Origin of the sequence: Flavobacterium sp. (assembly GCF_027484705.1) — a bacterium.
GTDB lineage: Bacteria > Bacteroidota > Bacteroidia > Flavobacteriales > Flavobacteriaceae > Flavobacterium.
Genome location: NZ_JAIXSL010000020.1, coordinates 57,672 through 163,589, shown reverse-complemented (window position 1 = coordinate 163,589; position 105,918 = coordinate 57,672). Strand labels below are relative to the sequence as shown.

The 105,918-nt window shown below is 40.7% G+C and carries 100 protein-coding genes, 3 tRNA genes, 1 other RNA gene and 1 riboswitch; of the genes, 51 read left to right on the top strand and 53 right to left on the bottom strand.

All coding sequences use genetic code 11. The features are described from left to right. Positions 1-511: 511 nt before the first annotated feature. The 6 genes from thrS (at position 512) to Q0058_RS12660 (ending at position 6,716) form a co-directional block, all read left to right on the top strand. The gene (thrS, locus tag Q0058_RS12685) at positions 512-2,458 is read left to right on the top strand and encodes a threonine--tRNA ligase (RefSeq protein WP_298224498.1); all 1,947 of its coding nucleotides are present in this window, start codon (positions 512-514) and stop codon (positions 2,456-2,458) included. A gap of 23 nt (positions 2,459-2,481) precedes the next feature. Continuing rightward, positions 2,482-3,033, top strand: a complete 552-nt coding sequence (infC, locus tag Q0058_RS12680) for a translation initiation factor IF-3 (protein ID WP_298224509.1) — start codon at positions 2,482-2,484, stop codon at positions 3,031-3,033. A gap of 242 nt (positions 3,034-3,275) precedes the next feature. Continuing rightward, positions 3,276-3,473: a 50S ribosomal protein L35 gene (gene rpmI, locus Q0058_RS12675; RefSeq protein WP_011921545.1), complete on the top strand. Its 198-nt coding sequence runs from the start codon at positions 3,276-3,278 to the stop codon at positions 3,471-3,473. Between the two features lie 107 nt (positions 3,474-3,580). Then, a complete protein-coding gene (gene rplT, locus Q0058_RS12670) occupies positions 3,581-3,925 on the top strand; it encodes a 50S ribosomal protein L20 (RefSeq protein WP_298224491.1) in 345 nt (114 codons plus the stop codon). A 311-nt stretch (positions 3,926-4,236) separates the two neighbouring features. Continuing rightward, entirely contained in the window at positions 4,237-5,046 is an 810-nt protein-coding gene (locus tag Q0058_RS12665) for a hypothetical protein (RefSeq protein WP_298224489.1), read from the top strand. 143 nt (positions 5,047-5,189) lie between these two features. Then, positions 5,190-6,716 carry a DUF4394 domain-containing protein gene (locus Q0058_RS12660; protein ID WP_298224487.1) on the top strand — a complete coding sequence of 509 codons (1,527 nt, stop codon included), beginning with the start codon at positions 5,190-5,192 and terminating at the stop codon, positions 6,714-6,716. Between the two features lie 83 nt (positions 6,717-6,799). Here the strand turns inward: Q0058_RS12660 and Q0058_RS12655 are convergent, their stop codons facing one another. Next, complete coding sequence (locus tag Q0058_RS12655; RefSeq protein ID WP_298224485.1) at positions 6,800-7,642, bottom strand: isoaspartyl peptidase/L-asparaginase; 843 nt, start codon at positions 7,640-7,642, stop codon at positions 6,800-6,802. Between the two features lie 167 nt (positions 7,643-7,809). Next, positions 7,810-8,682 carry a cyanophycinase gene (locus tag Q0058_RS12650; RefSeq protein WP_298224483.1) on the bottom strand — a complete coding sequence of 291 codons (873 nt, stop codon included), beginning with the start codon at positions 8,680-8,682 and terminating at the stop codon, positions 7,810-7,812. A 296-nt stretch (positions 8,683-8,978) separates the two neighbouring features. On the opposite strand from Q0058_RS12650, the gene Q0058_RS12645 reads away from it, so the two are divergent. The 3 genes from Q0058_RS12645 (at position 8,979) to Q0058_RS12635 (ending at position 14,853) form a co-directional block, all read left to right on the top strand. Then, the gene (locus Q0058_RS12645) at positions 8,979-9,767 is read left to right on the top strand and encodes a hypothetical protein (RefSeq protein ID WP_298224481.1); all 789 of its coding nucleotides are present in this window, start codon (positions 8,979-8,981) and stop codon (positions 9,765-9,767) included. A gap of 228 nt (positions 9,768-9,995) precedes the next feature. Further along, positions 9,996-12,620 (top strand): cyanophycin synthetase, encoded by a 2,625-nt coding sequence (gene cphA, locus Q0058_RS12640; protein WP_298224479.1) that lies wholly within the window; start codon positions 9,996-9,998, stop codon positions 12,618-12,620. Positions 12,621-12,720: 100 nt separating this feature from the next. Further along, positions 12,721-14,853, top strand: a complete 2,133-nt coding sequence (locus Q0058_RS12635; RefSeq protein WP_298224477.1) for a DPP IV N-terminal domain-containing protein — start codon at positions 12,721-12,723, stop codon at positions 14,851-14,853. A gap of 360 nt (positions 14,854-15,213) precedes the next feature. Here the strand turns inward: Q0058_RS12635 and Q0058_RS12630 are convergent, their stop codons facing one another. From Q0058_RS12630 to tgt, 10 genes are all read right to left on the bottom strand, one after another. Beyond that, entirely contained in the window at positions 15,214-17,265 is a 2,052-nt protein-coding gene (locus Q0058_RS12630) for a VWA domain-containing protein (protein WP_298224475.1), read from the bottom strand. Positions 17,266-17,703: 438 nt separating this feature from the next. Further along, positions 17,704-17,838 carry a hypothetical protein gene (locus Q0058_RS12625; RefSeq protein WP_298224473.1) on the bottom strand — a complete coding sequence of 45 codons (135 nt, stop codon included), beginning with the start codon at positions 17,836-17,838 and terminating at the stop codon, positions 17,704-17,706. 144 nt (positions 17,839-17,982) lie between these two features. Next, on the bottom strand, positions 17,983-18,714 hold the full coding sequence (locus Q0058_RS12620; RefSeq protein WP_298224471.1) for a response regulator: 732 nt from the start codon (positions 18,712-18,714) through the stop codon (positions 17,983-17,985). Positions 18,715-18,726: 12 nt separating this feature from the next. Then, a complete protein-coding gene (locus Q0058_RS12615) occupies positions 18,727-20,739 on the bottom strand; it encodes a histidine kinase dimerization/phosphoacceptor domain -containing protein (RefSeq protein ID WP_298224468.1) in 2,013 nt (670 codons plus the stop codon). Between the two features lie 21 nt (positions 20,740-20,760). After that, positions 20,761-22,023, bottom strand: coding sequence for an asparagine synthetase B (locus tag Q0058_RS12610; RefSeq protein WP_298224507.1), 1,263 nt, complete (start codon positions 22,021-22,023; stop codon positions 20,761-20,763). 267 nt (positions 22,024-22,290) lie between these two features. Then, positions 22,291-23,835: a replicative DNA helicase gene (gene dnaB / locus Q0058_RS12605; RefSeq protein ID WP_298224466.1), complete on the bottom strand. Its 1,545-nt coding sequence runs from the start codon at positions 23,833-23,835 to the stop codon at positions 22,291-22,293. A gap of 148 nt (positions 23,836-23,983) precedes the next feature. After that, on the bottom strand, positions 23,984-24,937 hold the full coding sequence (locus Q0058_RS12600) for an acetyl-CoA carboxylase carboxyltransferase subunit alpha (RefSeq protein ID WP_298224465.1): 954 nt from the start codon (positions 24,935-24,937) through the stop codon (positions 23,984-23,986). A 197-nt stretch (positions 24,938-25,134) separates the two neighbouring features. Next, positions 25,135-26,016, bottom strand: a complete 882-nt coding sequence (locus Q0058_RS12595) for a DMT family transporter (RefSeq protein WP_298224463.1) — start codon at positions 26,014-26,016, stop codon at positions 25,135-25,137. After that, the gene (locus Q0058_RS12590; RefSeq protein WP_298224461.1) at positions 26,003-27,088 is read right to left on the bottom strand and encodes an LptF/LptG family permease; all 1,086 of its coding nucleotides are present in this window, start codon (positions 27,086-27,088) and stop codon (positions 26,003-26,005) included. The genes Q0058_RS12595 and Q0058_RS12590 overlap by 14 nt, the downstream gene beginning before the upstream one ends. An 88-nt stretch (positions 27,089-27,176) precedes the next feature. Next, entirely contained in the window at positions 27,177-28,307 is a 1,131-nt protein-coding gene (tgt, locus tag Q0058_RS12585; RefSeq protein WP_298224459.1) for a tRNA guanosine(34) transglycosylase Tgt, read from the bottom strand. 572 nt (positions 28,308-28,879) lie between these two features. Between tgt and Q0058_RS12580 the strand changes: the two genes are divergently transcribed. Both Q0058_RS12580 and Q0058_RS12575 read left to right on the top strand, forming a co-directional pair. Continuing rightward, positions 28,880-29,728: a transketolase gene (locus Q0058_RS12580; protein WP_298224457.1), complete on the top strand. Its 849-nt coding sequence runs from the start codon at positions 28,880-28,882 to the stop codon at positions 29,726-29,728. A gap of 70 nt (positions 29,729-29,798) precedes the next feature. Further along, complete coding sequence (locus Q0058_RS12575; RefSeq protein WP_298224455.1) at positions 29,799-30,752, top strand: transketolase C-terminal domain-containing protein; 954 nt, start codon at positions 29,799-29,801, stop codon at positions 30,750-30,752. Positions 30,753-30,811: 59 nt separating this feature from the next. On the opposite strand, the gene Q0058_RS12570 is transcribed toward Q0058_RS12575, so the two are convergent. Continuing rightward, positions 30,812-31,777 (bottom strand): FKBP-type peptidylprolyl isomerase, encoded by a 966-nt coding sequence (locus tag Q0058_RS12570; protein ID WP_298224453.1) that lies wholly within the window; start codon positions 31,775-31,777, stop codon positions 30,812-30,814. 79 nt (positions 31,778-31,856) lie between these two features. On the opposite strand from Q0058_RS12570, the gene Q0058_RS12565 reads away from it, so the two are divergent. Both Q0058_RS12565 and Q0058_RS12560 read left to right on the top strand, forming a co-directional pair. After that, positions 31,857-32,234, top strand: a complete 378-nt coding sequence (locus Q0058_RS12565) for a S4 domain-containing protein (RefSeq protein ID WP_298224451.1) — start codon at positions 31,857-31,859, stop codon at positions 32,232-32,234. Positions 32,235-32,255: 21 nt separating this feature from the next. Then, positions 32,256-32,753: a phosphoribosyltransferase family protein gene (locus tag Q0058_RS12560; protein ID WP_298224505.1), complete on the top strand. Its 498-nt coding sequence runs from the start codon at positions 32,256-32,258 to the stop codon at positions 32,751-32,753. On the opposite strand, the gene Q0058_RS12555 is transcribed toward Q0058_RS12560, so the two are convergent. After that, positions 32,745-33,260 (bottom strand): shikimate kinase, encoded by a 516-nt coding sequence (locus Q0058_RS12555; RefSeq protein WP_298224449.1) that lies wholly within the window; start codon positions 33,258-33,260, stop codon positions 32,745-32,747. The two genes, Q0058_RS12560 and Q0058_RS12555, sit on opposite strands and share 9 nt — an antisense overlap. A gap of 131 nt (positions 33,261-33,391) precedes the next feature. Between Q0058_RS12555 and Q0058_RS12550 the strand changes: the two genes are divergently transcribed. From Q0058_RS12550 to Q0058_RS12540, 3 genes are all read left to right on the top strand, one after another. Then, positions 33,392-33,464: transfer RNA gene (locus Q0058_RS12550), tRNA-Lys, on the top strand. Between the two features lie 28 nt (positions 33,465-33,492). After that, positions 33,493-33,565, top strand: a tRNA-Lys gene (locus Q0058_RS12545). Between the two features lie 38 nt (positions 33,566-33,603). Then, a tRNA-Leu gene (locus Q0058_RS12540) sits at positions 33,604-33,687 on the top strand. A gap of 76 nt (positions 33,688-33,763) precedes the next feature. On the opposite strand, the gene Q0058_RS12535 is transcribed toward Q0058_RS12540, so the two are convergent. Next, positions 33,764-34,201, bottom strand: a complete 438-nt coding sequence (locus Q0058_RS12535; protein WP_298224447.1) for a response regulator — start codon at positions 34,199-34,201, stop codon at positions 33,764-33,766. Between the two features lie 209 nt (positions 34,202-34,410). Here Q0058_RS12535 and Q0058_RS12530 point away from each other — a divergent pair, with 209 nt between their 5' ends. Genes Q0058_RS12530 through Q0058_RS12515 form a run of 4 tightly spaced genes read left to right on the top strand, consistent with a single transcriptional unit; the run spans position 34,411 to position 38,079 of the window. Further along, a complete protein-coding gene (locus Q0058_RS12530) occupies positions 34,411-35,307 on the top strand; it encodes a MerR family transcriptional regulator (RefSeq protein WP_298224444.1) in 897 nt (298 codons plus the stop codon). 20 nt (positions 35,308-35,327) lie between these two features. After that, positions 35,328-36,788, top strand: a complete 1,461-nt coding sequence (gene crtI, locus Q0058_RS12525; RefSeq protein ID WP_298224442.1) for an NAD(P)/FAD-dependent oxidoreductase — start codon at positions 35,328-35,330, stop codon at positions 36,786-36,788. Between the two features lie 3 nt (positions 36,789-36,791). Beyond that, positions 36,792-37,631 (top strand): phytoene/squalene synthase family protein, encoded by an 840-nt coding sequence (locus Q0058_RS12520; RefSeq protein ID WP_298224440.1) that lies wholly within the window; start codon positions 36,792-36,794, stop codon positions 37,629-37,631. Positions 37,632-37,635: 4 nt separating this feature from the next. Continuing rightward, entirely contained in the window at positions 37,636-38,079 is a 444-nt protein-coding gene (locus Q0058_RS12515; RefSeq protein ID WP_298224438.1) for a sterol desaturase family protein, read from the top strand. Positions 38,080-38,125: 46 nt separating this feature from the next. On the opposite strand, the gene Q0058_RS12510 is transcribed toward Q0058_RS12515, so the two are convergent. Genes Q0058_RS12510 through Q0058_RS12495 form a run of 4 tightly spaced genes read right to left on the bottom strand, consistent with a single transcriptional unit; the run spans position 38,126 to position 40,211 of the window. Further along, the gene (locus tag Q0058_RS12510; protein WP_298224436.1) at positions 38,126-38,659 is read right to left on the bottom strand and encodes a DUF4252 domain-containing protein; all 534 of its coding nucleotides are present in this window, start codon (positions 38,657-38,659) and stop codon (positions 38,126-38,128) included. A 6-nt stretch (positions 38,660-38,665) separates the two neighbouring features. After that, the gene (locus Q0058_RS12505) at positions 38,666-39,211 is read right to left on the bottom strand and encodes a DUF4252 domain-containing protein (protein WP_298224434.1); all 546 of its coding nucleotides are present in this window, start codon (positions 39,209-39,211) and stop codon (positions 38,666-38,668) included. Between the two features lie 48 nt (positions 39,212-39,259). Further along, entirely contained in the window at positions 39,260-39,715 is a 456-nt protein-coding gene (locus Q0058_RS12500) for a hypothetical protein (RefSeq protein WP_298224433.1), read from the bottom strand. Then, positions 39,702-40,211 carry a sigma-70 family RNA polymerase sigma factor gene (locus tag Q0058_RS12495; RefSeq protein WP_298224431.1) on the bottom strand — a complete coding sequence of 170 codons (510 nt, stop codon included), beginning with the start codon at positions 40,209-40,211 and terminating at the stop codon, positions 39,702-39,704. The genes Q0058_RS12500 and Q0058_RS12495 overlap by 14 nt, the downstream gene beginning before the upstream one ends. A 117-nt stretch (positions 40,212-40,328) precedes the next feature. Here Q0058_RS12495 and Q0058_RS12490 point away from each other — a divergent pair, with 117 nt between their 5' ends. Then, positions 40,329-41,798: a S41 family peptidase gene (locus Q0058_RS12490; protein ID WP_298224430.1), complete on the top strand. Its 1,470-nt coding sequence runs from the start codon at positions 40,329-40,331 to the stop codon at positions 41,796-41,798. A gap of 34 nt (positions 41,799-41,832) precedes the next feature. On the opposite strand, the gene Q0058_RS12485 is transcribed toward Q0058_RS12490, so the two are convergent. Beyond that, complete coding sequence (locus tag Q0058_RS12485; protein ID WP_298224428.1) at positions 41,833-42,924, bottom strand: DUF5074 domain-containing protein; 1,092 nt, start codon at positions 42,922-42,924, stop codon at positions 41,833-41,835. A gap of 5 nt (positions 42,925-42,929) precedes the next feature. Then, on the bottom strand, positions 42,930-44,759 hold the full coding sequence (locus Q0058_RS12480; protein WP_298224427.1) for a TonB-dependent receptor: 1,830 nt from the start codon (positions 44,757-44,759) through the stop codon (positions 42,930-42,932). Between the two features lie 28 nt (positions 44,760-44,787). After that, positions 44,788-44,987, bottom strand: a riboswitch (cobalamin riboswitch). 83 nt (positions 44,988-45,070) lie between these two features. On the opposite strand from Q0058_RS12480, the gene Q0058_RS12475 reads away from it, so the two are divergent. Genes Q0058_RS12475 through Q0058_RS12465 form a run of 3 tightly spaced genes read left to right on the top strand, consistent with a single transcriptional unit; the run spans position 45,071 to position 48,029 of the window. Continuing rightward, positions 45,071-46,213, top strand: a complete 1,143-nt coding sequence (locus tag Q0058_RS12475) for an ABC transporter substrate-binding protein (RefSeq protein WP_298224425.1) — start codon at positions 45,071-45,073, stop codon at positions 46,211-46,213. Next, positions 46,210-47,241, top strand: coding sequence for an iron ABC transporter permease (locus Q0058_RS12470; RefSeq protein ID WP_298224423.1), 1,032 nt, complete (start codon positions 46,210-46,212; stop codon positions 47,239-47,241). The genes Q0058_RS12475 and Q0058_RS12470 overlap by 4 nt, the downstream gene beginning before the upstream one ends. Further along, entirely contained in the window at positions 47,241-48,029 is a 789-nt protein-coding gene (locus Q0058_RS12465) for an ABC transporter ATP-binding protein (RefSeq protein WP_298224421.1), read from the top strand. The genes Q0058_RS12470 and Q0058_RS12465 overlap by 1 nt, the downstream gene beginning before the upstream one ends. A 19-nt stretch (positions 48,030-48,048) precedes the next feature. Here Q0058_RS12465 and Q0058_RS12460 read toward each other — a convergent pair whose 3' ends face one another. From Q0058_RS12460 to Q0058_RS12430, 7 genes are all read right to left on the bottom strand, one after another. After that, positions 48,049-49,650 (bottom strand): class I SAM-dependent methyltransferase, encoded by a 1,602-nt coding sequence (locus tag Q0058_RS12460; protein WP_298224419.1) that lies wholly within the window; start codon positions 49,648-49,650, stop codon positions 48,049-48,051. 72 nt (positions 49,651-49,722) lie between these two features. Next, a complete protein-coding gene (locus Q0058_RS12455) occupies positions 49,723-50,829 on the bottom strand; it encodes an AI-2E family transporter (protein ID WP_298224416.1) in 1,107 nt (368 codons plus the stop codon). 23 nt (positions 50,830-50,852) lie between these two features. Next, the gene (locus Q0058_RS12450; RefSeq protein WP_298224415.1) at positions 50,853-51,023 is read right to left on the bottom strand and encodes a DUF1328 domain-containing protein; all 171 of its coding nucleotides are present in this window, start codon (positions 51,021-51,023) and stop codon (positions 50,853-50,855) included. Further along, on the bottom strand, positions 51,020-51,493 hold the full coding sequence (locus Q0058_RS12445) for a low affinity iron permease family protein (RefSeq protein ID WP_298224413.1): 474 nt from the start codon (positions 51,491-51,493) through the stop codon (positions 51,020-51,022). The genes Q0058_RS12450 and Q0058_RS12445 overlap by 4 nt, the downstream gene beginning before the upstream one ends. Positions 51,494-51,619: 126 nt before the next feature. After that, complete coding sequence (locus Q0058_RS12440) at positions 51,620-52,069, bottom strand: tRNA (cytidine(34)-2'-O)-methyltransferase (protein ID WP_298224411.1); 450 nt, start codon at positions 52,067-52,069, stop codon at positions 51,620-51,622. A gap of 33 nt (positions 52,070-52,102) precedes the next feature. Further along, entirely contained in the window at positions 52,103-52,747 is a 645-nt protein-coding gene (locus Q0058_RS12435; RefSeq protein ID WP_298224409.1) for a pseudouridine synthase, read from the bottom strand. Then, positions 52,687-53,070, bottom strand: a complete 384-nt coding sequence (locus Q0058_RS12430) for a VOC family protein (RefSeq protein WP_298224407.1) — start codon at positions 53,068-53,070, stop codon at positions 52,687-52,689. The genes Q0058_RS12435 and Q0058_RS12430 overlap by 61 nt, the downstream gene beginning before the upstream one ends. 124 nt (positions 53,071-53,194) lie before the next feature. On the opposite strand from Q0058_RS12430, the gene rmuC reads away from it, so the two are divergent. From rmuC to Q0058_RS12415, 3 genes are all read left to right on the top strand, one after another. Then, positions 53,195-54,532 (top strand): DNA recombination protein RmuC, encoded by a 1,338-nt coding sequence (gene rmuC / locus Q0058_RS12425; protein WP_298224405.1) that lies wholly within the window; start codon positions 53,195-53,197, stop codon positions 54,530-54,532. A gap of 239 nt (positions 54,533-54,771) precedes the next feature. Further along, positions 54,772-55,932, top strand: a complete 1,161-nt coding sequence (locus Q0058_RS12420; protein WP_298224403.1) for a hypothetical protein — start codon at positions 54,772-54,774, stop codon at positions 55,930-55,932. Positions 55,933-55,976: 44 nt separating this feature from the next. Next, positions 55,977-58,460, top strand: coding sequence for an FG-GAP-like repeat-containing protein (locus Q0058_RS12415; RefSeq protein ID WP_298224401.1), 2,484 nt, complete (start codon positions 55,977-55,979; stop codon positions 58,458-58,460). Between the two features lie 22 nt (positions 58,461-58,482). On the opposite strand, the gene Q0058_RS12410 is transcribed toward Q0058_RS12415, so the two are convergent. Beyond that, a complete protein-coding gene (locus Q0058_RS12410) occupies positions 58,483-58,626 on the bottom strand; it encodes a hypothetical protein (protein WP_298224399.1) in 144 nt (47 codons plus the stop codon). A 15-nt stretch (positions 58,627-58,641) separates the two neighbouring features. Here Q0058_RS12410 and Q0058_RS12405 point away from each other — a divergent pair, with 15 nt between their 5' ends. Both Q0058_RS12405 and Q0058_RS12400 read left to right on the top strand, forming a co-directional pair. Next, positions 58,642-59,769, top strand: a complete 1,128-nt coding sequence (locus Q0058_RS12405; protein ID WP_298224397.1) for a hypothetical protein — start codon at positions 58,642-58,644, stop codon at positions 59,767-59,769. Between the two features lie 40 nt (positions 59,770-59,809). After that, positions 59,810-61,885 (top strand): FG-GAP-like repeat-containing protein, encoded by a 2,076-nt coding sequence (locus Q0058_RS12400; RefSeq protein ID WP_298224395.1) that lies wholly within the window; start codon positions 59,810-59,812, stop codon positions 61,883-61,885. Between the two features lie 136 nt (positions 61,886-62,021). Here the strand turns inward: Q0058_RS12400 and Q0058_RS12395 are convergent, their stop codons facing one another. Both Q0058_RS12395 and Q0058_RS12390 read right to left on the bottom strand, forming a co-directional pair. Further along, a complete protein-coding gene (locus Q0058_RS12395; protein ID WP_298224394.1) occupies positions 62,022-62,861 on the bottom strand; it encodes a DUF5777 family beta-barrel protein in 840 nt (279 codons plus the stop codon). Between the two features lie 88 nt (positions 62,862-62,949). After that, the gene (locus Q0058_RS12390; protein ID WP_298224392.1) at positions 62,950-63,339 is read right to left on the bottom strand and encodes a hypothetical protein; all 390 of its coding nucleotides are present in this window, start codon (positions 63,337-63,339) and stop codon (positions 62,950-62,952) included. Between the two features lie 73 nt (positions 63,340-63,412). Between Q0058_RS12390 and Q0058_RS12385 the strand changes: the two genes are divergently transcribed. Together Q0058_RS12385 and Q0058_RS12380 are read left to right on the top strand one after the other, a co-directional pair. Beyond that, complete coding sequence (locus Q0058_RS12385) at positions 63,413-63,772, top strand: hypothetical protein (RefSeq protein WP_298224391.1); 360 nt, start codon at positions 63,413-63,415, stop codon at positions 63,770-63,772. A 12-nt stretch (positions 63,773-63,784) separates the two neighbouring features. After that, a complete protein-coding gene (locus Q0058_RS12380; protein WP_298224389.1) occupies positions 63,785-64,324 on the top strand; it encodes a YceI family protein in 540 nt (179 codons plus the stop codon). A 33-nt stretch (positions 64,325-64,357) separates the two neighbouring features. Here Q0058_RS12380 and Q0058_RS12375 read toward each other — a convergent pair whose 3' ends face one another. After that, complete coding sequence (locus tag Q0058_RS12375) at positions 64,358-65,323, bottom strand: ion channel (protein WP_298224387.1); 966 nt, start codon at positions 65,321-65,323, stop codon at positions 64,358-64,360. A gap of 143 nt (positions 65,324-65,466) precedes the next feature. On the opposite strand from Q0058_RS12375, the gene Q0058_RS12370 reads away from it, so the two are divergent. The 4 genes from Q0058_RS12370 to Q0058_RS12355 all read left to right on the top strand — a co-directional run bounded on the left by Q0058_RS12370 (position 65,467) and on the right by Q0058_RS12355 (position 68,581). Beyond that, the gene (locus tag Q0058_RS12370; protein ID WP_298224385.1) at positions 65,467-65,952 is read left to right on the top strand and encodes a hypothetical protein; all 486 of its coding nucleotides are present in this window, start codon (positions 65,467-65,469) and stop codon (positions 65,950-65,952) included. A 2-nt stretch (positions 65,953-65,954) separates the two neighbouring features. Further along, positions 65,955-67,361 carry a M64 family metallopeptidase gene (locus tag Q0058_RS12365; RefSeq protein ID WP_298224383.1) on the top strand — a complete coding sequence of 469 codons (1,407 nt, stop codon included), beginning with the start codon at positions 65,955-65,957 and terminating at the stop codon, positions 67,359-67,361. Positions 67,362-67,371: 10 nt separating this feature from the next. Further along, a complete protein-coding gene (locus Q0058_RS12360) occupies positions 67,372-67,977 on the top strand; it encodes a TMEM175 family protein (protein WP_298224381.1) in 606 nt (201 codons plus the stop codon). A gap of 151 nt (positions 67,978-68,128) precedes the next feature. Then, positions 68,129-68,581 (top strand): hypothetical protein, encoded by a 453-nt coding sequence (locus Q0058_RS12355; protein WP_298224379.1) that lies wholly within the window; start codon positions 68,129-68,131, stop codon positions 68,579-68,581. A gap of 50 nt (positions 68,582-68,631) precedes the next feature. Here Q0058_RS12355 and carB read toward each other — a convergent pair whose 3' ends face one another. Continuing rightward, positions 68,632-71,484, bottom strand: coding sequence for a carbamoyl-phosphate synthase large subunit (carB, locus tag Q0058_RS12350; protein ID WP_298224376.1), 2,853 nt, complete (start codon positions 71,482-71,484; stop codon positions 68,632-68,634). Between the two features lie 359 nt (positions 71,485-71,843). Then, complete coding sequence (rpmH, locus tag Q0058_RS12345; RefSeq protein ID WP_008464848.1) at positions 71,844-72,005, bottom strand: 50S ribosomal protein L34; 162 nt, start codon at positions 72,003-72,005, stop codon at positions 71,844-71,846. A 155-nt stretch (positions 72,006-72,160) separates the two neighbouring features. Between rpmH and Q0058_RS12340 the strand changes: the two genes are divergently transcribed. Together Q0058_RS12340 and Q0058_RS12335 are read left to right on the top strand one after the other, a co-directional pair. Next, entirely contained in the window at positions 72,161-72,676 is a 516-nt protein-coding gene (locus Q0058_RS12340) for a DUF2892 domain-containing protein (RefSeq protein ID WP_298224374.1), read from the top strand. Between the two features lie 129 nt (positions 72,677-72,805). Beyond that, complete coding sequence (locus Q0058_RS12335) at positions 72,806-73,504, top strand: redoxin domain-containing protein (protein WP_298224372.1); 699 nt, start codon at positions 72,806-72,808, stop codon at positions 73,502-73,504. A gap of 84 nt (positions 73,505-73,588) precedes the next feature. Here Q0058_RS12335 and Q0058_RS12330 read toward each other — a convergent pair whose 3' ends face one another. After that, positions 73,589-74,482, bottom strand: coding sequence for a lytic transglycosylase domain-containing protein (locus Q0058_RS12330; protein WP_298224503.1), 894 nt, complete (start codon positions 74,480-74,482; stop codon positions 73,589-73,591). Between the two features lie 47 nt (positions 74,483-74,529). Next, on the bottom strand, positions 74,530-75,171 hold the full coding sequence (locus Q0058_RS12325; protein ID WP_298224370.1) for a YqiA/YcfP family alpha/beta fold hydrolase: 642 nt from the start codon (positions 75,169-75,171) through the stop codon (positions 74,530-74,532). Between the two features lie 304 nt (positions 75,172-75,475). On the opposite strand from Q0058_RS12325, the gene Q0058_RS12320 reads away from it, so the two are divergent. Both Q0058_RS12320 and Q0058_RS12315 read left to right on the top strand, forming a co-directional pair. Further along, entirely contained in the window at positions 75,476-75,778 is a 303-nt protein-coding gene (locus Q0058_RS12320) for an N-acetyltransferase (protein ID WP_298224368.1), read from the top strand. Positions 75,779-75,787: 9 nt separating this feature from the next. Beyond that, entirely contained in the window at positions 75,788-76,438 is a 651-nt protein-coding gene (locus Q0058_RS12315; RefSeq protein WP_298224366.1) for a T9SS type A sorting domain-containing protein, read from the top strand. A gap of 96 nt (positions 76,439-76,534) precedes the next feature. Here Q0058_RS12315 and mtaB read toward each other — a convergent pair whose 3' ends face one another. From mtaB to Q0058_RS12300, 3 genes are all read right to left on the bottom strand, one after another. Next, positions 76,535-77,887, bottom strand: a complete 1,353-nt coding sequence (mtaB, locus tag Q0058_RS12310) for a tRNA (N(6)-L-threonylcarbamoyladenosine(37)-C(2))-methylthiotransferase MtaB (protein ID WP_298224363.1) — start codon at positions 77,885-77,887, stop codon at positions 76,535-76,537. 337 nt (positions 77,888-78,224) lie between these two features. Further along, positions 78,225-79,400, bottom strand: a complete 1,176-nt coding sequence (locus Q0058_RS12305) for a GlmU family protein (protein WP_298224361.1) — start codon at positions 79,398-79,400, stop codon at positions 78,225-78,227. Between the two features lie 107 nt (positions 79,401-79,507). Beyond that, complete coding sequence (locus tag Q0058_RS12300) at positions 79,508-79,759, bottom strand: type B 50S ribosomal protein L31 (protein WP_298224359.1); 252 nt, start codon at positions 79,757-79,759, stop codon at positions 79,508-79,510. A gap of 243 nt (positions 79,760-80,002) precedes the next feature. On the opposite strand from Q0058_RS12300, the gene Q0058_RS12295 reads away from it, so the two are divergent. The 6 genes from Q0058_RS12295 (at position 80,003) to Q0058_RS12270 (ending at position 86,595) form a co-directional block, all read left to right on the top strand. Continuing rightward, complete coding sequence (locus tag Q0058_RS12295; protein ID WP_298224357.1) at positions 80,003-80,548, top strand: DUF4199 domain-containing protein; 546 nt, start codon at positions 80,003-80,005, stop codon at positions 80,546-80,548. Positions 80,549-80,551: 3 nt separating this feature from the next. Next, complete coding sequence (locus Q0058_RS12290) at positions 80,552-81,514, top strand: glycosyltransferase family 2 protein (RefSeq protein ID WP_298224355.1); 963 nt, start codon at positions 80,552-80,554, stop codon at positions 81,512-81,514. 35 nt (positions 81,515-81,549) lie between these two features. Beyond that, positions 81,550-82,050: an ORF6N domain-containing protein gene (locus tag Q0058_RS12285; RefSeq protein ID WP_298224354.1), complete on the top strand. Its 501-nt coding sequence runs from the start codon at positions 81,550-81,552 to the stop codon at positions 82,048-82,050. Between the two features lie 229 nt (positions 82,051-82,279). Continuing rightward, positions 82,280-84,007 (top strand): phospho-sugar mutase, encoded by a 1,728-nt coding sequence (locus Q0058_RS12280; protein ID WP_298224352.1) that lies wholly within the window; start codon positions 82,280-82,282, stop codon positions 84,005-84,007. Next, positions 84,007-85,836, top strand: coding sequence for an ABC transporter ATP-binding protein (locus Q0058_RS12275; RefSeq protein WP_298224350.1), 1,830 nt, complete (start codon positions 84,007-84,009; stop codon positions 85,834-85,836). Before Q0058_RS12280 ends, Q0058_RS12275 begins: the two co-directional genes overlap by 1 nt. Before the next feature lie 57 nt (positions 85,837-85,893). Continuing rightward, positions 85,894-86,595 (top strand): hypothetical protein, encoded by a 702-nt coding sequence (locus tag Q0058_RS12270; RefSeq protein ID WP_298224348.1) that lies wholly within the window; start codon positions 85,894-85,896, stop codon positions 86,593-86,595. A 64-nt stretch (positions 86,596-86,659) separates the two neighbouring features. Here the strand turns inward: Q0058_RS12270 and Q0058_RS12265 are convergent, their stop codons facing one another. Genes Q0058_RS12265 through Q0058_RS12255 form a run of 3 tightly spaced genes read right to left on the bottom strand, consistent with a single transcriptional unit; the run spans position 86,660 to position 91,606 of the window. Continuing rightward, complete coding sequence (locus Q0058_RS12265) at positions 86,660-87,385, bottom strand: hypothetical protein (RefSeq protein WP_298224346.1); 726 nt, start codon at positions 87,383-87,385, stop codon at positions 86,660-86,662. 37 nt (positions 87,386-87,422) lie between these two features. Then, positions 87,423-89,903 (bottom strand): carboxypeptidase-like regulatory domain-containing protein, encoded by a 2,481-nt coding sequence (locus tag Q0058_RS12260; protein ID WP_298224345.1) that lies wholly within the window; start codon positions 89,901-89,903, stop codon positions 87,423-87,425. A gap of 11 nt (positions 89,904-89,914) precedes the next feature. Next, a complete protein-coding gene (locus tag Q0058_RS12255) occupies positions 89,915-91,606 on the bottom strand; it encodes a M23 family metallopeptidase (RefSeq protein ID WP_298224344.1) in 1,692 nt (563 codons plus the stop codon). A 193-nt stretch (positions 91,607-91,799) separates the two neighbouring features. Here Q0058_RS12255 and Q0058_RS12250 point away from each other — a divergent pair, with 193 nt between their 5' ends. From Q0058_RS12250 to rny, 4 genes are all read left to right on the top strand, one after another. After that, the gene (locus Q0058_RS12250; protein WP_298224342.1) at positions 91,800-92,090 is read left to right on the top strand and encodes a hypothetical protein; all 291 of its coding nucleotides are present in this window, start codon (positions 91,800-91,802) and stop codon (positions 92,088-92,090) included. A gap of 8 nt (positions 92,091-92,098) precedes the next feature. Beyond that, positions 92,099-92,392 (top strand): cell division protein ZapA, encoded by a 294-nt coding sequence (locus Q0058_RS12245; RefSeq protein WP_298224340.1) that lies wholly within the window; start codon positions 92,099-92,101, stop codon positions 92,390-92,392. A gap of 53 nt (positions 92,393-92,445) precedes the next feature. After that, a non-coding RNA gene (gene ssrS, locus Q0058_RS12240) (6S RNA) lies at positions 92,446-92,552 on the top strand. A gap of 49 nt (positions 92,553-92,601) precedes the next feature. Further along, the gene (rny, locus tag Q0058_RS12235; RefSeq protein WP_298224338.1) at positions 92,602-94,164 is read left to right on the top strand and encodes a ribonuclease Y; all 1,563 of its coding nucleotides are present in this window, start codon (positions 92,602-92,604) and stop codon (positions 94,162-94,164) included. 50 nt (positions 94,165-94,214) lie between these two features. On the opposite strand, the gene Q0058_RS12230 is transcribed toward rny, so the two are convergent. The 6 genes from Q0058_RS12230 to Q0058_RS12205 form a co-directional block, all read right to left on the bottom strand. Further along, positions 94,215-94,613, bottom strand: coding sequence for a response regulator (locus tag Q0058_RS12230; RefSeq protein ID WP_298224336.1), 399 nt, complete (start codon positions 94,611-94,613; stop codon positions 94,215-94,217). Next, positions 94,606-96,123, bottom strand: a complete 1,518-nt coding sequence (locus tag Q0058_RS12225) for a PAS domain-containing protein (RefSeq protein WP_298224334.1) — start codon at positions 96,121-96,123, stop codon at positions 94,606-94,608. The genes Q0058_RS12230 and Q0058_RS12225 overlap by 8 nt, the downstream gene beginning before the upstream one ends. 147 nt (positions 96,124-96,270) lie before the next feature. Next, positions 96,271-97,167: a site-specific tyrosine recombinase gene (locus tag Q0058_RS12220; RefSeq protein ID WP_298224332.1), complete on the bottom strand. Its 897-nt coding sequence runs from the start codon at positions 97,165-97,167 to the stop codon at positions 96,271-96,273. A gap of 74 nt (positions 97,168-97,241) precedes the next feature. Beyond that, positions 97,242-97,736, bottom strand: a complete 495-nt coding sequence (locus tag Q0058_RS12215; protein ID WP_298224330.1) for a porin family protein — start codon at positions 97,734-97,736, stop codon at positions 97,242-97,244. A gap of 125 nt (positions 97,737-97,861) precedes the next feature. Beyond that, positions 97,862-98,464 (bottom strand): porin family protein, encoded by a 603-nt coding sequence (locus Q0058_RS12210; protein WP_298224328.1) that lies wholly within the window; start codon positions 98,462-98,464, stop codon positions 97,862-97,864. 248 nt (positions 98,465-98,712) lie between these two features. Continuing rightward, positions 98,713-98,838 (bottom strand): hypothetical protein, encoded by a 126-nt coding sequence (locus Q0058_RS12205; protein ID WP_298224326.1) that lies wholly within the window; start codon positions 98,836-98,838, stop codon positions 98,713-98,715. Positions 98,839-99,192: 354 nt separating this feature from the next. Here Q0058_RS12205 and aroQ point away from each other — a divergent pair, with 354 nt between their 5' ends. Both aroQ and Q0058_RS12195 read left to right on the top strand, forming a co-directional pair. Further along, a complete protein-coding gene (gene aroQ / locus Q0058_RS12200; protein WP_298224324.1) occupies positions 99,193-99,609 on the top strand; it encodes a type II 3-dehydroquinate dehydratase in 417 nt (138 codons plus the stop codon). 21 nt (positions 99,610-99,630) lie between these two features. After that, positions 99,631-102,102 (top strand): DUF5686 and carboxypeptidase regulatory-like domain-containing protein, encoded by a 2,472-nt coding sequence (locus Q0058_RS12195; RefSeq protein WP_298224322.1) that lies wholly within the window; start codon positions 99,631-99,633, stop codon positions 102,100-102,102. A gap of 2 nt (positions 102,103-102,104) precedes the next feature. Here Q0058_RS12195 and Q0058_RS12190 read toward each other — a convergent pair whose 3' ends face one another. From Q0058_RS12190 to Q0058_RS12170, 5 genes are all read right to left on the bottom strand, one after another. Then, the gene (locus Q0058_RS12190; protein WP_298224320.1) at positions 102,105-102,977 is read right to left on the bottom strand and encodes a cation diffusion facilitator family transporter; all 873 of its coding nucleotides are present in this window, start codon (positions 102,975-102,977) and stop codon (positions 102,105-102,107) included. Between the two features lie 46 nt (positions 102,978-103,023). After that, entirely contained in the window at positions 103,024-103,386 is a 363-nt protein-coding gene (locus Q0058_RS12185; RefSeq protein WP_298224318.1) for a glyoxalase, read from the bottom strand. 18 nt (positions 103,387-103,404) lie between these two features. Then, positions 103,405-104,712, bottom strand: coding sequence for a UDP-N-acetylglucosamine 1-carboxyvinyltransferase (gene murA / locus Q0058_RS12180; RefSeq protein WP_298224317.1), 1,308 nt, complete (start codon positions 104,710-104,712; stop codon positions 103,405-103,407). Between the two features lie 64 nt (positions 104,713-104,776). After that, positions 104,777-105,496, bottom strand: coding sequence for a DUF4290 domain-containing protein (locus tag Q0058_RS12175; protein ID WP_298224315.1), 720 nt, complete (start codon positions 105,494-105,496; stop codon positions 104,777-104,779). Positions 105,497-105,499: 3 nt separating this feature from the next. Then, positions 105,500-105,787 carry a DUF493 family protein gene (locus Q0058_RS12170; RefSeq protein ID WP_298224313.1) on the bottom strand — a complete coding sequence of 96 codons (288 nt, stop codon included), beginning with the start codon at positions 105,785-105,787 and terminating at the stop codon, positions 105,500-105,502. Positions 105,788-105,918: the final 131 nt, after the last annotated feature.

Sequence of the window (105,918 nt, the reverse complement as noted above, 5' to 3'; positions counted from 1 at the left end):
CTCTTACTCTCTTTATTTTGCTCCGAGATCTCTCTCGAAGCGGCTGTCAATTCAATATGTCTATGAACGTGTCTTCTCTTTTTATGCTGCGCTTTCATTCTCAAAGCGGGTGCAAAAGTAACCATTCTTTTTGTTCCTGCAAGCGTTTTGTAAAATAAATTTTAATTTTATTTTCTCTTCGCTTATTACCAGTAATTTAAAAGAACATATTCCCTTCTGCGGGGTGCAAAGATAAACACTTCTTTTACTTTTCTGCAAATATTTTCTAACCTTTTTTTTTTTTTTTTTTATAACTTACTGGACGTGCGTTGGTTGAAGAGGAAAGTTTTTTTGTTTAACCGCAATCCTAGCCCCGATCGCAATGGAAATCCTTTGTCTGCGGCGTTCGCAGACAAAGATTGTATTGGAGAGCGGGACAAAGCTCCTAAGGAAAAATTAAAAAATCAAAATCGACCTACCTATTGTATGTGTTTTTCTAATCCTTATATTTGCGCTTCCTAAAAGAACAACAATGATTAAGATTACACTACCCGACGGTTCGGTAAAAGAGTTTGAATCCAGAGTAACACCAATGGATGTTGCCAAAAGCATTAGTGAAGGATTGGCGAGAAATGTGATTTCTGCGTCTTTCAATGGTACGACTGTAGAAACGGAAACCCAACTGACGACCGACGGTGCTCTTATATTGTTTACGTGGAATGACAAAGACGGCAAGAAAGCGTTCTGGCATTCGACTTCCCACGTGATGGCGCAGGCTCTGGAAGAATTGTTCCCGGGCATCAAACTGACGCTCGGACCTGCGATTGACAATGGTTTTTACTATGATGTGGATTTCGGCGACCAGAAAATCACTGATGCCGACTTCAAAAGAATTGAAGACCGCGTGTTGGAAATTTCAAGAGAGAAACATGAATTCAAGATGCGTTCGGTTTCTAAAGCTGAAGCGTTGGAAATCTACAAAAATAACGAGTATAAAACGGAATTAATCTCGAACCTTGAAGACGGGACGATTACGTTTTGCGATCACGCGAATTTCTTCGATTTATGTCGTGGCGGACACATTCCGAATACCGGGATCATCAAAGCGATGAAAATCATGAGCGTAGCCGGTGCTTACTGGCGTGGCGATGAAAAGAATAAGCAGTTGACCCGTGTTTATGGCGTATCATTCCCAAAACAAAAAGATTTGACGGATTACCTCGAATTGCTCGAAGAAGCAAAACGCCGCGACCACAGAAAACTAGGAAAAGAATTGGAATTGTTCGCATTCTCTCAAAAAGTCGGACAAGGTTTGCCATTATGGTTGCCAAAAGGTGCTGCATTGCGCGACCGTTTAGAGCAGTTTTTGAAAAAAGCACAGAAAAAAGCCGGATATGAGCAAGTCGTGACGCCGCACATCGGGCAGAAAGAATTGTACGTGACTTCAGGGCATTACGCGAAATATGGCGCAGATAGTTTCCAGCCAATTTCAACGCCGGCAGAAGGTGAAGAATTCTTATTGAAACCGATGAATTGCCCGCACCACTGCGAAATCTACAATACCAAACCTTGGTCGTACAAAGATTTGCCGAAACGTTACGCTGAATTTGGAACCGTATACCGTTACGAGCAAAGTGGTGAATTGCACGGATTGACACGTGTTCGTGGGTTTACTCAGGACGATGCGCATATTTTCTGTACGCCGGAACAACTTGACGAAGAGTTCAAAAAAGTAATCGATTTGGTGTTGTATGTCTTCAGTTCCTTAGGATTTGAAAACTTCACCGCACAGATTTCGTTGAGAGATCAGGAAAATCGTGAAAAATATATCGGCTCCGATGAGAATTGGGAAAAAGCTGAAAACGCGATCATCAATGCTGCACGAGATAAAGGTTTGAATACCGTTGTGGAATATGGTGAAGCGGCGTTCTACGGACCGAAACTCGACTTCATGGTGAAAGATGCTTTGGGCAGACAATGGCAATTGGGAACAATTCAAGTAGATTATAACTTGCCTGAGCGTTTTGAATTGACTTACAAAGGCGCTGATGACAAGCTACACAGACCGGTGATGATTCACCGCGCACCGTTTGGTTCGATGGAAAGATTCATTGCGATTTTGCTTGAGCATACCGCAGGAAATTTCCCGATTTGGCTCATGCCTGAACAGGCTATAATCTTGTCTTTGAGCGAGAAATATGAAAATTATGCCAAAAAAGTTTTGAGTCTGCTAGAAAATCACGAAATTCGCGCCCTAATTGACAACCGAAACGAGACGATCGGACGCAAAATCCGCGATGCTGAAACGCAGAAAATACCGTTCATGCTGATTGTAGGCGAGGAAGAAGAGAAGAACAACACCATTTCCGTACGCCGTCACGGGCAGGAAGGAAAAGGCAACATTACGGTTTCGATTGAGGATTTCGCTAAGATCATTCAGGAAGAAATCGACAAAACATTAAAAGTATTTACCGTTTAACTTAAAATAATAAAGTCATAGCAATAAGAAGCAACAAGGGTTACCAACCCAGAGTAGAAAAAAAGGATGCACACCGGATCAACAATTTAATTCGTGGTGTTGCAGAAGTAAGACTTGTGGGCGATAATGTCGAGCCAGGGGTTTTTAAAATCGCTGATGCTCTGAAACTCGCCGATGAATTCGAATTGGATTTGGTGGAAATATCCCCGAATGCCGATCCGCCGGTTTGTAAGATCATCGATTACAAGAAGTTTGTTTACATGCAGAAAAAGCGTGAGAAAGAACTTAAAGCGAAATCTACTCAAATCACTGTGAAAGAAATCCGTTTCGGACCGCAGACTGATGAGCATGACTACGAATTTAAAAGAAAGAACGCCGAGAAATTCCTCAAAGAAGGTTCTAAACTGAAAGCATTCGTTTTCTTTAAAGGACGTTCGATCATCTATAAAGACCAAGGGCAAATCTTATTGTTAAGACTCGCCACGGATTTAGAAGAATACGGAAAAGTCGAAGCGATGCCGGTATTGGAAGGAAAGCGAATGATTATGTTCATCGCGCCGAAGAAGAAGAAGTAGGACCGAGCGTTAAGAAAATGTCCAATGGACATTTTTAGCGAAGGAGCCAGGAGGCGCGCGGGAGTTTTAACCGCTAAAGCCCTAGCCCCGATAGTAGTGGAAATCCTTTTGTGACGGTGTTCGGCACAAAAGATTGGGAACGAATAGCGGGATTAGCTCCTAAAAAAAAGCATAAAGCATACGGCCTAAAGCCTAAAGCTAAAAGATAGTAAGTAGAAGTAAATCAAAAACAACTAGGAAAAATGCCTAAAATGAAAACCAAATCTAGCGCCAAGAAACGATTCAAAGTTACTGGTTCTGGAAAGATCAAAAGAAAGCATGCTTTCAAAAGTCACATCCTGACTAAAAAATCTAAAAAACGTAAATTGGCGTTGACACATTCAGCGTTAGTTCACAAAACAGATGAGAAAAGCATCAAACAACAATTAAGAATCATCTAATTCGTTAGAAAAATTCTTTAGGTTAAAAATTATTTTAATAACCTTGGAGTTGGGCCTTTAAGTTCCTCGATTCAATTCGGACGCCTGCTACAAAAACACAGAAAATTATGCCAAGATCAGTAAATTCAGTTGCTAAAAGAGCAAGAAGAAAAAAAATCATGAAGCAAGCCAAAGGTTTCTTTGGCCGTAGAAAAAACGTTTGGACCGTTGCGAAGAATGCCGTTGAAAAAGCAATGGTATACGCTTACCGCGACAGAAAGCAAAACAAGAGAAACTTCCGTTCGTTATGGATTCAGCGTATCAACGCCGGAGCCCGTCTCGAAGGCATGAGTTACTCTCAATTCATGGGACAAGTTAAAAAGAACGGTATCGAATTGAACCGTAAAGTTTTAGCCGATTTAGCGATGAATCACCCGGAAGCTTTCAAAGCCATACTTCACAAAGTAAAATAAACGTTTATTCAACCAGATTGAAATTACTTACTATAGAGAAACCCGTTCGCAAGAGCGGGTTTTTTGTTTTTTATTGGCGCTGAAGTTTTAAAATCCGTGATAATCTGTGCAACTTGCCTAATCCGTGTTCCAATTTTTTGGGCGTGCCCGCAAGGGTCAGGCTATCCGCTAAAGTCCTCGCTGCGCTGCGGGCTATCGCTCCTATCCTTCACGCAACATCCGGGGTTTTTATTAATGCTCTGGAATTCAGCCGTTTTTTTCAACATTAAAAAGGTATATTTGGCTGTCTATTTCACTTTTTAAAGCATTCTATGAAAATCAAACAAGCAATCTCCCTTCTACTTATTATCCTAACCTTTTCATTTGCCGCCTGCTCTTCAGACGATTCCGTCAATAACAACGCTTCGCGAATCAAATCGATTCTACGCCAAGACTATGTTGGAGACCAATGGTATAATACCTACAAAACAACCTACAATTATGAAGGCAATAACACCATGATGTCATCGAGTCTTTTCCAAACCGCATCGGGCGAAAACTGGATCGATGCAAAACGCTCCACCTATACCCTCTCCGACAGCGGTCATGCGAGCGAGCAAATCGACCAGAAGTTGCGTTACATAAGCGAAAGCGGTCCACTGGCTTGGGTTAATGACATGCGCCATACATTTACCTACAATGCCAGCGGGAAATTAGTCAAAGAGGAACAAGAAGTTTGGACATCCGACAACAATTGGTTACTCAGGTACAAAACCGATTATATTTACGACAACAACGCCTTTCTGATTTCGAAAGAATATTCAGATTGGTATCCTGTTCCTTTACTTTGGGACACTTACGAAAAATTAGTCTATACCAACAATGCTGAAGGAAAACCTGTCTACACCGAATGTTTCAACAACGGCGAACTATTGTATAACGAAACCACTACCTATGACGCCGATGGTTTTTTTCTGATGAGTGAGCAACTATCCGAGGCTTTCCATGGCACTACTTATGTATCTGTTCGCACCGAGCAAACGACGCTTTCCAATGGCAATATTGATGTCATTAATAAAACCTACTATGATGACAATGGCAATATTACCCAGCAAAGCAGGTTTGTCTATGAGTATGATTAATGAATACGTGGTGAAGATCTGTTTTAGAAAAGCATTTAACCATTTATGAAAAACTAAATTTCAAAAATTCACTGTGTTGGAAAACCGAACTACGGTTCCTTCCGTACATGTTAATCCAATTAACACTTAAAAACACTTTGATTATGAAAAGAACAATCCACTTCCTATGCTGTCTGGGCACAGCAATTATCGCAACGACTTTCACAGGTTGCAGCAACGACAGCAATGACAACGATTTGCCGCCTGTTGTAGTCAAACCGAATCTCGAATTCTACGGACTGACTTCAGCCAATGCGCTCCTGAAATACAACGCCAACAACACCGCTGCAACGCTTAGTAACACACCTGTAACAGGATTACAAACAGGCGAAAACTTATTAGCCATCGATTTCCGTCCCGCAACCGGCCAATTATACGGACTCGGCAGCACCAGCAGATTATACCTGATCAACCGCAACACCGGAGCTGCAACCGCATTAGGAACAGCGCCTTTCACACCAGCCCTTACAGGTTCACTTACCGGTTTCGATTTCAACCCGACTGTAGATCGCATCCGGGTAGTCACGTCGAGCGGACAAAATCTTAGATTGCATCCAGAAACCGGAGCCGTGGCCGCAACAGATTCCAACCTGAATCCGGGAACACCGAATATCGGTGCAGCAGCTTACACCAACAATACCGCAGGCGCAACGACTACCGAACTTTTCGCCATCGATTACACTTCGGGCATGCTTTACAAACAAGACCCGCCAAATGCAGGAACATTGACTTTGATTGGAAGCCTAGAACTTTCAGCAACCGCAATTGCTGATGGTGGTTTCGACATCGATGCTAAAAATGGCATCGCACTAGCCAACTTAACCACAGGCGGCATGGATCATTTATACCAAATCAGTCTTAGCGACGGAAAAGCAACCGAACTGGGCATGCTAGCTACTTCAATCATCGGGTTGGCCATCCCAACAAATCCGGTAGCTTATGCAATTGATGGTTCGAACAATCTGCATATTTTCAATTTCATGAATCCCGGAACACCAGTTACCAAAGCCATCACAAACCTGCAACCCTCAGAAACAATATTAGGCATCGACATGCGTCCGGCTACTGGACAACTTTTCGCACTCGGAAGTACCGGAAGAATCTATGGTTTGAATACCGCAACCGTAGCCGCCACGATGATTGGCGCAGGCCCGGCATTCATTCCTGATGGTACCGATTTTGGTTTTGATTTCAATCCTGTTGTGGACCGCATTCGTATTGTGAGCAATACCGGACAAAACCTACGCGTCAACCCTAACGACGGAGTCTTGGCCGCAACGGATACGGCACTCAACCCGGGAACACCAAACGTAACCGCTGTAGCTTACCTGAACAATTTCCCAGGAACAACTGCTACCTCGCTGTTCGACATCGATACCACAACCGATATGTTATACCTCCAAAATCCACCCAACAACGGAACGTTAACCAGTGTGGGTTCGCTTGGCGTGAATGCGTCAGCCAGTAATGGTTTTGATATCGGCGGCACTTCAAATAATGCTTATGCACTGCTGACCGTCGGCGGAAACAATGGTATTTATTCCATCAATACTATGACTGGAACCGCTACCCAGCTTGCTGCTTTCCCATCGGCTACTGTAAAAGGTTTTGCAGTCGGACTTGGTTTCTAAATCGACCTAAAAACACCATAAAAAAACCCGGATAAGCTTCCGGGTTTTTTGTTTTTATTTCATTCAAGATTAACCTCTTAAAATCATCCAAAAACTTCAAATTTTTCGCCATCAAAACTCGCGAACACCATGCTCGGATGCGAATCCTGATGAAACATATTCCCGTCGCAATCAATTGCAATCGCACCGGCGAATCCGTCATACGGCAATAATTCGTCAAACGTTTTGGCAAAAGCGTCTTTCAAAGTAAAGCCATCGGTCACACGCGTCACGATTTTAGCCGCGGTTGCATTGCTGACAATATCTTCACCAACACCTGTTAAACTCACACCACAAATACTGTTGGCATAATTCCCGGCTACGGTTGCGGAATCAGAAATGCGTCCGGGGATTTCAAAACCTTTTCCGCCAGTTGATGTTGCAGCCGCAAGTTTCCCATCACTGTCCAAAGCTACACAGCCCACGGTTCCTAATCCTTCCGATTTCAATTTGGCTTCATACTCCGCACGCCGTTGCGCGATTTCAGTAGAAAATTTTTCAAATCCGTGTTGTCTGGCGTAATTCGTAGCACCACTTCCACCTAACACACGGTCGTCTTCTTTCATTAAAACCTGAGCGACTTGTATCGGATTTTTGACTTCTTCAATATTGATTACGCCGCTCATTTTCTGGGTTTCGCCATCCATCAAAGCCGCGCTCATCCGGATTTTTCCGTCGCTCTGGATTTGCGAACCGATGCCCGCGTTAAACAAAGCATCGTCTTCCAAAAGCGACACGGCATAGACCACGGTTTCGACGGCCGAATGCGTTTTCAAAAATTCATAAGAATCTTTTACGATGCGTTCCAAAGCGTTTTGCTTGGCCACTTTCGTTTCGTGGTTTGTGGAAGATTCTGAGAAAAAACCGCCGTGGATGATAAGTTTCATATTGTAGATTTTAGACTCGCCTTTCAGGCTTTAGACACGTTTCACTCAGGACTCGCCCTACGGGCTTAAGACACCTCTCGCTACCGACACTACTCTGTCCAAAGCGAAGCGCGTCCTGAGGCGTAGCCGTGTCCTAAGCGCAGCGTGTCTAAAGCGTAGCGTGTCCATTAAACATATTGCGACGACTTAATCGTCATCTTAAAAGTAGTTAAATCAAAAGTATCGTGCATGCTGAGCACATGCGTTACCAAGTGATTGATGGAGATCGGTTGCCCCAATTCCACTTGCGTTAAGTTGGTGTCTTTGATTTCACGGCCGTCCACTAAAATTACAAGTCCCGAACCGATCGCTTCCATTTTGGTGTTGTGCGTAATCAATAATCCGGTATCTTCTCCAAGTCCGATGCCGAGTACTTTAGGGTTCCCAACCACCGCCTGAAACAAACGCCCGATTCTGCCACGTTGCACGAAATGCGTATCAATGATGACGCCGTCAATCAACCCTAAACCGCTCGTAATTTTGACTTCGCCTTTGAGCAAAGCCTCACTGCTGCTGCCTTGGTAAATCATATTGTTCGAAGCCGCTGCAGCTCCTGCAGAAGTTCCTGCATAAATGAATTCTTCGTTTTGGTATTTCTCTAATAAAATATCGTGAAATGTAGTTCCGCCAAGAATCGACGTCAACCGCAATTGGTCACCACCGGTAAACATGACGACATCAGCCGAACGCAAACGATCCAAAACGTCAGCTTCTACAGCTTGTTCGCGTTTTTCGATATGCAGCACATCGACATTGTCAGCGCCTAAATAATGTAAGGCTTTCACGTATTCCGGTCCGATTTCCCTCGGGATTTTCGATGCCGTCGTAATGACTTCAATTCGGGATTTTTCTTTATGCTTCGATTCGTTGATGATACGCTTTAGGATTCCGGCCTCAAAAAAGTTCAGATTCTTCGCTGCATTCTTGTCTAAATCGGTCTCCGTAAAACTTCCTTTGTCAACAGCGCCGCCGATAATGATTAATTTTCCTCGTATGTTCATGCGGTAAAAATAACCAAAAATTGAAAGTATCCAAATGTATTTCGTGGTTTTGAGGCAAATGTTTTACGGTAGTTTTCAACAGCTATTGGCTGCTCTTTTATATTTCAAAACCTGGACATTGAGAATTTGCATAAAGTAATTCATTCAGGTTACTCCACTATTAAGAAATGGTTTTAAAATTCAAATATTTTAGCTTGTAACAACTTGATTTTTAACGTTTAAATAAATTTTAAATAAAATCAAGCCCATGGGTAAAAGCTACTTTTGACCTATTACTAATCAAAAATATTTTAATTATGAAAAAAGCTATCTTTTACGCGTTATCATTAACGGTGTTTGTTTTTGGTCAAACTTTTGCCCAATCGGTCGCGGAACAAAATTTGAATTCCGCCATTCAATCGGCTGAAAATGTTCAGCAAGAAGTCGTAAATTCCAGAAAGGCAGTAAATCAACTGGTAAAACAGCTGACCATTCTAGGAAACCCAAACGCGACTTTATTTAGCGATAAAATGCATTACCATGTCAATCAAGTTCAGAATCAAGCGGATGATGTTGACTATTTTGTTGCTTTAGCCAAAAGCAACTCGGTGATTGATTTTTCTTCAACTGCCATTACTGCTCTAACAACGGATTTGGTCAATCAGAATGATATTTTATTGAATTTAACCAATCAAATGACTGCAGCGATTGTAGCAAACAATACGACTCAAGCTTTAAATTTAATAACGCCTATTCGCTCAGCACTAACCAGACAATTCAATAAAGCAGGTAATATTATTACTAAAATTGGTGTGATCAAACAAAACATAAAAACCTACAATGTGTGCATCAAAACTGTGGACAGTTTAGGAAATCCTGCCAGCTATAACGCAGGTTTTTACTGTCAAAACACTGCAACGGGTGCGTACATTTATCCAGATAATCAGGAAGGAACCTGTTTTACTAATTTACTGCCTGGCACTTACCATTTCGGCTCTTTTCAAGACTATTTTTGTGGCACAAGTTCACAAACCGTAACGCTTTCAAATGCTTTAATCAATGCGAATGGTATTATTGAAGTTGCTTTGGTAGTTTGGTGTGAATAGTTTTTCAAAAATTATTAAAGAAGAAGAGGTAGTCTAACTATCTCTTTTTTTTTGCGAATGATTCAACCAAAACTAATTTCTGTTTTAAGAATTACTAATTTCAAAAAGCTGTATATCAATATCAATCAAAGAAAACAAACCTATTTTAAAACTTTTTATACTAAAAAATGCTTCAGTCTGATAATTATTTTATATTTTAACGAAATCAATACAAAATAGCTATCTAAAATGAAAATATTAAAAGTACAAGCGCTGCGTGGTCCGAATATCTGGAGTGTACAACGAAAAAAACTCATCCAAATGCGTTTGGACTTAGAGGAAATGGAGCAGTTCCCGACCAATAAAATAGAAGGTTTTCGCGAACGCATCGAAGCGATGTTCCCGACCATGATTGAGCACCGTTGCTCCGAAGGCACGCGCGGCGGTTTCTTTTCACGAATAGAACGCGGCACCTGGATGGGCCATGTGATTGAACACATCGCACTCGAAATACAAACCCTCGCCGGAATGGAAACCGGATTCGGACGCACCCGCGAAACCAAAACACCCGGAATTTACAATGTTGTATTCAGTTACACGGAAGAAAATGTAGGCTTGTTCGCCGCAGAAAGTTCGGTCAATATTGCAGAAGCTTTGATTAAAGGCTCCGAATACGATCTCGAAGGCGATATCAAAAAAATGCGTGAAATCAGAGAACGCGTGCGTCTCGGACCCAGTACCGGAAGCATCGTCGAAGAAGCCGTAGCGCGCGACATACCATGGATTCGACTTGGAACGAATTCCTTGGTACAACTCGGTTACGGCGTCAACCAAATGCGATTTCAGGCAACCATTACATGCAAAACGAGCAACATCGCCGTAGATATTGCCTGTAATAAAGAAGAAACCAAACGCATGCTCGACAACGCTTCGATTCCCGTAGCCAGCGGAAGCATCTGCGTGGATGAAGAAGATTTAGAAGCCTGCATCAAAAAAATTGGTTATCCGATCGTACTCAAACCGCTCGATGGAAATCACGGAAAAGGCGCTTCAATCAACGTAACGAATTGGGAAGATGCCGTTGCAGGATTGGAATATGCCAAAAAATACAGCCGCAGAATCATCGTTGAGAAATTTATCACCGGATTTGATTTCCGTGTGTTGATTATCGACAATAAACTCGTAGCCGCCGCCAAACGCGTTCCGGCGCACGTGGTCGGAAATGGAAAAGATACGATCCAACAACTCATAGACACGACCAATCTTGATCCGCGCCGTGGTTACGGACACGAAAACGTGCTGACTGAAATTGATGTGGACAGAGACACTTTAGATTTGCTTGAAAAATTAAATTATACGGTTGATTCCGTTCCTAAAAATGGCGAAATCGTTTACTTAAAATCGACCGCTAACCTCAGTACTGGAGGAACTTCCGTCGATGTAACCGATATGATGCACCCTGAAAACGTATTCCTTTGCGAGCGTATTTCACGTGTCATCGGCCTCGACATTTGTGGTGTCGATATTATGGCCGAAAACTTAACGCAACCTTTAAAAGAAAATGGAGGTTGTATCCTTGAAGTCAATGCTGCTCCGGGATTCCGTATGCACCTTGCGCCTTCAGAAGGTTTGCCAAGAAACGTGGCTTCACCTGTAATCGACATGCTTTATCCTCCGGGAAAACCGAGTCGAATTCCAATCATCGCCGTAACCGGAACCAACGGTAAAACGACAACTACAAGATTGCTCGCACATATCGTCAAAAACAACGGTTATAAAGTTGGCTTTACGACTTCCGACGGTATTTACATCCAGAATCATATGCTCGAAAAAGGCGACACGACTGGCCCGGTTTCAGCAGAATATATACTCAAAGATCCGACCGTTGAATTCGCCGTACTCGAAACAGCCCGCGGTGGAATCCTTCGTTCAGGATTAGGATTCAGCCGTTGCGACATCGCGGTCATCACCAATATTCAGGAAGACCACTTAGGCTTGAGCGACATTCATACGCTCGAAGATTTAGCACGTGTCAAAAGTACCGTCGTCAAAAGTGTCAAGAAAGATGGTTGGGCGATTTTGAATGCCGAAGACGAACAATGCGTCAAAATCGGACAGGAACTCAGTTGTAACGTAGCCTATTTTAGCATGGATGAGGAAAACGAACTCATCAAAAAATTATGCAAGGAAGGCAAAATCGTCTGCGTCTATGAAAATGGTTTCATCACCGTCAAAAAAGGCGAATGGAAAATCCGTATCGAACGCGCGACACACGTACCACTTACGATGGGCGGAAAAGCAAAATTCATGATCGCAAACGTACTTGCAGCCACTTTAGCGAGTTACTTACAAGGATTCAAAACGGAAGACATCAGTTTGTCGCTGCAAACGTTCATTCCGAGTGCGGCGCAGACTCCGGGTCGTATGAATATTTTCGAATTCAAGAAATTCAAAGTACTCATCGACTTTGCGCACAATGCCTCAGGATATCGCGGTGTTGAAGATTTTCTAACTACCGTCGTGGCTAATAAAAAAATCGGAATCATTGCCGGTGTCGGAGATCGTCGCGATGAAGACATCAAGGAATGTGCGAAAATCGCCGGACGCATGTTCGACCATATCATCATCCGTCAGGAAAAACATTTGCGTGGTAGAACCGAAGAGGAAATCATCAACCTAATTCTTGAAGGCATTGCAGAATCAGGTAGGAACGTGACTCACGAAATCATCACTAAAGAAGTCGAAGCAATCAAACACGCAATCAACAGCGCAGAAGAAGGCACGTTTATAACTGCTTTGAGCGATGTGGTGACCAACGCCATTGAAATCGTGCAGGAATATCTCGATAAAGAAAACGAGCAGGATTTGAAATAACCACAAACTCTATCGTAAGAAAGGATAATGTTATTAGTCCAACAAAAGGCTGTGCATTATCCTTTTTTTATACATTTGTTTCAACGTTAAAAAACACCTTATGAATAAAATTTCCTTACTACTTTTAAGCTGCTTCCTGACTTTTTCGTCTTTCGGACAGACTAAAAAACTTACGCTTGAAGATGGCGTATTACAACAAAACCGACAATTCCGCGCCGACAAATTATTAGGTTTCCAATGGATTCCGAATACCAACAAATACATCTTTTTTGCGGAAGGCGGAAAAAAACTGATGACTGCAAACACGGCCGATTCGAAAGCTACGGAACTTATTGCCTTAGCGGACTTGAACAGAATGTTAGGTACGGATCTGAAATCATTCATCGGAATCGAATGGAAAGATGCCAACACGTTTACGATTGCCAACGGCCCAAAATTCTTCGAATATAATGTGGCGACGCAAAGCGGTAAATTGGCGGGAACGTTCTCAGAAACTGCCGAAAACCAAACTTACGATAACGCTAAGGAAAATATCGCTTACACCGAAAAAAACAACCTTTACTATTCGAACAGCAAAAACGAAAAAATTGCGATTACGAACGAAACCAACGAAGCCGTAGTTTCAGGACAGTTTTTCGCGCGCAACGAATTCGGCATCAGCAAAGGGATTTTCTGGTCTCCTAAAAACAATTACATCGCTTTTTATCAGAAAGACCAAACCGAAGTAGCGGATTATCCGATTCTGGATATCAACGAAACGCCGGGGAAATTAGAGAACATCAAATACCCAATGATTGGGCAAAAAAGCGAAAAACCACGCGTCGGGATTTACAACCTCGCTTCTAAAAAAACGGTTTTTATCAAACCAAGAGGCAACGCCGATGATTATTTGACGAACCTTTCTTGGACACCTGATGAGAAATTCGTATTGATTGCAGAGCTCAACCGCGGCCAAAATGATATGTCCTTGAATGTGTATGATGCGCAAACTGGCGCTTACGTAAGAACCATCACGAATGAGAAAAACAGCAATTGGGTTGAGCCTGAGCATGAAGCATTCTTCCCGAATCCGAAGTCGAATAACTTTGTCTGGTTCAGCGAAAAAGACGGTTTCCAGAATTTGTACTACTACTCGATTGACGGAAAACTGATCAAGCAACTGACGAACAATAAATTTCCGGCAAGGGAAATTCTGGGTGCTAATCCGGCTGGAACCGAAATCTATTTCTCGGCGACTGGCGAAAATCCAACGAATATGTTGGCTTACAAAGTCGATTTGAAAGGAAAACAAACGCTGATTACCAAAGATCAAGGGGTGCATTTCGTAGCCGCGAGTACCGATTGGAATTGGTTTTTCGATGAATATTCAAACCACACAACGCCATCGAAATCTTTGATGTACGACAAAAACCTGAAACCAAAAACGATCCTCGAAAGCAAAAACAAATACGACGGTTACGAAATGGGAACTGCTGAAATCAAAACGATCAAAGCAGCCGATGGCGTGACAGATTTGTACACTCGCTTAATCAAACCAAGCAACTTCGATCCTAACAAAAAATATCCTGTGTTGGTATACGTTTATGGCGGACCACACGCGCAGATGATTACGAATTCTTATTTAGACGGCGCGAATTTATGGATGTACTGGATGGCAGAACAAGGCTATTTGGTGTTCACGGTAGACAATCGCGGTTCAGACAATCGTGGTTTTGCTTTTGAAAGTGTAATTCACGGAAGATTGGGTGTGAACGAAATGGAAGATCAGATGAAAGGCGTTGATTATTTAAAATCTTTGCCTTACGTTGATGGCAACCAGTTGGCAGTACACGGTTGGAGTTTCGGCGGATTCATGACGACTTCGATGATGTTGCGCAAACCTGACGTATTTAAAGTTGGCGTTGCGGGCGGACCAGTAACCGATTGGAAATATTACGAAGTGATGTACGGCGAGCGTTATATGGATACACCTGCTGAAAACCAAAAAGGATTTGACGAAGCAAGCACTTTGAATTATGTGAAAGACTTAAAAGGCAAATTGCTTTTGATTCACGGAACTTCGGATGATGTTGTTGTGATGCAAAATAATTTCGCCCTGATCAAAAAATTCGTTGAGGCAGATAAACAAGTAGACTTTTTTGCGTATCCGATGCACAAACACAACGTTACTGGTAAAGACCGCGTGCACTTGATGCGCAAAGTCTTGAACTATGTAATGGAAAATAACAAATAGTTTTTCTGTTTTTTTCAGAAGCTAATCCTGCTGTCCGTTTTATCTTTTGCGTCACCCGAGCCTTTTGGCGAACTGACGAAGTAAACGCCGCCGCAAAAGGATGCTCACTTCCATCAGGGCTAAAAACCAGAAAGCCAATCGAAATTTGATTGGCTTTCTGGTTTTTATTATTAATTAAGTATTCTGTGTCTTTTTCTTCACAGCCCCAGACTTTGCACAGCACCTGCCATTGAAGTTGTAAACTCAAAAATTCAGCCAGCTAAAAAGACAAGAGGTTATAAAAACACAACTAATTTTATCAATACAATTTCCTTTACTTGCGCTGTTAAATTTGTATATCCACCTTGTTCAATATAGGCTCTAATTTTTTATCAATTTACCAAAATAAGTATCCTTTCCTCCAATTGATATCGTATAGATATACATTCCAGCGCTTAAAACATTGTTTGTATTATCTAAGCCATCTATTGTAATCAAATTTTCACCAAAAATCCCATCTAATGTGATAGTTTTAAGCAATTTACCGTCAATAGAATAAATTTTGATAAAAATAGCAGCTGACTCATACAAATAAATGGATGCTTTCGTTTCAGAGGTAAACGGATTTGGGAAAAACTTCAAAGAATGGTTATTATCATCAGCCATAAACTCTTCATCACTCAGAGAACTATCACCCAAAGAGGTGAACGGGCTTAAAACTTGGTAACAGATGCTTGTTTGCTCAATAGTTTGTTTAATGGTTTGCGCTGCTGGGGATCCTTGCGGCAATGAGTAATAATCTATTAACAAACTTTCCATTTTATTTTTAGCCCATAATTTTGGCAAGAAAGCATACGCCTGATTGTTTTGATTGCTTAAATTTAGGTTATAAACGTATTGAACCTGTTGATTAAATGCGGTTCCTGACAGCGTTAATTGAATATCCTGAGGAACTTGATATCGTCCTGTAAATATTAATTGTTGCCCTTTGTAAAGATTAGGTAGCGGATTTGGAAATATGTTACTAATGGCGTCTGCAGGTACCACAGAAATGACTGGGTGTAGTAAAACTGGGTTTCTTATGGTTAAATAAAAATTAGAGATCACATCTGCAATTTCATCATTACCTAAAAACGTTGCAAATCCATTATTATCTGTGGCTAGTAATGTCAACAAATCAGTGGTAACATTGTCACCAATTCCAAAGGTAAAAAGGAATATTTCTGTTTCTATTTGACCCACTGAACTTTCTACAGAAGTTAAAATACCTTGCGTAGAAGTTATACCCGCGGTAGCCTCTCCATCTGTAAAGAATACAATAATATTTGCTTCATCTAGAGAAGCACCACCAAACTGATTGATGGCTGTTGTTAAAGAACCCGAAATATTTGTCGAACCAAGCGCCACAATATTATTAATAAAAGCTAAAGCTGCAGCAGCATTAGTAGGATTATAGTCAACCAGTGTTGGTCTAAAAGGAACAATATTATTATCAAAATCAACAATATTGAACTTATCTCCAACATTTAGATTATTTACAATAAATGTAGCAGCCTCTTTGGCTTGTGTCATTTTGTTTCCACTCATACTGCCTGAAGAATCAATAATCAGAACAAAATTTTTCTGAATAATCGCCGTATTGGGATTTGATTCAGGTTCTACAACCAATCCAAAAAAACCATTTCCAAAATCATCACAAGTATTTTGACCCGCTGGCAAAATGGTGCTAAATGGTATGACTCCCAGTTCATCGGAAGCAAGTCGGTATTTGATAACAACATCATTTATTGAGGCAGATTCAAATTGAGTGATCGTTGCTGTTGCCAAGTGTCCATCATTAGTAATCGTACTTGTATTATTTAGACTTTCAATAGTATCAATGGTTCTTCCTGATGATAATTCAAAATTAAAGATCTGCGTATTTGTAATGATACCAGACTGAATTAAAGAATAATCACTTGGATATTTGAAAGTAACTTCACCAAAACTATAGGATAATAACTGGACATAAGTCAATTCTACTTCAATTTGACTATTAGCAGCTATTTGATTGTTAAATACAAAAAATAATGGGGTAGCCCCTAAATAAGCAGCTAAATTAGCATTCAATGTTCCGCCGGTACCCCCAGATGAACCACCACTTATAAAGGAAGCAAATTGCCACACACCATTATCAACCCGCCACTTCAATTGGGTTACAGAAGCATTACTTGGTAGAGGAAACCCATATTCTATTGCTTCTGAAATACTAGAATCATTGAAAAAAGTTTGACTGGTTTTCACAGTAGAAATTTGATTTTGTACAGAAACACTAATTCCTGAATTTATCATTTTCAAATAAGTCCCACTTGCTCTATCGGTAATCACTACTCCGTTAGCAAAAGAAAACTGTGCAAATATTAACATTGCAATACAACTAATAAAAAGTTTCATAATGATGTGGCTTTAAAATTAGTTTGTTAATATACAATAAATCTGGAGAATACATTGGTTTTAAAACTATTTATTTTCTAAAATACTGATTGAATATAAATAGCACATTGATTTAGCAAATAAATTGAGAAAAGTTTTCATATTACCCCAAATCGAAAAAATTCACGTCTTTGACCTGAATAAAACACTAACTCCGTAATATTTTTTTCTCGGAACTAGGCTCCAAAAATGTCTACCCACGCTGCGAAACTGGACAGCAGGTTCCCGGCGCCTAAAAAAACTAAAACCACCAACATACATTGGTGGTTTTTTTTGAGTAATGGAGTCTCAAACCTACTCAAAACAGACAACCTGCTTCCTGAAATCGGGGGAGCGATGGTACTTGCCCTACGTTTTTCGCATCGCAAATTTCAGGAATTTCGTAAGTGATCGTACGATCTAAAAGAGCACGAATTCTACGAGTAGAATCGAACCCAATATGGAGCAACCTACGACTGCCAGAATGAAAATCACTTTTGAAACGTTCAGGTTATCGAGTGGAAATTTTCCGTCATATAACATTTTCTTCATCATAGGATATGTTGAATTGTAATGATTACAGCATAAAGCAACTCTATTTTTCTGAGTTTCGAAAATAAATGTGACGAACTCCGGGTTATTTGTGATGAAAACGAAATAGTTTGTGATGAGCGGCTTTAAAACCACTCGGAATAAGACTTAAACGACGTTGAGTTTCTTCAGCAGCTCGTCGTAATAAGGTTTCGCAATCGGGATTTTGGTGTTCTGAATCGTAATGAAATTCGTTTCAAGATTCGACATATGTTCAAGGTTGACCACATAAGATTTGTGCGTTTTGAAGAAAATATTGCTGTTGAGCCGCTCAATAAAATTGGATAACGTCGCGCGGATAAGTTCTTCTTTGTGCAGTGTTTTGATCTCGAGGTAATTCCCGTCGGATTTGATCCAGAGAATATCGTTGATTTGCAGTTTGGTGTACTTGAATTTGTCTTTGAGGAACAGCGCATCCTTGATGACCAAAGCCTCGGAATTGTTAGCTTCGGACGATGTAGTTTGCGTGGATGCTGCAATTTTATACAACGCCATTTCAATCGCCGTAAACAATTGCTCTTCCTTGAACGGCTTCACGAGATAATTGACCGGATTCGTGGCTTTGGCGCGGTCGAGCGTGTGCGAATCGGAATAAGAAGTCGTATAAATAAACGGAACCTTATATTTTTGGTTGATTTCCTGTGCGAGATCGATGCCGTCTTTTTTGCAGTTCAGATTGACATCGAGCAAGATCAAATCGGGATTCGTATTGTCGAGCATGGAAATCGCTTCTTCGTAATCCATGGCGTTGCCAACGATTTCGTAATTCATTTTCGTGAGCATCTGGCGCACGTCTTCGGCGATAATAAGTTCGTCTTCTACAATTAAAATTTTCACCATAACCAAAAATTTTTATGATATACTCGCTTGGTAAGCTTTTAAATCCTTGAAATTTACTACAAATTCCGTCAAATCATTTTTCGTATTGATTGTGAGTTGTCCGCGCAATTGTTTGCTTAGAATCCCGACGAGTTTGAGTCCTAACGATTTTGAATTTTCGTTGTCAAAATCCTCGGGCAAACCTTTGCCGTTGTCGGTCACACTGAGTTCGTAATCCATCGCGTTGATTGACTTGATCTTAATCCAGATTGTGCCTTCAGGATTGTTTTTGAAAGCGTATTTGTAAGCGTTTGAAACCAGTTCGTTGACAATCAATCCTAATGAAATCGCAGTGTCGAAATCGAAATGAAGATCGAGTGTTTCAATATTGACTTTGATGTTTTTGGAATCGCCTTCGAACATCTGCGCGATGTAAGCCACGAGTTGCTTTAGGTAATTCTCGACATCGACTGTATTGATGGCTTCGGATTGATACAAATTCTGGTGCAACAGACTCATCGCTTCCACCCGACTTTGCGCTTCCTGAATCATCGCTAAAACCGCAGCGTCATTAATATCATTCGATTGCATATTGAGCAAACTCGAAATGATCTGCAAATTGTTTTTAACACGATGGTGGATTTCGCGCAACAGCGTTTCCTTTTCAAGCAACGAGTTTTCAATCTGTTCTTTTTGCTGTTGGATGATGTTGCGCTGTTTTTGGTAATTTTTGAGATTTCGATAAATCGACGCGGTGACAATGCTCAGCAGAAACAATGAAATCAGCACGACATATTTTATTTTCTTTTGTTTGCTGGCTTCGAGCAGGTGAATTTCATCGCGCTTTTGCTGCTCTTTTCTAAGCTTTTCCTCTTTGCGTTCGAATTCGTTGGTAAGCCGTATTTGCGTCAGTTTGGTATTGATTTCAGCATTGAACATCGAATCGCTGATCTTTTTATACAACACATGGTTCAAATACGCTTCTTTAAAATTTTGTTTCTTCTCATAGATTTTCGCCAGGTTTTCGTACGCAAATTTGATCGATTCGAGTTCGCCGATTTGCGTGGAAAGTTGCAGTCCCTTTTTGGTGAAAGTTTCGGCCAAATCGAGTCGGTTGCTTAAAAAATAGACTTCGCCGATGTTTCTGTACGAGTCGGCTTCTCCGGATTTATTCGAAGTTTCGATGAAGCCTACCAACGCCTTATTGGAATATTCGAGCGCCATGTCGAATTGTTTCATGTGCCCGTAATTGATGCCGAGTTGTTGGTAATCATGGGCAGCATTGGACCATAAATGATTCTTTTCGTTATAGTCGATGCATTGCAGCAATATCAGGTTGGCTTTGTCGAATTCGGAATGATTGGAATATACATTCGCCAGATTTCCCTTGATGATAAAACGCAAATCTTCCTCTTTTTTGGATTTTTTGATATCGAGGACTTTCAACGCTTTATCATAATACTCCAATTCCTTTTGGTCGTTGGGCAATTTTCCGTAAAGAATCGCCAAGTCATTGCAAACCATAGCCATTTTCCGATGCTTGCCCAATTTCTCGAAAATCGTGTAGGCTTCGTTGAGATATTTTAACGACGAAGTAAAATTGTTCAGGTACAAATACGTTTGTCCAAGAACAGAATAACTGTAACCCAGATTTTCAATATTGGGCAGTTCTTTATTGATTGAAATGGCTTTTGTAGCGGCAGCAATCGCAAGTTTGAAATCTGATTTGCTGATATAGATGCGCGCGAAAGTATTATAAGCCAAACCCACACCTTTGGCATACTTCATCTTCAAACACCACTGTAAAGATTGTTGGGTTAATACGATAGCCTTTTCGGGATTTGACTCAGCATATTGTTTAGCCAATTGGATTAGCAATTTGGTTTTGACCGAATCGGCTAAAGTGACCGAAGTGATTTTGCGCTTGGCTTTGGCTTGGTCAAAAATCTCAATTTCCTTTTGCAAACTGTCAATCTTGGTTTTTTCCTGACTGTATAAGCCTGAAAACAACAGCATACAAAAAAGAAAAAGTATTTTTCTGAGCATCCAATAATAGCTAAATGAGTACTAAGTTTTCTGCGGTTTTTTCCTCGCGGCTGGAAACAATACGTTGTTCAAAATTAAGCGAAATCCAGGAGAATTCGGATGCAGATCCAAAACGGTCGGTTCGTCGCCTACGCGGTGCTGGTAATCTTCAGGGTCATGGCCGCCATAAAAAGTAAAGAAGCCTTTGCCTTTTTGACCATGAATGTATCGCGCCTCATCGTTGAGTTCGCATTTCCCTAAAACCAACACACTCGATTTGATCAATTCGGAATCGAAAGAAGTGCTTTGCCCCATAAATCCTTTGACCAATTGCGTGTGATTTTGACACAACATGCTTGGAATCACGTCCCATTTGGCGGAGAATTCCATCAAAGTGAAGTAATCTTTTTCAAACGGAACTTTGCGTTTTTCAGTCATATCAATATCGGAAAACTCGTAATGTTCGGGTTTTCGGTCGAGGATAAAATCCTTAAACGCAAAAGTTTTGGAGTAATCAATTTTCGATTGGTAATTGCCATCACTAGCATCGCCGTCGAACATCGGCTCACAAATATCAACACCTTCGGCCGACAAAGCAATATCGAAACTGTCGGTGGCCGAACACATCGCAAACATAAATCCGCCCCCAATCACGAAATCACGGATTTTTTTGGCTACGGCTAATTTTTCCTGAGAGACTTTGGCATAACCCAATTTGGCAGCCAAGGCTTCGGCGTCTTTTTTCTGATCGATGTACCAAGGCGCATTGCGGTAAGAACCGAAAAATTTTCCGTATTGGCCTGTAAAATCTTCGTGGTGCAAATGCAACCAATCGTATAAAATGAGTTGATCGCTAAGTACTTCTTCGTCATAAACCGGTGTAAACGGAATTTCGGCATAAGTCAAAACCATAGTTACAGCGTCGTCCCAAGGTTGTTTGCCTTTAGGCGTGTAGACGGCGATTTTAGGTGCTTTTTCAAGTACGACCGTTTCCATATTCTGAGAAGGGCTTGAAATTTCTTCGAGAATCTGGTTCGCTTCCGCATCGGATAAAAGTTCGAAACTCACCCCACGGATCTGACATTCTTTTCGGATTTCCGGCGCATCGGGCAATAAAAAAGAACCGCCGCGATAATTTAAAAGCCAGCTCGCTTTATATTGTTTATCAAGACACCAATACGTGATTCCGTAGGCTTTCAGGTGGTTTTTCTGCGTGGTTTCGTCCATCGGCAAGAGGATGAAATTCGCTTTGATCGAGAAAGAAATCAGGAGAATCGAAAGGTATAAAAAATTCTTCACGGACATGGGTTTCACTACTGTAATTCATTTGGTTGTGCCAAAGATAACGGAAATTCTGTGAAGAAAATGATAATTTTTAGACACGCCCTTCGGGCTATGGACACGGCTACGCCTTAGGACACGCTATGCTCAAGACACACTTCGTTTTAGACACGTCGTGTTTAAGATTAATCTGAAATTAAAACGGAATTTGTCCAAAGCCCGCAGGGCGAGTCCTAAGGCGTAGCCGTGTCCAGAGCATAGCGTGTCCTAAGGCGCAGCCGTATCAATATTCTAAAACGGAACGTCGCTGTCGTCGTCATTGTTCAAATTGCTGCCAAAAGCTTCATTCGCAGAAGGCAGGTTTTTCGTCACAAACGGATTGTCTTCATGGTTCATTTTCGAAGGCAAATCGTCGTAAGCACCGCCGTAATCGTCTAAGTTGTCGAACTTTCCGAGGTTTCCGATGAATTTCAGACGCACATTCTCGAGCGAACCGTTTCTGTGCTTGGCAATGATGAATTCCGCTTGGCCTTGTGTCGGCGACTGTTCCTCATCATCCCATTCATCGATTTTGTAATATTCGGGTCGGTAGATGAACGAAACGATATCGGCATCCTGCTCAATCGCACCCGATTCACGAAGGTCAGACAGCAAAGGTCTTTTGCTCGAACCACGCGTTTCGACGGCACGCGAAAGTTGCGAAAGTGCGATGACCGGAACACTCAACTCTTTGGCCAATGCTTTTAAGTTTCTTGAAATCGTAGAAATTTCCTGTTCTCTATTTCCCATGCCTTTTCCGTTGTTTCCGCCTGCTGTCATCAACTGAAGATAATCGACGATGATCAGTTTGATGCCGTGTTGCGAAGCAAGTCGTCTTGATTTTGCTCTTAAGTCGAAAATCGAAAGTGACGGCGTATCATCAATGTATAAAGGCGCTTTCTCCAAATTTTTGACTTTGATGGAAAGCTGTTCCCATTCGTGTTTTTCTAATTTTCCGGTTCTCAATTTCTCGGAAGACAAACCGGTTTCGGAAGAAATCAAACGCGTGATCAATTGGACTGATGACATCTCAAGCGAAAATAACGCTACGGGTTGTCCGAAATCAATCGCGATATTTCTGGCCATCGACAAGACGAAAGCGGTTTTACCCATACCCGGACGTGCCGCAATGATAATTAAATCTGAGGGTTGCCAGCCTGAAGTAACTTTGTCGAGTTTTTCAAAACCGGTGGCAATTCCGCTCAAACCTTCTTTTCCGGCAATTTCCTCAATCCGTTTTTTCGCCTGAATGACCAAACTTTGTGCGGTTTCAGAACTTCTTTTGATATTGCCTTGTGTGACTTCGTATAATTTCGATTCCGCTTTGTCGAGCAAGTCGAAGACGTCGGTGGTTTCGTCATACGATTCCTCGATGATTTCTGAAGAAATTTTGATCAGACTTCGCTGGATGTATTTCTGTAGAATAATTCTTGAATGGAATTCGATATGCGCCGAAGACGAAATCTTTTGCGTCAGCTGGATCAGGTAAAAATCGCCACCAGCCATTTCGAGTTTGGCGTTCTTTTTTAGCTGGGCCGAAACGGTTAATAAGTCAATCGGTTGCGTGTCTGTGAACAGCTCCACAATCGCCTCGAAAATGTATTTGTGCGCATCTTTGTAGAACGCGTCGGGCTGGAGAATATCAATGACCTCATCGACGCCTTTTTTATCAATCATCATCGCCCCCAAAACCGCTTCCTCAAGTTCTAAGACCTGCGGCGGCAACTTGCCTTTTTCTAAGTTGATGATGGTCGTTTTATCGACACGTACTGGGTTGATATTTCTGAAATTTTCCATGTTGCGAATGTAGACTAAAAAATAAAAATTTTCGGGTCAGAGTTATAACGGAATTCTTGTTAATAAAATTTTGTATTTGTTTATAACGATAAAAAAATCCGAAATCATTGGACTTCGGATTGTATCATAAAATGTAAGATTTTACGCTTTACTCTTTGTACTCGCCCATTTTGCTGTATTTATCCATGCGCTGCGCGACCAATTCTGTTGTTGATAAATCTTTGAGTTCGTTGTAGGCTTTCATGATATATTGCTCAACAGTTTTGAACGTCGTTGCCTTGTCGTAATGCGCCCCGCCTAATGGTTCCGGGATAATATCGTCTACGAGTTTTTGTCTTTTCATATCAGCTGACGTCAGTTTTAAGGCTTCCGCCGCCTGCTCTTTGTATTCCCAGCTTTTCCATAAAATCGAGGAACAAGATTCCGGTGAAATTACCGAATACCAAGTGTTTTCCATCATCAATACGCGATCACCGACACCGATTCCTAGCGCACCGCCTGAAGCGCCTTCGCCTACGATAATGCAAATGATTGGCACTTTGAGTCTTGACATTTCGAAAATGTTTCTCGCAATCGCTTCTCCTTGTCCGCGCTCTTCAGCTTCCAAACCCGGATAAGCACCTGGTGTGTCGATAAAAGTGACCACAGGAATGCCGAATTTCTCAGCCATTTTCATCAGACGCAATGCCTTTCTGTAACCTTCAGGGTTTGCCATACCGAAATTACGCAGTTGGCGCATTTTGGTGTTGATTCCTTTTTGCTGGCCGATGAGCATGAACGATTGTCCTTCTATTTTGCCCAAACCGCCGACCATGGCTTTGTCGTCTTTGAAATTTCGGTCACCAAACATTTCGAGGAACGTTCCTTTAGTCAGGTTCGTGATATGCTCTAGCGTGTATGGCCTGTTCGGGTGACGCGACAATTGTACGCGTTGCCAGGCTGTGAGGTTTTTGTATATTTTGCGTTTGGTTTCTTCTAGTTTTTTCTCGATCTGTTTGCAGGTTGCAGTCACATCTACATTGGATTCGGCGCCGATGATTTGGCATTTGTCCAACTGTTCTTCTAGTTCTTTTATAGGAAGCTCAAAATCTAAATATTCCATAGGATTTGTGCGTTTTTATATATTGTTAGGTCGACAAAGATAAAATATAATCTTAGTAAGGAAAGAAATTTTTGCTTTAAAATTGTAAACATCTTGGTTGGAAAACTGCCCTAGCCCCGATTGTAATGGAAATCCTTTGATGCCGTTGTTCGGCAACAAAGATTGGGAATGTAAAGCGGGAAATAGCTCCTAAAAAACTAACTCTTTGACTTGGCATATTTTACAATGCCGTTGAGGATCACAGTTGATAAAATAATTAGTGCGCCGATGTAGAATTCCGTACTCATTTTTTCCTTTTCCTGAAACACGATGACTGCGAGGATGATGCCGTAGATGGGTTCGAGATTGATCGTGAGCATGACGGTGTACGGGCTTAGAAACTTCATGACTTTGACCGAGGCGATGAACGCGTAGGCCGTGCAGACCGAACTCAAAATCGCGAGATACATCCAGTCTTTGGCGCTGATTTGGAAGAATTTGGCATCGAAACTTTGGGTGGCCAACAATAAAACCGTGAAGAACAAAACGCCGCCTAAAATCTCATAGAATGAAATTACCGCCGGGTTATAGGTTTTGGCGAATTTGCTATTGATGACTGAAAATAATGCCGAGAGAAAAGCACAACTAAGCGCGAGCAGAATGCCTTCGATGTATCGGCTTTCGACCCTGAAAATGATGCTGAGCCCAATCACGACAATGACGCCGAAAAAAACCTCGTACCAAATGATTTTTCTTTTGAGCCAGATCGGTTCGAGGAATGAAGTAAAAAAGGCGCCTGTGGAAAGGCAGGCTAAAGTGACCGAAACATTCGAAACTTTAATCGCCCTGAAAAACGTAAACCAATGCAAAGCAATAATAATTCCGGCCATCAGCAACTGGAACAGGATTTTTTTAGGCAGCCGGATTGGGATTTTTTGATACCAGATGTAGATCAGGATAAAAATCACCGCAAGTCCCATACGATACCAAACCAGCGGCATGGCGTCGAGTGAAATCAGCGCACCGAGTACGGCGGTAAACCCCCAAACGAAAACGATGAGATGCAGGTGCAAATAACTTTTGACGTTATCGCTTAGCACGACGCAAAAGGTAAATGGCTAAAATTCCGAAAATGACATTGGGAATCCAGACGGCAATCATCGGCGGCATGCTCGATTTTTCGGCCAGGACTCCAAATATTTTGTCGAAAAAGACAAAGGAGAAGGCAATCAGGATTCCGAACGCTAAATTCATTCCCATGCCACCGCGGCGTTTCATCGAAGAAACCGCAACGGCAATAATCGTTAGGATGAAAGCCGAAACCGGAATGCTGTATTTTTTATATAAAACCACCAAATACGTATTGATATTTGAAGAACCTCTTTTACGTTCTTTTTCGATGAAGCTGTTGAGTTCGAAGAAAGACAGGGTTTCTGCAACATAAACCGTCGGCGTCAGATCTTCGAGTTCGAAACTGAAATTCGCCGTTTTCATATCGGCTTTTTCAATGACATCGTCGAGCGGTCCCACGGTTCTTTTGACATAGCCGTACATCTCGTAATTTTTGTTCTGGGCGTTCCAGCGGATGCGGTTCGCAGAGATTTTGTATTCGAGTTGGTCGCCTTTAAATTTTTCGAGCGTAAAATTGAAAGCGGTTTGCGACAGCGTATTGAAGTTGCTGACGTAGATGAATTCGTCGTCGCTGATTTGTCTGTAAACATCCGTATTGTCGCGCATTTCCTCGCGTCCGTTTCCGATCAGGTAAGTATAACGGAAATTTTTAAATCCTTCGCTGGCTTTAGGAACTAGAAAAAATCCCATCAGCAAGGAAGTTAAAGAAACGATGGTAGCGCCTATAATGTAAGGCCTTAAAAAACGGGTGAATGAAATTCCCGAACTCAAAATCGCAATGATCTCGGTGTTGTTCGCGAGTTTTGAAGTAAACCAGATGACCGATAAAAACAAGAATATCGGAAACAATAAATTCGCAAAATAGATGGTGAAATCAACGTAATATCTCGCAATATCGAGAAACGGTACTTTGTTCTCAATCATACGGTTGACTTTCTCGGAAACATCAATGACAATCCCGATAGGGATAAACATCAACAGCATCACCGAAAACGTGGCGAGGTATCTTTTGAGGATGTATTTGTCTATTATTGTCAGCATAAATGTGGATTCGGTTATTCGGTTATTCGGTTATCTGGTAATTCGGGGTTGGGTTACAAATAACCAAATCCACAAATAATCAAATCAACTACAAACGTTGGCTCATCTGTTTGACCATCATTTCTTTCCAGGGTCTGAAATCTCCGGCTAAGATATGTTTTCTTGCTTCACGAACCAACCACATATAGAAACCTAAGTTATGAATCGTAGCGATTTGTTTTCCAAGATATTCATTCGCAGCAAACAAGTGGCGCAAATAAGCCTTGGTATATTCGGTATCGACAAAGGTGTGTCCCATTTCATCGAGCGGTGAAAAATCATCTTCCCACTTTTTGTTCTTGATGTTGATGGTACCCTTCGAAGTGAACAACATCCCGTTTCTGGCGTTTCTGGTCGGCATCACGCAATCAAACATATCCACTCCTAACGCAATATTCTCCAAAATATTGATGGGTGTCCCGACGCCCATCAGATAACGCGGTTTGTCTTCGGGCAAAATATCGCAGACGATTTCGGTCATCGCATACATTTCTTCAGCAGGTTCTCCGACCGATAAGCCCCCAATCGCGTTTCCTTGTTGTCCGGCGTTCGCGATATATTCTGCCGATTGCATGCGTAAATCTTTATAAGTACTTCCCTGAACAATCGGAAAAAACGTTTGTTCGTAACCATATTTGAAAGGCAATTTTTCGAGATGGTTGATGCAGCGGTTGAGCCAGCGGTGCGTCATGTGCATCGAGCGTTGCGCATAACGGTAATCGCAAGGGTAAGGCGTACATTCATCAAAAGCCATGATGATGTCGGCTCCGATGGTGCGCTGGATTTCCATCACATTTTCGGGCGTAAAGACATGATACGATCCGTCAATATGCGATTTGAACTTGACGCCTTCTTCCTTAATTTTTCTATTGGCCGAAAGCGAATAGACTTGATAACCGCCAGAATCAGTCAGGATATTTCTACCCCAGTTCATGAATTTGTGCAAGCCGCCCGCTTTTTCGAGAATCTCGGTTTGCGGACGCAGGTATAAATGGTAGGTATTTCCTAAAATAATATCGGGATTAATCTCTTCTTTGAGTTCGCGTTGGTGCACGCCTTTGACCGAAGCTACGGTGCCCACGGGCATGAATATCGGGGTTTCGATTACGCCGTGGTCGGTGGTGATGGTTCCGGCACGGGCTTTCGATTGCGGGTCTTTTTGTAATAAATCAAATTTCATCTGCAGTTTTTATTTTTTTTCATATGTCAGATGTAATTCGCCTAGAGTGAGTAAGTTTTTTAAGACAAACTTAGGTCAGGCTCATTTCATAAGGCATTTTTCAGTCGGCAAAGATAGTTTAATTTGAGGATTTGAAAATTTGAATATTTGGAAATTTAGCGTTGATTTATGATTTTACGGCGTGACCACAAGGGTCGGGCTATTCGCTCCCAATTTTTTTTGCCATCCGAACCATAGTGAACTGACGAAATAAACACTGGCAAAAAAAGATTTCCGCTACTATCCCTCACGCGGCTCTCGAACCGATTGTACTTGCAGTCTATGATTGAACATCCTAAATACCTGAAGTACAACAGAAAAAACCGAATGTCCACTGAACATTCTCCTCTTAATCTCACCCGAGCGTTAGCGAACTGGCGAAGCAAATCTCAAGCAGTTTGGTGGTGGGTTGAAAAATCGATTTGAAATCGAAAATCTCACAGCGCAAATCCTTAATAACTATTCCAAAAATGATTTGCCTTACGCCGAAATAAGATTTACTTTTGAGGCAAATTAATTTATACCATCACACAATGGCTAACATCCAACAACTAAACGATTTAACAACACAAGTCAGAAGAGACATTCTTCGCATGGTGCACGCTGTCAATTCAGGACATCCGGGCGGTTCGCTGGGTTGCGCCGAATTCATGGTCGTGCTTTACCAAAACATCATGGAACGCAAACCCGGTTTCGACATGGACGGTATCGGGGAAGATTTATTTTTCCTTTCCAACGGCCACATTTCACCGGTTTTTTACAGCGTATTGGCGCGCTCGGGTTACTTTCCAGTATCGGAATTGGCGACTTTCCGTCTGATCAATTCGCGTTTGCAAGGGCATCCAACAACACACGAAGGTTTACCTGGCGTTCGAATCGCTTCAGGTTCCTTAGGGCAAGGAATGTCAGTAGCGATTGGTGCAGCGCAGGCCAAAAAACTTAACAAAGACAACCATTTGGTGTTCAGTCTTCATGGAGATGGCGAATTGCAAGAAGGTCAAAATTGGGAAGCCATCATGTATGCTTCAGCAAAAAAAGTGGACAACCTTATCGCTACGATTGACCTTAACGGAAAACAAATTGACGGTACGACCGATGAAGTTTTAAATATGGGAAGCATCCGCGCCAAATTTGAAGCTTTCGACTGGGATGTATTAGAAGTCAAAGAAGGAAACAACATTGAAGCGATCATTGCCGGACTGACTGAAGCCAAATCGAGAACCGGAAAAGGAAAACCGGTCTGCATCCTATTGCATACAGAAATGGGCAACGGCGTCGATTTTATGATGTACAGCCACGCATGGCATGGAAAAGCGCCGAATGATGCGCAACTCGAAAATGCCTTGTCCCAAAATTATTGTGAAACCGAAAGTGACTATTAATAACGCCTTAAGCAATATGCAGTATGCTTTAAGCCTATTGCCTATAGCTTGTAGCCTTTAGCAAACAAAAATGAAAAAATACGAAAATACAGGAAGTAAAGATACGCGTTCAGGTTTCGGCGCAGGAATGACCGAACTCGGTAAAACCAATGAAAATGTAGTCGCTTTATGTGCCGATTTGATCGGATCCTTAAAACTAGACGAATTCATCAAAAACAACCCCGAAAGATTTTTCCAGATCGGGATTGCTGAAGCCAATATGATTGGAATCGCAGCAGGTTTGACCATTGGTGGAAAAATTCCGTTTACGGGCACTTTTGCGAACTTCTCTACAGGAAGGGTTTACGACCAAATCAGACAATCGGTTGCTTATTCGGATAAGAATGTAAAAATCTGTGCATCACATGCCGGATTGACGTTGGGCGAAGATGGTGCGACGCATCAGATTTTAGAAGATATCGGACTCATGAAAATGTTGCCTGGGATGACCGTCATCAATACTTGCGATTACAACCAAACCAAAGCAGCGACTTTGGCAATCGCCGACCATCACGGTCCGGTTTACTTAAGATTCGGAAGACCGGTGGTTCCTAATTTCACCCCTGAAAACGGAAAGTTTGAAATCGGGAAAGCGGTAATGCTTAATGAAGGTTCTGATGTGACTATCGTCGCTACCGGGCATTTAGTCTGGGAAGCGTTGATCGCTGCGGAAGCGCTTGAAGAAAAAGGGATTTCGGCTGAAGTGATCAATATTCATACGATCAAACCTTTAGACGAGGAAGCGATTTTAAAATCATTGTCGAAGACCAAATGCATCGTGACCGCTGAAGAACACAACATTATTGGTGGTTTGGGAGAAAGCATCGCCAGGGTTTTATCGCTGAACAGTCCTATGCCGCAGGAATTCGTGGCTGTGAATGACAGCTTCGGAGAATCGGGCACACCGGAACAACTGATGGAGAAATACAAGCTGAACCATCAAGCGATTGTGGAAGCAGTGGAGCGTGTGATGAAAAGAAAATAACAGACTCCAATAAATAAAAAAATCCCTTCATAATCTGAAGGGATTTTTTTTATGGGTTATTAGTTTTGTTCTGGTCTATCAGGATCAAGATAATTTGGAATTCCATCATTATCATCGTCTTCAAATATAATGGTTCCATCGGTGTTTTTATGAATTTCATAGAACGTATAATATCCATCGCCATCATCGTCCGAATCATAAAGATTCTGAACACCATCACCATCGGTGTCATCGTTGGTGAAAAGACCATCATGATTCAAATCTTCTATATTGGAAATAACGCCATCGGAATCCTGATCTGCGGCTTTTACTTCATACAATTTAAAGGTGAATACCAATGGGGAGTATGAAGGTATCGTTACCCCACTTAATGAGGAAGTTCTGCCCACGTTAAAATAAGCAAACCCCGAAGGAATGAAAACAACACCCAAACCAAAGTCAGCGTATGAAGTAGGTTCGCCGTCTACAACGGTTTTGTTTCCTTCTTTAAAAAACGGAAAAATTTCCCTCCAGCCTCTCACGGCATTGTCTAATGTTAAAAAATCAGATGGAAATGGGGTGTATTCAAATAGTGTAGCATTCAATGTAGTAACGGACACGTCATTCACTTTTTTCGTCGTATAATTCAGATAGGTTCCCCTGTAAGCTGCCAGAACGCCATCTACTCTTGAAGGTTTTACAGCATTCGGATTGGTATTATCAGCCTGATATTTGATGTAATAAATCTGATAAGTCTTGTCATTGTATTCGACTGTTTTTTTTCTTAACTGAGGAAACGAACCATCTGGCACGGATAAAAGATCCATCATCTTAGTTTGCCCGTTGTCAATCTTGCTCATTTTTATTTCCTGATTCTCTAGCGTGATATAGTGCGTATTGAGGTAGTCCTCAATCATATCCATATCATCTTGATACTGCACATCGAAATCACGTACTGGAACTTCATCAACGCTGTCAGATTTGTTGCATGAAAATAAAATGGAGACCGAACAGAAAAGAAAAAAATAAAACTTAAATTTGTTCATTATAGCTGAAATTAAGGAGCGCAAGATACAATATTGATTTATTTTTGTAAATAATTTAACGTCTATTTTAAGAAAAAATATGAGAGTCGATAAATATCTGTGGTGCGTGCGTTATTATAAGACCCGAAATATGGTGACAGAAGCCTGCAAAAAAAACCATATTACCGTCAATGGTCAGGTAGCCAAGCCATCAAAAGAAGTTTTTGCGACCGATAAAATCACTTTCAGAAAAGACCAAATCACCCAAACGATTACTGTTTTAGATATTCCGCCGAACCGCGTAGGGGCCAAATTGGTGGATATCTACCGAAAAGACGAAACCCCGATAGAAGCGTTCCAGCATCTGGAATTGTTGAAGCTCTCCAAAGAACACTACCGCAAGACCGGCGATGGACGTCCAACCAAAAAAGACCGCAGGGATTTAATTGATTTTGAAAACGAAACCGAAGAAGAATAAACAATATTGGCAGTAACCCAAATAAAGATGAATAAAATCCTAAACCATACAGAAATCGAGCATAAAATCAAGCGGATTGCTTATCAGATTTATGAAACCTTTGTAGACGAAGACTCAATCGTTCTGGCCGGAATTGCCAGTAACGGTTATATTTTGGCGGAAAAAATTGCCAAGGTGTTGGGTGAAATATCACCTTTAAAAATTTTGCTTTGCGAAGTGTTTATCGACAAACAAAATCCGAATGCGGAAATCACCACTTCATTGTCTAAAGAAGCATACAAAAATCAAGGATTGGTTTTGGTCGACGATGTTTTAAATTCAGGAACCACTTTGGTGTATGGTGTAAAACATTTTCTGGAAGTGCCGCTTTCTAAATTTAAAACCGCCGTTTTAGTAGACCGTAATCATAAAAAATATCCTGTGAAAGCGGATTTCAAAGGAATTTCTTTGAGCACTTCGCTTCAGGAACATGTTCAGGTAGTCTTTGATTCAACTGGAGATTATGCTTACTTAAATTAAATAGGATTCTATTTCAGCTACAATTTCTTCCTGTGCTTTTTCGCCGGCATCAATTACATGGGTAGCTTTGTGGTAATAATAACTTCTTTCAAAAAGATGCTGTGCAATAAAATCCTGTAACTCCTGCCCTTCTTTGGCAGCAATAAGCGGTCTCGATTGTTTTTCTTGCTGTAGCCTTTCAGTTAACACTTCCACAGGAACTTTGAGATAAAACGAAACTACTGATTCTCCACGCAGTAATTCATGATTGTTAGCGTAACAAGGCGTTCCGCCGCCAAGACTCAGGACGAATTCGTTTGAAAATGCCATCAATTCTTTAAAAACCTCGTGTTCTGATTTTCTGAAATAGATTTCACCTTTATTTTCAAATATTGAATGGATTGACATTTGCTCCTTTTTTTCGATGCATTCATCCAAATCTAAGACAGGAATCTGAAGTTGCTGTGCCAATAATCTTGCAATTGTAGACTTCCCCGAACCCATATAACCGAGCAAAATTATTTTCATAGCAGCAATAATACCCTATATATTAAGGCGTTAAAAGTAAATATTAAAAAAAGCCAAATTTAAAAGAAAATTGCTTTGAAAAATAAATAATAAGGCCTTATATTTGCACCCGCGTTAAAGAAAAGACTTTTGACTTGGTAGCTCAGTTGGTAGAGCACATCACTTTTAATGATGGGGTCCTGGGTTCGAGCCCCAGCCAGGTCACAAAATTCGAAAACTTATCTTTAACTCAGACTTGGTAGCTCAGTTGGTAGAGCACATCACTTTTAATGATGGGGTCCTGGGTTCGAGCCCCAGCCAGGTCACAAAAAAGTCGTTCATTTTGGATGGCTTTTTTTATTTCGGCGACGTGGAGAAATTGGTAGACTTGCCAGCTTGAGGGGCTGGTGCTCATTAGGGCGTGTGGGTTCGAATCCCATCGTCGTCACGATTAAATAAACAAAGGATAAATCACAAAGCTCGCTTTAAAGATTTATCCTTTTTAATTTTACTACAATACGGATTTAAGCGCTATACAAAAAATTCCGTCTGTCCAGCTTATGCTGCTCCCAATCTAATTTTAAGACATAAGCTATCACTTTCCTCAACGCATCAATGGAATTGGGTTTGGTAATAAATAACGAAGCGCCTAAATCCCAGCACTTTTCCACGACATCCATATTGCTGGTAGTGGAATATACTATTAGTGGCAAATCATTGAATTTTCCGGTGCTTTTGATATCGCCTATGATTTCAAATCCTGTTTTCAACGGCATGTTCAAATCCAAAAAAACCACGGATGGTAGCGGTGGCGGATGCTGTAAAATCTTGAACATCTCGTCTGGAAAAAGAAATAATTTTACATTTTCCCCCATAGCATTTACAGCCTCGCTGAAGAAATCCAGATCATCCTGATCGTCGTCTATATAAAATATTGATCCTGAATAGGGTTTGCTTTCCATAAATTAAATTTTTTATTACTTTAAAGATAACACTTATCAACACTAGCATCTTTGCATAATAACAGCTTAATGTATTAAAATTCCAGTAAATCAGGGTGTTTTCAGATTCCTCAATGCTACTCAAAAAAAAAAAATCGAATTAAAGATTTCCACATTAGAAGATAATTCAAACTTATTGTTTACTTTTGTTTAACCTTTTTTAAATAAAAATGAACAATATAAAAAACTCTTTCAGTATCAAGGATTTGGAAAATCTTTCAGGCATCAAAGCACATACGATTCGGATTTGGGAAAAACGGTACAATGTGCTCGAACCCTCACGCACAGACACGAACATCCGGCTTTACGATTTACAAAGCTTGCAAAAATTGCTCAACATCACTTTATTGCACAACCATGGGTATAAGATTTCGAAAATATCAAAGTATGCCCCTGAGAAAATTCCGATGCTTGTACGCGAAATCATTACCGAGAAAAGCGTAAAAAACCACGCGATCAGTGCTTTCAAAATGGCGATGATGAACTTCGATCAGGCGCAATTCCACACGACTTACAATGATTTACTGGCAGAAAAGTCATTTCGCGAAGTTTTCTACGATGTATTCATCCCATTCATTACAGAAATTGGTTTGTTGTGGCAAACAGATACGATCACCACTGTACACGAACATTTTATTAGTTCCTTAATACAGCAAAAAATTATCAATAATTCTGAGAAGATTCAAAGAGAAGAACCTAAATTTGACGACAGGGTTTTTGTACTTTTTTTACCGTCGAACGAAATTCATGAGTTGGGGTTGATGTATCTCAACTACGAAATTCTATTTCATGGTTACAAAACTATATATTTAGGAGAAAGTGTTCCGTTTCAAGATTTGATGGTCTTGAACCAATATTTCGACAACATTACATTCGTATCTTACTTTACTGTAGAACCAAATAAAGACGAAGTGAATGAATATGTCAAACAAGTACAGCAAAAAGTACTCGTCGACAATACCGAATTCTGGATTACCGGAAGGCTTTCAGAGTACATCCATCCGAGCCTTATCAATGCACAAACTAAAAAATTCGCAAGTATCAGAGAACTTGTAGACGCCATATAAATAAGTCCAACGACACCTTTATGAAAAAAGACATCAAAATAATCGGTTCAGGATTTTCTGCTTTGGCGGCTTCGTGCTATTTGGCCCAGGCCGGGCATCAGGTGACCGTTTATGAAAAAAACGCCACTATTGGTGGGCGTGCACGTCAGTTGAAAAAAGAAGGTTTTACTTTTGATATCGGTCCAACCTGGTATTGGATGCCTGATGTGTTCGAACGCTTCTTCGCCGATTTTGGAAAGAAACCTTCGGATTATTATCAGCTGCAAAAACTTTCGCCGGCTTATCAGGTTTATTTTGGCATCAATGAATTTATCACGATTGCCGACAATCTCGAAGCCATCATCCAGACTTTTGAAGCGGAAGAAAAAGGAAGCGGAAAAGTTTTAGCCGAATTTATGGCGGAAGCCAAAAGCAACTACGATATTGCGATTAAAGATTTGGTCTACAATCCCGGCGTTTCCCCTTTGGAACTCGTCACTTTGGAAACGATGAAAAAAGTCGGGCAATTCTTCAGCAACATCAGCAAAGACGTCCGCAAAAAATTTAAAAACAAAAAACTGATCCAGATTTTAGAATTTCCTGTGTTGTTTCTTGGTGCAAAACCTTCCGACACACCTTCGTTCTACAGTTTTATGAATTATGCTGATTTTGGCTTGGGCACTTGGCATCCGAAAAACGGTATGTACAGTGTAGTCTTAGCGATGGAAAAGTTAGCTTTAGAATTGGGTGTGACGATTCATACCAACTGTAATATTTCCAAAATCAATGTCAATCAGAACCAAGCTACAAGCCTGACAGTAAATGGTGAAATCATTTCCGCCGATATTGTATTGAGCGGCGCCGATTACCATCATACAGAAACTTTGCTTGATGTTGAAAACCGTATGTATTCTGAAAGTTATTGGGAACGCAAAACTTTCGCGCCGTCGTCATTGCTTTTCTATGTTGGTTTTGATAAAAAAATCGAAAACGTAGAACATCATTCGTTATTCTTTGATGTCGATTTTGACATTCACGCCGCCGCGATTTATGACGATCCAAAATGGCCTGAAAATCCTTTGTTCTATGCGAGTTTTCCATCTAAAACCGATGCAAATGCCGCGCCTGAAGGAAAAGAAGCAGCTATTTTCCTAATCCCAATTGCGCCTGGCATTCAAGATACTGAAGCATTGCGGAATTATTATTTCGATGAAATTATAAAACGCCTCGAAAACCTGACGCGGCAGTCTGTTAAAAGCAATATTTTATTTAAAGAATCGTTCTGTTTGAATGACTTCATCAAAGATTACAATTCCTATAAAGGCAACGCGTATGGCATGGCGAACACTTTGTTGCAAACCGCTTTTCTGAGACCAAAACTCAAAAGCAAAAAAGTACGTAATTTATATTTTACCGGACAACTTACCGTTCCAGGACCGGGCGTTCCACCAGCCTTAATTTCAGGAAAATTAGTAGCCGAATTAATCGAAAAACACATTTAATTTATGAAATCTATCTTCGATACCGTTTCTTTTGAATGTAGCAGGAATGTCACCAAAGCCTACAGCACCTCGTTTTCTACCGCGGTCAGAATGCTGGCGCCAAGCATTCGTCAGGACATTTATAACATCTATGGGTTTGTACGTTTTGCAGATGAAATCGTAGACAGCTTCCACGATTATGATAAAGCCGAATTGTTCGCGCTTTTCGAAAATGATTTAGAGCGCGCCTTAAAAAATAAAATCAGCCTGAATCCCGTTCTGAATGCGTTCCAGCATACGGTTACGAAATTTAATATTCCTGAGGAGCTCATCGCGGCCTTCATGAAAAGCATGAAATTAGACCTGCATAAAACAGAATATAAAACAAAGGATGAGTACAACGAATATATTTTTGGTTCCGCCGATGTGGTCGGTTTGATGTGCCTGAAAGTGTTTGTGAATGGCGACCAACAGAAATACGAAATCCTAAAAAATGGCGCGATGCGATTGGGATCGGCTTTTCAGAAAGTCAATTTCTTGCGCGATTTGAAAGCGGATTTTGAAGGTTTGAACAGAACCTATTTCCCCGACACAGATTTGAATCAATTGGATGAAACCGCCAAATCGAAAATCATCGCCGAGATCGATGCAGATTTCAAAGCTGGTTACGAAGGTATTTTGTTGTTGCCTTTAGAAGCAAAATTAGGCGTTTACACAGCTTATGTTTACTACAAAAAACTGTTATCCAAATTAAGCAAAACGCCTTCCTCTGAAATCAAAAATACGCGCATCAGAGTTCCGGATTATCAGAAATACGGATTGTTTGCAAAATGTTATTTCAACTATAAACTAAAATTTATTTAAGATCATGTGGACGAATATACTAGTTTTTTTTGTGACTTTCTTCTTCATGGAATTTATGGCATGGTTCAGTCATAAGTACATCATGCACGGTTTCTTATGGAGCCTGCACGCCGACCACCACAAAAAAGACCACGATTCGTGGTTTGAAAGGAACGATGCGTTTTTTATTTTTTACGCTGTCGTTAGCATCGGTTTCTTTTTGCTTTGGCAATACGATATTTTAACGATTGGCTTAGCCATCGGCCTAGGGATTTTCGCCTACGGCTGGACGTATTTTTTAGTGCACGACATTTTCATCCACCAACGGTTTAAACTGTTCCGCAATGCCAATAACATGTATGCCAGAGCGGTAAGACGCGCGCACAAAATGCACCACAAACACATCGGAAAAGAACATGGCGAATGTTTCGGAATGTTGCTCGTGCCTTTCAAATATTTCAAGAAATAAAAAAACCTTCCGCATTGGGAAGGTTCTTCAATAAATGATTTTATAATTACTTCGACATCAATTCCTGCAAAGGCTTGAATTGATCCAGATTGAGTTTGGAATCTTTGAGCATCGAAATCATATTCATAATGGCGGTCGGGCTCATGTCTTTTCCCAGAACACGTACGATCGCAAATCCGTTTTCAGCCTTGTTCGCATACACAACGAATTCGTTGATGTGTTCGTCTTCGCCTACAAAACTTACTGAAGCGCCGTCTTTACCCGATCCGAATTTCATCAGTTGCTGGTATTTCTCCTCTTTAAGAATGGCATTGACTTTAGCGCGTTCGGTTTCAAATTGCGCTTGGTTTTTACCGTTGCATTTGAAAGCTAGAACATTCATTTTATCAAAAGATTTTAGTGCTTTGGTTTGTTCGGCGGTCAGTTTCATTTGATCCAATTTGAGGATGCTTGGTGAAACATCGACGGCAACGAAATCCTTATTATCGGAATTCTCTACAAAATACTTCTGCAACGAAGGCTCATCATTACAACCTATCAATACTAACAGCAGTGCGATATAAATGGAGATCGATTTCATATCGGATTATTTATTGCCTTTAGGACCTTTGGAACCTTTGGTCGCTTTTTTCAAATCTTCGCCGCCCGGAAAACGCATTTTGTCGGTGAGTACTGAAATTTCATTCAAATCAAAATCTCCCGTTAGCGACATCAGCACAGTGTCTTCATTTTTACTGCCTTCGATAAACATCAGCAATTCGCGCACCTGACTGTCGCTGGCTCCTGATTTCACAAGGATTTTGATGTTTCTGCCATCCTGATTCACACGCATCAATTCTTCAAGACCGGCCGTTTTGATGTATTTTTCTGAAGCGGCGCGCATTTCGTTTTCTACGCGTGTACTTTTTGTCGTGAAGACTTTGAGGTTGTCTAACTTCTTAATTAGATTCAGATACTGTTGGGCTTCCTTGTCTGAAGCTTCCATTTTGACTTTGCTCATCAGGTCGAACATTTTCTTGTTGACGATGATCGAAGTTACGTCGTCTTGCCCGTCGAATTTATCGAAAGCGCCTTGGGCGAAGAATGGGCTCGACATTAAAAAAACTACCAGTGTGACTAAAAAATTTTTCATGTTTTTGTTTTTTGATGATTAATAGATATTGAATTTGATGATGATTGATTACTCCGTGATGAATATTTGGTCTTTGGTATTTTCGTAATTCTGAATATATTGGATGCTTTCTATACCAACATTCACATTCGTTGACAACATCGCCAAAGCTTTTTGTGTTTCGCGGAAAGCTTCTTCAGGATCGTCATAAGTGCCCAATTCCTCATTGCTTTTTTCAGCAGAAAGATTGTTGAAAGCATAAATCCCGACGCCCAATAAAACGACAATCGAAGCGGCTATCGAAATCCATTTGATCTGGCTTTTTTTACTTTGCTGTAAAGGCAGCTCACGTTCAAAATTTTGACTTTTCTCTGTGGCATAATAACCAAATAAAGCCTGATACTGCTGCAAATGTGGCGCAACGGTTTCTGAAGAAAAATACCTTTTCAATTCGTTTTCTTCGGCAATCGTGGTTTCGCCTTCAAAATATTTTTCGAGTAGTGTTTCTATTTTATACAATTCCATAACTGTGTGTTTTTAGCATGTATTCGCGGATGGTTTTTCTTCCTCTTGAAAGCGCCACGCGAATCGCCGTTTCATTCATTTCTAAAATTTTGGCGATTTCAGCAAATTCGTATTGCTCGATGTCGCGCATTTGTATGATCAGCCGTTGTTGTTCCGGCAAAGTATTGATGATTTTCTCAACCCAATTTAAGCTGTCGGTATCTTCCAATTGCTGGTGTAATCCCGGTTCTCTATCCGTAAAATTATTATGAACGATTTTCAAATTCCCGGCCCTTTTTGATTTGAGCTGGTCAAGACAATAATTTTTGGTGATGGTCATCGCAAAAGCTTCCACGCTGTGATACGAACCGAGGCTTTCATTCTTATTCCACAATTTGACGAGCACTTCCTGAGTTGCATCTTCAGCTTCTTCGGTACTCACGAGCAATCGCTTGGCGAGCCGGAAGACTTTATCCTTAAAAGGAGCAATCAGATGTATAAACTCATGTTGGTTCATTCGGACGGTTTTGTTGAATCGATGTAGAGGCAAGACGAAGCCGCTATATTTTTGTTACAAAGAAGCGAAAATAATTTCGGAATACTTAAATTTACCATCGTTTGAATCCGAATTGATATGAAAAAAAATTGCTACCTGCTTTTATTCCTGCTTGTTTTCGGACAGCTTTTTCAAAGTTGTGACGTGCAGGACGACAATAAAGTTCCTGAAGATATTGCCATCCAAAATTTTGTCTGGAAAGGATTGAACCTTTATTATCTGTGGCAGGCCGATGTTCCGAATTTAGCTGATTCCCGATTTGCGAATCAATCTGATTTGAATCAGTTTCTCTATGGCTATTCAGACCCAAAAAGTTTATTTCAAAATTTGTTGAACAAACCCAGAAGCCTGTTTCCGAATCCTGGTGAAGCCATCGATCGTTTCAGTGTGATTACTGATGATTATTACGAACTCGAAGGCATACTCGCCGGAACGACCAAAAACAACGGAGCCGATTTTGCTTTGTTTTATAAAGATGCTTCTCAAACTGATGTATTTGGTGTCGTACGTTATATTCTGCCGAATTCAGATGCGGCTTCAAAAAACGTACAACGCGGAACTATTTTCTATGCGATCAATGGCGTGGCGTTAAACAAAAACAATTACAGCGACTTGTTAAGTCCGGATACTTACACTTTGAATTTTGCAGCTTATGACAATGGCAACATCACACCCAACGGGCAATCGATAAGCCTGACCAAAACGGTTCTTTCTGAAAATCCTGTTTTGATTTCGAATGTCATTACTTCAGGAACGCACCGCATCGGTTATCTGATGTACAATGGTTTTTATCCAAATTACGAATCACAACTCAATGCAGCGTTTGCCAACTTCAAAGCCCAAAACATCACCGAACTTGTTTTAGATTTACGTTACAATTCCGGCGGTTCGATTGCAACGGCGACACGTTTGGCCAGTATGATCACGGGACAATTCACGAATCAGGTTTTCGCCAAAGAACAATGGAATGCGAAACTCGAAGATTATTATCAGTCGAACAATCCAAACACACTTTTGAATTTGTTTCCGACAAGATTGGGCAATAACGAAATGATCTCAAGTCTGAAACTGAGTAAAATTTATATTTTAACTACAAAAAGCACCGCCTCTGCGAGCGAACTCGTGATCAACGGATTGAAACCTTACATTAATGTAATCCAGATCGGGGATGTTACGGTCGGGAAAAACGTGGGATCGATTACACTATACGATTCCCCTTCATTCTCAAAAGAGGGCGCCAGCACCAAACACCGCTACGCCATGCAACCTTTGGTATTGAAGATTGTCAACAAACTAGGCTTCGGCGATTACACGAACGGCTTGGAACCCAACATCGCCCTAAAAGAAAATTTCGGAAACATGGGCATACTCGGAAATGTTGATGAACCTTTACTGAACCAAGCCATCAATGCGATTATCGGCAGCGGCAGAAGCATTCCGTCAAACCGTGTGCGCCACTTTGAAGCGCTTCAGGATACCAGAAATGTTACGCGTCTGAAAAACGAAATGTATCTCGATCAATTTCCTAACGCTGTGCTCTCAAAATAAAAAAGCTTCCTGTTTCCAGAAAGCCATTTCATTTTTATTGGTTAAAATAAAACCCATTCGGACCGACTCGGGTTTCAAAGCTTCCGAGTAAGGTTCCTATTGTATTAGGAAAGATGCCAGTCGAGTAAACTTTAACCTCACCGTTGGTTGTAAATGATTTAGCATCGGCAACATAAATTCTTTCGTTTTTTACTGCGAATCCATAAATATATTGAGCGGTTGGTGAAAAGGCTTCCGAAGTAGACAAAGCAGTTGCGGTCAATGCCATTTTATATACTTTTGAATTCATGACATAATAAGCATTACTGCCGAAAACAGAAAAATAATTTACGTGATCTGTAGCATTAGGCATCGTGAACGTTTTGGTCACGGTATTTGAAGCCAGGTTGACTTTAACGATACTCCCTGCAGTCTCCACATCAGGAGCTACAGCATATTGTGAATGCCCGTTACACGAAACCCAAAGCGTCGTGCCGTCCACTGCCATTGTATCAGGCATATCGCTTACGGTAATCGTCGTACTGATCGTATTTGTAGCGGCATCAATCACGGTAATCTTGTTGCCATTGGTTCCTAAATCATTATGGGCTACATAGAGTTTCCCTGCGTTTTCAATGATTTTATTTGGAAAATCGCTAACCGGAATGGTCGCTGTTACTGTATTAGTAGCCAAATTAATTACTGATACGGTTCCGGTTCCTACGCCGGAATTCCAATTGGTCAGGTAGCCTTTTCCGTTGGCGAATGCTATGTATCTTGGTTGGTTCAAACCTGTAATCGAACCCACTTTTTTGAGCGAATAACGATTGACGATTTCAATTTTTCCGGTTACATTGACTACAACATAAGCGAGATTGTCATGAAACCCGATGCTTTGTCCGGTATTGCCAATCATGGCGCCTGGATTTAGTACGCCGTAATCGATGTTTTCAGATTGGCTTAAATCGAACGAAATATAAGTTAAGGAAGCATTATCCTGCCCGAAGTTTCCTTCATTCAGAACCAAAACGCCACTGTCATAATCTCCTTTAGGGATATAATTTGCGACAGTATCATCATCACTGGTACAGGAGTTCAAAAATAAAGCGCTTATCAAAGCGAATGCAATCAGTTTGTTTAGTCTCATTGTTTTTAAATTTTAATGGTTAAGTTGATATTGAAATTCCTTCCAGGTAATGGCCGGCTGGGAACATTCTGATAATTTTCGTCCGCTAGATTCAATATTCGGAATCCTAAGGAATAAGTATTTTTTGTGCCAAAATGGTAATCGATGCTGATGTTGGAAACCGCATATTCTTTTAAAATGGTCTGATCATCATCCAAAATAAAAACGGCGCCATTAAAAAGAAATTGATAATCGATGCTTAATTTTTTATAACTGTAGCCTAGGCCGCCCGTAAATTTATGATACGGAACATAAGTCAGCTGGTGGTTCGATTCCTTATCTTTTGAAATGGTATAGGCATACGTTGAAGTCAGTTTGAAGGTATGCGCACCGATGTTCCGCTCGCAATCTAACAGAAATTCAGCGCCGTAACTGGCTACACTGCCCACATTTTCGGGAGACCAGAAACCATTAGTGGGTTTCCAGCGCAACAGGTTATCAATATCATTGTAATAAGCCGTCGCTGAGAATCTAAATCCTTTGCCATGAAATTCGTGACCGAGTTCGTACTGTATCGATCGCTCGGGTTCCAAATTCGGATTGCCGCCAAATTTCCAGTACAGATCATTGAAAGTCGGCATTCTAAAATTCCGTGACACATTGATTTTGATGTTGTAAAACGAAGTCACTGCGGCATTGGCACCTATCGAAAACAACCACGGACTTTTATAAGCGTTACTTTCTTCCTTGCGCAGACACCATTCCGTTTGCAGGTTTTTGAAAAAACGGTATTTGGTCATCAATGCCAAGGAACTGGTATAACGCGTGGCATTTTTGATGCTTTCGCCCGTGCCTTTAGTTTGAGTATAATCTACACTGCTGTTGATTTCCCAACGATTCGTAATCGCATAGCCAAAATCATATTTGCCGATGAAAGTCTCCGCAGTCGAAGTCTCGAAGTCAGGTTTGTCGTAATCCGTGAAATATTGGTATTGTTCCGAAAGGAAAGCCACTCTCGCCGATGACTTGATTTTATCGTATTGTACGAGCCATTCCAATAAGTTGCGCGTGTTATATTCGCGGTATTTATTCTTGGAATCTGAAGCTATTGTACCCGAAAAATGCCTTTCACTTTCAAAAAACTGGCTGTAAATTTTAAGCAGTTGAAACTTATTAAGCTGATATCCAAAAGCCACATTCATACTCGTATTATAAAATTGCCCGTTATTATTTCTGCGTCCGTGTTGCTCGGGATATTCATAATCGTTGTCCGAACTGTTTCTTGAAAGACTGATGTTCGCACTGGCTTTTTCGCCTGATATGATGGTTTTATAATTCGCGCCCAGCGTGTTAAAACTGCCGTACGAAAGGAACAATTCGTTGCGGAACTGCTTTTTGAAAGTCAATTCGTTATTCAGGTGAATGCTGCCGCCAATCGCGCTACTTCCGTAGATGGCACTTCCGCCGCCGGAACGCACCGTAATACTCGAAAAATCTCTGGTGGTAATGGTATTGAAATCAGTCTGTCCATGGAGTTGCGAATTGATGTTGATGCCATTCCAAATCACAGCAGTTTGCGACGCTGTAGTTCCTCTAAATGAAGGTGAAGAAACCATCCCTAAACCATTTTCCTTGAAATAAACCACCGAATTGTAATTCAATAAGGAAGTCAACGACGACGCGTTTTTTCTAATCACGGAATCATTAAGCACCTGAACCGACTGGGTTTTGGAAAAACTTTTGAGATACGGATCCGAAACGACAACCTCTTTGAGTTTGACAATCGTATCCTGTTGCGCACAAAGGATTTGGCACAGCAGCAACATACAGAATAGAAACAGCTTTTTTGCAGTCATAATGTCTGAACCTTTTTCCCGAAGATTCGATATTTGTTATGAAAAAGGCAGGTCTCCTGGCTTGCGTCTTGTTGTTTACCTTCCCATCGCGATGATTGCGACAGTGGTGTTGTAGTTAACAACAAGCTTGATAGCTTACAGTTGCGGGAACAGCTTAGGTTTTGAACCTAATTCCCTTTTAATGGGGTTTGAAATCGTCAAACCACAACCTTAATTCGAGCGCAAAGATAGGCTTATGATTTGGAATTCAAAATAAAATTTGAATTTTAAAACGGTTTACCTATACCTTTGCAACGCTTGAATGAAAGTCTATGAAATCTGTTCTGCTCAAAATCCCATTGCTGTTTTCACTGTTATTCCTCGCTGGATGCCAACAAAAAAAAGGCAATCTGGTCACGGATCATCTTGACGGAACCAACCAGATTCAGTACGCCAAAGGAATATCGATTGTGAAGCATCAAGGATTTTCAATTGTAAAAATCACCGATCCTTGGCCCAATGCTGCAAAAGTCTACACCTACATTCTTCAGGAAAAAAAAGGCAGCATTCCGGACAGCCTCAAACAAAATACGATCATTCAGATTCCGATTAAAAAGATTGTCGTGACCTCAACCACGCATATTCCGTCTCTGGAAATGCTTGGCGTCGAAAACACACTTATCGGTTTTCCGAATCTCGATTATATTTCTTCCGAAAAAGTTCGCCAGCGCATTGATTCCGGAAACATCAAAGAACTCGGAAGCAACCAGAACCTCAATACCGAAGTACTCATCGATATTGCGCCCGATGTCATCGTTGGTTTTGGCATCGACAACAACAATCCTACTTTAGACAACCTTCAAAAAAGCGGGCTCAAAGTCATCCTCAACGGCGACTGGAACGAACAAACACCACTCGGCAAAGCAGAATGGATCAAGTTGTTTGGCGTCTTATACGGTATGGAATCGAAAGCGAATACCATTTTCGACAACATCGTTTCGGACTATAAAAAAACTGCCGCTATCGCATCCAAAGCCAATACAAAACCAACCGTTATGGGCGGCGCGATTTATGAAAACCAATGGTATTTACCCGAAGGAAACAGTTGGGGTTGTTATTTTCTCAAAGAAGCGCATGCCCAATATTTATGGGCCGACAGCAAAGGCACGGGAAGTTTGTCGTTGTCGTTTGAAAGCGTTCTCGAAAAAGCGCAAAATGCCGACATCTGGATTGGTCCGGGCGAATTTACGTCGCTCAAGGAAATGCTTGATGCCAATCCACACTACGGACAATTCAAAGCTTTTCAGAATAAAAAGGTCTATTCATACAGCACGCGCAAAGGCAAAAAAGGCGGGCTTATTTTTTATGAACTAGCACCCAACCGTCCAGATTTGGTATTAAAGGACATTTTAAAAATCACGCATCCGGAATTGCTGCCGGATTATCAGTTGTATTTTTTTGACCAGTTACAATGATACAACGCCAACAACATACTTTTCTTTATCTTTTACTGCTGGTCATCGCGGTGTTTCTACTCATTTTGGATATCAGCTTAGGATCAGTAACCATTCCGTTTAAAGAAGTACTGACCACATTAACTGGTGGAAAAGCTTCTAAAGAAACCTGGGAATATATCATCTTAAATTACCGTTTGCCCAAAGCAATTACTGCGGTTTTGGTTGGCGTCGGTTTGTCGGTCAGCGGTTTGCTGATGCAGACTTTATTCCGGAATCCGTTGGCCGGACCTTATGTTCTTGGACTTAGTTCGGGTTCGAGTTTGGGCGTGGCTTTGGTCATTTTAGGTGCGGGATTTTTACCTGCGGTTTGGGGTAGTTTTTTAGTATCTTCTTATGGAATCATCATCGCTTCCTGCATCGGAAGTTCTTTGGTGTTGCTTTCGATATTGGTAATTTCACAACGCTTACGCGATACGACTGTAATCTTAATCGTCGGATTGATGTTCGGCAGTTTCACGAATGCGTTTGTGGGCGTCCTCTCCTATTTCAGCACCGCGGCACAATTGCAGAAATTCACGTTTTGGTCGCTCGGAAATTTAGGCAATTTATCGTGGAATTCCATTTTGGTTTTGACCATCACGGTGATGATTGGAATGGTATTGAGCCTCGCCAGTATCAAATCGCTTGATGCCTTACTACTTGGTGAAAACTACGCGAAAAGCCTTGGCATGGATTTCAAAAAATCGAGATTCATCATCATTATGGCTACGAGTATTTTAGCAGGAAGCATCACCGCTTTTGCCGGACCGATTGCGTTTGTCGGACTTGCCGTTCCGCATATGGCCAAACTGATTTTCAAAACGAGCAATCATGCGGTTTTATTCTGGAGCACTTCCATGATTGGGATGAGCATTATGCTGTTATGTGATATGATTTCACAAGTTCCGGGTGGTGATTTTACGTTGCCCATTAACGCAATTACATCAATAATTGGCGCGCCTGTAGTCGTTTGGCTATTAGTCCGCAAAAGAAAAATGATGGGCTGATGGAACATAAAACTACATTAAAAACCTCAAATTTAAGCATCGGCTACGCGGATTCCAAGCAAGTGAATTGCATTGCATCGGCTGTGAATATTACATTGAAGAAAGGCAAACTCATCGCACTTATCGGCGCCAACGGTATCGGGAAATCTACGTTGTTGCGTACGCTAACGGGAATCCAAAAACCACTTTCAGGCGAGATCGATCTGAATGAAAAACCGCTGCATTCATTTGAATCACTTGAGCTCGCACAACAAATGAGTTTAGTGCTTACAGAAAAATTACCACCAAGCAACTTGACCGTTTACGAATTGATTGCTTTGGGCAGACAACCTTACACGAACTGGATCGGAAAATTATCGGAACTGGATCGCCATAAAATAGATGAAGCAATAGCCTTAACACAAGTCGAAGCTTTACTTGCCAAAAAGCATTACGAAATCAGCGACGGACAACTCCAGATTGTATTGATTGCAAGAGCGTTGGCACAGGACACGGATCTGATTATCCTTGACGAACCGACAACACATCTCGATTTGAAGCATAAAGTTTCACTATTCAGGCTGCTTAAAAAACTAACTCAGGAAACTCAGAAATGCATCTTATTTTCGACGCATGACATCGACATGGCGATTCAACTGAGTGATGAAATAATTGTGATGAATGAGCGGAAAACCATACAAGACAAGCCTTCAGCATTGATTGCCAATGGCGTTTTAAACACCTTGTTTTCTGATGAACATCTTTTCTTTGATGCCGTGACTGGCAAATTTATTTTCAGAAACCTGTAATTGACTTTTCAGACCAAACCTATTTCCCTTTCAACAAATTGATGCTGACCGTGGCGATTTCCGAATCGGGGAATTTCCTGAAAACTGAAGCATCGGGAAACAAACCGGCTTCTGCTGCGACTTTGTTGAACACGTCGATTTCTACGATATATTGATCTGAAAAACCGTGGGTCGCGTCATAAGCGGTTGCGGCGGTTTTACCAATATTGCGGGCCGCCACTTCCGGTGGAATCGTATGCAATTCAATTAGCAACAACCCAAAACGGCTCACATAAGGCGACCATTTTTGCAGGTGTCCGAGCAAATTGTCTTCAACCAGTTCGGTGCTGATCATTTCACCACGATGCGCAAAAGCTCCAGTGGATTGACTCAGGCGATTCGGTGTATTATGCCTTGGCATTTCCCAAATGCGGTTGTGATCCAGAAAAGTGCGCACATTAAGCAAATCTTTAAGGTCGATTTTGTAATTTTCCATAAGATCGTTGGCTAGGATATCCGGACGTCCGATATCGCCCCAAATGACTTTCGCCCAAATGTCGGCTTTGATCAGGTTGGCGCGCGAAACCTTTAAGGCTGCCTGATTATAATCGACGCCTACTAAAAATAATGGATATTCGTCGAGCATTTTGCCGCGCAAAGTCTGCCGGTCAATCACTTCAAAAATATGTTGGAGGAACGCGCCATTGCCACAACCCATATCGAGGATTCCTTTGGGCTGTTCTTCAATGGGCTTGTTGAACAGTTCGATTAAAATTTCGTCTACGATTTTGAAGTAGGTTTCGTGGGCGCCGCCGCTTCCCCAAACGTTCATTTCGCGATCCACGTGGATTTCGTCACTACCATCAGGCTGCATTCTCAGGATCGATGGGTTTCCAAACATGAGTTCTTCAATCCTCGCAAAAGTCGGCGAATAAGAAACCGTGACTCCATAAGCCGAAGCACGTTTGGCAAAAAACAAACCCGTTTCTGTAAATTGATAATTGCCGTTATTTTCATCGAACCATCCTAAAAAGGTGAGGAAATTTAGAATCTTGACGAACAATTCAGGCGATTTGTGAAATTCTTCAGGACGGAAGGAAACCTCCATGAAGTATTTGTGGAACATGCCGCTCATACCCAAGCGAACTAATGTCGGACCAACGAGATAGCCTTCGACATGCTTTAAAATCTGGTGTTGGATTTCAGCTGTGGGTTCATCATCAGAAAAGGTGATGCCGTAATTCTTTTGATACTTTTCAAAAATAAGGTTGAGTTTGTGAAAAGGGGCTTCTTCAAAAAGCCTCGGATGAAATTGTGTGGAGAAATGCAGTAAATCAACAACATCTTCATAGAGGTAAAACAGCGAAAAAGCGGTTTCACTTTTTGCAGACAATTTGAATGTTATGGTTTCCGCATCCGAATGATATTCTAAAAACCCTTGCGAACACAAAACGCGCAAACCCACATGAAGATATCCTTTGTTGGCTTTGAATTGAGAAGTCAGTGCGTCAAGCGTGGCTTCTTTATGATCGAGTAAATATTGCAAAACACCTTTTTTCTGAAGTGCGACTGCTACAGGAGCAGTGGCCAATCCGTCGAGATGCCTGAAAATGGTGTAGCGAAATTCGGAAGAATGCTTCATACTATGAAAGTTTATGGGTTGCTCATTTTCAAATATATAAAAATTTGCATCGCATGAAGCGACAAAAGGCAATTACTCGACCTTTCGCTTTTTTCGTACGGTAAGATGCATAAAACTGCCTATTTCGGGCTGGTTATCGCCCAATAAAAAGCCAAACGGTTTTAGCGGTGTGATCCTGTCGAAGATGACCTTGATGATGGCCGTGAGTGGAATGGCCAAGAACATTCCGGAAATACCCCAAATCGCACCACCAATCAATACTACAATGACAGAAACAAGCGCATTGATTTTTACTTTACTCGCCACGATTTTTGGCACAATAAAATTATTATCGACAAACTGTACGAAACAATAAATCAAAAATACCCACAAAGCGTCAATAGGAGTTTTAGTCGCGACGGCCATCAGCATCGGTATAGCAATAGCTACGATACCGCCGATGTACGGAATAAAATTCAACAAAGCGCCGATGACACCAATCAATATAGCGTAATCAATTCCCAATGCCAGCAATCCAATCGAATTTAGGATCGCTACTAAAGCCGCTTCAATCAGCAACCCGATCAGGTAACTCTGGATGAGTGTTTTGGTTTCACTGAGTACTTCACCAACCAATTCTTGTCGGTTATTTTTAAACAACTCCGCAATGAATTCGAGCAGCAGCGGTTTGTAGAACAACATCATAAAAATATAAACAGGCAACAAAAAGAACAACACCAGCAAACCCATAAAAGACGTTAAGGCCGTACCGATATAAGTAGTGCTGTTGCTCATTAATTCGGCTCTGGTTTTGGCAATCCATGCGTTGATTTGGGAATGTTCGACATTGAAATTTGCGGCCATCCAATACATGCCGTCATCAAGAATCTTGGTGAATTTTCCTTTGAGTTCGGGCATCGAATCGCTTAAATTGGCCGCCTGAGAAAAAATAAAATAAGCCAGCAAAGCAATCAGCAACATCGTCGCCGTAACTGCTAAAAGTATCGCCACGACACGGTTGCATTTTTTTCTGATTAAAAAATTGACCAACGGATTGAGCAATACCGCAATGATTACTGAAAAAATCAAAGGAACTATGATATCCGCTCCAATATACAATACGAAGAAGAACGCCACCAAACCCATGGTGATCAATGATAGTTTTATGTATAACGGATAATCCTGAATGGCATTTTTCATGGGTTTGCTTTTTGGTGCGAACTTTAGTTTTTCTTAAAAATCGTAACGGCAAGAATTCCGGTGATGACGACTAAAGCAAGGAAAGTGAAGAAAATAATTTGTGCAATCTGCGCAGCACCCGAAGCAATATCGGTAAAGCCAAACAAGGCTGCAATGAGTGCGATGACTAGAAAAATAGCGGTCCATTTGATCATGATTTCTTGGTTTTTTGGTTCGTGATTTTTTTACGCTTGTGGCTCAAATCGGCTTCTTTTAACGAGTGTGATTCTTCAACGGACTCGTCATTTTCTGCTAATTTGGCGATGTGTTTGTAGAATTTCTTAAGTACAATAAGATCGGATTCATTGATATCTTCTATGGAAACCAACCGGTTGCTCGCCATTTCTTTGGCTACGATAAGTTCGTTGAGTTTGAGATGAATGGCAATCGAATCCTTATTTTGACTTCGCTGAATCAAAAATACCATGAGAAAAGTCACAATCGTGGTTCCCGTATTGATCACCAATTGCCAGGTGTCCGAAAAATTAAAAAAAGGACCGGAAACAATCCAAATCAGCACTATAGAAAATGAAATCACGAAAGCCGCCGTACTGCCTGCCGCTCTGGTGACTACTGAAGATATTTTTTCAAAACCGGAGCTTCTTTTTTTGTTGTTGCTATTCATATCTGGATATCGATTGTTGTTGCTTTATCGATATACAAATTTGAATTTCACATAGCTTAAATCCGTTACAGAAAAACGGCGAATACTTGTAAAATTACCACATCGTTTGAGGAACGATTAGATCACTTACTTTAAGATTTGTCTTCTAGCTTCACCGATGACAAATGCGCACGCATTCGCGAGATTGTAACTGCGTACCAAAGGCGAAATAGGAATTTTAAGATGGTTCGGAAATCTTTGTAGCATTTCCTGGCTCAAACCCACGCTTTCCTTTCCGAAAACCAGCCAGTCGCCGTCTTGGAATTCGTTCTCGAGATACGATTGCTTCGCGTGCGAACTCATCAGAAAAACACGTGACAAATCAGGAATCTGGGCAACCCACTCATCAACATTTTGATATTCTTTCCAATCGAGATGCACCCAATAATCGAGGCCGGAACGTTTTAAGTTTTTATCGGTAATCTGAAACCCGAACGGATGAATTAAGTGCAAACGGCTTTCAGTGCCGACGCATAAACGTCCGATGTTTCCGGTGTTGTTGGGGATTTCGGGTTCTACTAATACGATGTTAAGCATTGGATTGGATTATGAGATTGTGAGATTTTAAGACTAAGAAATATTGAATTCAGGAACTTCGACAACTTGACCAGAAGGTAAATCATTAAGATGTACGTTTCCAATTCGGACGCGAACCAACCGCAATGTGGGAAATCCGACAGCTGCGGTCATCTTTCTGACCTGACGGAATTTGCCTTCGTTGACCGTAATCGATGCCCAAGAAGTCGGGCCGTGGCGTTCGTCCCTGATTTTTTTGGCGCGTGGTCCGAAATTGGGAACCGATTCCAGAATAAAAGCTTGACAAGGTTTGGTGATGTATTTAGTGCCTTCAAAACCAATTTCAACGCCATTTTTCATTTTTTCAATCGCTTCCTGATGGATCAGACCATCGACTTGCACATAATATTCCTTATCGACTTTTTTGCTTCGGATCTGCTCGCTTACTTTGCCGTCAGTGGTGAGTAAAAGTAAGCCTTCGGAATCTTCATCGAGACGGCCAATCGCCATGATTCCTTCGGGAAAATCATAAAATTCACCGAGCAGTTTCTTCTTGCGTTTGAGTTCGTATTTGAACTGGCTTAAATAGCCGTAAGGTTTGTGAATTAGGAAATGACGGTGGTTCAACGCTTCGATTGTTAGGTTGTTGAAGGTAATTTGAATTCGGGATTGTAAATGATTCCAATAATATTTTCCCATGGATCTTTGACCGTAGCGACCATAATTTCTCCGCCAACGTTCATGGGATTTTCATGTACTGTCGCGCCTAATGAAACCATTCTTTCGAATTCCGCATTGACATCTTCGACGCCCCAAAACGTGAGCACGGTTTCTTCTTTTGTGGTAATAGGATTTTCTTCAGGTTGCAAACCAAGTTCGTAACCAGCGATATTGTATCCTACATAAAAAGGTTCATCGAAATAAGGTGCCGTTTCAAAAAGCGCGTTGTACCAAAGTTTGGCTTTTTCAAGGTCAGAAACTTTGTATATGGTAGTTCGCAATCCGAGGAATCTTGGTGTCATCTTTTACATTTTTAAAGCCTCAAAGATAATCGAAATAGTTTTTTGAGGGTCATTAATTTTAATCAGCTTCGAGGGAATTTGCATTTATTCCTTACCTTTACTAGCTACAAATTGAATCACAAACATGAACGCCACTATCATTACCATTCTTACTTTCAGCATTGCCTTGGCCATCGGAATTTACATCGGAAAACTGTTGTTTACCGCCCAATCGAAATCGGAAAAAATCGGTTTGGAGGAAAAACTGATCGGATTGAATTCGCAATTCGAAAGCCTCAAAGAGCAACTTCAGAAATCGCAACAGGAAAAAGAATACATCCGCAACGAGAAAGACAGTCTCGCCCTGCAACTTACAAAAAAAGAAGCCGATTTTGAGTACCTGCGCGAACGCAACCTCGAACAAAAACAGGAAGTCGAAAAACTGCAGGAAAAATTCACCAAAGAATTTGAAAACCTTGCCAACAAAATACTCGAAGAGAAAACCACCAAATTTACCGAGCAGAATAAAGAAAACATGAAAAACATCCTGTCGCCTTTGCAGGATAAAATCCAGTTGTTTGAGAAAAAAGTGGAAGATACGCACAAGGAAAGCATCGATTATCACGCCGCATTACGCCAGCAAATTCTTGGGTTGCGCGAGATGAACGAGCAGATGAGCAAGGAAACCATCAACCTGACCAAAGCGCTCAAAGGCGACAGCAAGATGCAGGGCAATTGGGGCGAATTGATTCTGGAGCGTGTGCTCGAAAAATCAGGCCTTGAAAAAGACCGAGAATATTTCGTACAGCAAGCACACACTTCAGATGACGGACAACGTGTTTTCCCGGATGTTGTCATCAATTTGCCCGACGGAAAGAAAATGATTGTCGATTCGAAAGTGTCTTTGACGGCTTATGAAAAATTCAGCAATGAAGAAGATGATGCGTTGAGAGCCGTTTATCTGAAAGAGCACGTGAATTCAATCAAACGTCATGTGGAGCAATTGGGCGAAAAGAATTACCATGATTTGTATCAGATCGAAAGTCCGGATTTTGTGTTGCTTTTTATTCCGATTGAACCTGCTTTTGCGATTGCTTTGAATGAGGAAAATTCGCTTTACAACAAAGCTTTCGAGAAGAATATCGTGATTGTCACGCCATCAACTTTACTTGCGACTTTGCGCACCATAGACAGCATGTGGACGAACCAGAAACAACAGGAAAATGCTTATGAGATTGCGAGACAAGCTGGTGCTTTGTATGATAAATTTGAAGGATTTGTTGCCGATCTGGTCAAAGTCGGTAACAAAATCAAAGATTCCAAAACCGAATACGATGCTGCGATGAACAAGCTCGTGGAAGGAAAAGGCAATCTGATTACGAGCGTCGAAAAACTCAAAAAAATGGGTGCCAAGGCTAAAAAATCATTGCCTGAAGCCGTTTTAAAAAGAGCGGAATCGGATGATAATGAACTCATTCTATAAACTTCCGAAGATTAGGAAGAAATTTCTTTAAAAAAAGTAGGGTGTTTTCATTTTGAGTTTTCTTACTGAATAAGAATTAGATTTTTGCGCATGTATTGTCAATGTTATAATTCAGCGTGAAGTGTGAATTTTTGATGATTGTCAAATACATAAAAAATATAGAATATAACCAATAGTTATTGATGAATTTGAGAGTTTAATTAATATTTTTATTATTTTTGGTTCACTTTTTTAAATTTATGAAACAATTTTACTATTCCATTTTTAGCGTTTTTTGCCTAACATTACTCGTCATTTCCTGTACTATGAGCGAGGATGAAGACTATGTAGATGTTTCTAACAGACAAAGTACTCCCGTAGAAGCTCCTGTGATATTTGATTTCGGTCAAACACCTTTTCCGAAATTATCCGATTACCATTTCTTTGTGGGTCCGCTCAAAAATTTAAAACCTGGTTATAAGGTAATTCCGTTCGAACCTGCGAGTACTTTATTTACCGATTATGCCCACAAAAAAAGATTTGTCTGGATGCCAAAAGGCACGAAAGCTACTTACAACGGCGACGGCAAAGTATTAGAATTACCGGTAGGCGCGGTAATCATTAAAAGTTTTTATTACGACCATGTACTTCCTTCCAACACCACCCGCATAATCGAAACCCGACTCATGATCCGAAAAGCCACGGGTTGGATTTTCGCAGAATATGTATGGAACGACGAACAGACAGAAGCTTACTATAACATGGACGGAGGCTATACCCAGATATCATGGACTGATGAAAACAACGTGGTGAAAGGAACCAATTACCGGATTCCGTCGGAAGCGCAATGTGTAGTTTGCCATAAAAGGAAAGAACTCGTTAATAATGTTGAAGTCACCACTTACATTCCTATCGGCATCAAACCTCAAAATCTAAACTGGAATTACAATTACGGCAACACGACCAGAAACCAATTGGCCATGTGGATTAAATTAGGCTATCTGCAAAATAATTTCAGTTTGCCTTCCGCAGAAAACACAGCCATCGACTACAGAGATACTTCAAAACCTCTTGAATTGAGAGCGCGGTCTTATGTAGACATCAACTGCGCGCACTGCCACCAGGACAACAGGCATTGTGATTACCGCCCCATGCGGTTTGATTTTGCCGAAACCGGAATCGCCGGCAGCCTTGGAAAAACCAATATGGGCGTATGTGTCAGCACATCGGACATGCAGGGTTTTCCTGTAGATTTGTCCACGATTGTAAATCCCGGAAGCTCCGATCGTTCGATGCTTTATTACAGAATAAACACCACCGATGAAGCATTCAGAATGCCACTGCACGGAAGGACAATGATTCATGAAGAAGGCGTGGCTTTAATGGGCGCATGGATCAATTCACTGCAGGATTGTCCTTAAAAATAAATTCTATTACACAAACAACTATAACCAATTAATTACTTATGAAAAAAATTATTCTCGTCATCATGTTACTGGTTTTTGTGCAGGTCACAAAAGCCCAGGACACCTGTGCCACTGCCGTTCCCATTACAGCCGGCACTTACGCCATTACGGCCATTAACGGTAGTCAGGTGCCAACTCCCTTATGCGACACCCAATACGGTGCTGTTCCTTTAACACGGCCGCCCGGAGGCGAATGGTACATCTACACCCCTACAGAAAATCATAGCGTAACCGTAACTACAGATTTACCGGCCAACGCACCGCTGGTAGACACCCGTTTTCACGTATACCGTGGTACTTGTGACAATCTGGTTTGCTACGAAGGTGACGATGACGGCGGTACAGGAAACTCTTCTACGGCGACGTTTGATGTCATTGCAGGAACATCTTATTATATCGCATTCGATAACCGATGGACTTCTGCGGGTTTTAGCTTCGCTTTGATAGAAAATGTCTTTGTTCCGACGCCTTGTTCGTTTGCAACAGCTATAACTGCCGGCACAACAACGGTTACGGGCATAGATGAACAAAACATTGTTTCGACTTGTTCCAATGCTACTCTGGCCAAATGGTACGTATATTCTCCGAACCAGAATTATGTAGTTACGGTAAGTTCAGATTTGGCACAGAACATCTGTAAAGACACTAATTTCAACGTATACTCAGGAACATGCTCAGGATCTGCTGTGTTAAACTGCCTTATCGGCGACGACGATTCAGGGGTCATTTCATGTGATTCGCAAAACCCCGATGATTCTCTTTTGTCTAAAAAGAGCTTCACCGTTTCTGCGGGAGGAACTTACTATATCGTTTGGGACAACAAACACAGCGCAGACGGTTTTGCTTTTACCTTGACTGAGACACCAATCATCATTCCGGTGAATTATACTTCACAAACAATTTCAACCATCGACAGCAATTATAAAAATTGCGTTGTAGACATGAACGGTGATGGCATAGACGATATTGTAGGAGTGAGCAGCGGAAATTTAAAAGTACACTACCAACAACCAGGAGGTACTTTTTCAATTTCTAGTTTCGCAGTCACGGGTACGGGTACTACGCTACCTTCATGGAGTATCGCTGCAGGCGATTATAATAGAGACGGTTATAATGATTTGCTTTTCGGTGCGGGCGGCGGTCCTAGTTTCTGGGAATCGAACGCCACTGGCACTGCATACATCAGCAAAACTACCAACACCAGTTATCTTTGCCAGAGAACGAATTTCATCGACGTCAATAATGATGGAAATCTTGATGCTTTCGTATGCGACGATAACAATCCAAACAGATATTATCTGAATGACGGTGCAGGCAATTGGACACATTACCAATCAGGTACGACGCCGGGAGCTTACAATTTGGGACTTACAGTCACAGGTGGAAACTACGCGTCCATTTGGACAGATTATGACAACGATGGCGACAGGGATATGTTCATCTCTAAATGTTCCGGGCCTCCATGTGAATTGCACAGGAATGACGGAGCTGCAGGTTACACAGATATCTCAGCCATTGCAGGAATCAATCGCCAGCCAGTGCAATCGTGGTCATCAGCAGTAGCGGATTTCGACAATGATGGAGACATGGATATCATGGTAGGTTCTAACGGAGGCGTTAAAAATATTCTTTTCAGAAACAATTTGGATACGACAAACGATACTGAAGAAGTTTTTACAGATGTCACTGCAGGTTCGGGCTTAAATTTAGATAATTTGACCAACAGGGATTATGTAGCTTACGATTTTGATAACGATGGGCTTGTTGACATTTTGGGCAGCGGAAGCAGAATCTTTTTCAACCAAGGCAATATGATTTTTGCGCCGACTACTTATCCTGCCTTGGCTATCGGCCCGATTGGCGACTTAAATGATGACGGATTTTTGGATATCCAAAATGGAAACACGATTCGTTATGCGGTTCCAAATGGAAACAATTGGTTCAAAGTAAAATTGCAGGGAACTCAAAGTAATGCCAACGGAATCGGTGCCAGGGTTGAGATTTACGGTAGTTTCGGAAAACAAATCAGAGATGTCAGAAGTGGTGAAGGTTTTGAATTTATGAGTTCGTTAAACGTTCACTTCGGACTCGGACAAGCTAGCCCTACTAATAGACAAGCTTCCGCTATTACTAAATTAATAGTGAGATGGCCTTCGGGTATTGTGGATACTATCGATAATCCTACCATCAATGAAGCCCTCAGAGTAACTGAAGGATCGACTTTGGCGGTGAATGCGAATGTATATTCTGAGTTTAGCATTTATCCAAATCCATCTAAAGAATTTTTGAACATCAATGTAAAAGCTAATGCTACGGAAAGTTTCAAAGCGGCACAAATTTTTGATTTGACCGGAAGAATCGTTTTAGATACCCCATTGACTTCAATGAAATTAAATATAGCAACATTACAAAGCGGCACTTATTTATTGGTATTGCAAAACCAAAACGGTAAATCATTCACACAGAAATTCGTTAAGGAATAACCCGGAAATAGCGCAATACGCTTTACTTATAAGCATCGGTTTTGGCAATGATTTTCATGTCAGAACCGATGCTTTCTTTTGATAGATTCTTAATAATGTTAATGTTAATCAATAGTTTAGTAATAAACGTAGCAGTTTCATAATTTTTATTACTTTTGGTTTGCATTTTTTTTAGATTCTTATGAAAAAACTTTTACTTTCTGTTTTATGTGTAGTAGCGGCGGCGTTTATTTTTCATTCGTGCTCTAACAGTGAAGAAGAATATACCGATATCACGACATCCAACCGGGCAACCAAACCTATCTATAGCCCTGTTAAATTTGATTTTTCACAAGTCCCGTTCGCGAAACTGTCTGATTATCATTTTTTCATTGGCCCGATGAAAAATCAGACTCCAGGTTTCAAAGTAATACCTTACACTCCGGCAAGTACGCTTTTCACGGATTATGCTTTAAAGAAAAGATTCATCTGGATGCCTGAAGGCGTGAAAGCAACCTATGTGGCTGATAACAAAATATTTGATTTCCCCGTAGGAACCGTATTAATCAAAACTTTTTATTACAATACGATTCAGCCTAACAATACCACTAAAATCATCGAAACCCGAATTATGGTTCGCAAGTCAGATGGTTGGAAATTCTATGAATATTTATGGAATGACGAACAAACTGACGCAGACTTGGTATCTGGGCCGGATTTCACTAATGGCAGTAGCAAAACCATCACTTTTAAAAAACCAAACAACGAAATCATCACTACTGATTACCGAATTCCATCGGATGCTGAGTGCTTCGCCTGTCATAAATTGAACGAACAGGCTACGCCCATTGGTTTAAAACCTCAAAACCTGAATATCGATTATGCCTATACAAACGGAAACAAAAACCAATTGCAGTATCTTTTACAGCAGCGCTATATCAACAGTTATCCTGCTTCAGTAGTTTCAACAGTTGATTATCACGACACTACAAAATCCTTAGACTTGAGAGCCCGATCTTATTTAGACATCAATTGTGCGCATTGCCATCAGGACCATGCCCGTTGCGATTACCGTGCATTGCGGTTTGCTTTTAGTGAAACTACAAATCCAACCAATCTCGGTATTTGTGTAACAGCTGCCGAAGAAATCAGCCCGACCCTGCAAAAACTCATTAATCCTGGAAATTTTGACAAATCAGTGGTTCACTTCCGAATAAACTCTACCGATGAAAGCGAACGTATGCCGTTGCTGGGAAGAACGATTGTTCACGATGAAGGTGTATCGCTTATCGAGCAATGGATTTCGTCTCTAACACAAAACTGCGACTAAAATAAAACCGAATTTAAAATAAAATTTAACTCCGAAACTAATGAAAAAAACATTACCCCTTTTTATTGCCATTTTTAGCTTCACCTTTACCATGGCGCAAGAACATTGCGACACTGCCGTTGCGGTAGCACTAGGTTCTACTACCACAGCGCCGCCTTTTACTAATGAAGCTGGCGAGGCTCCTACTTTACTTTGCGGATTGAACAATATGAACAACATTCCTGCGTCCAAAGGAAAATGGTATACTTTTACCGCTACAGAAAACAACACGATTACCATAACAACCCTTTTACCACAAAATCAAAATGTAGACACTCGCGTCATTGTATATTCGGGAAGTTGCGCAAATTTAACATGTGTGGGATCTAATGATGATTATAACGGTACCAACTCATCACAACTTACCTTTCAAGTGACCACCGGAACTGTTTATATCATTGCTTTTGACAACCGATACAGCTCTGCAGGCTTTGATTTTAGCCTCATCGTAGCACCTCCTCCAGCGGAAGACAGATTATCATTCACTTCAACGCCAGTCAATGGTATTGCAGGAACTTACAACAATTGTATCGTAGATATGAATGGCGATTATAAAGACGATATCGTATCAGCGGTAAGTACTACCCAAATGGTCATCGCATACCAACAACCCGACGGAACCTTCACCCCTACAACTTTCAGCTTAACAAACACTGTAGTTTCTCCTTCTTGGAGTATTGCAGCCGGTGATTATGACAACAACGGATTTAACGATTTAGTGTTCGGTTCAGGAAGTGGCGTTACTTTTTTGAAAGCCAATGCAGACGGAACCGCGTACACTACAGACCGAAAAGCACAATCTTATTTGGTGCAGCGTACCAATTTTGTGGATATTGACAATGACGGAAGATTGGATGGTTTTGCGTGCGATGACAATGCACCGAACAGACGCTATATGAACGATGGCACGAACCTGAATCACATTCAGGGCGGTATCGGTGATTTTGCCAGCGGTGGAAACTATGCTTCACTTTGGAGTGATTTCAACAACGACGGAAAAATAGACATGCACTTATCGAAATGCGGTCAGGGTGGTTCAGGCGTAGGTGGAAACATCAACCAATTGTTCCAAAACAATGGTGACGGAACCTACACCAACATTGCTGCAAATGCTAACATGGCGGATCCGGAACAAACCTGGTCTTCAGCAATCGGCGATTTTAATAACGACGGATGGATGGATGTGATTGTTGGGGTAAATTCCTTATCCAACGGAAACACCAACGTAAAAAGAAATAATGGCGACGGAACATTTACCAGCGTTACTGCAGGTTCCGGTTTTGATACCACAACGGCTACCGGTAGAGAATATGTAGCGCATGATTTCGACAATGACGGTTTTCTGGATGTATTGAGTTCTGGAAATCAGATTATGTTCGGTGACGGAAATTTTCACTTCACACCAAATCCAAACACCTATCCGTTATCAGCCGTAGACCGACCTGTAGGAGATTTGAACGATGATGGTTTCCTTGACATTCAAAACGGAAATAACATTTTGTTCAACAACGGAAATGCAAACCATTGGATTACGCTTAACCTTCAAGGCCTTCAAAGTAACAGAAACGGTATCGGCTCCAGAGTGGAAGTGTATACCGCAGCCGGAAAACAAATCAGAGACGTGCAAAGCGGAACCGGCTTCCAGAACATGAGCACCATCAATGCGCATTTCGGATTAGGTCCTGATACTGTAAACAGAGGCACTGCAGCTGCTCCAACAATAGAAAAAATAATTATAAAATGGCCATCCGGAGTTGTTGACACCATACTTAATCCTTCGGTAGATCAGGATTTATTGGTCGTGGAAGGTTCTTCTTTATTGGCTGTAAACCAAACTCAGAATAATGCTTTCAGTGTATATCCGAATCCTGCTAGTGACATCATCAATGTCAAATTCAACAATCCTGCAAGCGCCATCATTCAAGCGAATATTTATGATTTGAATGGTAAATTGATTTTAAGTCCAAACTTTACCAACCAAACCGTTGACGTAAAATCATTGGCAACAGGATCATACTTATTGATTTTGAAAGATGCACAAGGAAACACATACTCACAAAAAATCCTCAAAAAATAAACCTTCAGGATTTTAAAATTCTAGAAGTATTTAAATAAAAAAACTCCAATATTAATTGGAGTTTTTTTTTGTCTTAAAATCTTACACACGAGCGTCAGCGAACTGGCGAAGCAATCTCACAGTCTTGCAATCTTCGCTAAAACACCCTCAAAAGATTGAAGCCGAAGAAAATATCTCCTTTACCCCAATCGCCTGTAGTATGTCCTAAGAAACCTGCTTCATGAATGCCTTGTGAACTGCTGACATGCATCTGAAAAACATGCCCGCCGGTTTCTAAATCAACACCTACTGACAACGGATCTTTATATATTGAGCTGCTTGTTCTGTTCAAATGCGCTGCATAATCTACATTTAAAGACAAACGGTTGGTCAGTTTATAACGCCCGCCCAGACCTACTGCGTATTGCGAATTGTCCTGAAGATCGTTGTCTACAAAATTCTCATGAAAAAAAGTAGGAGCAACTTCTAAGGACAGTTTTTTGGTGAATTTCCTTGAAATCAACAGTTGCGAAACATAAATCGCCCGATCATTGAATTTCATTTTAGGATAATTGCTTTCTTTCAAAAGGTTATTGAAACCAATGCTTCCGAAGGCTGCAATCGCAAACGGAAATCCATTGTTCAGCTGTTCCTGCAAACGGATTTTTGTCGAGAAATCATAAGCCTGTTCGCTTCGAGCGGCACTTAGTGTCAACCAATCCGTGACACCGTAAAGAAATTTGAGTTGGGTAACTGCATTGTCTAATCCATAAGCGCCCTCAAACCTGTCTTTGAGAGAACCAAACCTGTGCGCGACCACAAAATAAAAATCGCCTTTAGAAGCTAGTTTTGTCGATTCGAGGTTGACGATTTTAAGCGCTTTGAAAGCCGATTCTACGGGTTGATTTTTGGGAACGCTGTCCATTCCTGCGAGCAAATCGTCTTGTGCAAAGCAAATGGCCGGAAATAGTAATGCTAAGGATAATAGTTTTTTCATAGTGTAAAAAAGTTTGTTTGTTTGAGTTGTCGACAGTTTTCTGCCTTTAAATACGAAATAAATCGAAATCCGGATAATTTGAAAGCTTTTATTCGGTAACGGTGACCTGATCCATTTTGAACACTTCCAACAGGTCATCATAACCAATAAAGCGGCCTTTCATTTTTACCTGTTTCCCGACTGTAAAGCCTTCTGGCATAGGCGGCAGGAAAGTTCCCTCGAGTTTTTCATCGAGTACGATAGCTTTGGTGGCAGGATCAATACTGGAAATTTTACCGGAAACTTCAATTGTCTTGTCCAAGTATTTTTTGTTGGCAAGGCTGTCGTTTTGGGTAAACTCAGCTTGCAGACTTTTTACGGTAAGCGTAAAACTGGCGTCTTCACTGGCAATATCGCGATGGGCTTTGTACATATAGAAGTACAATCCCGAGCCGAGGGCCAACAATAAGACAATCGTGATTAATGCAATTTTTTTCATTTCAATTTTTTTTAGATTACAAACATAATTATATATAGTTTTAATTATATATTTTTGAAATAAAAAAACAGCTATGACAAACAAACAAACACTAACATTAGCATTGACAGCCTTATTGATGGCAGGCTGCAGCTCCAACAGCCCCGATGATCTTGAAGGGGAAATCCCGGCCAACGTCACTTACACCGAACATGTAAGACCTATTATTGAAAGTAATTGCCTAAGTTGCCACGGAGAGCCTCAACAAAATAGTGCGCCGATGGCACTAACCGATTATGACAAAGTCAAAGAGTACGTCAGCAATGGCAAATTGCTCGACCGGATTTCCAGAGCGCAAGGCGCCGAAGGCATGATGCCGAATGGCGGAACAAGATTGCCGCAAACTAAAATCGACATCATTGCCAAATGGCAAGCCCAGAATTTTCAAAACTAACAAACAACTGCTATGAATAAACTATTAGTACTGGCCGTATTGCTTATGACCTCAGCTTCTTTCGCGCAAGATAAAATGATCACCAAAACCGGAAAAATCACTTTTGAGGCTTCGGTTCCGGCTTTTGAAGAAGTGAAAGCCAAAAACGATGGCGTCACTTGTGTACTCAATGTCAAAACAGGCGATATTGCCAGTTTGTCTTTGATGAAAGGATATAAGTTCAAACTCGCTTTAATGGAAGAGCATTTCAATGAAAATTACGTCAATAGCGACACCTATCCAAAATCAACCTTCAAAGGGAAAATTTTGAATTTCGATGCGAGCGCTTTGACCGCAACCGCTAAAGAATATACCATTAAAGGAAAACTTGAATTGCATGGCAAAACGAACGATTTGACCACAACCGCTAAAATCAGAAAGACCGAAAGCGGTATTGAAATCATTTCTACTTTCAACGTCAATGCGAGCGATTATGATATTCAGATTCCTTCGGTAGTCAAGAGCAAAGTCTCGAACAAAGTCAGTGTCAAAACTGAATTTCTTTTGAAATAAAAAACAGAAAAGCTTCCAGAAACGGGAGCTTTTTTATTTTAAATCTACGGCATAAAACGCATTGAGTTTGTCGAGATGTAAGATGGTCCGGCTGTCATCTTCGCTGTCGGAATACATCATTTCGAACTTTGCGCCATAGACAAATTCATCAAAAGTATACGACGTGTTGGCAGCCACGGTAGTGCTAAACATCTCGTCGAAGGTTTTCACAAAGACCAGAATTTCGCCATCAATCGATTTGAAATCCTGCTCGGTAAAACCGTATAACGGGCTTTCCTCAGTAATCGGATGCACAAGTGTCCAGCTTAAAGTCAACGCATTGACCTTAGAAAGTTCAAGATCGAGCGTATAGAATTTGTTGACCATACTGCCATTTTCCTCAATGATCATTCCGAGTGTAATTTTGGCTTCAGCGTCAGTGAAGTTGGTATTTTTGTATGGCGTCATGCGCAACATCAACGCTTTGCCTCCATTTCTGTAGGGAGAAATCAACGCATGGTGCGAGAATTTCAAAAAAGCCGTAGGCTTACTAAACCGTCCGAAGAACAATCCTGTCGCAATCGCAAAACTCAACAAGCCAATTAAGGCTTCCGCTGCTGCTAGTGCGCTGGTGAGAAATCCGTTGGGGCTGATGTGTCCGTATCCTACGGTCGTAAAAGTTTGTGCGCTGAAAAAATAAGCTTTACCAAATTTGACCCATTCCGAACCGGTAGTCGAAATGCCGTCTAAATACTGGATTCCTATTCCGTAATAAATGCATGCGAAAATAAAATTAACTGCGGCGTAAAAACCGAATAAAATCCCCAGAAATTTCCATCGGGGCATGGCAAGCATCGTATGGTACCAACTGATGCGGTCCAGAAAAGTCATCCCGCGTTTTTGTATGTTCGCTGTGCCGTCTTTATTGATAAAACGCCCGCCGTAACTGTTGGCGTTGGTTCCGAAACCAGTATTGAGATCGGTTTTGGCTTTTGAGTTTATTTTCTTTAGCAAGTCCATTTTGATAATGATTGGTGTTTCAAATGTAAGTATTCCGCAAGTATTAAAAAAGCGAATCCTTTTGGGTTTCATGATTGAAAATGTGATGTCAAAATTTTATAAACCCCGAAGTAAAATTTACTATATTTGAAACTAACGATTTAATGGCACCATCGATGTTCCGAAAACAGGGCTTTCTTTTACTCGCTTTCTTGTTGTGCTGTTGTGGCGCTTCAAAATTACACAGCAATGAAAATGACGTCAATATTGAAAAACCTGTCGATGAAATCGTTTTTGTAGTGTTTAAAATGACCAAAAAAACAACCGGAAATACGATAGCCATTATTTCAACGACCAAAAGCTATGGGAAATTGAAGCCTCAAATGGAAAGGCCAATCGATGCAGGAAATTATCTAACGCTTGAGGTTTTCCAAAATGACAAAGTCGTCCAGACGTTTCGTGAAGCACATCCTTTGCTCAAAAATGTGGAATATCTCAATGAAAACAACCAATATATTTCCCAAAAAGTAACGCCCGACGAAGGAGAATTTTTTATCCGCTTACAGAAAAAATCGGGCGCTACCAAAATCAAAATCTGGGAAACCTTACAAGACAAACCAAAAAAAGAATTGCAAACTTTTACGCTATGACCATGAAAAAAAATTACGTTTTACTGCTTTTATTATGCGTTTGGCAAATCAACGCGCAGGTTTTTGACGTTGCCACGATTCAGAACAACGGCGATCCGGACAAACACATCAACTTAGTGATTATGGGCGATGGCTATACTGCCACACAGCAGGATGATTTTCTGAATACGGCCAACAGCATCTCGAACTATTTGTTTTCCATTTCGCCCTGGGCACAATACAAGAACTATTTTAATGTGTATGCGATCAAAGTCATTGCGAACGAATCTGGCGTGAAGCATGCCAATACATCCAGCGATTGCTCGAGCTACTTTACGGAAGTTTCCAATCCGACCAACTATTTTGGAACGCGTTTCGACGGTTTTGGAATCCACCGGTTGACCATTGCGCCCAACACTACCAGAATCACTAATGTTTTGGCCGCTAATTTCCCAAATTATGACCAGGTTTTTATTGTTGGTAATTCTCCACAATATGGTGGAAGTGGCGGTGCTTATGCGGTTTTCACTGCTAACACTGCTTCGAGTGAAATCGCCGCACACGAAATGGGGCATTCCTTTGCGGGTTTGGCTGATGAATATTATGCCGGTGACCAATATTTCGCAGAAAAAATCAATATGACGCAAGAATCTGACGAGACATTAATCAAATGGAAAAACTGGCTCGAAGCCCCGAACAGCGTGGGGATTGTCCCATATTGCTGTGGTGGAAATTCAGATTTATGGTTCAAGCCTAATTCGGGCAGTTGCAAAATGGAGCAATTGAATTTACCGTATTGCAGTGTTTGTAAAGAAGGCATCGTCGAAAAAATACACAGTTTAGTGAATACGATTCTGAGTTTTACACCGGCAAATGCTACTGCGATTGAAGCTTCCCAAACCCCGATTGATTTTCAACTGACCGAATTGTTGCGCCCAATTCCGAACACTTTACACATCAAATGGCAGTTCGACACGACCATTTCTGACACCAACAGTGAAACTTTCCAACTCAATCCGACGGCATTAACCGATGGATTGCATATTCTTACCGCCAGTGTTGTGGATGAAACCCCATTAATTCGCGTAGACAATCATGCGACGGTGCATATCAGCACGGTAACTTGGTCGATTAACAAATCAAATCTTGGTGTGCAGACCAATACGACCACTAATAAAATTGCTTATACACTTTATCCCAATCCGACAAGTGAAGTGCTTCACCTGGCTTTTGATTTGGAGCAACCCGCCACTGTAGCCATAGATATTGTTAGCCTCGACGGAAAAATAGTGCAGCAATTCGCTGAGAAAAAAATGGTTTCAGGAAAATTTGAAGAAAATCTTGCCATAGAAAATATAGCGGTCGGTTCTTATATCGCAGTTGTAAAAATCAATGGTGCGGCATACAACCAAACGTTTGTGAAAAATTAAATAATAGTCGATGAAATTTCAATTAGAGCGAATTCTCCTTTTTAGCGATGCCGTTTTTGCCATTGCCATTACCCTGATGATTATTGAAATCAAACCACCTCATATAGCACATGGCGCTTCATTTGCCGAATCATTCCGTGCTTTTCTGAATGTCATCCCACAAATCTTCGGAACCGTGTTAAGCTTTTGCATGATTGGCCTCTATTGGTTCAGACACCATGACCTGATGCAGCATTTGGTGGCTTATAATGTAACATTCATCCAGCTCAATTTTGTATTGTTGCTTGCCGTGGCTTTCATTCCTTTTTCGACGGCTTTTACCATAGAAAATTCGACGACCAGTTTTACCTTATTGGTTTATAATCTGAATTATATTGTAGTGAATGTGCTCAATTTCATTATTTATAAATACGCTTTAAATCCCAAAAACAACTTGTGTGTTGCGACGGTATCCGATGAAATTTCAGTGCTCAAAAAAGACACTTTATTTTCGATTTCGGTATTCACCATTGTGATCATTCTCGGATTCTTCAACTGCAATCTTGCGGTTTTCGGTTACGCCCTTTTTGGTTTTTACGGCGTGTTTGTAAAAGACAAACCTGCGGAAATAAAATAAATTCGATTACCAAATCACAACTTGCTTTCTGGAATAAAATACTTTAGTGATGACTTGTTGCCTAACTCAATATTATGAAATTAATCAAGGAATAATATAAGGTTACCTGACTGATTAAGCTTAACTTTGAGGAACACTCAACCTTAAAATCATGGACCATTACAGTTTATCGGAAGACATTAAAGTGATGTGCATCACCGCCGATCATTTTCCTGAAGGCATTGAAGCGGCGCACCAACAATTGCACGCCAAATTTCAAGAAAAAGAAGAATATCGGCGTTTTTTCGGGATTTCAAAGCCCAACGAACAAGGTCAAATCATCTACAAAGCCGCAGCGGAAGAACTCCACAAAGGCGAAACCGAAGCGCTTGGTTTAGAGTCTTTCACCATCAAAAAAGGCCATTACAATTCTTTTTACTTAAAAGATTATGCTGAGAATCCGGGATGCATCGCAGAAGCTTTTGAAATATTGCTCGGACAAGCCGAAATTGACCCGAAAGGCTATTGTCTCGAATGGTATATCGGCACGAATGACGTCAAATGTTTGGTTCCAGTGGATGAAGATCATCTTCATTTTACGGGCGTGAATAATGAAAAAATATAGCCCCGATTCACTTGTTGTGCGTTCGTGGCTATGCTTCTTACTTCTTGTAATTACTTGCTCAAATACATTTTCCTTCTGGAATACAATTCATAAAACTGGTCGTCTTTTAAATCGTCAATGAATAAAATGCTTTCACCTGTCGATTTCATTTCAGGGCCGAGCGCTTTATTGACATTTTGGAATTTACTGAAAGAAAACACCGGCTGCTTGATCGCATAACCTTTAAGTTGCGGATTGAATTTGAAATCCGTCACTTTATTTTTCCCTAACATGACTTTAGTCGCATAATTCACATACGGTTCGCCATAAGCTTTTGCAATGAAAGGCACGGTTCGCGAAGCACGCGGATTGGCTTCAATGATGTAAACTGTATCATCTTTAATGGCGAATTGAATGTTAATCAAACCAACGGTTCGCAAGGCTAGAGCAATTTTCTTCGTATGGTCTTTAATCTGCTGCATCACAAATTCGCCCAAATTGAACGGAGGCAAAGTCGCATTCGAATCTCCTGAATGTATGCCACAAGGTTCGATATGTTCCATGATTCCGATGATGTAGACGTTTTCGCCGTCACAGATCGCATCGGCTTCGGCTTCAATCGCTCCGTCGAGATAATGGTCGAGCAGCAGTTTGTTGCCTGGAATATTTTTGAGTAAATCGATGACGTGTTCTTCGAGTTCCTGTTTGTTGATGACGATTTTCATGCCTTGACCGCCCAAAACATAGGACGGACGCACGAGCAACGGAAAATCTAGAACATCGGCTAATGCTGAGGCTTGATCCGCATTTTCTGCCACACCAAATTGCGGAAATGGAATTTTAAGTTCGGTCAATAGTTCAGAAAATCTTCCGCGATCTTCGGCCAAATCTAAAGCGTCGAAGCTCGTTCCCAGAATTTTGATGCCGTAACGGTCTAATTTTTCGGCAAGTTTCAAAGCAGTTTGTCCGCCAAGTTGTACAATCACGCCATCAGGTTTTTCGTGACGGATGATATCGTAAATATGTTCCCAAAAAACGGGTTCGAAATATAATTTATCTGCCGTGTCAAAATCAGTCGAAACGGTTTCTGGATTGCAATTGATCATGATGGTTTCGTAGCCACATTCTTTTGCAGCCAAGACGCCATGAACGCATGAATAATCAAACTCGATGCCTTGCCCGATGCGGTTTGGACCAGAACCTAAAACCACCACTTTCTTTTTATCGGTGACGATGCTTTCATTATCGACGTAGCGTTTGCCGTCAGCGGTTTCGATATCAGCTTCAAAAGTGGAATAATAATAAGGTGTTTTTGCTGTGAATTCTGCGGCGCAAGTGTCTACTAATTTGTAAACCCTTTTTACGTTTTGCTCTTCACGCAGTTTGTAAACCTGACTTTCCAGACAGCCTAACATGTGCGCGATTTGGCGGTCGCCGTAGCCTTTTTGTTTGGCTTCGAGCAATAATTCCTTTGGGAGCGAATCGATTTTATATTTGGAAATTTCTTTTTCGATTTGGTATAATTCCTCGTATTGTCTGAGGAACCACATGTCAATTTTAGTGATTTCGTGAATGCGAGACAATGGAATACCCATTTGGATCGCATCGTAAATTACGAAAACCCTGTCCCAACTGGCGAAGGTTAGTTTCTCGATAATCTGCTCGTAATTTTTATAGCTTTTTCCGTCAGCGCCCAAACCATTTCTTTTGATTTCGAGCGATTGTGTGGCTTTGTGCAAGGCTTCCTGAAACGAACGCCCGATGCCCATCACCTCGCCTACGGATTTCATTTGCAAGCCGAGTGTTCTGTCTGAACCTTCGAATTTGTCGAAATTCCAGCGTGGGATTTTGACGATGACGTAATCTAAAGTAGGCTCAAAAAGTGCTGATGTTGATTTTGTAATTTGGTTTTGGAGTTCATCAAGATGGTAACCTAACGCTAACTTAGATGCGATTTTCGCAATCGGATAACCCGTCGCTTTTGACGCCAACGCAGACGAACGTGAAACCCTTGGGTTGATTTCAATGGCGACAATATCTTCTTTGTCATCGGGTGAAACGGCGAATTGTACGTTACAACCACCAGCAAAATTCCCGATAGAGCGCATCATCAGAATGGCCATATCACGCATTTTCTGGAAAGTCGTATCGGATAAAGTCATGGCTGGAGCAACCGTTATTGAATCTCCGGTGTGAATGCCCATTGGATCCATATTTTCTATCGAACAGATGATGACTACATTGTCGTTTTTATCGCGTAAAAGTTCGAGTTCGTATTCTTTCCAACCAATCAAAGCCTTATCGATTAAGACTTCGTGGATGGGTGACATTTCTAATCCGTAGGTTAGTTTTTCGTCGAATTCTTCTTTGGTATGTACGAAAGCCGCTCCGGTTCCGCCAAGTGTGAATGACGGACGAATTACCAGTGGAAAACCGAATTCTTGCGCGATTTCCTTACCTTTTAAAAATGAGGTTGCGGTTTTAGCGGGCGCTGCTCCTACTCCAATTCTTTCCAGTAATTGTTTGAACTGTTCGCGGTCTTCGGTGATGTTGATCGCATTAACATCGACACCTATTAGTTTGACATTGAAATCTTCCCAAATGCCTTTTTCGTCGGCTTCTAGACAAAGATTTAAAGCGGTTTGTCCGCCCATGGTGGGTAAAACAGCATCAATTTGTGGATGCTCTTTTAGGATTTGAACGATTGATTTTGTGGTTAACGGTAATAAATAAATGTGATCGGCCATCGTTGGGTCGGTCATGATTGTTGCAGGATTCGAGTTGATCAGGATCACTTCGATGCCTTCTTCGCGGATCGAACGCGCGGCTTGTGAACCGGCGTAATCGAATTCGCAGGCCTGTCCGATAACGATAGGGCCGGAACCTATAATGAGAACTGATTTGATGGAGTTGTCTTTTGGCATGGTGTAGTTAGCTGTTTTTAGATTGTAAGACTGTAAGATCGTTGTTGTGTGTTGATGTCATAGCCCTGATAATTTGATATTAAGAGGAGAATGTCCGGTGGACATTCGGTTTTTCAATTGTTGTCTGTCACGTTCATTTTATTTTGAAAACTGAATTTTATATTTTACCGAAAGCCCTAGCCCTGATAGCAGCGATATCCTTTTGCGCCGGCGTTTACTTCGTCAGTTCGCCAAGGCTCGGGTGGCGCGAAAGATTTAGCGGATAGCAGGTTCCCGGCTCCTAAAAATATTTACCGACAAGATATAAAAAAAGGCGTTACTAAAATTAGTAACGCCTTGATATTGATTATTGCTAATCATTATTTTTTGTGTCTTGGTTCAGATGAAACTGTCAGTTTGTGACGGCCTTTCGCTCTACGACGCGCAAGCACTTTTCTACCATTCGCAGAAGCCATTCTGTCCATAAATCCGTGCTTATTTCTTCTTTTTCTTTTCGATGGTTGAAACGTTCTTTTGCTCATTGCTTTATATTTTTAAAACTTTATTTAATGCTGAATGATTTTAGGTGCTCTAAAACCGAGTGCAAATATACAAAGTCTTTTTTTTCTGGCAAGTAGTTTTTAAAAAATATTTTCAAATCCTTTTACTATCTTTGGGCACTCTAAAAATGCACCTTATGTTTCATAGAATTTTCAAATTGATTTTCGCCGGACTCATCATTGTTGCCGGCATTTGGCAGATGACTGAAGGCTATATCGGGAATGGGATTTTCCTGATTTTATTGTCTGCGATTCCGATTTTCCTGTATTACAAAAACGAATTCATCCTATTGGCTTTTTTAAGACTCAGAAAACAGGATTTTCCGGGCGCGCAGAAATGGCTGGCTTACATCAAAAATCCCGAAACGGCTTTGGTCAGAAAGCAACAGGGTTATTTTAACTACTTACACGGCATCATGTTGTCGCAAACGAATTTGATTCAGGCTGAGAAATACTTCAAAAAAGCGATTGAATTAGGTTTGAATATGGACATGGATTTGGCTGTGGCAAAACTCAACCTTGCTGGCGTAGCATTGACTAGAAGAAGAAAATTAGAAGCTACAAATTTGCTCAACGAAGCCAAGAAACTCGACAAACAAAACATGCTCAAGGATCAGATTACGATGATGAAAGAGCAGATGAAAAAAATGTAGTTATTAACTGGATTTTTTAATTTTAAACAAGTTTTCAACATGTTATTAAAAATTTTGTGTTGAAAACTTTTTTATGTGGTTTTTAATTTGTTACATTTGGGTCATTATTAATCAATGATATCCAAGTATATGCGATTAATTTTTACCTTTTTAGTTTTTACACTGGCACTTCAAAACTCCTATAGCCAGGACAAAGAAATTTCTTTCGCAGACGCGATTAAGAGCAACATCAAGAAATACAATACCAAGACCGACATCGAATTTGAAAAAGGCAACATTGAAAAAGGCAATGCGTTGTTCGATTCTTTGGTGCAGAATCATTTGGTCGGTTCGAAGTTTGACGATTATTCGTTCAAATGCATCAACAGCCGAAAAGTGAAGTTGAGTAAAATCAAGAAACCGGTTTTCATCATTACTTATGCATCCTGGTGCGTGATGAACAAAGGCGAAATCCCGGCTTTAAACAAACTTTCCAGAAAATATGACGAAGATATTCAGATCATTGTGGTCTTTTGGGACGTGAAAAGTGATGTAAGGAAAATCGCGCGGCAATTCAACAGTCATATTAAAGTCTGCTATGCTAACGAAGCATATAAAAATGACGAAGCGGTTGTGGCCACTTTAAAACATTATCTGGGTTTCCCGACTTCTTATTTTCTGAATGCCGATCTTGAAGTAGTCGACATCAAACGAGGCGGCATTGCGATTCCGCCACGAACGGCTTTCAAGAAAGCTTTTGAGATGAACTATACTGTTTTCAACGATCGCGTAGTTAGCTTACTCGATAAAAAAGAATCGGTGCAAAAACGTTTGGCTTCTAACGAATAACAGCACAAAGATTACTGCTGATTTAAAATAATAAAGCCACGAATTACTTTGATTGTAATTCGTGGCTTTCACTTTTTTGGTTTTTTAATAACCGCTTAACGGAATGGCAATTTCGTATTTTTTTCTGCTAATATTCAACAGTTTTTTATCGCGCAACCACGGATTGTGGATTTTCAGGATTTTGTAATTGATGCCCTGCATTTTGGCAAAAGCCGCCAAATCATTGATCGTCGTATCGACTGTGATGATTTTTGAAGGCAGGTTGACGTACAAATCATTCGGTTCGATCACGAAGCCATATTTTACAGGATCTTTCATGATTTCTTTCAAAGCCAGAATACGGAACACATAACGCGAAGTCTCATCATTGAGCAACAAATCATAATAGTTCGAAACTTGCTGCATTTCAATCTGTTTGTTCACGCCGGTCATGCCTCCGTTATACGAAGCTGCGGCTAAAGTCCAACTGCCGAATTTGGCTTTGGCATCGAGCAAATATTTGCAAGCGGCTTCCGTTGATTTTTCGAGATGGTAGCGCTCATCAACCATATCATTGACTTCCATGCCTTTTTCTTTGGCGGTCACGGGCATAAATTGCCAAACACCACGTGCTCCGGCTGGCGAAACGGCATTTACCAACCCACTTTCGATGACCGCTAAATATTTGAAATCATCAGGCACACCATTCTTTGCCAGTATAGGTTCGATAATCGGGAAAACGCGGTTGGCCCTTTTTATAATTAGCAAAGTGGTCGCATCAAGATTGGCATTGATCAGCAATTCTCGGTCGAGACGTTCGCGGACGTCGGAAATATACAAAGGCGCGTCTTCGCCCGCAAAATCAATATTCGTAGGAAAGAACAATTTCGTTCCTTCGTGGGTAATCTTATTTTTGTTCTCGGTCGAAATGCCGTAAACAAACGCACCGCTCACCAAAACTACGGTTGCAATTAGTGCTGTTCTTTTGATCCAGTTCATGTTCTTTCGTTTTTTAATTCCAGTAAACTTACGAAATTCGATAGTTTTCATGGATATTGATTGAGAATAATTTTGGGCAAATTTTCATTCATCCAACGGAATTTTGTGAGGATCATGATGTGTGTTCCGCCTATAATTTTAATGCACTTTTGGATGTTTTTGATCGGAAACACTTCGTCGGCATCGCCATGAATATGAATGACATTTGGGTCTGCTTGGGTTCTGTCCCAAAACAACATCTGTTCAATCGCCCATTCCAGATAAGTTTTATCGCGCACCGACATATACTTTTCATAGAGCTTTAGGCGCCTTTGAATCACGGAACTGAACGAGAACTTATTCAACACTTCAATATTCTGCAGCAAACTTGTTGGCACTAATTTGTAGGCTTTAGTCGATTTGACGATTTTCATTGACATCGGAATTTCTGAATTGGTTTTGACACTCGATACGATAATCAATTTTCTGAGCTTCAGAAAAGCGGCCATTTCCTGCACCAAAACACCACCGAACGAAACACCAATTAACACTGCTTGTTCGTGTTTGACATCTTCGACCATTCTTTTGGCATAAGCCACCAACGACTCGTTTTTGTGTGGAATTTTCCAGTCGAGTAAATGAAGTTCGAACCTGTCTTCGGGCAATTGTATGCGTTCGAAAATGGTAGAACTTGTCGCTAATCCAGGCATGCAATAAACGTGTATTTTATCCATAACAATGAATCATCAATCCGATTTTGATTTTATAAATTTAGCGGATTCCAATCTATGTTAGATGAAGTTGCTGCAAAATTATGCTTAAATTATGAATGCTGTTTCAATAACGCTTCAATCGTGAAACAAGCTGTTAAAACTACAGCCTTATATTGAATAATCCCGACAAACGGATTGATTTTCTACATTTATGTGTTACCTTTGTAGGCTCATTCTTTTGAGTGACAGCATTATTATTTTAATCCGATTGGTTTCAAAAACCAATACAAATTCTTGAATTATGGAAGCAGCTATCACAATGGAAATCAAAGACAATACATTTGCGAGACAATTTGAGACTATCGTTTCGGAAGGTTTGATTTCAGTGGAATATTCATTTCAGGAGAAGAAAATTTTCCTAACAAAAATCAACACTCCAGACGGATACAATGACGAGGAATTCATTACGGAATTGTTGAGAAACATCATGAACATCGCCTACGAACGCAAACTGAAAGTGGTTCCGATTCTTCCTAAAATTGCCGCATTCTTCAGAAAAAATACGATGTATAGAGATTTATTGCCTCCAGGAATTAAGATCTAATTCAAAGTCATGATGGTAAAAAAATACATCCTTCTTTTTTTTATTTTCGTTACTCCTTTTCTTTCAGCACAAGGCGTACCGCCGCCAGGATGTCAGGTATATACGGTATTTGATGACAACAATGATGGCTTTGCACCATTTGATCTCGATACTTATTTTTTAGAATTCAGAAACAGCGCATTAACGACCGGAACAGGTTACGACTTATCAGGTTATCTGTTTGAATTCTATCCTTCAGAGACCGATTATAATCAAGGAACCAACCAGATAACAAGTTCTCCATACACCAATATTGTGAGTTACGAGCAAACTTGCTTTCTGAAATTCATTTATTCCGGAACAGGGCCAGTTTACGATGAGGCCGAACTTGGTTATACTTTTGCTTGCCATAAATTGGAAACCACGAATAATTTAACGACTATTAAACAAACGCAGGATTTAATACAGCTATATCCGAATCCGGTTTCAAATTATTTAAATATAAAACATAAGCAGGAAACTACCTTCACAACATCGATTTACGATATAAACGGAAGGCTTTTGATTTCAGGGAACGCAACTGCTTCGATAGATGTATCCGAACTTAAAAACGGTATTTATCTTGTAAAAGTAGCCGCTGATGGAAAAGAATTTACCCAAAAAATAACTGTCGCCCATTAAATTCAATGCTATAAAAAACAAAAAGCCGTTACGTGTGTAGCGGCTTTTTTTATTAGTCATGATTACGATTTAAATCTATGTCATTTATTATTCGAACTAAAATATCCGAACTGATTCTGCAAGAGGCTCAGATGGAGCAAACTCCATTCTTACCGAACCATCTTCATCAATTTTCGTCAATTGGATTTCGTGTAAAGTATTGACCAATTCCGGATTCCAAGGTGTTTTGACTTTGACGTAATTTTCCGTGAATCCGTGAATGTAACCTTCCTTGTTTTCGCTTTCGAACAAAACTGTTCTCGAACTACCTAATTGACTTTCATAAAAAGCACGGCGTTTCTTCACAGACAAACCGCGTAACATTTTGCTGCGTTTCGCGCGTACATTCGCAGGAACCACATTCGGCATAAAAGCCGCTTCGGTATTGTCGCGCTCCGAATATGTAAAAACGTGCAAATAAGAAATATCCAAATCATTCAAAAAATGATAGGTTTCTAAAAAATGTTCATCGGTTTCGCCCGGAAATCCTACGATGACATCGACGCCAATACAGGCGTGCGGCATGACTTCCCGGATTTTCGAAACGCGTTCGGTATACACTTCGCGCATATAGCGACGCTTCATTAACTTAAGAATGTCATTGCTTCCACTTTGCAACGGAATATGGAAATGCGGTACAAAAGTTCTGCTTTTCGACACGAATTCAATCGTTTCATTTTTCAGTAAGTTCGGTTCAATCGAAGAAATGCGCAAACGCTCAATGCCTTCGACTTGATCCAAAGCCTGAACAAGTTCCAGAAAAGTGTGCTCGTGTTTTTTGTTGCCGAATTCGCCTTTGCCGTAATCGCCGATATTCACACCAGTTAAGACGATTTCTTTAATGTTCTGCTGTGAAATCTCATAGGCGTTTTTCAAAACATTTTCCAAAGCATCGCTTCGTGAAATGCCGCGGGCTAAAGGAATCGTGCAATACGTACATTTATAATCGCAACCGTCCTGCACTTTCAAAAACGCTCTGGTTCTATCGCCTATCGAATAACTGCCGACATAAAAATCAGCCTCGGCAATCTCGCATGAATGCACTTCGCCGAAATCATTTTTAGACAAGTCGTTGATGTAATCGGTAATCTTGAATTTCTCCGTAGCGCCCAAAACCAAATCCACGCCATCAACCGCCGCGAGCTCTTCGGGTTTGAGTTGCGCATAACAACCGACCGCCGCCACAAACGCCTTATCGTTGAGTTTCATCGCTTTTTTCACATATTGCTTGAACTGCTTATCGGCATTATCGGTCACAGAACAAGTGTTGACGACATAAATATCGGCCACTTCCTCAAAATCGACGCGCTCAAAACCTTCGTCCTGAAAATTGCGTGCAATCGTTGAGGTCTCCGAAAAATTGAGCTTGCAACCGAGCGTGTAAAAAGCGACTTTTTTCTTGTTATTCATAGTTTTTTCTTTTGGGCGTTCCCCTACGGGTCAGGCTATCCGAAGTGCACGGCACTTACTCCTATCCTTAACGCGGCCCGGTTTGGAGAAGAATAATCATCCTCAAAACGGACTGCAAAAATACACACAAAAATCGGTTAGAAAAAACAGGTTTTATATTTTTTAAACACTCGCTGTCAGTAAATTAGAATTTCATTGAAGCCTACTGCCCTAGCCCTGATAGCAGCGGCAGCCCGGAACGCAGTGAGGACTATAGCGGATAGCAGGTTCCCGGCTCCTAACAAAAAAACCACAACTGGTTTACAATTGTGGTCATTTCCAAATTTTCAAATTAAAACTATTCTTTCCTATATTTTTTGGTAAGCTCAAAAACGTGTTCCAAAATTCTCGCTTCCTTCTCATCAAACTCGACATGACGTCGTGACATCACAATTTTAGCGGTTTCGAAAGCTTTTTTGGTGATATAAGTCGTAAATCCTGAAGCGCCGCCCCAAGAAAAACTCGGCACAAAATTCCTAGGAAAACCGCTGCCGAAAATATTCGTGCTCACGCCTACAACAGTTCCGGTATTAAACATCGTATTGATGCCGCATTTGCTGTGATCGCCCATCATCAGGCCGCAGAATTGCAACCCGGTTTTGGCAAAACTTTCGGTCTCGTAACTCCACAATTTGACTTCTTCGTAGTTGTTCTTAAGGTTCGAATTGTTACTATCAGCACCAATGTTGCACCATTCGCCGAGCACAGAATTCCCTAAAAATCCATCGTGACCTTTATTGGAATAGCCCATGAGTACTGAATTGCTGACTTCACCGCCAATGCGCGAATGCGGGCCAACGGTTGTAGCGCCATAAACTTTCGTCGCGAGTTTGACCTGCGCTTCTTCGCACAATGCAAATGGGCCGCGGATTACGGAACCTTCCATGATTTCGGAATTTTTACCTATATAAATCGGCCCAGTCGAGGCGTTTAAAGTGACGAATTCCAACTTCGCACCTTCTTCGATGAAGATGTTTTCGGGCGCAATTACATTGACACTTTTCGGAATCGGTTGTGAAGTTCGGTCTTCAGTCAAAAGTTCGAAATCTTCACGCAAAGCCGCGTCGTTCTTGGCGAAAATATCCCACGGATGCGCTACAAAAAGGCAGTCGCTGTTGTATTCTATAATTTCATAACTGTCAAAATCTACTTCTTCCTGAGTGTCTTGCGTATAAAACGCAATGACTTCCTCGCCTTTGAAAATCGCTTGGTTCGGTTCAAGGTTTTTGACCATTTCAGCCAAAACATCGTTGGGCAAAAACGAAGCGTTGATCATCACGTTTTCTTCCATCTCGACCATTGGGAATTTCTCGGAAAGGTATTCTTCGGTTAAAGTCGTTGTGGTGGTTCCCAAATGTTTTTCCCACTTTTCGCGAATCGTCAGAATTCCGATGCGGATATCGGCCACTGGGCGTGTGAAAGTAAAAGGTAATAATGCGTTGCGGACGGTTCCGTCAAAAAGGATGTAGTTCATGTTGTGGATTTAAAAATCTGTCCCAAATTTACAAGTTTTTCATTCACATAAAAATAAAAAAGCCTCTCCAAACGGAAAGGCTTTCTATAATTTCGAACACTAAGCGATTATTTACCGTGTTTAGCGTATTTGGTTTTAAATTTATCGATACGTCCTGCAGTATCAATAAGTTTAGATTTACCTGTGTAAAAAGGGTGAGACGTTCTAGAAATCTCCATTTTTACTACTGGATATTCAACACCTTCGTGTATGATCGTTTCTCTTGTTTCTGCTGTAGATTTAGTAATAAAGACATCTTCATTCGACATATCCTTGAATGCTACTAATCTGTAATTCTCTGGGTGAATTCCTTTTTTCATGGTAAATGGTATTTTTCTTTTCTGGTTATAAACCGCTTTGCTGCTTTCTCCTCAAATCGAAAAAGGTATCAACGCTTTATAACTTTTTGTTTTTACTTATTAATTTTGAGTGTGCAAAAATACAATTATTTTTTAATTATCAAATCTTTATTTCATTTTTTTAAATCAATATCCGCGGCGAATTTTATAGACTGTAAATCGGGAATTGTTATATTTGTACCTTAATAGCAAATTTGATTGATTATGACTGAAAACACTTCCAATACAACCGCCAAATCTGCCGTACAACTCGGGATTCTGTTTGGCATTATCATGGTGCTCGAATTTATGGTTGCTTATGTCATGGACATTGACCCGATCTCGAACCCGACGGCCGGAACCATCATGAATGTCTGTAACTATTTGATTTTCCCCGTGACACTCATTTTTATTGTGTGCAACGATTACAAAAAAGCCAACTACGGTTTCATTTCATTCAGCGAATGCCTTAAAAAAGGCGTGACGCTTTGCCTGATTGCGGGAATTATTTACGGTGTATTCAGCGTCATTTTTAATATGATTTTCCCGGAATTTATTGACGAGATCTTGAAGAAAACCAGAGCCGTGATGCTTGAGAAATCTCCAGAAATGACTTCCGAACAACTCGAAATGGCCTTGACCTGGACGAAGAAATTCATGAATCCGATGATTGCCGTTCCCGTGACTTTATTGATGTTCAGTTTTTTAGGCTTGATTTATTCGCTGATTATTGGGGCCATTGTTAAAAAAGACAAACCCCAAAGTTTCTAATTAATGAATTTATCCATCGTCATTCCGCTACTTAACGAAGAAGAATCCCTGCAGGAACTTCATGACTGGATTGTATCCGTGATGAAAGCCCAACAGTATTCGTATGAAGTCATTTTTATAGATGATGGAAGCACCGACCGTTCTTGGGAAATCATAGAAAAGTTATCGGGAGAAAACCCCAACATCAAAGGCATAAGATTTCTGAAAAACTTCGGAAAATCGCAGGCACTGCATGCTGGTTTTGCTAAAGCACAAGGCGATGTCGTAATCACGATGGATGCCGATCTGCAAGACAATCCTGAGGAAATACCGGAACTCAACGAGATGATTGTTAAAGGCCATTACGATTTGGTTTCGGGCTGGAAAAAGAAACGCTACGATTCGATGGTGTCTAAAAACCTGCCTTCGAAATTGTTCAATTGGGCGGCGCGGAGAACTTCCGGTGTGCAACTCAACGATTTCAATTGCGGACTTAAAGCCTACAAAAATACCGTCGTCAAGAATATTGAAGTGTCGGGCGAAATGCACCGTTACATTCCGGTGTTGGCGAAAAATGCGGGTTTCTCGAAAATCGGGGAAAAAGTAGTAAAACATCAGGCGCGAAAATATGGCGAAACCAAATTCGGCATGGACCGTTTTATCAACGGTTTTCTGGATTTGATTACAATCTGGTTTCTGTCGCGTTTCGGAAAAAGACCGATGCACTTATTCGGCGCTTGGGGTTCGATCATGTTTGTGATCGGATTCTTTTCGGCAGGCTATATCGGATTTTCGAAATTGTACCGTTTGTACAGTGATTTGCCGTATGATTTAGTGACCAACAATCCTTGGTTTTATATTTCACTGACCACAATGATCATCGGAACGCAGTTTTTCTTAGCGGGATTTCTGGGCGAGATTATCTTGAGGACGAAAAACAATGAAGAACGGTATAAGATTTCAGAAGAAGTGAATTTTAAAAAATAATTGGGTTCATCCATGAGGCCTCAATTTTTAAAACAATGGAATTAGAAGTTATACAAAACAAAATATTTGAAATACGTGGTTTCAAAGTCATGCTTGATTTTGATTTGGCCCTGTTGTATAGCGTTGAAACCAGAGTTTTAAAACAAGCCGTAAGAAGAAACAGCAATCGGTTTCCTGAAGATTTTATGTTCGAACTTACCGAGGTTGAGTTAAATGCTTTAAGATCACAAATTGTAACCTTAAAAAATGGTCGCGGACAACATTCAAAATACCTTCCTTTCGCTTTTACCGGACAAGGCATTGCTATGCTTTCAAGTGTATTAAATAGCGAGAAGGCCATTGCAATCAACATTTCAATTATCAGGGCTTTTGTGACGATGCGGCAGTTTACATTAAGTTACAGCGAATTAAAAACAAGAATTGAAGAAATAGAAAGCCAATTTCCCGATATTTACAAAGCGTTGAATTATTTGGTCGATAAAGACCATTCGACAAAAAGTAATGCTGAAAGAATTAAAATCGGCTATAAAAAATAAACATCAATAGTAAAACAATAGCCTAGCCCTGATAATTTGACATTAAGAGGAGGAAGCCCAGTGGGCTTCAGGTATAGCAGGTTTAACAAAAAAAACAAAAAATCAAATATTACGGAAAAAGCCCTAGCCCTGATAGTAGAGAAAATCCTTTTGTGCCGGTGTTCGGCATAAAAGATTGTAACGTATAGCAGGTTCCCGGCTCCTAAAAAATTAAAATTAAAAGCATAGCATGAATATCCCACAAAACATACTCGACACCGCCAACGAATGGCTCACACCGACTTTTGATAGCGAAACACAAGCCGCGATTAAAGACATGATGACTTCTTCTCCGAAAGATCTGGAGGAAAGTTTTTATAAAAATTTAGAATTCGGAACCGGGGGTATGCGCGGCGTCATGGGTGTCGGCACGAACCGCATCAACAAATATACGCTCGGAAAAAACACTCAAGGACTTTCGAATTACATGCAGCAGGTGTTTCCTGACAAACAACTCAAAGTAGCGATTGCCTACGACTGCCGCCACAACAGCAACACGCTTGCGAAAGTAGTCGCTGATGTATTTTCTGCGAACGGCATTAAAGTTTATTTGTTTTCAGACATGCGCCCGACACCGGAATTGAGTTTCGCGCTCAAATATTTAGGTTGTCAGGCCGGAATCGTGTTGACGGCTTCTCACAATCCGCCCGAATACAACGGTTATAAAGTGTATTGGGAAGATGGTGGGCAATTGGTTCCGCCGCAGGATGGCGAGATTATTAAAGTGATTGAGGCGTTGCGTTATGATGAAATTAAATTCCAGTCGAATCCTGATTTGATCGAATATATAGATACTGCGATTGATGAGGCTTTTGTGAATTCTTCAATTGCGAATGCAAGTTTTAACACACCGGCCGAAGCGAAATCGAATCTGAATATCGTGTTTACTTCGCTGCACGGAACATCCATTAAAGCGATTCCGCAGACTTTAGCGAAAGCGGGTTATACGAACGTCAACATCGTTCCCGAACAAGCCGAACCTAATGGTGATTTTCCAACTGTGAAGTCTCCGAACCCTGAAGAACCGGAAGCGTTGACAATGGCTTTGGCTTTGGCCGATAAACTCAATGCCGATATTGTAGTAGGAACCGATCCCGATTGCGACCGTTTGGGCGTCGCGGTAAGAAACAATGAAGGCAAAATGATCCTGCTCAACGGAAACCAGACGATGGTGCTGATGACTGCTTTCTTGTTGGAACAATGGAAACGCCAAGGCAAAATCGATGGAAAACAATTTATAGGATCGACAATTGTGTCGACACCGATGATGCTCGAACTCGCGGAAGCTTATGGCGTGGAATGTAAAGTCGGACTCACCGGTTTCAAATGGATTGCGAAGTTCATTAAAGATTTTCCGAACCTTCAGTTTATTGGCGGTGGCGAAGAAAGTTTTGGGTTCATGGTCGGTGACGCCGTGCGTGACAAAGATGCCGTGGCCGCAACATTGTTGATGTGTGAAATCGCTTCTCAAGCTAAAGCTGCCGGAAGTTCCGTTTATAAAGAATTGCTGAATCTATATGTAGACCACGGATTCTACAAAGAATATTTGGTTTCATTGACCAAAAAAGGCATTGACGGTTTGCGTGAAATCAATCAGATGATGGTCGATATGCGCGAGAATCCTGTGAAGGAAATCAATGGCCAACGCGTCGTGATGCTTGAAGATTATAAAAAATCGATTGCGAAGAATTTACTTACTGGCGAAGAAGAAGCTTTAAAAGTTCCGAAATCAGATGTATTGATTTATTACACCGAAGATGGCGCTAAAATCGCTGCGCGCCCAAGTGGTACGGAACCTAAGATCAAATTCTATGTCAGCGTGAATGCGCCGTTGGACAATGTAGTGAATGCATCTGCAACCGAAGCTGTTTTAGATGAAAAAATCAAGAACATCCTAACGGACCTAAACATCATTTAATGAACAATTTCCGGAAGATCATCCCTTTTATTCTGCCTTATAAGAAGTATGCTTACCTGAACATCCTGTTCAACGTATTGTATGCTTTTTTCGGGACGCTTTCGTTTCTGGCGCTGATGCCGATGATGGATGTTTTGTTCGGACAGGCGAATAAGAATTATACGATGCCGCAATTCCATGGCATCTACGGATTGAAGCAATATTTGGGCGATTCGTTGAATTATTATCTGACGATGACCACCGAGCAATATGGCATCGGCACGACCTTGTCGATACTCGTGGCGGGAATCATCACGATCTTCATGCTCAAAAACCTTTGCGATTATATGGCGATGTTCTTCATCACATTCCTGCGCAACGGAATCCTGCGCGATATGCGCGACGCGATGTATAAAAAAACCATTGAGTTGCCACTGGCTTTCTTCTCGGAAAAACGCAAAGGCGACACCATTTCAAGGATTGCCGGCGATGTCAGCGAAGTGCAGACTTCGATGTTATCGATTCTGGAACTCATTGTCAAAGAACCGCTGACGATTATTTTTACGATTATTGCGATGTTTTCGATCAGTGTGAAACTGACGGTTTTCGTGTTTGTTTTCATTCCGGTTTCGGGTTACATCATTTCACTGATTGGAAAACAGTTAAAGAAAAAATCGACACGCGCCCAACAAGAACAAGGCGTTTTTCTTTCGACGATTGAAGAAACGCTAGGCGGATTGAAGGTCGTGAAAGGCTACAACGCTGAAGGGTATTTCAATAAAGTATTCCAGGATTCGACCTCCCGTTTTTTCAGATTGTCCAATAGTATTGGTAACCGACAAAACCTCGCTTCTCCGATGAGCGAATTTTTAGGCATCATGGTCATTGCGATTTTGCTCTGGTATGGCGGTCACATGGTTTTGATCGAACATACGCTCAAAGGCGCAGCTTTCATCACTTATATGGGATTGGCTTACAATATCCTGACGCCCGCAAAATCAATTTCGAAGGCTTCTTATAATGTCAAGCGCGGAAATGCTGCAGCCGAACGCGTACTCGAAATCCTTGAACAGCACAATCCGATTACTAGCAAACCCGGCGCGGTTCATCAAGAGCATTTCAATGAAAAAATTGAACTTAAAAACGTACAGTTCAAATATGAAGAAGAACTCGTTTTAAAAGATTTTTCGCTCGACATCAAAAAAGGACAAACCGTCGCTTTGGTCGGCCAATCGGGTAGCGGAAAAAGTACGATTGCGAATCTGCTCACGCGTTTTTACGATGTAAATGCAGGAAGTATTTCGATTGATGGTACCGATATCAAAGACATGAATTTACATTCGTTGCGTGCATTGATGGGATTGGTCACACAGGACAGCATCCTTTTCAACGACACGATCAAAGCCAATATCGCTTTGGGAAAACTCGACGCGACTGACGAAGAAATCATGGAAGCACTCAAAATTGCGAACGCTTACGAATTCGTCAAAGATTTGCCGAACGGTATTTACACCAATATCGGCGACAGCGGCAACAAACTCTCAGGCGGGCAGAAACAACGTTTGAGCATTGCGCGTGCGGTGTTGAAAAATCCTCCGATCATGATTCTCGACGAAGCAACTTCTGCGCTCGATACCGAAAGTGAAAAACTGGTGCAAGTGGCTTTGGAAAATATGATGCAAAACAGAACATCGATTGTGATTGCGCACCGTTTGTCAACCATTCAAAAAGCCGATGTCATTGTCGTGATGCAAAAAGGCGTCATTGTAGAACAAGGCAACCACGAGCAATTGATGGCCGTGAACGGAACTTATAAAAAATTGGTGACGATGCAATCTTTTGAAAATTGATAACACCGATTGCCACAGATTAATTCGCGTGAACTTCTATAAACTCAATATTGGAATATGTATATCGACGACAGCAATATTAAGTTACCTACCGATCCCGACACCATTGTCTGGAAATACTTAGACTTGTCGAAATTTGTCGATTTGCTGTTGTACCGAAAACTCTTCATGTCGCGTTCCGACAAGTTCGAAGACCAATACGAAGGCACTTTCAGCGAACCGACTTTTGAGGAAATCAAAAAATTATCGATCAACAATCCTGACTTTTTAGATTATTACAAAACGCACCGCGAAAATGTAGTGATCAGCAGCTGGCACATCAACGAATACGAATCGTTTGCGATGTGGCAGATTTTTACGCAGAAAAGCGAAGGCCTAGCGATCCAATCTACCGTCGGGCGTTTGCAGCAAGCGCTATCAATAGAAACGACTTATGCGCAGCATATCGGTGAAGTCAATTACATCGATTATAAGAAAGAATACATTCCGTTTGAAAATGACTTCTTCCCGTTTCTGTTCAAACGAAAAAGTTTCCAGTACGAACGTGAAATCCGCATCATTTCGGATGTGACAGCGCATCAAATGAAGATTGACAACGGACTCAAGATCGACATCGACATCAACCAACTGATTGAAAAAATCTACATTCATCCCAAATCCGAAAACTGGTACAAAAATCTTGTGATCGAATTGGTAAAAAGACTCGGATTTAATTTCGAAATTGAAAAATCAGATCTGGAAAGCGATATCCTGATCTAAAATATTTCCACAAAAAAACCACAAAGTGAGGTTCTCTGCGGCTTTGTGAATATTGGTATTTTCTTTAATTCAATTGGTAATCCGACACTTTCCAGTCTTTCGAAGCCAAATCGATGAAATGGTAATGTATGACATCATTCTTATCGAAAGCGCCATTTTTATTGGCATCTTCAATCGTTCTGAAATACAACCTGCTTTTAGAATCAATCACGTTCCAGTCTACAACTTCCTGAAAATCCGCGGACATTTTTGTGAAACGCGTTCCGGAAATATCGCTCAAATACAAGGACTGAATATCATTGGTATCTAAAACGTTGTCTTTGTTGGTGTCCATATCGGCGAGCATGTAAACCAAAACCTGTTGTTTGGTTTTGTCGGCAATGGTTTTGAGATAAGTGACCGATTGAATCAAAACCGGTTTGTCGGTTAGCGCAGTAATCGAATCGGTTCCGATTTGTTGGAATTTGATGTTACGCAAATAACCCGTAATCTCGTTTTCGCTGTAATTCGAAATCTTAAAACTTTGTTTGTTGACATTGGAAGAAGCATCGTAAGCGCCTTTCGAATTGCGTTCGCTGACATTCAGATCGCCTACTGGAAAAAGCAAAACATTGGTTCCTTGCATTTGCACCGGCAAATCGGCTACTTCAATTTTAGTCGTATCGGCTTTGGGTTGCGCGGCTGTTTTAGACGGATTTTCATAAATCACTTTAGGCATTTCCGTTTCCTTCTTACAGCCAATAAGCAGTACAAAAACGCTACAAGAAACTATTTTTAAGAGACCTTTCATGTGGTATGATTTAATGATCAAAAATAACAAATTAATACTACAATCTTATCGATAGTTTGAGATTGAAAACGCGCGTGGTCAAATAATTTGGAATTCCGTATTGGTTCTTGGTATAGACATCTCTGACCCAAGTATTGGTGATGGCATTCTGATTGTTGAACATGTTGAAGATTTCAAAACCTAAAGAAAAATCTTTGAATTTCCTAAGCCAGTGCCCTTCGCGTCTGGAGGCATTTTTTTCAGTAAACACATAAGAAAACCCAGTGTCTACACGTCGGTAATCACGCAGTCTTGACTGATACACATAAGGATCTGCGTAGGATGGCGAACCGCCAGGCAATCCGGTATTGTAAACCAAATTGAGGTAAATCTTCACACTCGGAATGTTCGGCATATAATCCTGGAACAAAATCGCGAACTTAAAACGTTGGTCCGTTGGTCTTGCGATATCGCCTTTGTTATCAATATTTTCTTTGGTTTTCAAATAACTGAAACTGAACCAGGATTCTGTTCCGGGAACGAATTCACCATTCAGCCTTAAATCAAGACCTTGTGCGAAAGCCGTGGCGTTGTTGTTTGCGGCATAGCGAATACGGACATTTTCTAAAGTGTACGGATTGACATCAGTCAGTGATTTGTAATAAGCTTCGGCTACCATTTTGAACGGTCTGTCCCACATTTTGAAACTGTAATCGCTGCTCAACACCAGATGCAAGGCAGATTGCGCTTTGACATTCGGCTGCACTGTGCCTGTCTTATCCCTGAGTTCCCGATAAAAAGGCGGTTGGTAATAATAACCTCCAGAAACCCTGAAAACGACATCTTTTTCCCAATCGGGTTTAATGGCAAACTGCGCCCGCGGACTAAAAACGATCTGACTGTCGCCATTGATGTTGTCGCCCGAAACCTGCCATTGATGAAACCTTACACCGGCATTATACCAAACGTCACTAGATCCTAATTTGTCTTTTAAACTCCATTGTCCGTAACCCGATAACCTGTCAATCGTAACAAAATTCTTGGCGCGTACATTTTGGTAAGGAACTAGAGGCCCGGTGTAGGCGTTGTAGGGTTGGTCATTGGTGGGCAATTCAAGCCCTGAAGGTAATCTTGGCGGATTCAACGAAAATCCCGCAGAATCAATCACTTCCCACTCTACGATACGGTCGCGAATGTCTTCGCGTGTGTATTTGAAACCCCATTCTACCTGATGCTTTTTGATGTCATGAAAACCTTTGACTTCTGCGTTGACAATCAGCGCGTCAAGGTCATTTCTCGCGTGGTTCAATTGCGTTCCGATAGCTCGGCTGTAAGTAACGTCGCCAAAAGTTTCCGAACCGATATTGCCATCGACTTCACCCAAAGCATACTGCGCGAAAATGTCGAAATATTCCTGTTCTAAAGTGTGGTAAGCAGATCCTATAAACTTCAAAGTAAAATTGTCATTGACTTTATAGGTCGTTTTCAGCGCTCCGAAAAACGTGTCGTAACGGTCTTTTTCCTGGCCTTGATAAAAAACCTGCAAAGCAATCGGTTCCGAAATGGTTCCGAAATTCGTCTGGCGCGTCAATGGCTGGTAATTGTATTTGTTCTGCGAAATATTACCCAAAAAGCTGAACTGCCATTTCGTATTGGGATTGTATGTCACGTTGGTCTGCACATCGGCAAAAGTCGGTTTGAAATTGGTCTGGGTTTCCTGACTGTTGACCAAAAGGCTGTTGTCGCGATAACGCACTCCGGTAATAGCAGCCCATTTTTGATTTTTGGAAACGGCTTCCACTGAAACCGCGCCGCCAAGAAAACTCGCATCCATGGAAGCTCCGAATTTTGTAGGTCTTCTGTAAGTAATATCAAGCACTGAAGATAATTTGTCGCCGAATTTGGCTTGAAATCCACCAGCAGAGAAATCGATGTTTTGCACCATATCTGTGTTAGTAAAACTCAATCCTTCCTGTTGCCCGGAACGAATTAGGAACGGACGATAGATTTCTATTTCGTTGACATACACAAGATTTTCATCATAATTCCCGCCGCGAACCGCATACTGCGTGCTCAATTCGTTGTTGGAACTGACTCCCGGTAATGATTTCAAAATGTTCTCAACGCCCGCATTGGCTCCAGGTATTTTTCTGATGACCGCGGGCTCAATGGTAGTAACGCCTTGCACGCGTTTTCGGTTGTTGGCAATCACGATGACTTCACCCAAACCTTCCGCTTTATCATTCATGACGAGATTAAATTCATAATCTTCATTAGGCTTCAGTTCAACGGTTACCGTATTTTTTTTGAGCGAGGTATGGGTGAAAACAATCTGAACTTTTTGGTTCGCAGGGACGGTAATTTGGTAAAAACCATTCTCGTTAGTTTTGGTACTTTTATCGTTTGCAACCACATTGACTTCTTCGACAGGTTTGTTATTTTCGTCGAGTATGATTCCTTTAACTCTTGCGGTCTGGGCAAAACTGACCAATCCTATAAAGAAAAAAAGGATGGAAAGTTGAAATGCATTCGTTTTCAATAGCTTCGATTTTATTTTTTTTGACTTCTAAAAAATGATGTTTCAAAGATAGCAGAATTTCCAAGATTATCGGAAACTATCAATTTTAATTCATTTTTCCCTTCGAGCAATTCGGTCTCATTAATTGGATAAGTTAGCCTAGCGGATTTATTGTCATATTCAAACAACACCCATTTTTCATTGATGAAACCATTGTAAGATTTGATGCCGGACAAATCGTCACTGATTCTGAAACTGATGTTTTTTTCCTTATCGATAGATTTCCCCTCAATCGATTTTGCTATCGAAATTTTAGGTGCAATCGTATCCAAGGCCAATGCAAACTGTCCGAGATTTTTGGTGTAAGCCGTAAAAGTGTTGCCGGTAAGTTTGGTGCTGTTGTATATTTTTCTTTTTCCTTCGAGCGAGGCGATGAATGTCTTTTCTTTATTAACTACCGTCGAATCTGTAATAGTAACTTTGAAATTGCTGTGCACCGGAACCAGATCATTGTGCACCGTCATGATTTTGTCTTTCACATCAAAGTTGATATAGAAATCTTCATAAAAAGTACGCGCTGGGAAAAAGACACTCATATTTTCTTTTTCGTAGTTGTTATCTGTATTGGCTTTTAAAAGATAGTTTGTTTTAACAGTTTGTTCCGAAATCAATGCGGTTTGCTGCTGGTATTCAATCGGAATTAAAATTGAAGTCTTGTTGCCGTAAAAATCTGCGACTTCAATTTTGTAAATCTGCGAAAAATTCGGAAGCACTTCCAAAATTCCGTTGCGATTGTCGGTGCGGATAATGCTAAGATTGTATGGATTGCGCATGAACAATTTCTGGACGCGCTGGTGTGTAGTTTTGTATCTGGGGAAATCGATCAAAGCATTCACGTATCGGCCTTCATCAAACGCTAACGTATTGAATTCATAGCTGAAATTCGGGCTGCCGTTCACAGAAGTCTGCACACCGAAAACGCCATTATTGTTGTAGGAAACATTGTCGAAATCGCCGCAAATGATCCCAAAACCGATATTGCCCATCGCCGCTACTTTTTCTGCAATATAATTGCCATCCGCCTGCAAAGCCAAGTTGACCATAATCGGTCTTTTGGATTCATTAGCAATACTGTTGTCGCCGATTGGATAAACAAGTAAGCTTGAAATTGCCGGCTTTTTGGTATCGGTCATCAACGCATCGAAACCGAAAAACATCGGATTGATGATTTTTTCCGTCTGCGTATCGCGGAATTCGAAATGCAAATGTGGCCCTTCAGAACCTCCGGTATTTCCGGAAATGGCAATCGTATCGCCTTTTTTTACGGGCAAATCTTCGGGATTGGGAAAAAACTCGATTTCGTAGGATTGTTGTTTGTAATGTTCGGTTTTGATGAACTCCTCGATTTTGCCGTACCCTTTTTGAAGGTGTCCGTAAACCGAAGTGTAACCATTAGGATGTGTGATGTAAATAGCTTTCCCGTAACCGAAAGTCGAGATCTTAATCCTCGAAACATAACCGTCGCCCACAGCGTGAACGATCAGTCCTTCTTTCTGTTGGGTTCGGAAATCGAATCCTGCGTGAAAATGATTGGGTCGTAATTCGCCGAAATTGCCCGCGAGTTGCATCGGAATATCCAATGGCGGTCGGAAGTAATCTTTTGGGTAATTGTTTTGAGAGAAAATCGGCGTGTAAAAAATCAAAAGTGCAAATAAAAATTTCATCGTATAAAGCTTTTGGCTAAGGTAAAAAAAATCGAAATAAGTCGTGTCATTTTTTTACAAAATCCTATAACTGTTTATTTTTCAAATGTTTGAATCGGATAAATTCCGATGCGGGAAAATTTTAGAAAAAGTATTGGTTTAATTCGTTTGGAATGTTAACTTTGTTGAGATTAGTAATGAACCAGTATTTATAATGAGTGAAATTGTAGAAATTATTGATACTCTTGAAAGTAGGCTCCAAAAACTATTTAACAAAATAGACCAATTAGAGCAAACTTCAGCCCAGTTAAAGGAAGAGTTGCAAAAAGCTACAACGGTTATTCAACAACAATCCAAAGACATGGATGTTTTGAAAAAGCAGTACGAATCATTAAAAATTACCAATTCATTATTGGGCAGCGAAGAAAACAAAAGAGATACCAAGCTAAAAATAAATTCATTGATTCGTGAAATTGATTACTGTATAGCACAGCTATCTGATTAGTAAAACATATGGACGATAAGCTTAAGATTAAATTATCAATCGCCGACAGGGTCTATCCGCTAACGGTAGAACTATCGCAGGAAGAAGGATTGCGAAGTGCTTCGAAAAAGATTGATTTGATGATCAAGCAATTTGAAGAAAATTATGCCGTTCGGGACAAACAGGATGTATTGGCGATGTGCGCCTTACAGTTTGCCTCGCAGCTGGAACAAAAGCAAATTGATAATTCGATTGATGGCAAAGAAACCATGGAACGAATCAAAAAAATCAACAACCTGCTGATCAGCTATCTCGATAAATAATACGTTCTTAAACATAGACTAAAATACTGCCTACATTAGTTACTATTTGGTAAACTCAACACTAACAAATTAGAATGAGCAAATCATCGTTACTATAGCAAGCCGTTTCAGTACGGAAGCTTGAACAACGAGTGAGCTCAAAACTTGTCTTTTCGAGTTTATACATTCAACCTAATGTAGGCTTTTTTTATATAATTAATTTAACAAACATGGACATTTTAACAATACTAATTTCCGGGATAGTCGGAATTGCAGGTGGTTTCGGAATATCAAAAATCATCGAAAAGAAAAACGTATCGAACCTGATCAAGAACTCGAAAAAGGAAGCCGCTTCCATTTTGAAAGACGCGAACATCGAGGCTGAGAACATCAAAAAAGACAAGATGCTTCAGGCCAAAGAAAAATTCATCGAACTTAAGGCAGAGCACGAACAAGTCATTCTTTCCAGAGATAAAAAAATGGCGGAAGTCGAAAAAAGAGTCCGCGATAAAGAATCCTTAGTTTCTAACGAATTGGCCAAAGCCAAAAAAATCAACGACGATTACGAAGCCAAAACCAACGAATACCAAACGAAAATTGAGGTTTTAGAAAAGAAACAACAAGAGGTTGATCGCATGCACAAAAGCCAGCTCAACCAATTGGAAGTGATTTCAGGTTTGTCGGCTGAAGATGCCAAAGAACAGTTGATGGAAGGCTTGAAAGCTGAAGCGAAAACCAAAGCGATGGCGCAAATTCAGGACACGATTGAAGAAGCAAAACTCACCGCACAACAAGAAGCCAAGAAAATCATCATTAATACGATTCAAAGAATCGGAACTGAGGAAGCCGTTGAAAATTGCGTTTCCGTGTTCAACATCGAATCTGATGATGTGAAAGGTAGAATTATTGGCCGTGAAGGTAGAAATATCCGCGCTTTAGAAGCCGCCACCGGTGTGGAAATCATTGTAGACGATACTCCGGAAGCGATTATCCTTTCTTGTTTTGATCCAGTACGTCGAGAAATCGCGCGTTTGTCATTACACAAGTTGGTGACCGACGGACGTATTCACCCGGCGCGTATCGAAGAAGTCGTAGCCAAAACTGCTAAACAAATCGATGATGAAATTATTGAAGTAGGAAAACGTACGGTTATTGATTTAGGAATTCATGCGTTGCATCCTGAATTGATTAAAGTCGTAGGCCGAATGAAATACCGTTCATCCTACGGACAAAATTTATTGCAACACTCGCGTGAAGTTTCTAAGCTTTGCGGAATTATGGCCGCAGAATTAGGATTGAATGTAAAACTCGCAAAAAGAGCCGGATTGTTACACGATATCGGAAAAGTGCCCGATACCGAAAGTGATTTACCACACGCTTTATTGGGGATGCAATGGGCCGAGAAATACGGTGAGAAAGAAGAAGTTTGCAACGCGATCGGAGCGCACCACGATGAGATTGAAATGAAGTCATTGTTGTCGCCAATCGTTCAGGTTTGTGATGCGATTTCAGGTGCAAGACCGGGCGCGCGTCGTCAGGTTTTGGATTCTTACATCCAGCGTTTGAAAGATTTGGAAGAAGTGGCTTTCGGATTCAGCGGTGTGAAAAATGCCTATGCGATCCAGGCCGGTAGAGAATTGCGTGTGATTGTCGAAAGTGAAAAAGTGTCTGATGATAATGCAGCACAGCTTTCATTTGAAATTTCACAGAAAATTCAAACCGAGATGACTTATCCGGGACAAGTAAAAGTGACAGTAATCAGGGAAACCAGAGCTGTCAATATCGCAAAATAATTCTCGATTAGAACTATAAAAAAAGCACTTCGATTGAAGTGCTTTTTTATTTAGAATATCTTTCTCAAATCCTCTAGGGACATGGGTTTGAAAAAATAATCTTTCACCTGATCTTGGTATTCCTTTGCTTTATTGATGTCGGATATGCTGTCCGAAGAGCTCACCAAATAAATGATCGTTTGCCCATTGGTAGTAGTAGTCGTTCTTGTTTTTCTGAATTCATCGAGGAATTGCCAACCGTCCATGATCGGCATATTGATGTCTAAGAGAATCAAATCGGGCATCGTTACGCCCATATCAATTTTCTCTCTGATCTTTTCTATAGCTTCCAATCCGTTGAGATAAAAAGAAGGATTAATGTCAATATTATTTTTGGAAAATAATTTCTTAATGATAAAATGGAAGACTTTATCATCATCAATTACAAATACATCATTAAACTTACTCATTGAAATATATTTTAAAAGTAGTACCTATTCCGACTTGGCTGCTAACATCTACTTTCCCGCCCATAGCTTCAATCTGGTTTTTTGTGATAAACAAACCGATACCTCTGGAATCTTTATGCTTGTGAAACGTCTTATACATTCCAAATAATTTTTTACCGTGTTTTTCTAAATTAATCCCCAAACCGTTATCCTCAATTTCAAGAATTTTATGATATTTATTCGAAGTCAAGGAATAGCTAATGGTTGGTGTCCTATCTGGATGCGCATAACGAATCGCATTGGACGTAAAGTTAAGAAGAATACTCTCCAAATAAGCAGGATTGAATACAATTGTTTCTTTTTCGCACACTTTATTTTGAATGATAACTTTATTGCTTTTAATCTCCTCAGCCAGAATATCTAGGGTTTTTCCGAGATAATTGCTAAGGTTTAGATTTTCCTTTTTCTGTACCAAATCTGATTGAATTTCGACCAATTCTTTGAGATGTTCTATCGTTTGTGACAAAGATTTAGACGAAGTACGCAGGTGATTGAAACTTTCTTTGATAAAATCCTCATCGGTTTCTTCTGCAATAATGTTGAGCAGCATCTGGATATTTCCAGAATGTGAACGAAGGTTGTGGGAAACAATATGTGCGAAATTCAACAATCGGCTGTTTTGTTCTCCGATAATTCCGAGCGTTCTGATCATATCTTCCTCTTTTTCTTTTTGGGCTGAAATATCAGTGTGCGTTCCGATGATTCTCAGTGGATTATTATTTTCATCTCGTTCTATAATTTTTCCACGGCTCAAAATCCATTTGTATTCTCCGGATTTCGTAAGTACACGTTGGGCATTTTCATAATACGGTGTGACATTGTCAATGTGCAACTGGATATCAGTCAGATAACGATTTTTATCTTGTGGATGCACGCGGTCGTCCCATAAATTAATCGATTCAATGGTATCATGCGCATCAAATTCGAGCATTTTCATGGATTGTGAAGAATAGAAAACCTTGTTGGAAGCGACGTCTAAATCCCAGATGCCTTCCGAAGAAGCTTCAAGCGCAAAAAGATACCGCTCTTCCGATAATTTTAATTGAAGTTCCTGCTGCTTAAAGTGGGTAACATCGGTAATTTTTCCAAAAAAATGAACCGTTCCGTCTTCGGTTTTTTCCAGACTTGCGTAACCGCTATACCATCGCATTCCTTTCTGGGGTAACATCGCGCGGAATTCGTGTTTCCAGTCTTTGAGTTTGGATTTGGCTTCGAGCACTGATTTCAAAAACTGCGGAAAATCATCATGATGGATTTTGCTTTTTAAAACCGTGTATGCGTCTTTGTTTTTTTCTCCGTGATGCAAATCAAAATGCGTAATCACCGATTTGCTCAAGAATGGAAAGGTAAGCTTTCCGTCTTTAGCTATCGAAAACTGAAAAATTAAGTCTGGCGATTGGAATAATAGTTTCTTATAAAGACTATTCTTTTCTTCTAGAATTTTTAAATCCGAGTAATTGTAGGTTTCCATAGTTTGAATACAAATTAGTTTGGGACAAATTGTATAAATCGTTACAGCTGATTTTCCATAACGACGTCAAACATAAATAAAATAAATCGATAAAATGCATTTTAATCGGATAAAATACATTTTTTAACATTTTTTGTAAGATTTTAATTATTTTCTAGGATGAAAATTATTAACGACTTGGGTTAGATGTTTGCGGTCAAGATGCACATAAATTTCGGTAGTCGTAATCGATTCGTGCCCTAACATCAATTGAATAGATCTTAAATCAGCTCCGTTTTCGAGCAAATGTGAAGCAAATGAATGCCTGAGCGTATGTGGGCTTATAGTTTTTTTTAAATTAATTTTGACGGCTAAATCTTTTATAATGGTAAAAATCATCGCTCTAGTTAATTGTTTCCCTCTGCGATTTAGGAATAAAGTATCCTCAAATCCTTTTTGAATCGGGAGTTTATTACGCACTTCATTCTTATACAACTCAATATATTTCTGGGTAAACGCACTAATCGGAACAAAACGCTGTTTGTTCCCTTTTCCTGTAATCTTAATAAAACCTTCATCGAAAAAAAGATCGGAAATTTTGAGGGTAATCAATTCAGAAACACGAAGCCCGCAACTATATAAGGTTTCAAGAATAGTTCTGTTTCGTTCGCCTTCATTAGAAGACAAATCAATAGCAGCGATTAATTGATCAATTTCAATAAGCGATAAAGTATCGGGTAGTTTACGACCTATTCTTGGCGCTTCGATCAACTCTAATGGATTGTCGTTGCGATAATCTTCAAAAATTAGATATGAAAAAAAACTTTTGAGGCCCGAAATAATTCTTGCCTGTGAACGCGGATTTACTTCCTTTGCAATATGATAAATAAACTGTTGTACTATTTCTTCGGAAATTTTGACAGGTGATATATCAATAGCATTGTGGTCTAAATAATCGCAAAGCCGCACTATGTCGAAAGTATAATTCTCTATCGTATTTTTAGACAGACCACGTTCTATTCTCAAATACGATTGGTAACTTTTGATATAGGTTTTCCAGTTCATGCTGCAAAGTAAAGACAATTTAGCGCATAAAAAAACCTCCCGAATGAGAGGTTAAGATTGCATGGTAAACAATATTAGAATTTATATCCAACTGCTAGTAAAAAGTGGCTTACTTTAACATCTCCTGTAGCTCCCACTGAATATCTTGGCTCAGCAAAGAAATTTTCTGTAATGTCATAGGAAGCACCAACATCAAAATTAAATCTTGTTTTGTCATTATCATCAGATTCTAAACTATAATACAATGACGGACCAGCCATTACATTGAATTTTTCCGCTATTTCATATTTTACAAGTACTGGAATACTTAGAAAATTCGCCTTTATCTTGGCTTCATCTACAGTTTTTGAAGCTGTATGATAATTAAGTCCGGGTTGCAATGTAAATTGGTCTGCGATACCAAATTCTACAAAACCGCCAGCAAAGAAACCAGTTAAACTCTCCGAATAGCCATCGGCTTTCAGTCCAACCAAATCCAAACCACCTTTAACGCCAAAAGACATGCCATCTTGTGCGTTAGCATAACCGAATACTAAAACCGCTAATGCTGATAAAATAATTTTTTTCATGTTATTAAATTTTAATTTAGTTCAGGACAAATATATAACAAACTCCGTCCAATGCAAGTCAGTTCAATTTGATATAAAATAAAAAACCACGCCAATGGCGTGGTTTTATTATGAAAGAATTCTAATTAGAATTTGTAAACTAATCCGAAATTAATGTCATTAAGGTTTACATTCAAACCGAAATCTGTAGAGCTTTCAGCACCTGTAGAATCAGCTTTAGCAGTAGCATAGCTCAATACTCCCCAACCTGCTTCCATAGCGAAGTTTTTAGAGATGAAGTAGCTAACACCAGGACCAACATTTACTCCGAATCCATTAACTTTTACGTCAGCAGCATCATATTTAGTTGATTGGTAACCAACACCTAATTGACCATAAACTGAAAATTGGTTAGATGGTGTGAAGTAGTATCTACCCATTACATCAAATCCTGTAGTGTTTACTTTAGATTTGTCAGCAGCTTCAGTAGCCTGTGTGCTTGAGTTAGAAATTGTCAAACCCAATCCTAAAGCGATGTTCTCAGTTACAAAATATCCAACACTTGGAGAAAATGTGAAAGAATCTTCTTTGTAGTTACCTGCTGCAGTGTATTTAGAAGAACCAAATCCTACTTGACCAGATAAGAAAACATCTCCTTTAGAGAAACCTTCTCCTGAACCACCTTTGTCTTGAGCGTTAGCAAAACCAAATGCCAAAATCGCTACAGTTGATAAAATAATTTTTTTCATGTTATTGTTTTGTTTAAAATTAATGACGCAAAGATAGGATAAATTGTTAAAAAAAAAATTTTTGGTGTTTTTTTTTTGATAAACATCATTAGCTACTACCCTACTGCCCTAATTATGAATTCTTTAAAAGCCATAAAGTTTGCGTGTTAAAGAATAATCAACGTTAAAATAGATTAATTTAAAAAACCACTAAACAATTGATTATTAATAATTTATATTTAAATAGATAACATGTAAATTCTTTGACATCATTGTTTTATTTTTATAATGTCAGCTAAAGTAATCCCATGAAATTGCATTTTTAGAAGTTCTTGAGTTGTTAACTTTTTTATTAACACAATAATGTTTATTTGTTGATAACCTTCTTTTTTCATAGTTTATAATAGCTATTATCTTGTTAAATAGGAACAATCCAGAAACGGAATAATCTATAAAAAGTATGAAAAACATTAAAATTCTTTAAAGAAAAGAACAAACTGGTAGCAATAATTTGTCAATTTATCATTTTGATTATGCATATCCTGATACAAAACGCTTTTAAAAAGCAAACCTTTAGTAATGATGACAAACATTGTGGACACTTTTGTAAAAAATATACTAGTTAATAATCTATCTGCGCACGTAATATTTGGAGTCATACCTCATTAGTTCGCAACCTAAAATTAAATCTAACTGAAATCAAACACTCAGTTTATTTTTGCTTAATTTGTATACATAAAAAAATGACAATGAGAATCATCATCATCAACGGCCCTAATATCAACCTCATCGGGCAACGAGAACCTGCCATATACGGGAACCAATCTTTTGATGGTTATTTTACAAACCTTCAAAACAAATTCCCTGACATCAGCCTTTCCTGCTTTCAAAGTAATATTGAAGGGGAACTCATAAATAAAATCCAGGAAGTCGGTTTTACCTATGATGGTATTATACTGAATGCTGCGGCTTACACGCATACTTCCATCGGAATCGGAGATGCCGTCAAAGCCATCACAACACCTGTCATTGAAGTGCACATTTCAAATACCTTCGCCCGTGAAGACTTCAGGCATCATTCCTTTATTTCCGCTCATGCCAAAGGAATTATCATCGGTTTTGGCCTCGACAGCTATCAACTGGCGCTTCAATCTTTTATAAAATAATCCGTTCATAATAGAAAGTTTATGAAAAATCTATTCGCCCTAGCCTTGCTCTTCGTTTCATTCATAAGCCTTGCCCAGATTAAAGGAAAAGTCACTGACGAAAACGGAAATCCGTTGGCTGCTGTTTCGATCCATATCGAAAATACTTCCATCGGAACGACCACCAACGATCAGGGCGAATATTATTTAGAAATGAAACCAGGAATCTACGTATTAGTATTTCAATATCTCGGTTACAAAAGCCAAAAAGTAAAGTTCGTTTCCGAAAAATCGCTCAAAATCCGCGACATTCAGATGCTTGAAGAAAACATCATCCTCAACGACGTGGTGATCGACCGAAAAAATAACCCCGCGAACGAAGTCATCAGAAACGCCATCGCCCATAAAAAAGAAAATTCAGGACCAACAAATCATTATAAAGCCGATTTCTATTCGCGCGGTATTTTCAGGATTAAAGATGCTCCGAAGAAAATCCTCGGTCAGAAGTTTGACAATTTTGATGAAATTTTAGATTCCACCCGAAGTGGCATTTTGTATCTATCGGAAACCGTTTCCAAAATCACCTGTGAAAAACCCGATAAATTAAAGGAAGTTATTTTGGCCTCCAAAGTCAGCGGCAAGGATAACGGTTATAGCTTCAACAACGCTGCTTCCGCCAATTTCGACTTCTATGACAACTACCTTGCTTTCCAGACCAATGTAGTTTCGCCTATTGCCGACAACGCCTTCAACTATTATAAGTACAAACTCGAAGGCACTTTCTTTAATGAAAACAACATCCAGATCAATAAAATCAAAGTCACGCCAAAGCGAACCAGCGAACCTGTCATGCAAGGCTACCTATATATAGTAGAAGATAGTTGGGCGATTTATGCGATTGATCTTACCGTTCAGGGCGACCAGATTCAAATGCCTGCCATGAATTCGCTGACTTTGAAACAGAATTTCAGTTACAGCAACGAGCAAAAAATCTGGATTAAGAATACGCAAACGCTGGATTTCATTGCCGGCATGTTGGGCATCAATATCTCAGGGCGTTTTACTTATGTGTATTCGAATTATGAATTCCAGGAACGCTTCGGCAAGAGAACCTTTACCCATGAAGTGCTGAGTTTTGAAAAAGACGCCAACAAAAAGGACGATGCGTTCTGGAACCAATCGCGTCCTGTGCCTTTAACGGAAGAAGAAAGCGCGGATTATCTCAAGAAAGATTTGTTGCAAACCAAAAAGAAATCAAAACCTTACCTCGATTCTATTGATGCCAAGCACAACAAACTTGGAGTTTCAGACCTGATTTTAGGTTACCAATATAAAAATTCGTTTAAAAAATGGTCGTTAGATTACGGCGGACTGATCAAAGGCATCAGCTATAATACCGTTCAGGGCTGGGATTTCAATACCGGTATAGGTTTCACCAAAAGAGACAACGACACCAGAACCTATTCGATACTCGAAGCCGTTTTTGATTACGGATTATCGGAAGAGAAATTTAGAAGTTATATCAATTACGTCAACAAATTCAACAACCAGAACCAAAGCGAATTACGATTTGCTGCGGGAAGTCAACTCGCGCAGTTCAACTACAGCAATCCGATTAGCAAACTCATTAATACGGTCAGCACGTTATTTTTTAAAGACAATTACATGAAGTTGTACGAGCGCCATTTCATCAACGCCTGTTTTGAAAGGGAAGTCTTCAACGGATTGACTTTAAATGCCGAGCTGGTATATTCCGAAAGAAAACCCGTTTTCAACACAACCGATCACGTAATCATCAAAAAAAATAAGGAATTCACTTCAAACAATCCTTTGTTACCAGACGACGAGATGACACCTGTGATTACCAAACACAATCTAATCAATGCGTCATTAACGGCAAGAATTAATTTCGGACAACGTTACTGGACGCGTCCGGACGGCAAATTCAATCTCGAAGACGACCAATTTCCCGTCGTTTATTTAGGTTATGAAAAAGGATTCGGTGGCAATGAAAACCACTACAATTTTGACCATATGCATTCCCGAATTACTTATGACGTAACACTTGGCAACAAAGGAAATCTGGAAATGAATGTGAAAGCAGGGAAATTTTTCAACGCCAAAGAAATCTCGTTCGTAGATTACAAACATTTCAACGGCAACCAGACTTATGTCGGAACAAATGACCGTTATCTGAATGTATTCAATTTGTTACCTTATTATAGTGCGAGCACCAATGATGCTTATCTTGAGATTCATGCCGAACACGACGACAACGGATTTATCATGAACAAAATCCCGTTGCTCAACAAACTGCATTCGACTTTGGTTTTGGGCTATCACAATCTGACCATTCCCGAAAGAAGTCCGTATCACGAATATACGGTCGGTCTGGATCATATTGGTTTTGGAAAATTAAAGGTTTTCAGAATCGATTATATCCATTCGTATCAAAGCGGGCATCAGCTAGACGGTGTAGTTTTCGGTTTGAAAATCCTGAATGCCTTTCAATAAAATCAATAATCGTTAGGCTCAATATGAATGAGCACATGTCCCAGTTCCGGAATTTCTTTCCGAAGCGTATCGGTAAGCAAATGGGCGATGTCGTGTCCGGCTTTGACGGAGATATTCGCATCAACGACGGCATGTAAATCGACGTGGTATTTCATTCCGGCTTTACGGATAAAACACTTTTCGGTTTCTATAACGCCTTCCACTTCATGAGAAACTTTGCGGATTTCATCAATCAAATCGTCGTATAAATGTTCGTCCATGATTTCGCCTAAAGCGGGTCTGAAAATCAAATAGCTGTTGTAGATGATAAATCCTGAGGCGAAAAGTGCCGCCCAGTCGTCAGCAGATTCGTACCCTTTCCCGAGAATCAAAGCGATTGAAATTCCGATAAACGCAGCCACCGAAGTAATCGCGTCGCTTCTGTGGTGCCAGGCATCGGCGCGCAACGAAGAACTGTTTGATTCTTTGCTTCTTCGCATCACCAGTCGGAACGAATATTCTTTCCATAAAATGATGACCGCTAATACAATCAATGTCCATTTTTTGGGAAGTTCGTGCGGCGTTTGAATGTTGCTGATACTTTCATAAGCGATGATGGTGGCTGAAGTGATCAGAAATCCAACGACTAAAAACGTGATTAAAGGTTCAGCGCGGCCATGACCATAAGGGTGATTTTCGTCAGCCGGTTTGTTCGAATATTTGATGCCGAACAAAACCAAAAAAGACGAGAAAATATCAGTAGTCGATTCAATCGCATCGGCAATCAACGCATAGGAATTGCCGAAAAATCCAGCCAATCCTTTAATGATCGCCAGACAAGTGTTTCCAATGATGCTGAAGTAAGTCGCTTTGACAGCCGTTTGTTCGTTGGTCATTGGTTTATTTTTATATCCGCAAATGCGAAAATTATTTGAAATTTACTTAATAGAATTCTCCGAAATGCCATAGAATTCCGCTCGGGTCAATCACAAAACATTCCCTGCCCCATTCGAGTTCTTTTACAGGAATGAGTTTTGCGGTTTCGTATTCGGATGTTAAGTTTAAAGCTAAAAGTTCCTTGTAAAAACGGTGTACATCTTCCACTTCCATAAAAACCATCGTGTTATCAATCCAGTCTTTTACGTAAGCGTCCTGCAAATAAAACCCAAAACCGTCAGTCTCAAAATAAGACATATTGTGCGATAAGACATGCTCCGTAAAACCTAAATCGCGATAAAAACTGCGCGAAACTTCGTAGTTTTCTGATCCGATAAATGGACGGATTGATTTGGCTTTATGTTCCATAATGCGTAATTTCTGAAATTATACGCGGACGATATTGGCTCCCAACGCACGCAACCTTTCATCGATGCGTTCGTAACCGCGGTCAATCTGTTCTATATTTTGAATGGTGCTTGTTCCTTTTGCCGATAATGCAGCAATCAATAACGAAATTCCGGCACGGATATCAGGTGACGACATCGTAGTAGCTTTGAGTTGCGACTTGAAATCATGGCCCATAACCACCGCGCGGTGCGGATCGCAAAGCATGATTTTTGCACCCATATCAATGAGTTTATCGACGAAGAACAAACGGCTTTCGAACATTTTCTGGTGGATCAAAACATCGCCATTGGCTTGTGTTGCGACTACAAGAACAATACTCAACAAATCCGGCGTAAATCCCGGCCACGGCGCATCGGCTATCGTCAGAATCGAGCCATCAATATCGGTTTTGATCTGGTAATTCTCATGTGTTGGAATATAGATATCGTCGCCTTTTCTTTCAATGGTAATCCCTAATTTTCTGAACGTATTCGGAATCACACCAAGGTTGTCCCAACTCACATCTTTAATCGTAATTTCACTTCTTGTCATCGCCGCCAGACCAATCCAGCTGCCGATTTCAATCATATCGGGAAGGATTCTGTGTGAGCAACCGCCCAAAGATTCAACGCCTTCAATCGTCAACAAGTTAGAACCTACCCCTTTGATATTGGCGCCCATCGAATTGAGCATTTTACACAACTGCTGCAAATAAGGTTCGCAGGCCGCATTGTAAACGGTCGTTGTTCCTTTAGCCAAAACCGCCGCCATCACAATGTTCGCAGTTCCGGTCACGGAAGCTTCGTCCAAAAGCATGTCGGTTCCGGTAAGTCCGTCTGGCGCTTCTACACCATAAAAGTGGTCTTCACGATTGTAGCGGAATTTGGCGCCGAGATTGATGAATCCTTCAAAGTGCGTATCGAGACGGCGTCTTCCGATTTTGTCACCGCCCGGTTTTGGAATGTATCCTTTTCCGTAACGCGCCAATAAAGGGCCGACAATCATAATCGAACCTCTGAGCGAACCGCCTTCTTTTTTGAACGCTTCGGTTTCTAGATAACCAACATTCACTTCATCCGACTGGAACGTAATCGAGCCTTCGCCATTTCTCTGGATTTTGACGCCCAGATTTCCTAATAAGGTGATGAGTTTATTGACATCGATGATGTCCGGAATATTATTGATTGTTACTTTTTCGGGCGTTAATAACACTGCACACAAAATCTGTAATGCTTCGTTTTTCGCGCCTTGTGGCTTGACTTCTCCTTTAAGGCGGATGCCTCCTTCAATTTTAAAAGTTCCCATTTCTTGAGGTTCTAAGGTTCTGAGGATTTAAGGTTTCCGAGCGTAACGCTGCACCTTAGCACCTTTACTTCGGATTATTATTTTTCTTCTGAAAAGGCTTAGGCTTTCCGGTTTTGTTTTTATTGTTCTGGATTTTAGGTTGTCCGGCCGGCATGATTTTGTTCGAGACGCGTTTGTTGGTGCGCATCAGATCGGTCGTATTTAATAATTCTTCCGAGCTTTGGATCAGATTGATTTTTCCGTCAGACAATTCGAAAAGATGCTCAAAAATAACGGCGTCAGTCACGGTATCTTTATTCCAGCTCAGGTATGATTTTTTCATGTGGTTGGCAATCACTTTGATCAATGCGCCTTTGAGTTCACCTTCTTCCCATTGGTTGGCGACATCAATCATATATTTGATATTGTTGCCATAAAAACGGTACTTCGGAAAGTTCTGCGGATAACTCAGCGGATCCGGCTTCAATACCAAAACCTCTCTTGACGGAATCGGGTAAGGCGAATCTACATCGAGTCTGAAATCTGACATGATGAAAATCTGGTCCCACAATTTGTGTTGAAAATCAGGCACATCGCGCAAATGCGGGTTCAGACTTCCCATGACCTGAATGATATATTTCGCTACTTTATTGCGTTCGTCACGATCCGGAATGACCGTAGCCTGATCGATCAGTTTTTGCAGGTGACGGCCGTATTCGGGAATGATCAGATGCCTTCTTTCTGAGTTGTATTCCAGATGGTGCACCACATCATTCGCGTTTTCTTTGATGTATTTTGAATTCATAATTTATAAGGAAATGATTCCTTCTATGGTGGATACTTCTAAATATTTATCGACAATTTCCTGAGCATTTTTCATCAATACATCAACGGAAATACTCGTGAATTTACCGGTTTTGGATTTGGTGGTTTTGATGACGGCGCCCATACAATCGAAAGCATCTTCTACCTTTTTTACTTTGCCATCATCAGTAGGTACGATAAATTTGAATAAATACTCTGCGGGCCAAACAGGATTGTTGATGTCTAATTCTGCTTTCAGTCTTTCATAAAACTCTTCCGTATTCTTGTCCATGCTTCGTTTTAAAAATAAGAGCAAATATACAGTATTGGTTTCGGATTTTGAGTTATCGGTTTTAGGATTTTGCGATTTAGTTTTTTTTTAACGCGATTCAATTTTTTAAATCCCGATTAGATTGAGTAAGT

What these genes read in the sequence shown, in the direction of transcription:
- thrS (WP_298224498.1), top strand. Translation starts at nt 512, where the DNA reads ATGATTAAGATTACACTACCCGACGGTTCGGTAAAAGAGTTTGAATCC.
- rpmI (WP_011921545.1), top strand. Translation starts at nt 3,276, where the DNA reads ATGCCTAAAATGAAAACCAAATCTAGCGCCAAGAAACGATTCAAAGTT.
- rplT (WP_298224491.1), top strand. Translation starts at nt 3,581, where the DNA reads ATGCCAAGATCAGTAAATTCAGTTGCTAAAAGAGCAAGAAGAAAAAAA.
- Q0058_RS12665 (WP_298224489.1), top strand. Translation starts at nt 4,237, where the DNA reads ATGAAAATCAAACAAGCAATCTCCCTTCTACTTATTATCCTAACCTTT.
- Q0058_RS12660 (WP_298224487.1), top strand. Translation starts at nt 5,190, where the DNA reads ATGAAAAGAACAATCCACTTCCTATGCTGTCTGGGCACAGCAATTATC.
- Q0058_RS12655 (WP_298224485.1), bottom strand. Translation starts at nt 7,642, where the DNA reads ATGAAACTTATCATCCACGGCGGTTTTTTCTCAGAATCTTCCACAAAC.
- Q0058_RS12650 (WP_298224483.1), bottom strand. Translation starts at nt 8,682, where the DNA reads ATGAACATACGAGGAAAATTAATCATTATCGGCGGCGCTGTTGACAAA.
- Q0058_RS12645 (WP_298224481.1), top strand. Translation starts at nt 8,979, where the DNA reads ATGAAAAAAGCTATCTTTTACGCGTTATCATTAACGGTGTTTGTTTTT.
- cphA (WP_298224479.1), top strand. Translation starts at nt 9,996, where the DNA reads ATGAAAATATTAAAAGTACAAGCGCTGCGTGGTCCGAATATCTGGAGT.
- Q0058_RS12635 (WP_298224477.1), top strand. Translation starts at nt 12,721, where the DNA reads ATGAATAAAATTTCCTTACTACTTTTAAGCTGCTTCCTGACTTTTTCG.
- Q0058_RS12630 (WP_298224475.1), bottom strand. Translation starts at nt 17,265, where the DNA reads ATGAAACTTTTTATTAGTTGTATTGCAATGTTAATATTTGCACAGTTT.
- Q0058_RS12625 (WP_298224473.1), bottom strand. Translation starts at nt 17,838, where the DNA reads ATGATGAAGAAAATGTTATATGACGGAAAATTTCCACTCGATAACCTG.
- Q0058_RS12620 (WP_298224471.1), bottom strand. Translation starts at nt 18,714, where the DNA reads ATGGTGAAAATTTTAATTGTAGAAGACGAACTTATTATCGCCGAAGAC.
- Q0058_RS12615 (WP_298224468.1), bottom strand. Translation starts at nt 20,739, where the DNA reads ATGCTCAGAAAAATACTTTTTCTTTTTTGTATGCTGTTGTTTTCAGGC.
- Q0058_RS12610 (WP_298224507.1), bottom strand. Translation starts at nt 22,023, where the DNA reads ATGTCCGTGAAGAATTTTTTATACCTTTCGATTCTCCTGATTTCTTTC.
- dnaB (WP_298224466.1), bottom strand. Translation starts at nt 23,835, where the DNA reads ATGGAAAATTTCAGAAATATCAACCCAGTACGTGTCGATAAAACGACC.
- Q0058_RS12600 (WP_298224465.1), bottom strand. Translation starts at nt 24,937, where the DNA reads ATGGAATATTTAGATTTTGAGCTTCCTATAAAAGAACTAGAAGAACAG.
- Q0058_RS12590 (WP_298224461.1), bottom strand. Translation starts at nt 27,088, where the DNA reads ATGCTGACAATAATAGACAAATACATCCTCAAAAGATACCTCGCCACG.
- tgt (WP_298224459.1), bottom strand. Translation starts at nt 28,307, where the DNA reads ATGAAATTTGATTTATTACAAAAAGACCCGCAATCGAAAGCCCGTGCC.
- Q0058_RS12580 (WP_298224457.1), top strand. Translation starts at nt 28,880, where the DNA reads ATGGCTAACATCCAACAACTAAACGATTTAACAACACAAGTCAGAAGA.
- Q0058_RS12575 (WP_298224455.1), top strand. Translation starts at nt 29,799, where the DNA reads ATGAAAAAATACGAAAATACAGGAAGTAAAGATACGCGTTCAGGTTTC.
- Q0058_RS12570 (WP_298224453.1), bottom strand. Translation starts at nt 31,777, where the DNA reads ATGAACAAATTTAAGTTTTATTTTTTTCTTTTCTGTTCGGTCTCCATT.
- Q0058_RS12565 (WP_298224451.1), top strand. Translation starts at nt 31,857, where the DNA reads ATGAGAGTCGATAAATATCTGTGGTGCGTGCGTTATTATAAGACCCGA.
- Q0058_RS12555 (WP_298224449.1), bottom strand. Translation starts at nt 33,260, where the DNA reads ATGAAAATAATTTTGCTCGGTTATATGGGTTCGGGGAAGTCTACAATT.
- Q0058_RS12535 (WP_298224447.1), bottom strand. Translation starts at nt 34,201, where the DNA reads ATGGAAAGCAAACCCTATTCAGGATCAATATTTTATATAGACGACGAT.
- Q0058_RS12530 (WP_298224444.1), top strand. Translation starts at nt 34,411, where the DNA reads ATGAACAATATAAAAAACTCTTTCAGTATCAAGGATTTGGAAAATCTT.
- crtI (WP_298224442.1), top strand. Translation starts at nt 35,328, where the DNA reads ATGAAAAAAGACATCAAAATAATCGGTTCAGGATTTTCTGCTTTGGCG.
- Q0058_RS12520 (WP_298224440.1), top strand. Translation starts at nt 36,792, where the DNA reads ATGAAATCTATCTTCGATACCGTTTCTTTTGAATGTAGCAGGAATGTC.
- Q0058_RS12515 (WP_298224438.1), top strand. Translation starts at nt 37,636, where the DNA reads ATGTGGACGAATATACTAGTTTTTTTTGTGACTTTCTTCTTCATGGAA.
- Q0058_RS12510 (WP_298224436.1), bottom strand. Translation starts at nt 38,659, where the DNA reads ATGAAATCGATCTCCATTTATATCGCACTGCTGTTAGTATTGATAGGT.
- Q0058_RS12505 (WP_298224434.1), bottom strand. Translation starts at nt 39,211, where the DNA reads ATGAAAAATTTTTTAGTCACACTGGTAGTTTTTTTAATGTCGAGCCCA.
- Q0058_RS12500 (WP_298224433.1), bottom strand. Translation starts at nt 39,715, where the DNA reads ATGGAATTGTATAAAATAGAAACACTACTCGAAAAATATTTTGAAGGC.
- Q0058_RS12495 (WP_298224431.1), bottom strand. Translation starts at nt 40,211, where the DNA reads ATGAACCAACATGAGTTTATACATCTGATTGCTCCTTTTAAGGATAAA.
- Q0058_RS12490 (WP_298224430.1), top strand. Translation starts at nt 40,329, where the DNA reads ATGAAAAAAAATTGCTACCTGCTTTTATTCCTGCTTGTTTTCGGACAG.
- Q0058_RS12485 (WP_298224428.1), bottom strand. Translation starts at nt 42,924, where the DNA reads ATGAGACTAAACAAACTGATTGCATTCGCTTTGATAAGCGCTTTATTT.
- Q0058_RS12480 (WP_298224427.1), bottom strand. Translation starts at nt 44,759, where the DNA reads ATGACTGCAAAAAAGCTGTTTCTATTCTGTATGTTGCTGCTGTGCCAA.
- Q0058_RS12475 (WP_298224425.1), top strand. Translation starts at nt 45,071, where the DNA reads ATGAAATCTGTTCTGCTCAAAATCCCATTGCTGTTTTCACTGTTATTC.
- Q0058_RS12470 (WP_298224423.1), top strand. Translation starts at nt 46,210, where the DNA reads ATGATACAACGCCAACAACATACTTTTCTTTATCTTTTACTGCTGGTC.
- Q0058_RS12465 (WP_298224421.1), top strand. Translation starts at nt 47,241, where the DNA reads ATGGAACATAAAACTACATTAAAAACCTCAAATTTAAGCATCGGCTAC.
- Q0058_RS12460 (WP_298224419.1), bottom strand. Translation starts at nt 49,650, where the DNA reads ATGAAGCATTCTTCCGAATTTCGCTACACCATTTTCAGGCATCTCGAC.
- Q0058_RS12455 (WP_298224416.1), bottom strand. Translation starts at nt 50,829, where the DNA reads ATGAAAAATGCCATTCAGGATTATCCGTTATACATAAAACTATCATTG.
- Q0058_RS12450 (WP_298224415.1), bottom strand. Translation starts at nt 51,023, where the DNA reads ATGATCAAATGGACCGCTATTTTTCTAGTCATCGCACTCATTGCAGCC.
- Q0058_RS12445 (WP_298224413.1), bottom strand. Translation starts at nt 51,493, where the DNA reads ATGAATAGCAACAACAAAAAAAGAAGCTCCGGTTTTGAAAAAATATCT.
- Q0058_RS12440 (WP_298224411.1), bottom strand. Translation starts at nt 52,069, where the DNA reads ATGCTTAACATCGTATTAGTAGAACCCGAAATCCCCAACAACACCGGA.
- Q0058_RS12435 (WP_298224409.1), bottom strand. Translation starts at nt 52,747, where the DNA reads ATGGGAAAATATTATTGGAATCATTTACAATCCCGAATTCAAATTACC.
- Q0058_RS12430 (WP_298224407.1), bottom strand. Translation starts at nt 53,070, where the DNA reads ATGACACCAAGATTCCTCGGATTGCGAACTACCATATACAAAGTTTCT.
- rmuC (WP_298224405.1), top strand. Translation starts at nt 53,195, where the DNA reads ATGAACGCCACTATCATTACCATTCTTACTTTCAGCATTGCCTTGGCC.
- Q0058_RS12420 (WP_298224403.1), top strand. Translation starts at nt 54,772, where the DNA reads ATGAAACAATTTTACTATTCCATTTTTAGCGTTTTTTGCCTAACATTA.
- Q0058_RS12415 (WP_298224401.1), top strand. Translation starts at nt 55,977, where the DNA reads ATGAAAAAAATTATTCTCGTCATCATGTTACTGGTTTTTGTGCAGGTC.
- Q0058_RS12410 (WP_298224399.1), bottom strand. Translation starts at nt 58,626, where the DNA reads ATGCAAACCAAAAGTAATAAAAATTATGAAACTGCTACGTTTATTACT.
- Q0058_RS12405 (WP_298224397.1), top strand. Translation starts at nt 58,642, where the DNA reads ATGAAAAAACTTTTACTTTCTGTTTTATGTGTAGTAGCGGCGGCGTTT.
- Q0058_RS12400 (WP_298224395.1), top strand. Translation starts at nt 59,810, where the DNA reads ATGAAAAAAACATTACCCCTTTTTATTGCCATTTTTAGCTTCACCTTT.
- Q0058_RS12395 (WP_298224394.1), bottom strand. Translation starts at nt 62,861, where the DNA reads ATGAAAAAACTATTATCCTTAGCATTACTATTTCCGGCCATTTGCTTT.
- Q0058_RS12390 (WP_298224392.1), bottom strand. Translation starts at nt 63,339, where the DNA reads ATGAAAAAAATTGCATTAATCACGATTGTCTTATTGTTGGCCCTCGGC.
- Q0058_RS12385 (WP_298224391.1), top strand. Translation starts at nt 63,413, where the DNA reads ATGACAAACAAACAAACACTAACATTAGCATTGACAGCCTTATTGATG.
- Q0058_RS12380 (WP_298224389.1), top strand. Translation starts at nt 63,785, where the DNA reads ATGAATAAACTATTAGTACTGGCCGTATTGCTTATGACCTCAGCTTCT.
- Q0058_RS12375 (WP_298224387.1), bottom strand. Translation starts at nt 65,323, where the DNA reads ATGGACTTGCTAAAGAAAATAAACTCAAAAGCCAAAACCGATCTCAAT.
- Q0058_RS12370 (WP_298224385.1), top strand. Translation starts at nt 65,467, where the DNA reads ATGGCACCATCGATGTTCCGAAAACAGGGCTTTCTTTTACTCGCTTTC.
- Q0058_RS12365 (WP_298224383.1), top strand. Translation starts at nt 65,955, where the DNA reads ATGAAAAAAAATTACGTTTTACTGCTTTTATTATGCGTTTGGCAAATC.
- Q0058_RS12360 (WP_298224381.1), top strand. Translation starts at nt 67,372, where the DNA reads ATGAAATTTCAATTAGAGCGAATTCTCCTTTTTAGCGATGCCGTTTTT.
- Q0058_RS12355 (WP_298224379.1), top strand. Translation starts at nt 68,129, where the DNA reads ATGGACCATTACAGTTTATCGGAAGACATTAAAGTGATGTGCATCACC.
- carB (WP_298224376.1), bottom strand. Translation starts at nt 71,484, where the DNA reads ATGCCAAAAGACAACTCCATCAAATCAGTTCTCATTATAGGTTCCGGC.
- rpmH (WP_008464848.1), bottom strand. Translation starts at nt 72,005, where the DNA reads ATGAGCAAAAGAACGTTTCAACCATCGAAAAGAAAAAGAAGAAATAAG.
- Q0058_RS12340 (WP_298224374.1), top strand. Translation starts at nt 72,161, where the DNA reads ATGTTTCATAGAATTTTCAAATTGATTTTCGCCGGACTCATCATTGTT.
- Q0058_RS12335 (WP_298224372.1), top strand. Translation starts at nt 72,806, where the DNA reads ATGCGATTAATTTTTACCTTTTTAGTTTTTACACTGGCACTTCAAAAC.
- Q0058_RS12330 (WP_298224503.1), bottom strand. Translation starts at nt 74,482, where the DNA reads ATGAACTGGATCAAAAGAACAGCACTAATTGCAACCGTAGTTTTGGTG.
- Q0058_RS12325 (WP_298224370.1), bottom strand. Translation starts at nt 75,171, where the DNA reads ATGCCTGGATTAGCGACAAGTTCTACCATTTTCGAACGCATACAATTG.
- Q0058_RS12320 (WP_298224368.1), top strand. Translation starts at nt 75,476, where the DNA reads ATGGAAGCAGCTATCACAATGGAAATCAAAGACAATACATTTGCGAGA.
- Q0058_RS12315 (WP_298224366.1), top strand. Translation starts at nt 75,788, where the DNA reads ATGATGGTAAAAAAATACATCCTTCTTTTTTTTATTTTCGTTACTCCT.
- mtaB (WP_298224363.1), bottom strand. Translation starts at nt 77,887, where the DNA reads ATGAATAACAAGAAAAAAGTCGCTTTTTACACGCTCGGTTGCAAGCTC.
- Q0058_RS12305 (WP_298224361.1), bottom strand. Translation starts at nt 79,400, where the DNA reads ATGAACTACATCCTTTTTGACGGAACCGTCCGCAACGCATTATTACCT.
- Q0058_RS12300 (WP_298224359.1), bottom strand. Translation starts at nt 79,759, where the DNA reads ATGAAAAAAGGAATTCACCCAGAGAATTACAGATTAGTAGCATTCAAG.
- Q0058_RS12295 (WP_298224357.1), top strand. Translation starts at nt 80,003, where the DNA reads ATGACTGAAAACACTTCCAATACAACCGCCAAATCTGCCGTACAACTC.
- Q0058_RS12290 (WP_298224355.1), top strand. Translation starts at nt 80,552, where the DNA reads ATGAATTTATCCATCGTCATTCCGCTACTTAACGAAGAAGAATCCCTG.
- Q0058_RS12285 (WP_298224354.1), top strand. Translation starts at nt 81,550, where the DNA reads ATGGAATTAGAAGTTATACAAAACAAAATATTTGAAATACGTGGTTTC.
- Q0058_RS12280 (WP_298224352.1), top strand. Translation starts at nt 82,280, where the DNA reads ATGAATATCCCACAAAACATACTCGACACCGCCAACGAATGGCTCACA.
- Q0058_RS12275 (WP_298224350.1), top strand. Translation starts at nt 84,007, where the DNA reads ATGAACAATTTCCGGAAGATCATCCCTTTTATTCTGCCTTATAAGAAG.
- Q0058_RS12270 (WP_298224348.1), top strand. Translation starts at nt 85,894, where the DNA reads ATGTATATCGACGACAGCAATATTAAGTTACCTACCGATCCCGACACC.
- Q0058_RS12265 (WP_298224346.1), bottom strand. Translation starts at nt 87,385, where the DNA reads ATGAAAGGTCTCTTAAAAATAGTTTCTTGTAGCGTTTTTGTACTGCTT.
- Q0058_RS12255 (WP_298224344.1), bottom strand. Translation starts at nt 91,606, where the DNA reads ATGAAATTTTTATTTGCACTTTTGATTTTTTACACGCCGATTTTCTCT.
- Q0058_RS12250 (WP_298224342.1), top strand. Translation starts at nt 91,800, where the DNA reads ATGAGTGAAATTGTAGAAATTATTGATACTCTTGAAAGTAGGCTCCAA.
- Q0058_RS12245 (WP_298224340.1), top strand. Translation starts at nt 92,099, where the DNA reads ATGGACGATAAGCTTAAGATTAAATTATCAATCGCCGACAGGGTCTAT.
- rny (WP_298224338.1), top strand. Translation starts at nt 92,602, where the DNA reads ATGGACATTTTAACAATACTAATTTCCGGGATAGTCGGAATTGCAGGT.
- Q0058_RS12230 (WP_298224336.1), bottom strand. Translation starts at nt 94,613, where the DNA reads ATGAGTAAGTTTAATGATGTATTTGTAATTGATGATGATAAAGTCTTC.
- Q0058_RS12225 (WP_298224334.1), bottom strand. Translation starts at nt 96,123, where the DNA reads ATGGAAACCTACAATTACTCGGATTTAAAAATTCTAGAAGAAAAGAAT.
- Q0058_RS12220 (WP_298224332.1), bottom strand. Translation starts at nt 97,167, where the DNA reads ATGAACTGGAAAACCTATATCAAAAGTTACCAATCGTATTTGAGAATA.
- Q0058_RS12215 (WP_298224330.1), bottom strand. Translation starts at nt 97,736, where the DNA reads ATGAAAAAAATTATTTTATCAGCATTAGCGGTTTTAGTATTCGGTTAT.
- Q0058_RS12210 (WP_298224328.1), bottom strand. Translation starts at nt 98,464, where the DNA reads ATGAAAAAAATTATTTTATCAACTGTAGCGATTTTGGCATTTGGTTTT.
- Q0058_RS12205 (WP_298224326.1), bottom strand. Translation starts at nt 98,838, where the DNA reads ATGAAAAAAGAAGGTTATCAACAAATAAACATTATTGTGTTAATAAAA.
- aroQ (WP_298224324.1), top strand. Translation starts at nt 99,193, where the DNA reads ATGAGAATCATCATCATCAACGGCCCTAATATCAACCTCATCGGGCAA.
- Q0058_RS12195 (WP_298224322.1), top strand. Translation starts at nt 99,631, where the DNA reads ATGAAAAATCTATTCGCCCTAGCCTTGCTCTTCGTTTCATTCATAAGC.
- Q0058_RS12190 (WP_298224320.1), bottom strand. Translation starts at nt 102,977, where the DNA reads ATGACCAACGAACAAACGGCTGTCAAAGCGACTTACTTCAGCATCATT.
- Q0058_RS12185 (WP_298224318.1), bottom strand. Translation starts at nt 103,386, where the DNA reads ATGGAACATAAAGCCAAATCAATCCGTCCATTTATCGGATCAGAAAAC.
- murA (WP_298224317.1), bottom strand. Translation starts at nt 104,712, where the DNA reads ATGGGAACTTTTAAAATTGAAGGAGGCATCCGCCTTAAAGGAGAAGTC.
- Q0058_RS12175 (WP_298224315.1), bottom strand. Translation starts at nt 105,496, where the DNA reads ATGAATTCAAAATACATCAAAGAAAACGCGAATGATGTGGTGCACCAT.
- Q0058_RS12170 (WP_298224313.1), bottom strand. Translation starts at nt 105,787, where the DNA reads ATGGACAAGAATACGGAAGAGTTTTATGAAAGACTGAAAGCAGAATTA.